Source organism: Mesorhizobium sp. U510 (assembly GCF_059180695.1).
In genome coordinates this window covers 5639481-5751402 of the sequence record NZ_CP180532.1, presented here as the reverse complement: position 1 = coordinate 5751402, position 111922 = coordinate 5639481, and the positions used below count along the sequence as shown (strand labels likewise).

At 64.1% G+C, this 111922-nt stretch carries 109 protein-coding genes and 1 pseudogene (1 of these 110 running past the window's edge); 57 read left to right on the top strand and 53 right to left on the bottom strand.

Annotated features, from left to right (window positions below):
- The 3 genes from ACLGL5_RS29705 to ACLGL5_RS29695 all read left to right on the top strand — a co-directional run.
- A protein-coding gene (locus ACLGL5_RS29705) for a transcriptional regulator (RefSeq protein ID WP_069092661.1) crosses the window boundary here: on the top strand, positions 1-906 show its 3' portion. Its footprint begins 690 nt before the window's first position; the window shows 906 of its 1596 coding nt (coding positions 691-1596); its start codon lies beyond the left edge, outside the window; its stop codon occupies positions 904-906.
- A 90-nt stretch (positions 907-996) separates the two neighbouring features.
- Entirely contained in the window at positions 997-1530 is a 534-nt protein-coding gene (locus tag ACLGL5_RS29700) for an isochorismatase family protein (protein ID WP_240564473.1), read from the top strand.
- Positions 1531-1854: 324 nt separating this feature from the next.
- Positions 1855-3099 (top strand): amidohydrolase family protein, encoded by a 1245-nt coding sequence (locus tag ACLGL5_RS29695; RefSeq protein ID WP_141700959.1) that lies wholly within the window; start codon positions 1855-1857, stop codon positions 3097-3099.
- A gap of 43 nt (positions 3100-3142) precedes the next feature.
- Here the strand turns inward: ACLGL5_RS29695 and ACLGL5_RS29690 are convergent, their stop codons facing one another.
- Together ACLGL5_RS29690 and ACLGL5_RS29685 are read right to left on the bottom strand one after the other, a co-directional pair.
- The gene (locus ACLGL5_RS29690; RefSeq protein WP_069092659.1) at positions 3143-4330 is read right to left on the bottom strand and encodes a hypothetical protein; all 1188 of its coding nucleotides are present in this window, start codon (positions 4328-4330) and stop codon (positions 3143-3145) included.
- Between the two features lie 924 nt (positions 4331-5254).
- The gene (locus ACLGL5_RS29685; protein WP_019859510.1) at positions 5255-5995 is read right to left on the bottom strand and encodes a sulfotransferase family protein; all 741 of its coding nucleotides are present in this window, start codon (positions 5993-5995) and stop codon (positions 5255-5257) included.
- Between the two features lie 243 nt (positions 5996-6238).
- Between ACLGL5_RS29685 and ACLGL5_RS29680 the strand changes: the two genes are divergently transcribed.
- Entirely contained in the window at positions 6239-6454 is a 216-nt protein-coding gene (locus ACLGL5_RS29680; protein WP_317452359.1) for an exopolysaccharide production repressor protein, read from the top strand.
- 701 nt (positions 6455-7155) lie between these two features.
- Positions 7156-7455 (top strand): DUF1236 domain-containing protein, encoded by a 300-nt coding sequence (locus tag ACLGL5_RS29675; protein ID WP_019859507.1) that lies wholly within the window; start codon positions 7156-7158, stop codon positions 7453-7455.
- A gap of 103 nt (positions 7456-7558) precedes the next feature.
- On the opposite strand, the gene yghU is transcribed toward ACLGL5_RS29675, so the two are convergent.
- Entirely contained in the window at positions 7559-8425 is an 867-nt protein-coding gene (gene yghU / locus ACLGL5_RS29670) for a glutathione-dependent disulfide-bond oxidoreductase (protein ID WP_019859506.1), read from the bottom strand.
- A gap of 354 nt (positions 8426-8779) precedes the next feature.
- Here yghU and ACLGL5_RS29665 point away from each other — a divergent pair, with 354 nt between their 5' ends.
- Together ACLGL5_RS29665 and ACLGL5_RS29660 are read left to right on the top strand one after the other, a co-directional pair.
- The gene (locus ACLGL5_RS29665; protein WP_019859505.1) at positions 8780-9685 is read left to right on the top strand and encodes a S1C family serine protease; all 906 of its coding nucleotides are present in this window, start codon (positions 8780-8782) and stop codon (positions 9683-9685) included.
- A 19-nt stretch (positions 9686-9704) separates the two neighbouring features.
- The gene (locus tag ACLGL5_RS29660; protein ID WP_069092657.1) at positions 9705-10694 is read left to right on the top strand and encodes a LysR family transcriptional regulator; all 990 of its coding nucleotides are present in this window, start codon (positions 9705-9707) and stop codon (positions 10692-10694) included.
- Here the strand turns inward: ACLGL5_RS29660 and ACLGL5_RS29655 are convergent.
- On the bottom strand, positions 10691-11419 hold the full coding sequence (locus ACLGL5_RS29655) for an SDR family oxidoreductase (RefSeq protein ID WP_064981988.1): 729 nt from the start codon (positions 11417-11419) through the stop codon (positions 10691-10693). The two genes, ACLGL5_RS29660 and ACLGL5_RS29655, sit on opposite strands and share 4 nt — an antisense overlap.
- 128 nt (positions 11420-11547) lie before the next feature.
- Complete coding sequence (locus tag ACLGL5_RS29650) at positions 11548-12003, bottom strand: MarR family winged helix-turn-helix transcriptional regulator (protein WP_019859502.1); 456 nt, start codon at positions 12001-12003, stop codon at positions 11548-11550.
- A gap of 65 nt (positions 12004-12068) precedes the next feature.
- On the opposite strand from ACLGL5_RS29650, the gene ACLGL5_RS29645 reads away from it, so the two are divergent.
- Entirely contained in the window at positions 12069-12542 is a 474-nt protein-coding gene (locus tag ACLGL5_RS29645) for a cupin domain-containing protein (protein WP_069092656.1), read from the top strand.
- A gap of 27 nt (positions 12543-12569) precedes the next feature.
- On the opposite strand, the gene ACLGL5_RS29640 is transcribed toward ACLGL5_RS29645, so the two are convergent.
- Positions 12570-13181 carry a hypothetical protein gene (locus ACLGL5_RS29640; RefSeq protein WP_069092655.1) on the bottom strand — a complete coding sequence of 204 codons (612 nt, stop codon included), beginning with the start codon at positions 13179-13181 and terminating at the stop codon, positions 12570-12572.
- Positions 13182-13433: 252 nt separating this feature from the next.
- On the opposite strand from ACLGL5_RS29640, the gene ACLGL5_RS29635 reads away from it, so the two are divergent.
- Positions 13434-14033 (top strand): YdeI/OmpD-associated family protein, encoded by a 600-nt coding sequence (locus ACLGL5_RS29635; protein ID WP_019859500.1) that lies wholly within the window; start codon positions 13434-13436, stop codon positions 14031-14033.
- Positions 14034-14036: 3 nt separating this feature from the next.
- Here ACLGL5_RS29635 and ACLGL5_RS29630 read toward each other — a convergent pair whose 3' ends face one another.
- On the bottom strand, positions 14037-14666 hold the full coding sequence (locus ACLGL5_RS29630; RefSeq protein WP_038648173.1) for a glutathione S-transferase family protein: 630 nt from the start codon (positions 14664-14666) through the stop codon (positions 14037-14039).
- Positions 14667-15069: 403 nt separating this feature from the next.
- On the opposite strand from ACLGL5_RS29630, the gene ACLGL5_RS29625 reads away from it, so the two are divergent.
- Together ACLGL5_RS29625 and ACLGL5_RS29620 are read left to right on the top strand one after the other, a co-directional pair.
- Complete coding sequence (locus tag ACLGL5_RS29625) at positions 15070-15768, top strand: SDR family NAD(P)-dependent oxidoreductase (protein WP_069092654.1); 699 nt, start codon at positions 15070-15072, stop codon at positions 15766-15768.
- A 17-nt stretch (positions 15769-15785) separates the two neighbouring features.
- Positions 15786-16415: an NADPH-dependent F420 reductase gene (locus ACLGL5_RS29620; protein WP_069093476.1), complete on the top strand. Its 630-nt coding sequence runs from the start codon at positions 15786-15788 to the stop codon at positions 16413-16415.
- 158 nt (positions 16416-16573) lie between these two features.
- Here the strand turns inward: ACLGL5_RS29620 and ACLGL5_RS29615 are convergent, their stop codons facing one another.
- Together ACLGL5_RS29615 and ACLGL5_RS29610 are read right to left on the bottom strand one after the other, a co-directional pair.
- The gene (locus tag ACLGL5_RS29615) at positions 16574-16933 is read right to left on the bottom strand and encodes a hypothetical protein (RefSeq protein ID WP_069092653.1); all 360 of its coding nucleotides are present in this window, start codon (positions 16931-16933) and stop codon (positions 16574-16576) included.
- A 31-nt stretch (positions 16934-16964) separates the two neighbouring features.
- Positions 16965-17276 carry a hypothetical protein gene (locus ACLGL5_RS29610; protein WP_027047092.1) on the bottom strand — a complete coding sequence of 104 codons (312 nt, stop codon included), beginning with the start codon at positions 17274-17276 and terminating at the stop codon, positions 16965-16967.
- 365 nt (positions 17277-17641) lie between these two features.
- Between ACLGL5_RS29610 and ACLGL5_RS29605 the strand changes: the two genes are divergently transcribed.
- On the top strand, positions 17642-19264 hold the full coding sequence (locus ACLGL5_RS29605) for an ABC-F family ATP-binding cassette domain-containing protein (RefSeq protein WP_019859494.1): 1623 nt from the start codon (positions 17642-17644) through the stop codon (positions 19262-19264).
- Positions 19265-19323: 59 nt separating this feature from the next.
- Here ACLGL5_RS29605 and ACLGL5_RS29600 read toward each other — a convergent pair whose 3' ends face one another.
- Both ACLGL5_RS29600 and ACLGL5_RS29595 read right to left on the bottom strand, forming a co-directional pair.
- A complete protein-coding gene (locus ACLGL5_RS29600; protein ID WP_167626436.1) occupies positions 19324-20763 on the bottom strand; it encodes a winged helix-turn-helix domain-containing tetratricopeptide repeat protein in 1440 nt (479 codons plus the stop codon).
- A 388-nt stretch (positions 20764-21151) separates the two neighbouring features.
- Positions 21152-22285 carry an alpha-hydroxy acid oxidase gene (locus tag ACLGL5_RS29595; protein ID WP_069093475.1) on the bottom strand — a complete coding sequence of 378 codons (1134 nt, stop codon included), beginning with the start codon at positions 22283-22285 and terminating at the stop codon, positions 21152-21154.
- A gap of 137 nt (positions 22286-22422) precedes the next feature.
- Here ACLGL5_RS29595 and ACLGL5_RS29590 point away from each other — a divergent pair, with 137 nt between their 5' ends.
- Positions 22423-23061, top strand: coding sequence for a TetR/AcrR family transcriptional regulator (locus tag ACLGL5_RS29590; RefSeq protein WP_080643780.1), 639 nt, complete (start codon positions 22423-22425; stop codon positions 23059-23061).
- Positions 23062-23103: 42 nt separating this feature from the next.
- Here the strand turns inward: ACLGL5_RS29590 and ACLGL5_RS29585 are convergent, their stop codons facing one another.
- From ACLGL5_RS29585 to ACLGL5_RS29575, 3 genes are all read right to left on the bottom strand, one after another.
- Positions 23104-23931 carry a class II aldolase/adducin family protein gene (locus ACLGL5_RS29585; RefSeq protein ID WP_196774179.1) on the bottom strand — a complete coding sequence of 276 codons (828 nt, stop codon included), beginning with the start codon at positions 23929-23931 and terminating at the stop codon, positions 23104-23106.
- A gap of 251 nt (positions 23932-24182) precedes the next feature.
- A complete protein-coding gene (locus tag ACLGL5_RS29580; protein ID WP_064981945.1) occupies positions 24183-24620 on the bottom strand; it encodes a VOC family protein in 438 nt (145 codons plus the stop codon).
- A gap of 119 nt (positions 24621-24739) precedes the next feature.
- A complete protein-coding gene (locus ACLGL5_RS29575) occupies positions 24740-25180 on the bottom strand; it encodes a lipid-binding SYLF domain-containing protein (protein ID WP_019859488.1) in 441 nt (146 codons plus the stop codon).
- Positions 25181-25431: 251 nt separating this feature from the next.
- Here ACLGL5_RS29575 and ACLGL5_RS29570 point away from each other — a divergent pair, with 251 nt between their 5' ends.
- Together ACLGL5_RS29570 and ACLGL5_RS29565 are read left to right on the top strand one after the other, a co-directional pair.
- Complete coding sequence (locus ACLGL5_RS29570) at positions 25432-25782, top strand: hypothetical protein (RefSeq protein ID WP_027047087.1); 351 nt, start codon at positions 25432-25434, stop codon at positions 25780-25782.
- Positions 25783-25892: 110 nt separating this feature from the next.
- Entirely contained in the window at positions 25893-26063 is a 171-nt protein-coding gene (locus ACLGL5_RS29565; RefSeq protein ID WP_019859486.1) for a hypothetical protein, read from the top strand.
- A 94-nt stretch (positions 26064-26157) separates the two neighbouring features.
- On the opposite strand, the gene ACLGL5_RS29560 is transcribed toward ACLGL5_RS29565, so the two are convergent.
- From ACLGL5_RS29560 to ACLGL5_RS29545, 4 genes and pseudogenes are all read right to left on the bottom strand, one after another.
- Positions 26158-26799 (bottom strand): glutathione S-transferase family protein, encoded by a 642-nt coding sequence (locus tag ACLGL5_RS29560; protein WP_069092652.1) that lies wholly within the window; start codon positions 26797-26799, stop codon positions 26158-26160.
- An 88-nt stretch (positions 26800-26887) separates the two neighbouring features.
- Positions 26888-27598 (bottom strand): hypothetical protein, encoded by a 711-nt coding sequence (locus ACLGL5_RS29555; protein WP_083246817.1) that lies wholly within the window; start codon positions 27596-27598, stop codon positions 26888-26890.
- Between the two features lie 68 nt (positions 27599-27666).
- Positions 27667-27866, bottom strand: a pseudogene (locus ACLGL5_RS29550) (aromatic-ring hydroxylase C-terminal domain-containing protein); the annotation flags it as partial.
- Positions 27862-30465 (bottom strand): bifunctional diguanylate cyclase/phosphodiesterase, encoded by a 2604-nt coding sequence (locus ACLGL5_RS29545; protein ID WP_171903305.1) that lies wholly within the window; start codon positions 30463-30465, stop codon positions 27862-27864. The pseudogene ACLGL5_RS29550 and the gene ACLGL5_RS29545, both read right to left, overlap by 5 nt.
- A 161-nt stretch (positions 30466-30626) precedes the next feature.
- Here ACLGL5_RS29545 and ACLGL5_RS29540 point away from each other — a divergent pair, with 161 nt between their 5' ends.
- Both ACLGL5_RS29540 and plsY read left to right on the top strand, forming a co-directional pair.
- On the top strand, positions 30627-31607 hold the full coding sequence (locus tag ACLGL5_RS29540) for a GlxA family transcriptional regulator (protein WP_069092651.1): 981 nt from the start codon (positions 30627-30629) through the stop codon (positions 31605-31607).
- Positions 31608-31797: 190 nt separating this feature from the next.
- Positions 31798-32469 (top strand): glycerol-3-phosphate 1-O-acyltransferase PlsY, encoded by a 672-nt coding sequence (gene plsY / locus ACLGL5_RS29535; RefSeq protein ID WP_069092650.1) that lies wholly within the window; start codon positions 31798-31800, stop codon positions 32467-32469.
- Here the strand turns inward: plsY and ACLGL5_RS29530 are convergent.
- The 6 genes from ACLGL5_RS29530 to ACLGL5_RS29505 all read right to left on the bottom strand — a co-directional run bounded on the left by ACLGL5_RS29530 (position 32454) and on the right by ACLGL5_RS29505 (position 39783).
- Positions 32454-33632: an ABC transporter ATP-binding protein gene (locus tag ACLGL5_RS29530; protein ID WP_210184887.1), complete on the bottom strand. Its 1179-nt coding sequence runs from the start codon at positions 33630-33632 to the stop codon at positions 32454-32456. The two genes, plsY and ACLGL5_RS29530, sit on opposite strands and share 16 nt — an antisense overlap.
- The gene (locus ACLGL5_RS29525) at positions 33625-34767 is read right to left on the bottom strand and encodes an ABC transporter substrate-binding protein (protein WP_019859479.1); all 1143 of its coding nucleotides are present in this window, start codon (positions 34765-34767) and stop codon (positions 33625-33627) included. Before ACLGL5_RS29525 ends, ACLGL5_RS29530 begins: the two co-directional genes overlap by 8 nt.
- A complete protein-coding gene (locus ACLGL5_RS29520) occupies positions 34764-35603 on the bottom strand; it encodes an ABC transporter permease (RefSeq protein ID WP_064981935.1) in 840 nt (279 codons plus the stop codon). Before ACLGL5_RS29520 ends, ACLGL5_RS29525 begins: the two co-directional genes overlap by 4 nt.
- Complete coding sequence (locus tag ACLGL5_RS29515) at positions 35600-36478, bottom strand: ABC transporter permease (RefSeq protein ID WP_064981933.1); 879 nt, start codon at positions 36476-36478, stop codon at positions 35600-35602. The genes ACLGL5_RS29520 and ACLGL5_RS29515 overlap by 4 nt, the downstream gene beginning before the upstream one ends.
- A 179-nt stretch (positions 36479-36657) precedes the next feature.
- The gene (gene htpG / locus ACLGL5_RS29510) at positions 36658-38544 is read right to left on the bottom strand and encodes a molecular chaperone HtpG (RefSeq protein WP_069092648.1); all 1887 of its coding nucleotides are present in this window, start codon (positions 38542-38544) and stop codon (positions 36658-36660) included.
- 375 nt (positions 38545-38919) lie between these two features.
- Complete coding sequence (locus ACLGL5_RS29505; RefSeq protein WP_245307193.1) at positions 38920-39783, bottom strand: hypothetical protein; 864 nt, start codon at positions 39781-39783, stop codon at positions 38920-38922.
- On the opposite strand from ACLGL5_RS29505, the gene ACLGL5_RS29500 reads away from it, so the two are divergent.
- Both ACLGL5_RS29500 and ACLGL5_RS29495 read left to right on the top strand, forming a co-directional pair.
- The gene (locus ACLGL5_RS29500) at positions 39782-39943 is read left to right on the top strand and encodes a hypothetical protein (protein WP_167470471.1); all 162 of its coding nucleotides are present in this window, start codon (positions 39782-39784) and stop codon (positions 39941-39943) included. The genes ACLGL5_RS29505 and ACLGL5_RS29500 overlap by 2 nt on opposite strands.
- Positions 39944-40129: 186 nt before the next feature.
- Entirely contained in the window at positions 40130-40426 is a 297-nt protein-coding gene (locus tag ACLGL5_RS29495; RefSeq protein WP_069092646.1) for a hypothetical protein, read from the top strand.
- Positions 40427-40467: 41 nt separating this feature from the next.
- On the opposite strand, the gene ACLGL5_RS29490 is transcribed toward ACLGL5_RS29495, so the two are convergent.
- Complete coding sequence (locus tag ACLGL5_RS29490; RefSeq protein WP_069092645.1) at positions 40468-41442, bottom strand: nucleoside hydrolase; 975 nt, start codon at positions 41440-41442, stop codon at positions 40468-40470.
- A 339-nt stretch (positions 41443-41781) separates the two neighbouring features.
- On the opposite strand from ACLGL5_RS29490, the gene ACLGL5_RS29485 reads away from it, so the two are divergent.
- Positions 41782-43011, top strand: coding sequence for a hypothetical protein (locus ACLGL5_RS29485; protein ID WP_141700958.1), 1230 nt, complete (start codon positions 41782-41784; stop codon positions 43009-43011).
- A gap of 40 nt (positions 43012-43051) precedes the next feature.
- Positions 43052-43828 carry a hypothetical protein gene (locus tag ACLGL5_RS29480; protein WP_069093472.1) on the top strand — a complete coding sequence of 259 codons (777 nt, stop codon included), beginning with the start codon at positions 43052-43054 and terminating at the stop codon, positions 43826-43828.
- Positions 43829-43898: 70 nt separating this feature from the next.
- Here the strand turns inward: ACLGL5_RS29480 and ACLGL5_RS29475 are convergent, their stop codons facing one another.
- Entirely contained in the window at positions 43899-45545 is a 1647-nt protein-coding gene (locus tag ACLGL5_RS29475; RefSeq protein ID WP_064981925.1) for an acyl-CoA synthetase, read from the bottom strand.
- Positions 45546-45720: 175 nt separating this feature from the next.
- On the opposite strand from ACLGL5_RS29475, the gene ACLGL5_RS29470 reads away from it, so the two are divergent.
- Positions 45721-47277 carry a serine hydrolase gene (locus ACLGL5_RS29470; RefSeq protein ID WP_064981924.1) on the top strand — a complete coding sequence of 519 codons (1557 nt, stop codon included), beginning with the start codon at positions 45721-45723 and terminating at the stop codon, positions 47275-47277.
- Between the two features lie 60 nt (positions 47278-47337).
- Here the strand turns inward: ACLGL5_RS29470 and ACLGL5_RS29465 are convergent, their stop codons facing one another.
- Positions 47338-47832: a LysR substrate-binding domain-containing protein gene (locus tag ACLGL5_RS29465; protein WP_081295941.1), complete on the bottom strand. Its 495-nt coding sequence runs from the start codon at positions 47830-47832 to the stop codon at positions 47338-47340.
- Positions 47833-48339: 507 nt separating this feature from the next.
- Between ACLGL5_RS29465 and ACLGL5_RS29460 the strand changes: the two genes are divergently transcribed.
- The 3 genes from ACLGL5_RS29460 to ACLGL5_RS29450 all read left to right on the top strand — a co-directional run bounded on the left by ACLGL5_RS29460 (position 48340) and on the right by ACLGL5_RS29450 (position 51487).
- A complete protein-coding gene (locus ACLGL5_RS29460; RefSeq protein WP_038648126.1) occupies positions 48340-49917 on the top strand; it encodes an HD domain-containing phosphohydrolase in 1578 nt (525 codons plus the stop codon).
- 90 nt (positions 49918-50007) lie between these two features.
- Positions 50008-50280 (top strand): hypothetical protein, encoded by a 273-nt coding sequence (locus ACLGL5_RS29455; RefSeq protein ID WP_010910579.1) that lies wholly within the window; start codon positions 50008-50010, stop codon positions 50278-50280.
- A 40-nt stretch (positions 50281-50320) separates the two neighbouring features.
- Entirely contained in the window at positions 50321-51487 is a 1167-nt protein-coding gene (locus ACLGL5_RS29450) for a substrate-binding protein (protein WP_245307189.1), read from the top strand.
- A 104-nt stretch (positions 51488-51591) separates the two neighbouring features.
- Here ACLGL5_RS29450 and ACLGL5_RS29445 read toward each other — a convergent pair whose 3' ends face one another.
- Both ACLGL5_RS29445 and ACLGL5_RS29440 read right to left on the bottom strand, forming a co-directional pair.
- Entirely contained in the window at positions 51592-52527 is a 936-nt protein-coding gene (locus ACLGL5_RS29445; RefSeq protein WP_064981918.1) for a hypothetical protein, read from the bottom strand.
- A 94-nt stretch (positions 52528-52621) separates the two neighbouring features.
- The gene (locus ACLGL5_RS29440; RefSeq protein ID WP_064981916.1) at positions 52622-53515 is read right to left on the bottom strand and encodes a LysR family transcriptional regulator; all 894 of its coding nucleotides are present in this window, start codon (positions 53513-53515) and stop codon (positions 52622-52624) included.
- A 103-nt stretch (positions 53516-53618) separates the two neighbouring features.
- Here ACLGL5_RS29440 and ACLGL5_RS29435 point away from each other — a divergent pair, with 103 nt between their 5' ends.
- Complete coding sequence (locus ACLGL5_RS29435) at positions 53619-54359, top strand: SDR family oxidoreductase (RefSeq protein ID WP_064981915.1); 741 nt, start codon at positions 53619-53621, stop codon at positions 54357-54359.
- Between the two features lie 79 nt (positions 54360-54438).
- Entirely contained in the window at positions 54439-54651 is a 213-nt protein-coding gene (locus tag ACLGL5_RS29430) for a tautomerase family protein (RefSeq protein WP_064981914.1), read from the top strand.
- 197 nt (positions 54652-54848) lie between these two features.
- Here the strand turns inward: ACLGL5_RS29430 and ACLGL5_RS29425 are convergent, their stop codons facing one another.
- Positions 54849-55844, bottom strand: coding sequence for an AraC family transcriptional regulator (locus tag ACLGL5_RS29425; RefSeq protein WP_245307188.1), 996 nt, complete (start codon positions 55842-55844; stop codon positions 54849-54851).
- Between the two features lie 55 nt (positions 55845-55899).
- Between ACLGL5_RS29425 and ACLGL5_RS29420 the strand changes: the two genes are divergently transcribed.
- Positions 55900-56940 (top strand): SDR family oxidoreductase, encoded by a 1041-nt coding sequence (locus ACLGL5_RS29420; protein ID WP_245307186.1) that lies wholly within the window; start codon positions 55900-55902, stop codon positions 56938-56940.
- Positions 56941-56954: 14 nt separating this feature from the next.
- Here ACLGL5_RS29420 and gcvA read toward each other — a convergent pair whose 3' ends face one another.
- Entirely contained in the window at positions 56955-57866 is a 912-nt protein-coding gene (gcvA, locus tag ACLGL5_RS29415; protein ID WP_019859451.1) for a transcriptional regulator GcvA, read from the bottom strand.
- 216 nt (positions 57867-58082) lie between these two features.
- Here gcvA and ACLGL5_RS29410 point away from each other — a divergent pair, with 216 nt between their 5' ends.
- The 3 genes from ACLGL5_RS29410 to ACLGL5_RS29400 all read left to right on the top strand — a co-directional run bounded on the left by ACLGL5_RS29410 (position 58083) and on the right by ACLGL5_RS29400 (position 60416).
- Positions 58083-58265: a YjiS-like domain-containing protein gene (locus tag ACLGL5_RS29410; RefSeq protein ID WP_019859450.1), complete on the top strand. Its 183-nt coding sequence runs from the start codon at positions 58083-58085 to the stop codon at positions 58263-58265.
- Positions 58262-59158, top strand: a complete 897-nt coding sequence (locus ACLGL5_RS29405) for an NmrA family NAD(P)-binding protein (protein WP_069092642.1) — start codon at positions 58262-58264, stop codon at positions 59156-59158. The genes ACLGL5_RS29410 and ACLGL5_RS29405 overlap by 4 nt, the downstream gene beginning before the upstream one ends.
- 163 nt (positions 59159-59321) lie before the next feature.
- The gene (locus ACLGL5_RS29400; protein ID WP_494372817.1) at positions 59322-60416 is read left to right on the top strand and encodes a KamA family radical SAM protein; all 1095 of its coding nucleotides are present in this window, start codon (positions 59322-59324) and stop codon (positions 60414-60416) included.
- A gap of 7 nt (positions 60417-60423) precedes the next feature.
- Here the strand turns inward: ACLGL5_RS29400 and ACLGL5_RS29395 are convergent, their stop codons facing one another.
- The 3 genes from ACLGL5_RS29395 to ACLGL5_RS29385 are packed head-to-tail and all read right to left on the bottom strand — an operon-like array spanning position 60424 to position 65655.
- Entirely contained in the window at positions 60424-61062 is a 639-nt protein-coding gene (locus ACLGL5_RS29395; protein WP_069092640.1) for a 4'-phosphopantetheinyl transferase family protein, read from the bottom strand.
- Between the two features lie 4 nt (positions 61063-61066).
- A complete protein-coding gene (locus ACLGL5_RS29390; protein ID WP_019859446.1) occupies positions 61067-61522 on the bottom strand; it encodes a GNAT family N-acetyltransferase in 456 nt (151 codons plus the stop codon).
- Positions 61519-65655: a Pls/PosA family non-ribosomal peptide synthetase gene (locus ACLGL5_RS29385; RefSeq protein WP_069092639.1), complete on the bottom strand. Its 4137-nt coding sequence runs from the start codon at positions 65653-65655 to the stop codon at positions 61519-61521. Before ACLGL5_RS29385 ends, ACLGL5_RS29390 begins: the two co-directional genes overlap by 4 nt.
- A 423-nt stretch (positions 65656-66078) precedes the next feature.
- Between ACLGL5_RS29385 and ACLGL5_RS29380 the strand changes: the two genes are divergently transcribed.
- From ACLGL5_RS29380 to ACLGL5_RS29345, 8 genes are all read left to right on the top strand, one after another.
- Positions 66079-66309, top strand: a complete 231-nt coding sequence (locus ACLGL5_RS29380; RefSeq protein ID WP_019859444.1) for a DUF680 domain-containing protein — start codon at positions 66079-66081, stop codon at positions 66307-66309.
- A gap of 126 nt (positions 66310-66435) precedes the next feature.
- A complete protein-coding gene (locus ACLGL5_RS29375; protein WP_038648097.1) occupies positions 66436-67407 on the top strand; it encodes an MBL fold metallo-hydrolase in 972 nt (323 codons plus the stop codon).
- A 31-nt stretch (positions 67408-67438) separates the two neighbouring features.
- Entirely contained in the window at positions 67439-67918 is a 480-nt protein-coding gene (locus tag ACLGL5_RS29370; RefSeq protein WP_020628939.1) for a tetratricopeptide repeat protein, read from the top strand.
- A 327-nt stretch (positions 67919-68245) separates the two neighbouring features.
- Complete coding sequence (locus ACLGL5_RS29365) at positions 68246-68767, top strand: DoxX family protein (RefSeq protein ID WP_069092638.1); 522 nt, start codon at positions 68246-68248, stop codon at positions 68765-68767.
- 121 nt (positions 68768-68888) lie between these two features.
- Positions 68889-69503, top strand: coding sequence for a BA14K family protein (locus ACLGL5_RS29360; protein WP_069092637.1), 615 nt, complete (start codon positions 68889-68891; stop codon positions 69501-69503).
- Between the two features lie 349 nt (positions 69504-69852).
- Positions 69853-70092, top strand: coding sequence for a DUF680 domain-containing protein (locus tag ACLGL5_RS29355; RefSeq protein ID WP_069092636.1), 240 nt, complete (start codon positions 69853-69855; stop codon positions 70090-70092).
- A 192-nt stretch (positions 70093-70284) separates the two neighbouring features.
- Positions 70285-70608, top strand: coding sequence for a DUF2934 domain-containing protein (locus ACLGL5_RS29350; RefSeq protein ID WP_069092635.1), 324 nt, complete (start codon positions 70285-70287; stop codon positions 70606-70608).
- A 15-nt stretch (positions 70609-70623) separates the two neighbouring features.
- Positions 70624-70773 (top strand): hypothetical protein, encoded by a 150-nt coding sequence (locus ACLGL5_RS29345; protein WP_141700957.1) that lies wholly within the window; start codon positions 70624-70626, stop codon positions 70771-70773.
- 35 nt (positions 70774-70808) lie between these two features.
- Here the strand turns inward: ACLGL5_RS29345 and ACLGL5_RS29340 are convergent, their stop codons facing one another.
- From ACLGL5_RS29340 to ACLGL5_RS29320, 5 genes are all read right to left on the bottom strand, one after another.
- Positions 70809-71306 (bottom strand): hypothetical protein, encoded by a 498-nt coding sequence (locus ACLGL5_RS29340; RefSeq protein ID WP_019859436.1) that lies wholly within the window; start codon positions 71304-71306, stop codon positions 70809-70811.
- A 615-nt stretch (positions 71307-71921) separates the two neighbouring features.
- A complete protein-coding gene (locus ACLGL5_RS29335) occupies positions 71922-72224 on the bottom strand; it encodes a hypothetical protein (RefSeq protein ID WP_019859434.1) in 303 nt (100 codons plus the stop codon).
- 417 nt (positions 72225-72641) lie between these two features.
- Positions 72642-73121: a hypothetical protein gene (locus ACLGL5_RS29330; RefSeq protein ID WP_019859433.1), complete on the bottom strand. Its 480-nt coding sequence runs from the start codon at positions 73119-73121 to the stop codon at positions 72642-72644.
- A gap of 74 nt (positions 73122-73195) precedes the next feature.
- The gene (locus tag ACLGL5_RS29325; protein WP_069092634.1) at positions 73196-73660 is read right to left on the bottom strand and encodes an Hsp20 family protein; all 465 of its coding nucleotides are present in this window, start codon (positions 73658-73660) and stop codon (positions 73196-73198) included.
- 282 nt (positions 73661-73942) lie between these two features.
- Entirely contained in the window at positions 73943-75661 is a 1719-nt protein-coding gene (locus ACLGL5_RS29320) for a putative bifunctional diguanylate cyclase/phosphodiesterase (RefSeq protein WP_069092633.1), read from the bottom strand.
- 184 nt (positions 75662-75845) lie between these two features.
- On the opposite strand from ACLGL5_RS29320, the gene ACLGL5_RS29315 reads away from it, so the two are divergent.
- The 4 genes from ACLGL5_RS29315 to minE all read left to right on the top strand — a co-directional run bounded on the left by ACLGL5_RS29315 (position 75846) and on the right by minE (position 79032).
- Positions 75846-76697, top strand: coding sequence for an MEDS domain-containing protein (locus tag ACLGL5_RS29315; protein WP_019859430.1), 852 nt, complete (start codon positions 75846-75848; stop codon positions 76695-76697).
- A 340-nt stretch (positions 76698-77037) separates the two neighbouring features.
- Positions 77038-77856, top strand: coding sequence for a septum site-determining protein MinC (minC, locus tag ACLGL5_RS29310; RefSeq protein ID WP_069092632.1), 819 nt, complete (start codon positions 77038-77040; stop codon positions 77854-77856).
- Between the two features lie 88 nt (positions 77857-77944).
- Positions 77945-78760: a septum site-determining protein MinD gene (gene minD / locus ACLGL5_RS29305; protein WP_010910549.1), complete on the top strand. Its 816-nt coding sequence runs from the start codon at positions 77945-77947 to the stop codon at positions 78758-78760.
- Positions 78757-79032, top strand: coding sequence for a cell division topological specificity factor MinE (minE, locus tag ACLGL5_RS29300; protein WP_010910548.1), 276 nt, complete (start codon positions 78757-78759; stop codon positions 79030-79032). The genes minD and minE overlap by 4 nt, the downstream gene beginning before the upstream one ends.
- 486 nt (positions 79033-79518) lie before the next feature.
- On the opposite strand, the gene ACLGL5_RS29295 is transcribed toward minE, so the two are convergent.
- Genes ACLGL5_RS29295 through ACLGL5_RS29280 form a run of 4 tightly spaced genes read right to left on the bottom strand, consistent with a single transcriptional unit; the run spans position 79519 to position 84608 of the window.
- A complete protein-coding gene (locus tag ACLGL5_RS29295; protein WP_032920665.1) occupies positions 79519-81303 on the bottom strand; it encodes an ABC transporter ATP-binding protein in 1785 nt (594 codons plus the stop codon).
- Entirely contained in the window at positions 81303-82328 is a 1026-nt protein-coding gene (locus ACLGL5_RS29290) for a glycosyltransferase family 2 protein (RefSeq protein WP_069092631.1), read from the bottom strand. Before ACLGL5_RS29290 ends, ACLGL5_RS29295 begins: the two co-directional genes overlap by 1 nt.
- 4 nt (positions 82329-82332) lie before the next feature.
- Entirely contained in the window at positions 82333-83439 is a 1107-nt protein-coding gene (locus ACLGL5_RS29285; protein ID WP_019859426.1) for a glycosyltransferase family 2 protein, read from the bottom strand.
- Positions 83436-84608 carry an acyltransferase family protein gene (locus ACLGL5_RS29280; RefSeq protein WP_019859425.1) on the bottom strand — a complete coding sequence of 391 codons (1173 nt, stop codon included), beginning with the start codon at positions 84606-84608 and terminating at the stop codon, positions 83436-83438. The genes ACLGL5_RS29285 and ACLGL5_RS29280 overlap by 4 nt, the downstream gene beginning before the upstream one ends.
- 23 nt (positions 84609-84631) lie before the next feature.
- Here ACLGL5_RS29280 and ACLGL5_RS29275 point away from each other — a divergent pair, with 23 nt between their 5' ends.
- The 3 genes from ACLGL5_RS29275 to ACLGL5_RS29265 all read left to right on the top strand — a co-directional run bounded on the left by ACLGL5_RS29275 (position 84632) and on the right by ACLGL5_RS29265 (position 87100).
- The gene (locus tag ACLGL5_RS29275) at positions 84632-85030 is read left to right on the top strand and encodes a hypothetical protein (RefSeq protein WP_141700956.1); all 399 of its coding nucleotides are present in this window, start codon (positions 84632-84634) and stop codon (positions 85028-85030) included.
- A 364-nt stretch (positions 85031-85394) separates the two neighbouring features.
- Complete coding sequence (locus tag ACLGL5_RS29270; protein WP_069092630.1) at positions 85395-86081, top strand: aspartyl/asparaginyl beta-hydroxylase domain-containing protein; 687 nt, start codon at positions 85395-85397, stop codon at positions 86079-86081.
- Positions 86082-86218: 137 nt separating this feature from the next.
- Positions 86219-87100 carry an EamA family transporter gene (locus ACLGL5_RS29265; protein ID WP_032920664.1) on the top strand — a complete coding sequence of 294 codons (882 nt, stop codon included), beginning with the start codon at positions 86219-86221 and terminating at the stop codon, positions 87098-87100.
- Positions 87101-87161: 61 nt separating this feature from the next.
- Here the strand turns inward: ACLGL5_RS29265 and ACLGL5_RS29260 are convergent, their stop codons facing one another.
- Both ACLGL5_RS29260 and ACLGL5_RS29255 read right to left on the bottom strand, forming a co-directional pair.
- Positions 87162-91124, bottom strand: coding sequence for an autotransporter outer membrane beta-barrel domain-containing protein (locus ACLGL5_RS29260; RefSeq protein ID WP_069092629.1), 3963 nt, complete (start codon positions 91122-91124; stop codon positions 87162-87164).
- Positions 91125-91353: 229 nt separating this feature from the next.
- Positions 91354-92301, bottom strand: coding sequence for an AraC family transcriptional regulator (locus ACLGL5_RS29255; protein ID WP_245307184.1), 948 nt, complete (start codon positions 92299-92301; stop codon positions 91354-91356).
- A 288-nt stretch (positions 92302-92589) separates the two neighbouring features.
- Here ACLGL5_RS29255 and ACLGL5_RS29250 point away from each other — a divergent pair, with 288 nt between their 5' ends.
- The 4 genes from ACLGL5_RS29250 (at position 92590) to ACLGL5_RS29235 (ending at position 97288) form a co-directional block, all read left to right on the top strand.
- The gene (locus ACLGL5_RS29250; RefSeq protein ID WP_069092627.1) at positions 92590-93747 is read left to right on the top strand and encodes a helix-turn-helix transcriptional regulator; all 1158 of its coding nucleotides are present in this window, start codon (positions 92590-92592) and stop codon (positions 93745-93747) included.
- Between the two features lie 120 nt (positions 93748-93867).
- Entirely contained in the window at positions 93868-95307 is a 1440-nt protein-coding gene (locus ACLGL5_RS29245; protein ID WP_069093471.1) for an NfeD family protein, read from the top strand.
- Entirely contained in the window at positions 95304-96068 is a 765-nt protein-coding gene (locus ACLGL5_RS29240; protein ID WP_069092626.1) for a slipin family protein, read from the top strand. Before ACLGL5_RS29245 ends, ACLGL5_RS29240 begins: the two co-directional genes overlap by 4 nt.
- A gap of 98 nt (positions 96069-96166) precedes the next feature.
- The gene (locus ACLGL5_RS29235) at positions 96167-97288 is read left to right on the top strand and encodes a hypothetical protein (protein ID WP_245307182.1); all 1122 of its coding nucleotides are present in this window, start codon (positions 96167-96169) and stop codon (positions 97286-97288) included.
- Positions 97289-97322: 34 nt separating this feature from the next.
- On the opposite strand, the gene ACLGL5_RS29230 is transcribed toward ACLGL5_RS29235, so the two are convergent.
- On the bottom strand, positions 97323-98252 hold the full coding sequence (locus ACLGL5_RS29230; protein ID WP_032931005.1) for a LysR family transcriptional regulator: 930 nt from the start codon (positions 98250-98252) through the stop codon (positions 97323-97325).
- Positions 98253-98348: 96 nt separating this feature from the next.
- Between ACLGL5_RS29230 and ACLGL5_RS29225 the strand changes: the two genes are divergently transcribed.
- Positions 98349-99359 (top strand): zinc-dependent alcohol dehydrogenase family protein, encoded by a 1011-nt coding sequence (locus ACLGL5_RS29225; protein WP_069092624.1) that lies wholly within the window; start codon positions 98349-98351, stop codon positions 99357-99359.
- 58 nt (positions 99360-99417) lie between these two features.
- Here the strand turns inward: ACLGL5_RS29225 and ACLGL5_RS29220 are convergent, their stop codons facing one another.
- The 3 genes from ACLGL5_RS29220 to ACLGL5_RS29210 are packed head-to-tail and all read right to left on the bottom strand — an operon-like array spanning position 99418 to position 103180.
- Positions 99418-101730, bottom strand: coding sequence for a xanthine dehydrogenase family protein molybdopterin-binding subunit (locus ACLGL5_RS29220; RefSeq protein ID WP_069092623.1), 2313 nt, complete (start codon positions 101728-101730; stop codon positions 99418-99420).
- Positions 101727-102710, bottom strand: a complete 984-nt coding sequence (locus ACLGL5_RS29215; RefSeq protein ID WP_069092622.1) for an FAD binding domain-containing protein — start codon at positions 102708-102710, stop codon at positions 101727-101729. Before ACLGL5_RS29215 ends, ACLGL5_RS29220 begins: the two co-directional genes overlap by 4 nt.
- Complete coding sequence (locus ACLGL5_RS29210; protein WP_081295939.1) at positions 102707-103180, bottom strand: (2Fe-2S)-binding protein; 474 nt, start codon at positions 103178-103180, stop codon at positions 102707-102709. Before ACLGL5_RS29210 ends, ACLGL5_RS29215 begins: the two co-directional genes overlap by 4 nt.
- Positions 103181-103456: 276 nt before the next feature.
- On the opposite strand from ACLGL5_RS29210, the gene ACLGL5_RS29205 reads away from it, so the two are divergent.
- The 6 genes from ACLGL5_RS29205 (at position 103457) to ACLGL5_RS29180 (ending at position 109994) form a co-directional block, all read left to right on the top strand.
- Positions 103457-104083, top strand: coding sequence for a TetR/AcrR family transcriptional regulator (locus ACLGL5_RS29205; protein WP_019859416.1), 627 nt, complete (start codon positions 103457-103459; stop codon positions 104081-104083).
- A 149-nt stretch (positions 104084-104232) separates the two neighbouring features.
- Entirely contained in the window at positions 104233-104976 is a 744-nt protein-coding gene (locus ACLGL5_RS29200) for a DeoR/GlpR family DNA-binding transcription regulator (protein WP_038648057.1), read from the top strand.
- A gap of 113 nt (positions 104977-105089) precedes the next feature.
- Positions 105090-106661, top strand: coding sequence for a sugar ABC transporter ATP-binding protein (locus tag ACLGL5_RS29195; RefSeq protein WP_069092621.1), 1572 nt, complete (start codon positions 105090-105092; stop codon positions 106659-106661).
- Positions 106658-107644 (top strand): ABC transporter permease, encoded by a 987-nt coding sequence (locus ACLGL5_RS29190; protein ID WP_069092620.1) that lies wholly within the window; start codon positions 106658-106660, stop codon positions 107642-107644. The genes ACLGL5_RS29195 and ACLGL5_RS29190 overlap by 4 nt, the downstream gene beginning before the upstream one ends.
- Positions 107645-107718: 74 nt before the next feature.
- A complete protein-coding gene (locus ACLGL5_RS29185) occupies positions 107719-108867 on the top strand; it encodes a substrate-binding domain-containing protein (protein WP_069092619.1) in 1149 nt (382 codons plus the stop codon).
- 128 nt (positions 108868-108995) lie between these two features.
- Entirely contained in the window at positions 108996-109994 is a 999-nt protein-coding gene (locus tag ACLGL5_RS29180; RefSeq protein ID WP_069092618.1) for a bestrophin family protein, read from the top strand.
- Between the two features lie 19 nt (positions 109995-110013).
- Here the strand turns inward: ACLGL5_RS29180 and ACLGL5_RS29175 are convergent, their stop codons facing one another.
- The 4 genes from ACLGL5_RS29175 to ACLGL5_RS29160 all read right to left on the bottom strand — a co-directional run bounded on the left by ACLGL5_RS29175 (position 110014) and on the right by ACLGL5_RS29160 (position 111920).
- Entirely contained in the window at positions 110014-110286 is a 273-nt protein-coding gene (locus ACLGL5_RS29175; protein ID WP_069092617.1) for a hypothetical protein, read from the bottom strand.
- 250 nt (positions 110287-110536) lie between these two features.
- Entirely contained in the window at positions 110537-110977 is a 441-nt protein-coding gene (locus ACLGL5_RS29170; protein ID WP_069092616.1) for a VOC family protein, read from the bottom strand.
- A gap of 60 nt (positions 110978-111037) precedes the next feature.
- Positions 111038-111463 (bottom strand): BA14K family protein, encoded by a 426-nt coding sequence (locus ACLGL5_RS29165; RefSeq protein ID WP_064981870.1) that lies wholly within the window; start codon positions 111461-111463, stop codon positions 111038-111040.
- 31 nt (positions 111464-111494) lie between these two features.
- On the bottom strand, positions 111495-111920 hold the full coding sequence (locus ACLGL5_RS29160) for an EF-hand domain-containing protein (RefSeq protein ID WP_069092615.1): 426 nt from the start codon (positions 111918-111920) through the stop codon (positions 111495-111497).
- Positions 111921-111922: the final 2 nt, after the last annotated feature.

Sequence of the window (111922 nt, the reverse complement as noted above, 5' to 3'; positions counted from 1 at the left end):
CAGCCGGACGGCCATCGCGACGCGGTCGTCTGGCTTGCGGTCGCGCCGGACGGCCGATCGATCATGAGCGCCAGCACGGATCGTGTGATCAAGTTGTGGGACATTGGCGGCAAGCAGCTGATCCGCAATCTCGGCGTCCACAAGGACATGGCGCGCACCGCGCTCTATATGCCCGACGGCGTCAGCGCGCTGACGGGCGGCGACGATGGCGAGATCGTGCTGCGCAAACTTGCCGACGGCACTGTGCTGCATGTCTTCCAGGCCGGCCAGAATGGCGGCGTCAACAAGCTGGCGATCAGCCCGGACGGCAAGCGTGCCGTCAGCGGGCATGACACCGGCAATGTCATCGTCTGGGATCTCGTCAACAATTCCGTGCTGCATGTGCTGACCGGACACGACTGGTCGATCAGCGCGGTCGCCGTCTCGCCCGACGGCAAGCAGGCGCTCAGCGGCAGCATCGACGGCACGCTGAAACTCTGGGACATCGAGAGCGGCAAGCAATTGCGCAGCTGGCACGGCCACGAGCAAGGCACCTATGGCGCGGTGTTCACCGCCGACGGGCACCATCTGATCACCGGCAGCGGCGACCTGACGATCAAGGTCTGGGATCTCGACAACGGCCGCGAGGTGAAGCGCTTCGAAGGCCATGAAGGCACGGTCTACACGCTGGCGCTGTCGGCCGACGGCAAGCGCCTGCTGTCGGGCTCGCTCGACGGCACGGCACGGCTGTGGGACATGGAGACCGGCAACCAGATCGCCCTGTTCGACAGCCAGACCGGGCCGATCTACGCCGTGGCCTTCGCCCCCGACGGCACGGTGCTGACCGGCGGCTACGACCGAACCATCAGGGATTGGCCAGCGGCTGGAGGGGATGGTGTGGTGCTGTTTGCCGGCGCCCCGGGTTGAGGGTCTGGTGAGGCTGGTTCTTCTTGTTGGGCAAGTTCTTGATCGCCTTCCCCGCCATGCTATGTAAAAATCATGTCAGCACCCAGCCTCATGGCCAAAGCGCCACTCGTCGTGATCGATCTTCAGACCGGCATGTTCGACGGCCGGCACGAGCCGCCGATACACGACGCACCTGCCATTGCCGAGCGCGCCCGGGCGGTGATCGACTGGGCAAGGCGCGGTGGACGCAAGGTCGCTTTCGTCAGGCATGATGGACCCGAAGGCGATCCGCTGGCGCCGGGCGAACCGGGTTGGCCGGTGTGGCCAGCCCTTGGCCAGGCCGACGATGAGCCGACCTTCGCCAAATCCGTGCGCGATGCTTTCAGCAATCCGGCCTTTGGCGACTGGGTCGCCGGGCAGGGAGACGGGGGCGTCGTGATCCTCGGCGCACAGAGCGATTTTTGCGTCGCGGCAACCGTCAGGGGCGCGATCGCCAGGGGGCTCGGTGTCACCGTGGTTTCCGATGCCCACAGCACGCTGGACAGCGCCAGCGAGAGCGCTGAGCAGATCATCGCCCGGCACAATGACGAATTCGCCGAGGCCGGCGTCAATCTGGTGACGACGAAGGTGCTGGTTGGCGGCTGAAGCGGCAGTCATAACAGGCCGGCCCGCCGGACGGATCACAGTGCCAAGCCATGGCCGACGCGGGCGGGGGGGCGCATTGTTGGGATGGCTGGGCGCCCGCGTCAACCAGGGCGGCTCGTACCGCCGCGATAACACAATGGCACATTGCCGGGCCGCCGAAACTTCCGCGAAAGCGGAATAGGCAAGAGCCGCGGTGCGGATTCGCGCTCTGCCTCGCCGGAACATTCGCCAAGGGCAATTTCGTGAAACAGTTTTTCGCCGCCGCCGCATTGACCCGCGGCGGGCGGGCGGCGAGGACTGGCGCTTTCAGGAGAGATGGCGCCCATGAGCGAGCGGACGATTTTGAGCGAACAGACGATTTTCCGCAACGCGAAGCTGGCCGATGGGTCGCTGGCGGATTTCTTCGTCACCGGCGACCGCTTTAGCGCCATCGCGCCAGCCGGCAAGGCGCCGCCGGCTGATTTCGCCGCCGTTGCCCCCGGCACCGTCGACCCCGCCATCATCGACCTTGATGGCCAGCTTGTCGTGCCGGCCTTCGTCGAGGGCCACATCCATCTCGACACCTCGTTTTATGGCGATGCCTGGCGCCCGCACATTCCCTGCACCAACGGGTTCGACGTGCGCGAGCGTGTCGCCTTCCAGGCGCGAAACCTTGCCGGCGCCGCGCCGATGGCGGAGCGCGCGAAGAACCAGCTCGAGCTCTGCGTCGGCAATGGCAGCCTGGTCATGCGCAGCCATGTCATGGTCGACGCCTCGGTCGGGCTCAGCCATGTCGAAACCATCCTGGCCGTGCGCGAAAAATACCGCGACCTCATCGACATCCAGCTCGTTGCCTTCCCGCAAAGCGGCATCCTGTCCTCGCCCGGCACGGCGGAACTGCTCGACGAGGCGCTGAAGCTCGGCTGCGACCTTGTCGGCGGGCTCGACCCCGCCAGCTTCGACCGCGACGTGAACGGCCATCTCGATGTGGTGTTCACCCTGGCGCAGAAGCATGGCGCCGGCGTCGACATCCACCTGCATGATGGCGGCGCGCTCGGCCTGTTCCAGGTCGAGGAGATCGCCGCGCGGACAAAGGCGCTCGGCATGGCGGGCCATGTCGCCGTCAGCCATGCCTATGGCCTTGGCGACATCCCCGCCGACGCCGTGGCGAAGGCCGGCGCGATGCTGGCGGCCGCCGGCGTGGCGATCATGACCAACGCGCCCGGCAACCATGCCTTCCCGCCGGTGGCGGCCCTGCGGCAGGCTGGCGTCACCGTGTTCAGCGGTTCCGACAACATCCGCGATTCCTGGTGGCCCTACGGCGATGGCGACATGCTGAACCGGGCCAACATGATCGGCTATCGCTCCGGCTTCTACGAGGACCGCGAGCTCGAGGCGGCGTTCGATGTGGTGACCCGTGCCGGCGCCAGCGCGCTGGGGCTGGCGGACTATGGCATCGTTGTCGGCGCCAGCGCCGACTTCGTCGCCATGTCGGCGCAGCACGTGCCCGAGGCGGTGGTCGCGGTGCCAAAGGACCGCACGGTCTATCGCCGGGGCAGGGCGGTAGCGAAGGATGGCAAGATGGGGTGAGGGTGTTGGCCAGCCTCCCCCCGACAAGGGAAACAAGCGTTGATTACGGGGAGCCGCCGCCGACCTTGTTTCTCTTGCCAGAATTTATGTTCCACTTCGAAATCTTTGAGCCGTAGGCGTTCGACTGAATGTTCCATCCGCTTGAGCTTGCACCAAGAGAATTTGCGACCCTTAGATACTGGTAAACGTTTCCAGTTATGTTTCCAAAATTTGCCGCGCTGTCGACAATGACGCCAGAGCCACTGCTTTTACCGAATGGATTGAAGATGTTGTTCTCTGCAATTACGAATTGATCGCCACCTCCATTAATATGGACCCCGCTTCCGGATTTTGGTATCTCAATCGTATTGTGTGTTACATATAGGCCGACAATCGGGGAAAAAGTTGCAATAGTATCGCCCTTAACATCAAATGAACTATCAGAGATGTTGATCTGATCAACCTCCGATTCGGCCGCTGGAACGACTATTCCAGCTTCACCATTGAGGAAATTGCTCTGAGTCACAAAAAGTCCCTGAAACAATGTTCCCAGCGAAATACCATTCGCAGTATTAATGAAATTGCTCTTCGAGACCATCATGTTAAAAGCGTAGCAGTGACTGGTCGCATTGCCCGTAGCAAAAATTCCCTGCATGCTGGAGCCGTTCTCTCCAAAGAAGTCGACGCTATCAACATCAACAAACGATAGATTGTTAAGGGTTAACCCTCGACCCCAGTGATTTCTAAAGGGAAAACTTCCCGTGCCTTCAATCGTCAGATTGCTGAAACGCGACGATTGTTTTGACCCTCCGCAATCAGAGCTGGTGACGGCGATCGCATCATGATCGTTCGCCGTCGCCGATAGAACAGCCATATTGTCCATTTGGATGGCTTCCTCGTTCGACAACGTGAAATTGAATCCTGCCGTCGTTCCAGCGAAGACAATCTTGGTCACGTTGGGGCCAGCGCCATGGACCGCAATGCTCGAACCCACGCCAGGTTTCGCCGTGGCCGGACCGCTGAATCTGTAGGTCCCAAGCCCGAACGATATGCAGATCGGCCGATTGCCAAAATGGCTGATGGCGGAATTCCAAGCCGCAAGATTGTCGGTCGAGCCGTTGCCGTTGCCACCGTATGCCTCAATCGCGACGCAGCCTGATATCACGTCGTCTAGCTTCGGGGGGACGGGCTGTGCAAAAGCCAACGATTGGAGCGACAACCAGGCGACCATCAATGAAAGGCAGCGAAACATGGAAACCTTTCTCCCTATATCGGGACATAGTTCGGTGCTGCCGATGGGCATGCTAATTGTGGCTTGACGGTGGAGGAGTCAGTTACATTTCAGTAAGATTCCCCCTATGAGGCCGTCATTTCGGAGGGCGGCCGCGCGGCATGCAAGCTGGATCAGTTTGCCGCACTGCGATCGGTAGCCTGAAACGATCGGGCGGGTGGGGAAGACAGCACGCGTTGATCCGACGGCTCATCCTTGAGGTAGAGCAAGCCGCCCAGGACGAGGAATACAATTCCCACCGCCACAAGTCCGACCATCAACACGGCGACCGCTGTAGCCGGGCCGTGGCCTGTTCTGGTGATGATGGACCGATGGTGCATCGCTCTTCCTCGAAATTGGATCCGGTCCGCAAACTTGGCGGTTAACGATGGCAAAGGCGGGATGTTCCCGATTACGGGCCGTATCGGTCTTTTGCGTTTCCTTTTGGGGCCAAGGTCTTAGGTGACTGAAGCAAAGGTCCGACGGGTCCTGTTCGGTTCCGGCAATGTCCATTGGATGTTCCGCTGTTTTAGCCAATTCATATATAATGCCTTTACCCTACCGGAGGCAAAAGCGGGCGTCGGACAGGGCAGAATATCGGCCGACCGCCATGTGACGATAGTGTGCTACCTTCCACATCTATCGGACAAAAGGCCTTCCTCCAGGCAGATCAAGTGGAACCTCGTTCAGCCGGGACGGCGAGGCAAACAGGCTCCTGCCGATGTTCAGGAATTCGAACTTGCAGACCTCGCGCCGGCTTTGGGGCGCTGCCATGTCGCGGTTGCGCACCGGCATGGTGAAGCCGAATTCGCCGCCTTGCCGTCCGCCGCGATCGATCCAGTACCGGGGCGGGGTTAGCCCTGAGGATTACGCCGACATTGCGAAGCGTGCGTTGTGTCCCTGAAGCTAGCCCAGCCACCACCACAGCGCCGCAAACACCACCAGCGCGGCCGCTACCGCCAGACCCAGCATGATGTAGGAGCCCTTGATGATGTCGCGGATGATCTTCTTGATTGTCTCGCGGTCGTTGAGGTTGGGGAAAGGCTCGTTGGGCAGCGCAACGCCGAGGAAATCGCAGAGCGGGCCCCAGCCTTCGGTCACTTTGTAGACCAGCAGCCTGTGCGGCGGCACCGCAGCCTTCACCTCGTCGATATAGGTGTTGTAGCGGGCAACCGCCTTGGCGCGGTCGTTCATCACGCCGTCCAGCGTGCGGCCCCATATCAGCTTGCGCGACATGTCGCCGAATTTCCAGCCGAAGGGGGTCAGCCATTCCAGGATCTTGAACTGCCAGACGTTCTCGGTGAAGTAGATTGTGTCGATCGTGCTTTCGTACCACGCCTCGGCGCCGCGCGGATGCAGGGTCAAAAGCACCTTAGCGTCGGGGTAGGCGGCCAGCAATTCTTTCCACACGCAGCAGCCGGGATTGTCGACTGTCGCCGTATAGTTGGCGAAGACGCGGTTCCAGTCGTGCTGGCTGCCGGGTGGGCTGTTGGCCACCTTGCGCCAGAAATCGAGGTGGCCCTTGTTGGCCTTGTTCATGATCACTTCCTGCATGTGATAGCAGGGCAAGCCGAGCCTGTTCAGCGCGGCAAAAGTCGACCACGTGCCGGTGCGGCCGAAACCGGCTCCAATCAGTTCGAGCGTCATTTCCCCATCCCCCGGACTTATTTTCTGCGCTACCCGCAGTCCTTGAGCATCAAATTGCTCCCGACCAGGTCAACGCGCAACAAATTTCGAGGGTAGGCTAAGGTCGGACGATCACATAGTTGCGTAGTTGCTAAAATAATGGAACTTTGTCCGCGGGCATTGGGAATTCGGGCAGGGAGTCGTGTGAAACCGGGTGGTTTCGGCGATGTGGGATCGATGTATTTTGGGCAGTTTCTCGTGGGGATGTCAGCCACGACCATTGTCGTCGCGGGCTGGGCTTACATGGCCACCGGGTCGTTCTGGAAGGCGCTGGGCTGGACGATAGCCGTGTTGGTCCTCCTCCAGGTCGGCTATTTCGTGCTCGTCATGCGGCTGATCTACAGGCGCGCCCGCAAGGCGGCAGATCAGGGCGAGGTCGACGCCGTTCCGCCGCTGCATCGCGACGGTGTCTCGCTGTGAGGCCAGACGCTTGTGAAGCCGGACAGTTGTGAGGCCGGATACTGGGGATAGCAGTGGATGACCCGCTACCAGCCCATCCATTCGCGCGTGCGCCAGGCAAGGCCGACAAAAGGAGCCATCAGCGCTATAACGACAAGCATCAGCGTGAAGGGATGCTTGGTCACGGAGGGACGGGGAGCCATGGCGCGATCATCCTTGCTGGAGATTAATGCGTCGAACAACGTCATGACGGTCACATGGTTGCATCTGAATGGGCCACGTTATCCGCGCTGGAACCGGATGCGGGCGCTGGCGTTTTCCCGATGTGACCGGTGAGGCTGCCACCTCCGCCGGCACGGTTTGAGGCTCGCCTTGCTCCCGGCCGGGCGAGCCTTTTTCATGTCTTCGACAACAGTATCTGGAACGACATCGGGCGCTCTACGTTAGCTGTCGCTAAGGCAATAAGCGGATCGCATTCTTTCGAAAGGGCACCTCGGATGCATCTTCCGAGGAAAGTGTATTTCACGACATATCCCTAAAAAATATAATAATCACGGATTTTTGAAGCCGTGATTATGTGTTTTCGCCTGTTTCCGAAAATAATAAAAATAGGCATTTGTTGGGCGTGCCGCATTTATTCCACAAATTGCGATGGAACCTCGTGGCAGTGGTCGAGTTTTCCTACAGGGCGGGAAGCCCGGGCAATTGATATGGAGGTTGTTATGAAACATTATCTTTCGAGTGTGGCAGCCGCGATCGTCCTCATGGGCGGCATCGGTGCGGCTGTGGCGGACACAATCGTCGTTCAGCCGGAGCAGGAGACGGTGGTTCGCGAATACGTCAAGAAGCAGCCGCTGGCGTCGGTCAATCTGTTGGGCCTCGAGCTCAAGCTCGGCTCGCCGGTGCCTGACAAGGTCGAACTGCGCGAAGTGCCCAATGTCAAGTATCGCGTTGCCGTGATCAACGACCAGACAGTTCTGGTCGACCCCGACACACGTCAGATCGTCGAGGTGCTGCACTGATCCATGGCTCGGCCATGACAGTGGGTGCGACACCAGCATAGCCTTGGGAAAAGCCCGCCACGGTTCGTGGCGGGCTTTCTTGTGAAGTTGGCTTTGCGGCCGCCTATTCGGCGGCCAGCTTGTCCTGCGTGTTGGTGTCGAAATCGCCGGCGTCGTGGCGCTCATGCAGCTGCATAGCCGGTTCGCCGAAGGCGCGGTTGACCATGCGGCCGCGCTTGACAGCCGGGCGAGCGTCGATGGCCTTCGCCCAGCGCTGGACGTGCTTGTATTCCTGCACGGACAGGAACTCGCCGGAATCATTGTACATGCGCCCGAGCGCCAGCCCGCCATACCACGGCCACACCGCCATGTCGGCGATCGTGTAATCCTTGCCGCCGAGATATTCCGTTTCGGCCAGCCGGCGGTCGAGCACATCGAGCTGCCGCTTGGTTTCCATGGCGAAGCGGTCGATGGCGTATTCGAATTTCTGCGGCGCGTAGGCATAGAAATGGCCGAAGCCGCCGCCCAGATACGGCGCCGAACCCATCTGCCAGAACAGCCAGGACAGGACTTCCGCGCGCGCCGGCTGCTCGGTGGGCAGGAATTCGCCGAACTTTTCGGCGAGATAGACCAGGATCGAGCCGGATTCGAAGACGCGCACCGGCGTGGCGCCGCTGCGGTCCATCAGGGCAGGGATCTTGGAGTTGGGGTTGATCTCGACGAAGCCGCTGCCGAACTGGTCCCCATCGTTGATCCTGATGAGCCAGGCGTCGTATTCGGCGCCCTTGTGGCCGCGCGCCAGAAGCTCCTCCAGCATCACGGTGACCTTGACGCCATTCGGCGTCGCCAGTGAATAGAGCTGCAGCGGATGCTTGCCGACGGGCAATTCCTTGTCATGCGTCGGCCCGGCGATCGGCCGGTTGATGCTGGCAAAGGCGCCGCCATTTGCCTTGTTCCAGGTCCATACTTTCGGCGGAGTGTAGTCTGTCATGTCGGGCCTCGTGGGGAAGGGAAGGACGGGAATGGGCGGATCGATCTACAGCTAGGGCTGCGGAGGCGAAAGTTCAACTTGCGTTGAACTATTGTTTATGTGGGAAAAGCGCTTCTTCCTTCTCCCCTTGTGGGAGAAGGTGGCCTCGCGAAGCGAGGTCGGATGACGGGTGTTCCAGGGAATGCCGACGCCTCACTCCGCTGGAACACCCTTCATCCGTCTCGGCGCTACGCGCCGATCCACCTTCTCCCGCAAGGGGAGAAGGGAAGAACTATCGATGCGCACCTTGCACCATCCCCTCCGAGGCATACCTATAAGAGAAGCCGCCAAGCATTTGCATCGCAGGACAAAATCATGGCCATCAATCCCAATCCGCGTTCCGTCGTTGCCGTGCGCGCGACCGTTCCCGAAGATGCCTTCACGGCCGGCGCGCTGGGCACGCTCAGGGAAGGCAGCGGCGTCGTCATCCGCAATGACGGGCTGGTGCTGACCATCGGCTATCTCATCACCGAGGCCGAGGAGGTCTGGCTGACCGCGCATGATGGCCGTGTCATCCCGGCGCATGCGCTGGCCTATGATCAGGAATCCGGCTTCGGCCTGGTCCAGGCACTGGCGCCGACCGGTCTGCCGGCGGTGGCGCTGGGCGATGCCGGCAAGGCCAGGATCGGCGACGCGGTGGTGCTTGCCGATGGCATCGGCCGGGCGGTCGAGGCCAAGATCGTCACCAAGCAGGAATTCGCCGGCTATTGGGAGTATCTGCTCGACGAGGCGATCTTCATCGCGCCGGCGCATCCGTCCTGGGGCGGGGCGCCGCTGTTCGGCGCCGATGGCGCGCTGCTCGGCATCGGTTCGCTGCGCCTGCAGATGAGCCGCGCCGGCGAGGTCGCGGATATCAACATGGTGGTGCCGATCGACCTGTTGCCGCCGATCCTCGATGATCTGCTGACGCGCGGCCAGGTGGCCAAGCCGCCGCGTCCGTGGCTCGGCGCCCTGTCGGCCGAAAGCGACGGCAAGGTGGTGGTGATGAGCGTGACGGAGGGCGGCCCGGCGGCCAAGGCCGGACTGCGCCAGGGCGACGTTATCTCCGAGGTGCGCGACGGCGCGGTCGACGGTCTCGCCGATTTCTATCGCAAGCTGTGGGACAGCGGCTCGGCCGGCGCCGAGATCCCGATGCGCGTGGTGCGCGACGGCCGCGAAACCTGGCTGCGCGTCAAATCCGCCGACCGCGGCAGTTTCTTGAAGAAGCCGCAGCTGCAATAGGCCTGATGTCGGCCGGGCGATGCATCCCAGACTGCTCAAGACCTTTCTCGCTGTGGCGCGTAGCGGCAACATCACGCGCGCCGCCGAGGCGGTTCACCTCGCGCAATCGAGCGTCAGCGACCAGATCCAGTCTCTCGAGGCCGAACTGGGCGCTGCCCTGTTCACACGCTCGAAGTCCGGCTTGGAGCTGACGCCGGCGGGGCTGGCGCTGAAGCCCATCGCCGAAGAGCTGCTGCGGCTCGACGGCGAGGCGCGCGCGGCGGTGCTGGCGGCTGCCGGGCGCACTAGCGGGGCACTGACCATCGGTGCGCTGGAGACGATCGCCTCGGCCCGTCTGGCGCCCTGGCTGCCAGGGTTCCAGGCCGGCCATCCCGATATCACCGTGCGGATGAAGGTGGCCGACAGCGGCACGCTGCGACATTTGCTGGAGGACGGCGACATCGACGTCGCTTTCTGCTTCGAGCGTCAGGACGGTGCGAAGGGCGCGGCCGACGGACGCCTTGCCAGGCGCGCGATAGGGGCCGAACCCCTGGTTCTGGTCGCGGCTCCGGGACAAGGCACCGCGCCGCGCGACCTGGCAGACCTTGCCGCGCTGCGCTTCGTGGCGACGGAGCCCGGATGCGTCTACCGGCATATGTTCGACACCGCCTTTGCCGAGGCGGATATGGCGCCGCCCAAACCAGCGGCCGAAGTCGGCAGCATCGGCGCCATTGCCCGGCTGGTGGCGAGGGGTGCCGGGCTCGGCCTCATTCCCCGTCTCGCCGTCAGCGATGCGCTGGCGCGCGGCGAGCTCAGGGAATTGCCATGGCCCGGCCGAATGCAGGCGGCACCGCTGACGATGATCTGGCGACGCCGGCGCGTCCAGCCGCCGGCGCTCAGGCAATTGCTCGCCGCCGCGCGGGACACGCTGGCGCCGGAACGCCTCGAGACGGGTTCAGAACTTGAATCGGCTGATAGCTCCAAAGCACTGTTTCCAAACAACACCCTGGCGAAGACTGCCGCCAGCTAAACCAGCCGGTGCCCGCCTTCGACATGCAGCGTCGTGCCGGTGGTAAATCCGTTGCCGATGAGGAAGAAAATGGCGTCGGCGATGTCTTCGGGCTGGCCGACCCTGCCGACTGGCAGCCGCTCGGCCATCGCCGCCAGCATCTCGGCCTTGCGGTCGCCGGCGACCTGAGCCCAGATCGTGGTGTCGATCCAGCCGGGCGAAACGGCGTTGACGCGGATCGGCGCGAGTTCGACGGCAAGCGCCCGCACCAGCCCTTCGAGCGCGGCGTTGACGGCGGCGACGACCGAGCCGCGCGCGGCCGGCCGATACGCGGCGATGCCGGAGATGAAGGTCATAGAGCCGTTCGCGGCAAGCCGTGGCGCGCCGTGCTTGGCAAGCAGCAGCGGGCCGAAGAGCTTGCTGTCGACCATGCGTTGCGCCGCCTTCAGGTCAAGCTCCGGCAGCAGCCTGTAGGCGCCCTCGATGTCGGCCGCCGTGCTGACGATGTGGTCGAGCCCACCGATCTCGGCGAACAACGCCGCGACCTGGTCTTCCCGGGCGATGTCGACGACGGCTACCTCCAGGCCGGAGGGATTGCCAAACGCCTCGCGTGCCTGTCGCAGCCTTGCTTCGCTGCGCCCGGCGATGATGACTGTGGCACCAGCCTCGACGCAACGCCTGGCAAGCGCCAGGCCCATGCCGGAGCCGCCGCCGACGATCAGGATTTTCTGGTTTGAAAGGTTCATTTCGCTCTGCCTTTGCTTTGACGGGACAAGGGCAGGGAATTGGCAGGTCGGTGTGCCGAGAAGGAAACGGAAGAAACCGATAGCGCCATCGGAAATGCCGATGATGCCGCACATGAATGCGGTTCCGGTCAGCGCACCAGTGGGCTGTCCCAGACGGCGAACAGCAGCGCTTTGAGCTGGTCGAAGCGCTCCGGCCCAAGCTCGGTGCGCCACTCCTCCTCGATGTCGCGCAATATGTCGACCATCTTCCAGAAGGCGGCGTGGCCGCGTTCGGTGGCGTGAACCACGCGCGCGCTGCCTTCGCCGTCGGAGCGGACAATATAGCCGTAGCCTTCGAGGCTGCTGAGTAGCTGGTTGATCGCCTGTTTGCTCATGCCGGCACGTTCGGCGATGGTGCCGGGGCGCGCGCCGTCCGGGCCGGGAAACTGCAGCACGGCCATGTGCGGCAGACGCAATTCGTCGAAACCGGCAGCGTTGAGCTCCTTGATCAGCCGGCGCTGGATGGCCTGCGCCGGCACGCGCAGCAGGGCGCCGATCAAAAGGTCAGTGGTCTTGGTCTGCAGGACTTCGGCTGAGGTGGCCATTGACGATCCGGTAAATTGAGTTTACAGATAACTAGTAAATGTAATTTACCGGAGGGGTTTGCGCAATGTCAGCCATCGATCTTCAGGTAAACCCAGCCAACGAGACCATCGGCACCAAGGGGTTGTCGGTCCGTTTCCTGGTGTCGGGCGAAAATTCGAACGGCAGCGTCGCCACCTTCGAACTGATGGTGCCGGGCGCGCAGCGCCTGCCCGCGCCGGCGCACAGCCACGATCATTACGAGGAAACGATCTACGGCATTGACGGGGTTTTGACCTGGACCGTGAACGGCAAGCCAATCGAAGTTGGGCCGGGGGAGGCGCTGTGCATCCCACGCGGCGCCGTCCATCGCTTCGACAATAATGGCACAAGGGATGCCAAGGCGCTGTGCGTCATTACGCCGGCGGCAATTGGTCCCGACTATTTCCGCGAGGCATTCGGCTTGCTCAACGCCGCTGCCGGCGGGCCGCCTGACAAGGCTGGGATGATGGAGATCATGCGCCGCCACGGGCTGACACCGGCAATGCCGCCACCGGCCTGAAGCCGGCCGAGGGACAGGGCGCGCCCCTTATTCCTGGCAAGCGGCGAAAGCGTCGCCCGCGTTCCAGTCCCGGAATGCGACGGTCCGGCCTTCAGTCGACACGGTCTCGTGCTTGGTGCTGCCGTCCGGCTGCTGCTTCGAGCTGGTGCCCTTGCCGGTCAGCACATTGTAGTCGCAGGCGCTGGCGGCATTCTCCTGCAGGTAATCATCGGAATCATAGGCGAAGCCGGCAACGATGAAGGCGCCGTCGCGGTAGGCGATGGTCAGCGTCTGGTTGGTGCGCTCGCTGCCGATCTCCGGCGCCGGCAGATAGAATTTGATCGAGCCGTTGGGCAGCATCGTCAGCTCCGGCTCGGTGTCGGAGTTCTCATAGCCCGGCTGGTCGTAACCGTTCCACTCGCCACCGATCTGTTCGCGCACGATTTCGACGGGCTTGAGGTAATTGTGCTCCTTGTCCCCGAGGAAGAAATGGATGTCCATCGGGTCGGTCGGCCCGGTCTCGACCACCATGGCAAGGTCGGGAGCGCCGTCGCCGTTGAAGTCGCCGGTCAGCGCGGTGATGATCTTGCGGGTTTCGACCGGTTCGGCCAGCGCCACGCCCGGCAGCAGCAAGGCAAGGCCGAAGAGCAGAGATTTCATTGTGGCATGTCCCCCAAGCCTGGCATTTGTGGTCCTATAGCACGGTGGCGACGTGTCGCGCTCCTCCATCTGGTCGGTTGCGCTCCAGCCGCAACACGGCGATGTATGGTGCGTTCCCTATTTCGCGGCACCGTGCCTCACTGCTGACGGGAATTGACGGTGGGCGATGCCATGATGCCGGGAATCGCAGGATGACGGAGGCAAGATGACAGGGACGCCAGCGACAATGATTCTGAACCGGCAGGCCCGCTGATGGCGCCGGTCAAGGTCGATCCGGACAAGGTCCGGGAATTCCCCGACGCGGCGAGTTTTTATGCCTGGCTCGGCCAGCACCACGCCACCGAAAGCGAAGTGTGGATCAAGGTGCACAAGGTCGGGTCGGGACTGAAGTCGATCACGCCGAAGGAGGCCATCGACGTCGTGCTGTGCTTCGGCTGGATCGACGCGGTGCGCAAGGGGCTGGACGAGAACAGTTTTCTCCAGCGCTACACGCCGCGCGGCAAGAAGAGCATCTGGAGCAAGATCAACATCGACAATGTCGCGCGGCTGGTCGAGGAGGGCCGCATGACCGGGCATGGGCTGAAACAGGTCGAAGCCGCCAAGGCCGACGGGCGCTGGGCGCGCGCCTATGGCGGGAGCAAGGAGATGAAAATCCCCGACGATTTGCAGGCGGCCATCGATGCCGAACCGGCGGCGAAGGCGATGCTGGAAAAACTCAGCGCGCAGAACCGCTTCTCGCTCGCCTTCCGCACCCACAACATGAAGACCGAGGCCGGCCGCAAGAAGAAGATCGAGACCTTCGTGGCGATGCTGAAGCGTGGCGAGACGATCTATCCGCAGGGCAAAAAGTAGTCCTCAACCGCCCGAATGCGGGTCGATGCTGTAGGGATGGATCGGATAGCCTTGGCCGACGGCGTCGCGCACGCGGCCGGTCCAGGCGAGGAATGCCGGGTAGTCCGCCGGCGAGAAGCCGCAATCGCCGGCACGATGGCTGTAGGCATAGATGGCGATGTCGGCGATGGTGAGGTCGTTTCCGGTGAGGAACGGCGTCTCGCCAAGGCTGCGATCCAGGGCGGCCAGCGTGCGGGCGCCGGCCTCGCGCTTGCCGGTAACCATGGCGTGGTTGCGTTCGAGCCGTCCGGTCAAGGTCCAGAAGCGCAGTGAGCCGATGACGGGCTCGACATTGTACTGTTCGAAGAACAGCCACTGCATCACCTTGGCGCGCCGGAAGCGGTCCGACGGCAGCAGAGGTGTGCCTTCGGCGAGATAGGTGAGGATCGCATTGGACTCGGCGATGGCGCTGCCATTTTCGAGCTGGAGCACAGGAACCGCGCCGGCCGGGTTGAGGGCAAGGAAGGCATCAGTGTGGCTCTCGCCCTCGAAAATCGAGACGAGGCGGGTCTCGCAAGGGATCTTCAGCAGGCCGAGCAGGACCCGGACTTTCCAGCCATTTTGCGATGGCAGATAATCGTGAAGCGTGAGCATGGCCGATCCTCGTGATGGGTGGACGATCGCATGGCGAGACGTCTGGCGACACCCGATTCCCGCTCGGGCATGAGGTTTGGGAAGGGCAAATTGCGGAAACCTCGGCGCTTGAACACCCCCTCTGTCCTGCCGGACATCTCCCCCGCAAGGGGGGAGATCGGCAGCTTCAATCGCGCTGCTCTATCCTGCAACGTCGATGATTGGCGAAGGCGGAGCCAACATCCAATCTCCCCCCTTGCGGGGGAGATGTCCGGCAGGACAGAGGGGGGCGTGACGGAACGCGACGTCGGACAGCTCGATCACTCATGCGCTTGATCGCACAATGACTGCGATCTCCGCTGCCTAACAAACCAATTCGGCCTGTGCCATCTTTCCCCGAGACGACAAACAGAGGCATCCGAGAATGACCACACACCCCAACAAAGTCGCCCTCGTCACCGGCGCCAATCGCGGCATCGGGTTGGAGACCGGCCGCCAGTTGGCGAAACTTGGCTTCACCGTGCTGCTCGGCGTGCGCGATCTGGCCAAGGGCGAGGCCGCGGCGAAAGGGCTCGACGGCCACGTCGAGGCCATCGCGCTCGATGTCGCGGCACCCGACGCGGCTGCAAGGGCAGCCGATGAGGTCGAGCGCCGGTTCGGACGGCTCGATGTGCTGATCAACAATGCCGCCATCCACTACGACACCGGCTCGCGCGCCTTGCGGCCGGACTGGACGGTCATCCGCGAGGCGTTCGAGACCAATGTCTTCGGCGCCTGGCGGGTGGCGGCCGCCTTCGCGCCGCTGCTCAAGGCCGGCGGCCACGGCAGGCTGGTCAATGTGTCGTCCGAAGGCGGTTCGCTGGCCTCGATGGGGGCTGGCGCGCCGGCCTATTCGACATCGAAGGCGACGCTCAATGCGCTGACCCGTGTGCTGGCGGCAGAACTGCGCGGCTCCGGCGTGCTGGTCAATGCCATCTGCCCCGGTTGGGTCGCCACCGACATGGGCGGGCCGGGCGGACGCCCGGTGGCGCAAGGGGCGGCCGGCATCGTCTGGGCCGCGACCTTGCCGGACGACGGCCCGACCGGCGGCTTCTTCCGCGACGGCAAAGGACTGCCGTGGTGAGCGAACAGGAGGCGAAGATGAGAATCGGAGTTCTGGGCGCCGGCATGATCGGCGGCACGGTAGGGCGGCTGTGGGCGCAGGCCGGACATGAGGTGAGCTTTGGCGTGCGGCATCCCGAGCGGCTGCGCTCGATGCTTTCCGGCCTTGGCGGCAAGGCCACGGCCGGCTCGGCGCTCGATGCCGTTGCCGGCGCGGATGTCGTGCTGGCCGCCATCCCGTTTCGGGCCTGGCCCGGTGTCGCGGCCGAAATCGGTGCAGCGCTCGGCGACAAGGTGCTGCTCGACGCCACGGTGCCCGACCCGCCGCGCGACGGCGCTTTCGGCGACGCCGCACTTGCCCGCAAGGACGGCCTGGCTTTCGCCGTCGCGCTGCTGCTGCCGCGCGCGAAGCTGGTTCGCGCCTTCAGCACGGTCATGTGGACAACGCTGCAATCGCAGGCGCACCGCGCCGGCGACAGGCTCGGCATTCCGCTCGCCGGCGATGACGAAGAGGCCGTTGCCCTTGCCGTGCGGCTGGCGAGCGACGCCGGTTTTGACCCGGTCGTGGTCGGACCGCTGTCGCAAGCCCGGCGCTTCGATCCCGGCACGGCCGTCTTCGATAGCGGCATGAGCGGACCGCAGGTTCGGGCCGCACTCGGGGTGGCTTGAGGCGGTTCACGATCTGAATCGTGGAATTGCCGTAAGCGCCTGTTTAGACGCACTTTCAGCGGATCTGACTTGCCTTGTTGCGCACAAGAAAAAGCCGCCCTCGCTTTTCAGCGAATGGCGGCCTTTTCCCGGGAGGAAGTCAGAAAGAAAGCTGGCGATCAAGCCGCCTTGGCGTGGCCGTGCTTCTTGTGGGTACGCTTGTGGGTACGCTTGTGGGTGTGCTTCTTGGCGACGTGCTTGTGGCCGTGCTTCCTCACATGCCGGTGGTGCTTCTTGCCGTGCCTGACATGCTTCTTGAGGTGCTTGTGCGCGGCAGCCTGGGCCGGCTTGGCCGTGGCAGCGGGAGCCGTAGTCGACGCAGCGGCGGCGGGAGCCGTGGTCGACGTGGCGGGAGCCGGAGCCGTGGTCGGCGCAGCGGCGGTGGTGGCGGCCGCGTTGGCCGTGCTGGTGCCGACAACCGGCATGGCCAGGCCGAGCGCGATGGCGAGACCCAGGGCGGAGAGGAGGGGCTTGTTCATGATAGGCTTTCCTTCGGATTGATGGTTGCTGTCACTGGTCGAGGTTGACCGGTGTCACTCCAAGAAGTTTCAGGGCGTTGGCGTAGGTCCGGATGCCTTGCGCCTCCTTACGCTCGGCACAAAACCGGTTGGCCTTGTCCTGGAGTGCCTCTGCCGTGGCGATCTGGCTGGCGCTGGCACCGGGTTCGGCTTTGGTCCGGATGGCTCCGTCGAGTTGAGAACCGAGCCGGCTGCAATATTCGCTCCGGGTAACCGCCGCCTGCGCACCCGATTGCGCGACCGCAAGCATGGCGAGCGAAATGCCTGCGAGGGCACCCATCCATCCGGTCGAACGTCGTTGCATTGTCGGGACCATCCCTTTGCGTTGTGTGGCGACCGCTGTCCGGTTGCTACGAGGGTGGTTATGACAGGTGATGTTTTCCTCAGTTTTTCCCGCATGTTGAATCTTGTTTCTGAAGTGTGTCTGGCTCTCACCCTCCCCCTCGTGGGGAGGGTCGCTCCGCGCAGCGGAGCGGGGTGGGGGTCTTTTTAAGTCGGCGCCGCACCCCCACCCCGTCCCACCGACCTTGCTTCGCAATGCCGGTGTGCCGACCCTCCCCACAAGGGGGAGGGTGAAGCGCTGCGGCGCTTGCGCCTCTTCCTTTGCCGCCGTCCTTCGCGTAAGGCGCCGGGCAAATCCTTTCAGCGCAGGCATAGTCCGGAAACCGCATGATCAGACTTGAAAGCATCAGCAAGCAGAACGGCCGTCAGCTTGTCTTCATAGAGGCGTCGGCTTCCCTGCAGAAGGGCGAGAAAATTGGCCTTGTCGGGCCGAATGGCGCCGGCAAGACGACCCTGTTCCGCATGATCACCGGCCAGGAGCAGCCGGATGAGGGCCAGGTGCAGGTCGATCGCGGCGTCACCATCGGCTATTTCAGCCAGGATGTCGGCGACATGGAAGGCCATAGCGCCGTCGCCGAAGTGATGAATGGCGCCGGGCCGGTGAGCGATGTCGCGGCCGAGATGGCGGAACTGGAAGCGGCGATGGCCGACCCGGACCAGGCCGACCGGATGGACGAGATCATCGAGAAGTATGGCGAGGCGCAGCATCGCTTCGAGGAGCTCGACGGCTATGCGCTGGACGGCCGCGCCCGCGAAGTGCTCGACGGTCTGGGCTTTTCCCAGGAGATGATGGACGGCGATGTCGGCAAGCTGTCGGGCGGCTGGAAGATGCGCGTGGCGCTGGCGCGCATCCTTCTGATGCGGCCCGATGTCATGCTGCTCGACGAACCGTCCAACCATCTGGACCTGGAAAGCCTGATCTGGCTGGAGCAATTCCTGAAGGGCTATGACGGCGCGCTGCTGATGACATCGCACGACCGCGAGTTCATGAACCGCATCGTCAACAAGATCGTCGAGATCGATGCCGGCTCGCTCACCGCCTACTCTGGCAATTACGAATTCTACCAGCAGCAGCGGGCGATCGCCGACAAGCAGCAGCAGGCGCAGTTCGAGCGCCAGCAGGCGATGCTGGCCAAGGAGATCGCCTTCATCGAGCGCTTCAAGGCGCGCGCGTCGCATGCCGCGCAGGTGCAGAGCCGGGTGAAGAAGCTCGACAAGATCGACCGCGTCGAGCCGCCCAAGCGCCGCCAGATCGTCAATTTCGAATTCCAGCCGGCACCGCGCTGCGGCGAGGATGTCGTCACCTTGAAGAACGTCCACAAGGCCTATGGCAGCCGCAGCATCTATGAGGGGCTCGACTTCCAGGTCCGCCGCCGCGAGCGCTGGTGCATCATGGGCGTCAACGGCGCCGGCAAGTCGACGCTGCTCAAGCTGGTGGCAGGCGCTTCCGACCCCGACACCGGCACGGTGGCGCGCGGGCCGAGCGTGAAAATGGGCTATTTCGCCCAGCACGCGATGGAGCTGCTCGAAGGCGAGCGCACCGTGTTCCAGACGCTGGAAGACAATTTCCCGCAGGCCGGCCAGGCGCCGCTTCGCGCGCTCGCCGGCTGCTTCGGCTTTTCCGGCGACGAGATCGAGAAGAAATGCCGCGTGCTGTCAGGCGGCGAGAAGGCGCGGCTGGTGATGGCGCTGATGCTGTTCGACCCGCCCAATCTGCTGGTGCTGGACGAGCCGACCAACCACCTCGACATCGCCACCAAGCAGATGCTGATCGAGGCGCTATCGCAATATGAGGGCACCATGCTGTTTGTCTCGCACGACCGGCATTTTCTTGCCGCACTTTCGAACCGCGTGCTGGAACTGACGCCCGAAGGCGTCCACACCTATGGTGGCGGCTATACCGAATATGTCGAGCGCACGGGGCAGGAAGCGCCAGGATTGAGAAGTTGAGGGCGAGCCCAGATCACTGGGTGCCATGCCGCTTCGATCTGTGTTGATCGCGCAGCCGGTCAGTCTAATCCGGCGATGCGCAGCCCCTCGATATAGCGCGCGCGATCCTTTTCGTGGACGATCGGGTGGTACCTCTCGACCCAGTCCACGGACACGGATGGATGCAGGCGCCGCGTCTGCGCCAGCGCATGGGCGGCGGCGGCGCGATCGCCCGCCATGCCTGCCGAGGCGGCGTATGTGCGCCAGGCCGTTCCAAAATTCTGCCTGAGATCGACCGCACGCCGTTCGAACTCGGCAGCCTCGGCATAACGCCCGGCCATGAAATGACAGAGGCCAATGACGGAAAGGCTGCCCGCCTGCGTGAAGTCGCGCGGGCTCAGCCGGTCGGCCAGCGCGACATGGTGCAGGCCGTCGTCGGGCATGCCCGCATAGGCATAGGTCGACCCAAGGATCATATGCGCATAGGCCAGGCTTGGATTGAGAGTAATCGCCTCGGACAAAGCTCTCACGGCTGGATCGAAACGGCGCGAGGCCATGTGCACGAAGCCCGTTGCGAAGTGCGTCCAGGGGTCCTCCGGGTCGCTGCGGATCGCCCGTTGCGCCATGTCGTGTGCGGTCGGTAAGGCCGCTTCCGCATCGGCCAGTCCAAGCATCGCCTTTGCCGCTAGGCCCCAGGCGATCAGGCAATTGGCGCGCGGATAATCGGGATCGATGTCGATGGCTTTCTTGAGCAGCCGCTCTGCGATCTCGAAATCCGGCAGCGAGGCCCAGGTCCAGACATAGGGCATTGCCTTCATCACGAAGCCCCATGCGTCGAGACTGCCCGGCGACCGGCTCTGGAAACGCTCCTGCTCGGCCACGTAGAGCCTGGGCTCGATGGCGCCGATGACGCTCTCGGCTATCTCGTCCTGAAGCGCGAAGAAATCGGCGATTTGGGCATCATAGCGTTCCGCCCAGATCTGGCGACCGGTGTCGGCGTCGCTGACTCTGGCGTTGATCCGCAAACGCTGTCCGGAGCGGCGCACGCTCCCGTCGAGCACATAGCGCACGCCAAGCTCGCGCCCGATCTGCTTCACGTCGACCGCCTTGCCGCCATAGGTGAAAGACGAGTTGCGGGCCGAGACAAAGAGCCAGCGCAGCCGCGCCAGGCGGGTGATGATGTCTTCCGCGAGGCCATCGCCGAAATATTGCTGCTCGGCGTCGTCGCTGAGGTTGGCAAAGGGCAGCACGGCGATCGAGGGTCCGGCCTCGGCGCTATCGGCAACGGCCGCGGCCGCGTCGAGGCAATCCACCGTACCACCGAAGCGATAGCCGATCCGGGGGATGGTCGCGATCCATTCGGCGTCGTCAGGCCCCGGCCCAAGCAGTTTGCGGAGCAAGGCGATCTGGACGGACAGGTTGCTTTCCTCGACCGCCGCGTGCGGCCATGCCGCGTCCATCAGCGTCGCCTTGGACAGGACTTCGCCCGGCCGTTCCACCAGTGCCGCCAAGAGCAGCACGCCGCGATATCCGACCGGAACGGGAACGCCCTGCCGGAGCAGTGTTCCCGCCTCCGGATTAAGCTCGAACGGACCGAATGCGAACCGTTTCCCCACCATAGCGCAAAAATAGCATCTTTTCGGAGCTTTTCGGAACTATTCGGTCGTGTGACCCGGACGAAATCCGCCCGCAGGGTCATCCTGTCACCATGTTTCGTGACAGGAGAGCCGAAAATGACCGCACTTGTTTTTGACCGTATCGGGTTTGAGACCGAGGCCAGCCAAACGGTTCCGACGAGCAGCAAGTGTCCGCGCGAGGAAGAATTCCGCGCCGCTCTCGACCGCTATATGGCGGACTACATCGCCTGCCAGAAGCGCCGCGAATGCCAAGGCGCCCGGACCGACCTGACTAGTTCAGCACCCGCTCGTCGACTTCGTCGATGCTTGTCGTGCCTGTCAGCGCCATGGTGACGGACAATTCCTTGCGAAGGATGTCGATGGCGGTCGCCACGCCGGCCTCTCCGCCGGCACCGAGGCCGTAAATATAGGCTCGACCGACCAGGCAGCCTCTGGCGCCAAGAGCGAGCGCGCGCATGACATCCTGGCCTGACCGCACGCCGCCATCGAACAGCACCTCGGTTTGTGATCCCACCGCTTCAACAATCTTCGGCAGCCTGGAGATCGTCGATGGCGCGCCATCCAGCTGCCGGCCGCCATGATTGGAAACGACGATGGCGGTTGCACCGGCCTTGCTGGCGATGCGCGCATCCTCCACGTCGAGAATACCCTTGATGATCAGCTTGCCCGGCCAGATGCTCCTGACCCACTCGATGTCATTCCAGTTCAGCGCGGGATCGAACTGATGCGACACCCAGTCCGCGACTTCCCTGACGCCTTGCTGGCCTTTTACATGGCCGGCGAGATTGCCGAACGTCCAGCGTTTGGCAGCCAGCATTCGCCGGGTCCAGCCGGGCTTGGTCGCCATGTCGAGTAGATTTCGCAGTTTCAGCGCCGGCGGAACCGAAAGCCCATTTTTGACGTCGACGTGCCGCTGTCCCAGCACCTGCAGGTCGACGGTGAGCACCAGCGCGCTGCAACGGGCAGCGAGCGCCCGCTCGACGAGCGAGCGCACGAAGCCACGGTCTTTCATCACATAGAGCTGGAACCAGAACGGCTTCTCGACCGCCTCGGCAACGTCCTCGATCGAGCAGATCGCCATCGTTGCCAGCGTATAGGGGACGCCGGCCGCCTGCGCGGCGCGACAGGCATGGATCTCGCCGTTGGCGCATTGCATCCCGCCAAGGCCGATCGGCGCCAGCGCTATTGGCAATGAAACCTTCTCGCCAAGGATCGTTGTTGCGGTATCCCGTTGCGAAACGTCGACCAGCACGCGCTGGCGAAAAGTGAGGCGCTCCAGGTCGGCTCTGTTGGCGCGCAAGGTTTGTTCCGAGTAGGCGCCTGCCTCGACGTAGTCGAAAAAGGCCCGGGGAACGCGGCGGCGGGCAGCCTGCCGCAGATCCTCGATGCAGGTCATGGTCTTCAGCGGCAAGGCGGCCGGTCGCGCCTTGGACCGGTCGCGAAGCGCTGCAGCTTCACTGATTTGTCCAAGATCAGGGACTGCCGTGATCAGCCTGTCCATCGTCGCCTCCCATTGAATATTAGGTATATCTGATGCATTGAATGCCGGGTGCACGCGGATGTAAACTCACTAGCGAGTATACATTCATCGGCTTCAGCCCCGTGCCCAGATCGTCCGACCAAACCCGACCAGACATATTGCAGGCGGCTTACAAGCTCTTTCGCCGCCGGGGATTCTTTCGCGTCGGCATGGACGAGATCGCGCGCACCGCCGGCGTCACCAAGCGCACGCTCTACTATCATTTCGACAGCAAGGACGCGTTGCTGACCGCGGTGCTTGCATCACAGCACGAGCGGGCGTTCGGCGCGTTCCAGACCTATGGCATCGACCTGTCGGGCGGTCCGGAGCAACTGATCGACAAGCTGTTCGGCGGACTGGCGAGGTGGTCGGCCAAACCGCGCTGGGCGGGATCGGGATTTACCCGGCTGGCAATCGAACTTGCCGATCTCTCGGGGCATCCCGCACGCTCGATGGCACACCAGCACAAGGCCTTGATGGAACAGCAACTGGCAACCCTTCTCGCCAAAGCGAACGTGGCAGCGCCGCGCGAGCGGGCGCGTGAGCTGGTCCTGCTGGTAGAGGGTGCGATGGTCATGCTGCTGATCCATGGCGACCGAGACTATTGCACCGCCGCGGTCGAGGCCGCCAAACGGCTGGTCGTGGATAGACCGGCTGTTTGAAGCGGATGTTCGGTCTTCGTCGGCCAAGTGCCGCCCTCTGCTCTAGCCAAGCAGTTCAGGCTGCTGCCTGAGGATGCGGTCGTGCAGCGGTTGGCATTGAAACCAGCCGGCATGGGGCGTGCCGTTCACCGCCCGGGCGGCTTTGGCGTTTTCCGGGTCGACCTGCAGGGGTATCCCCACACTTTCGGCGAGGAATTGTGCCTGGCAACACCGTTCCATCGAGATGAACCACCAGACGGCCTCGTCGACGGTCTGGCCAACCGCCAGCAAGCCATGGTTGCGCAGGATTGCCGCCTTGTGTCCGCCGAGGCACTCGGCAATCCGCGCCGCCTCGCTCGCCTCGGTGACCAGCACCCGCGTGTCGTCGAAGAAGACGTGATCCTCATAGAAGGCACAGGCGTCCTGCGTAATGGGATCGAGCAACCGGCCGACCGCCGACCAGGCCTTGCCATAGATGGAATGGGCGTGCGCTGCCGCCACCACATCCGGCCGTGCCGCGTGGATCTGGTGATGAATGGCGAATGCGGCGACATTGACCGGCATCGTGCCCTCGACCACGGCGCCGGCGCCGTCGACCCGAATAAGATCCGAGACGGTAATGTGCGCAAAATGCATGCCGAACGGATTGACCCAGAATGTATCGGTAAATTCCGGGTCGCGGGCCGTGATATGCCCGGCAACGCCTTCACTGAAGCCCAATGCCGCGAATATACGGAAGCCGGCGGCAAGCCTTTCCTTTCGGTGCTGCCGCTCCTGTTCGAGGTTCTCGAAGCTGGGTGGCCCGCGCAGCTTGAAAAGCGGCCCATAGGCTGCCCGCTTGCTTGCGGCCAGATCGCTTTCGGTGTCTGGAATTGATGTGACGATGTCCATGACGCTCTCCCTGGGGCTGCACCGTCGGCATGACGGCTGGCCTCAGATTGGCGAAGCTGGGGATCGGCGTATCAAGGTCTCCGTAAATTGTTCCGAATTCTTCCGAATAGGCGCAAACTATTCGTTGTCGTGGCAATGATCGGCCCAACCTGTTGGTGCTGGGCGAGCGGACCAACCACTTCGACATCGCCAGGACGTTTTGTGACGCCCGCCGGCATTGGTCGCTCTTGGCCATTGTCGTCTTGGTGCGCTCAGCCGAGTTCCTGGGCGAGGCCGATGAGAAGGTCTCCGGGTCCGCGAATGTAGCAGAGCCGGTACACGTCCTTGTACTGGACGACCTCGCCTGCGAGCCGCGCACCGTGCTTGCGAAGCCTTTCAAGCGTATCGTCGATGTCGTCCACGGTGAACATGACGCGCAGGTAGCCCAGAGCGTTGACCGGGGCGTTGCGGTGATCCGCGACGACGGGCGGCGTGAGGAAACGGGACAGTTCGAGCCGGCTGTGGCCGTCCGGCGTGCGCATCATGGCAATCTCGACGTGCTGATCGCCCAGTCCGGTGACTCGTCCGGCCCATTCGCCTTCGATCGTGGCCCGCCCTTCGAGCTCGAGGCCGAGCTCGCGAAAGAAATCAATCGTCTCTTCGAGGTCATCGACGACGATTCCGACATTGTCCATCCGTTTGAGCGCCATTACGTCCAACCTCGTGTCTGGATCAAAAGCGTGTCCGTCTCAGGGAAAAGGCGGCTGTCGGGCCGACGCCGCCTTCTGGATTTTCCGTCCGACCTCTTAGCGTCGAAGGAATGGGTCCCTTACCTCAACGAGATAGCCAAGCCGCTGAGATCGGCGTTGACCTGCAGCCCGACCTGCTTGCCGGAGAGTTCGAGCTGGGCACCCCTGTCATTGGTCATGACGATCACCTGGGCGCCTTTGCCGAGCGTGCCGCCGCCGCCCGCCGCACCGTAGACCCCCGTCACATCGCGGACGCGCCTGATGTGCCGCACGGTGCCGCGGAAATAGGTCTTTGAAACGCCGAAGGCCAGGCCGCCCGAGACGCCGCCGATCGAGATGGGATAGGTTTTGCCGTGGAAGGTGAACGTGCCTTCGCCGCCGGAGCCGCCGACGAAGAAGGCCGCCTTGTAGACGGCAAAGCGGATCGTGCCGCTATCGGCATGCGCGGAGCTGGCAAAGCCGATGCCCGCGGTGGCGATGGCGGCAACCGCGATTCTACGAAATCCGGACGAAATGTTCATGATGAAAGCTCCTCAAAGTCGCCGCTTGCCCAACCGGCCGGGCGCGCCAGCGCTGTGTTAAAGTTACAACGGAACAGTCTCGCCCGTCATTTGGTTCCAGGCACGCGGCCTGAATCTGGCCGCGGGAAGATCGACATGAAGCGTGGCCTATGGCAAGCGCTGCGGCGAGACATCGCGTACACGTGATTGGCGCGGACGCGACGCCTGCGAGTTCTGCGGAAAGCGAGAAAGGCTTCGGGATGAGAATTGCGATGCGAATTGCAGTGTCCGTCGCACTGGCCGCGACGGTGGCCGGATGTGCGACCTCTCCGGTCGACTATGGCGCGTCGCTTTCGCCGCAGGATCCGAAATGGGCCTCGCCGGATTGCCAGCAGGCGCGGGCGGCGGCTGCGGCCTACGAGGTTCGCGAAAAACAGCACCCGGGCTGGGAATTCGCGGCCCTTGGCCCGTACGGCTTAGGCATCATCGCGGCCACAAAGGAGGCCGAGCAGAAGCAACGGAAGCTTCACGCCCGCGACGTGCACCTGCAATGCTCGAGCCTGCCTTTGCCGAAGGAGTTGCAGGGCGATCTAGGCCCGGGCGCAAAGGCGAAATATCCGTAGCCGTCGTGAGTCCTCGAAGCGCTGGACTCGAGCTTTATGTCACCAGCCTTTGGAACGTAAATTCATTCGCCAAGTTCTTAGCGTCAGGACAAGCGAAGGGACATCGACACATGCTGACCGCCGTTCGAGCCATGATTGGCCAAGCCCGCTTCACCACCGCGAAGAGCGAACCCGAAGCGCAGAGCACCCGGCACACGCCGATCTCGAAGGAACTCGAGACCCTGGCCGCGATCCGCTTGACTGACATGGCCGGCCTGGGAGCCTGGTCTCCGGACCGCTGATTGGTTTCGACACGGGTCGGACCGCATCGCGACGGTTTGCTGTGGTCGAACGCTCGGTGATATTCCGACTTCCATCCTGCTGCCGGCTGAGGCTTTATGATGCGGCGTTGATCGCAAGTTGCGCGGCGAAGGCCCTGGCATAAGCGGGCCGGGCTTCCCCGCGCGCCACATAGGCAGCCAGGTTTTGATATTCGTCCAGAATGCCTGACATGCGTAGCCGAAGCAGCACCGACACCATCAGCAGATCGCCAGCGCTGAACGCACCATCGAGCCACTCGGCGGCGCCCAGATAGACCGAGAGCTGGTCCAGCCGCGCGCGAACACGGTCCTTGACCAGCGGCAGGCGCTCCTCGCTCCAGGACCTGTCGGCTTCGAATATTCTTGCCGTCACCAATTCGAGGATGGGCGGCTCGACGGTGTTGAGGGCGGCAAACATCCAGGTGATCGCACGGGCGCGGGCATCGCGATCCCTGGGCAGCAGGCCCGCATGCCGTTCGGCAAGATGAAAGACGATCGAGCCGGTCTCGAACAGACGCAGAGATCCTTCCTCATAGGTGGGGATCTGGCCGAACGGATGGATGGCCAGATGGCCCGGCGCCTTCATCCCGGCGAAGGAAACGAGACGAACCTCATAGGGCTGCCCCACTTCTTCGAGCGCCCAGCGCACACGCGTATCGCGCGCCAGTCCCTTGCCGCCATCGGGCGATCGTTCAAAGGCGGTGATGGTGGGGATCATGAGAGGCTCCGAAGGGTTGGTGTCCAGGTCTTGCGCTTGCACACAGAGGACGAACGACCGGGGCTGTTCCCGACAAGCTGCCTCGTTTTTAGCGCAGCAGGCCTTCCGCCTCGAATGTGTCCCAGCCCTCGAGCTTTGGCGGTGGAGCGTCGTCCTTTCCCAAACTCCTGGCGCTGCGAGCCTTGGGCTCCCGCTTTCCCGCGCGCGTCAGTGCGGCCTTGCCGGCGCCGCGCCGCCTGTTCTCGGTGACTTCCCGCGCATCTTCCTCCCGCCAGGCGCTCGCCAAGTCGCGATCGAGAATGTCCTCGATGTGGCGTGGGTCGAAGACGTGGAAGGTGACGGCCTTGGACCGCCCGCGCATCTTGACGGTGCGGGTGCCGATGCTCTTCAGGCGGCCGTCCTTCAGCCATTTGTGACGCTCGCGGGCCGAGATGGCGAGAATGTCTTCTGCCTCGCGCGGAAGCACGGGCAGGGCTTCGATCCCCTCCAGTGTCCTGGAGATGGTTGCCGAGGCCGCCTGGAACGCATCCGCGTCGGTTTTCAACATGCGCAAGACGATGCCGCCCGTCTCGGCCTTGGCAAACTTCCTCACCACCCATGGCAGGCGGGCTCGAACTTCACGTTCGATTCCCTTGAGGCGCATGGAGGAGCCAAGCGTTGCCGATGGCGGCAGCGGCCATTCGGCGACCACTGACTCTTTAGGGGTGTCGCGCTCGGATGTGCGATCAGGAGCGGTGGCAATTGCGGCAACGATGCCGCTCACGATCTTTCGCAGGGAACCACGCTTCTTGTCTGTCATGTTTCATGTTCGCTCATCAGCTGCCTTCGTGGAACGGCAGTTCGTACAGCAGACAACCGAAATCAGGCTCAAACAGTTCCTTTAGGATACGCAGCCACCTGTCCGGGTTCGCCGAACCATCGCGACGCGGCCTGAGCGGCGCCCTCCAGATCAGGCTCACCATCAGCGGCCCAGGCGACAAAGCCACCGGGCGCGCGAGCACGGCGCTCAGGCCCAGGCGCTCCGTGGCATCCCCGGCGACATAGGCGATCCGCCTGCTCCATCTAGCCCGCGGCCAGCCATTTGCGCGACTGGGCGAAGGCCTTGAAGGCCTTGGCCTCCATCGGGCGGCCAAAAAGGTAGCCCTGCAGGATGTCGCAGCCTAGTTCCTTGAGGATGCGCGCATGCTCCATCGTCTCGACGCCCTCGGCGACCACTTCGATGCCGAGCGATTTGCCGATCTCTATGATCGACGCCACAAGGTGCCGTTGCGCCACTGAGCCGGTGATGGGTGTGATCAGTTGGCGGTCGATCTTGAGGCGGCGCGGACGCAATTTGAGCAGCGAGACGATCGAGGCGTGGCCGGTGCCGAAATCGTCGATCTCGATGTCTATGCCGAGCTCCTTGATGTGGTCGATATTCCACGTGACCAGGTCGTCGTTTTCATCGAGGAAAATCGACTCCACCAGTTCGAACGACACCGTTCCCGCCTTGATGGCGAGCTTGCGCAGACCTTCGATCAGGTCCCTGTCCTCCAGCCGCCTGGCCGAGACGTTGACCGACACGCGCGGGATGTTGAGATGGCTGCGCGACCAACGCTCGAAATTCTCCAGCGCGTGTTTGAGGACGATGCGGTCGATCAGCGCCACGACATTGAGTTCTTCGGCCACCTTGAGATAGGCGTCGGGGGCCAGGATGCCGCGTCGCGGGTGCTTCCATCGCGACAACGCCTCGACGCCGACGATCTCGAGCGTGCTGGCGTCGAACTGCGGCTGATAGTAGGCGACGAATTCGTTCCGCTCCAACCCGCCCAGGATCTCGTCGGCGATCTGCTTGGTCCGCACGATCTCGCTCTGCAGCTCCTCGTTGAAGAACTCGTAACGGTTGCGGCCACGGCTTTTGGCCCGATAGAGCGCGAGATCGGCGTTGACCAGCAACTGTTTCACGTCGACGCCGTCGTTGGCGGCAATGCCGATGCTGACCCCGAAACGGCACGGATGACCGCGATAATCGACAGGCTGGCGCATCTCCTCGATGATGCGGTGGGCAAGTGCCGACAGTCCGTCATCGTCAAGCCCATGGCTCACCACGACGAACTCGTCGCCGCCGATGCGCGCAACGAAATCGTCACCGCCCGCATTGGCCTGGATGACCTTGGAGGCATGCACCAGCATGGCATCGCCCGCTGCGTGGCCGAGTGTGTCGTTGATCTGCTTGAAGCGGTCGAGGTCGAGATGCAGCAGTGCCGTGCGCCGGTCCGGTTCGCCGATCTCGGCCAGAAGTTCATCGAGATAGCGGCGGTTGGGAAGGCCGGTCAGCGAATCGTGCAGCGCCGCATACTCGATATGTGCCTTGGCGAGATTGAGCTCGGCGTTCTTCGATTCCGTCAACTGGCGTTCGCGAATGAGGTTTTCGTTGAGCAGCACGTCGCTGGTCACGTCCCATTCGGCGCCGATCAGCTTGGGCGTTCCGCCGATGTCCTGGAAGTAGGTCGCGCGCGTGCGCACATGGCGGACGGTGCCGTCGGGGCGCAGCAGCCGGTATTGTGAGGAATAGGGGCCTTGTTTGGCCGCGGCGAGATCGAAGTCCTGTCTCGCCCGCGCGAGATCTTCAGGATGGATCGCCTGCGCCCAGTCATCATAGCCGCGCGGCTTGCCGTCGGCTGACTTGCCGTAGATCTCGTTGACGCGGTCATCCCACACCATTTCGTTGGTGGTGAGATCGTGTTCCCAAACGCCGATACCAGAGGCTTCCAGCGCCAGCTCCAGGCGCCCGGACAGGCGCCTCAACTCGGCGTAGTTTTTCTGCCTTTCGCCGAACAGCCGACCGGCCACCATGATCGGCAGCACCACCAGCGCTCCGGCGAGCAACATGAGCGACCGCAAGGCCCACTCGTTTTTCGGAGCCGCCGGCCAGCCGGCCTTGGGTATGGCGGAAATCTGCCAGGAACCCGACGGCAGCTGCACATCGGCCGATACGGGATTTCCGGCTATGACATTGCCGCCGCCGAAAAAGCGTTCGCCGCCACCGCCCAGCGCATCCTTGCCGGTGAGCGCGACATCGATGTCGAGATCCGGATCGGTCAACCCACTCGCCGCGTAGAGTCGGTCGACATCGACGACCGCCGAGATGATGCCCCAGAAACGGTCGCCGCCGCCCGCCGTCGGCACGAACACCGGAATGCGGCCGATGAAGCCGCGCCCGCCCTGGGCGAGGTCGACCGGACCGGCAAACACCAGGACCCGCTGGTCGCGCGCCCGCAGCGCCGCCATGCGCTGCGCCTCGTTCTTGCGGTAATCGAGCCCGATCGCCTTCTCGTTGCCTTCCATGGGGTACATCAGCGAGATGACCAGGCCGGGCGCGCCGGCAATGTTGCGCAATTGCGATTTCTGCTGGAACAGATTTCCGGCAAGCGAGGCAAATCGCTGCTGGCCCATATAAGGTTCGGTATCGATGGCCGAGACCAATCCCTGAACAAGCTGAAGATTGCCGTTAATGTTGCCTTCGAGCTTGGCGCGGATGATGTTGACCTTGGCCAGCACATCGGCGCGCGCCAGTTGGTCGGAGACCCTCCTGTTCTGCTGGTCGGCAACGATGGAGCAGACCAGAAGGACGACAAAAGCTATCGCCGCCGGCAAGTTGGCGGAAGAAAAAACGGCCCGTCTCACGCGGCCGAGGCTGAATCCAGTGATGGCCAATTCGACCCGGATACCTTTCCTGAACTGTAGCTCATCGAACGACTGTAGTAGAAAACGCTTAAATTTGCCCTTCCAGGCTGGTGGTAAGTTGCGGCATCGGCTAAGGCGGGCGAACGAGTTGCGGAAGTATAATGGCAAGGCGGTTTGCGTTTCTCCTGGTGCGCGACTTCACGCTGTCGCCGCTGTCGCTGTTCATCGACACGCTGCGGCTGGCGGGTGACGAGGGCGACCGCAGCCGCAGGATCGAGTTCGACTGGGAGATCGTCGGCGAACGCGGCCTGCCGATCCGGGCAAGCTGCGGTGTCGAATTGCTGCCGACCAAGGGGATCGGCAATCCTGAGGATTTCGACAATATCGTGGTGGTCGGCGGCCTGCTCGACACCAACCGCACCCTGAGTTCCGACAAGGAGGCCTTCCTGTTGCGCGCCGCCGAAAAGGGGGTGCCGCTGACGGCGCTTTGCACAGGAAGCTTCGTGCTGGCGCGTTACGGCCTGCTCGATGGCTACGCCGCCGCTGTCAGCTGGTTCCACATCAAGGATTTCCGCAACCAGTTCCCTGACGTGAACGCGCATGCCGACAGCCTGTTTTCCGTCGACCGTGGCCGCTCGACTTGCGCCGGCGGCACGGGTGCGGCCGACCTTGCCGGCTATTTCGTGTCCCAGTTCATCGGCCAGAAGGCGGCGGAAAAGGCCGCCAAGATCCTGGTGCTCGACCGCATCAGGAGCAGCCGCGACGTGCAGCCCGTCGGTGACCTGTTTCCGGCAGCGTCGAGCCGCGCTGTCAAGCGCGCTTTGCTGTTGATGGAGAGCAATCTGCAGGAGACGCTGTCGATCGGCGAGATCGCAACCCGCCTGAATTGCTCACGGCGCCAGCTTGAACGACTTTTCGGGACGGAACTGGGCATCGGTCCGATGGCGGCTTATCTGGCACTCAGGGTGCATCATGCGAAGTCGCTGCTGGAAGGCAGCGACCTGCAGATCGGCGACATCGCCTATCGCTGCGGCTTCACCAATGCCGGTCATTTCAGCCGGGTGTTCCGCCAGCAGACAGGCATCACACCGACCCATCTGAGGCATCCCAACCGCATGGCGAGCGTCGCGGCGGGGCAATGAAGCCGGCCGCGTAGCGCCGCTTCGGCGTTGCCTGAACCACTCTCGCTTCCGCGCAAAGGCGAGCGCGGGCGTACCAAGGCAAAGGCCAGGCCGTCGAGACCGAGAGAACTTGGCTTGCCAACCCAAGTCTGCCTTTTATGACGAGGGAATATAAATTTATGAGGATTGCTCCGAAACAGGATGAAATCCAATGGTTTTCTGGACGGCAAGCGTGGCTGGATTGGCGATCGCTTATCTCCTCGGTTCCACGCCTACGGGCTATCTGGTGGGGAAACTGCTCGGGGGCATCGATATCCGGCAGCATGGCTCCCGATCCACGGGCGCGACCAACGTGTTACGTACGCTTGGAAAGTGGCCCGCCTTTGTGGTGCTGCTGATCGATGTGCTGAAAGGCGTGGCGGCAATCGTATTTGCAAAGTGGTTTTACGCCTGGCTTCTTACATCGCTCGCGCCACCGACCGCGCTTGACCCGCAAACCTTTCTGCCCTGGGCCATCTGCCTGGCCGGACTTGCCGTTTTGCTGGGGCATGGCCGTTCGATCTGGTTGAATTTCACCGGCGGCAAATCCGCGGCGACGGGGCTGGGCGTACTGTTGGCGCTTTCCTGGCCGATCGGCTTGGGTGCCGCGGCGACCTTCTGCGTCGTGCTGGCAATTTCCAGAATTGTATCCCTGAGTTCGATGCTGTCCGCGTCAACAGCAATCGCTCTCGTCTGTGCCCTGGAGCAACCATTGCCCTACCGGCTGCTGGTGATTGCCGGCGGCCTCTACGTGGTCGCGCGCCATCACGCCAACATCCAGCGGCTGGTCGCCGGGACGGAGCCGCGCCTAGGGGAAGCTAGCCCGCATCACGATATCCGCTGACCGCCCTCGTCGAGTAGAACGCAGCCTTCGGGATCGAAGCCGAGGTCGATCGCCTCGCCTTCGCGAAGGACGCGGCCGGTGATCGGCGCGTTGGCGCGGATGATCGTCATGCCGCCGATGTCGATCTCGTAGATGGCGCTGCCGCCGAGATACGAGGCCGAGACGACACGGCCGGACAGCCTGTTGGGGCCTGCCGCCGCGCCGACCGATAGTTTCTGCGGCCGCAGCACGACAGTGACCTTGCTGCCCTGTGCAGGCGGCCTTGGACAGGCCACCTCGACCGTCTGGCCGGAGGTAAGCGCCACCGCCATTGCCTGGCCCGACCGGCTCACGGTCCCGGCCAGCATGTTGGCCTTGCCGAGGAAGTCGGCGACGAACGCCGTGGCCGGCGTCTCATAGACCTCCTGCGGGGTTCCGATCTGCTCCACCGCGCCGGCGTTCATCACCACGATGCGATCCGACATGGAGAGCGCTTCCTCCTGGTCATGGGTGACGAAGATGGCGGTGATGCCGGTTTCCTTCTGGATCTTCTTGATCTCGACGCGCATCTCCTCGCGCATGTTGGCGTCCAGCGCCGAGAGCGGCTCGTCGAGCAGCAGCACCTGCGGCTCGAAGACGATGGCGCGGGCGAGCGCGATGCGCTGCTGCTGGCCGCCCGACAGTTGCGACGGCAGCTTCTTCTCGCTGCCCGGCAGCCGCACCATTTCGAGCGCCTGGCCGACTCTGCGGGCGATCTCGGGCTTCGGCACGTTGCGATACTTCAGGCCGAAGGCGACATTGTCGAAGACGTTCTTATGCGGGAACAACGCATAGCTCTGGAAGACCAGGCCGATGTTGCGCTTGTAGATCGGCACATCGTCGACCCGGCGCCCGTCGATCATGATCTGGCCACCCGAAATGTCGACCAGGCCGGCTATGGAGCGCAGGATCGTCGTCTTGCCGCAGCCCGAAGGCCCGAGCAGCGTGACGAAGCTGCCCTTGGCGATCGAGAGCGAGAAATCGCGCACGGCCACGAACTTGCCATAGGCGATGTCGATGTCGCGGAACTCGACCGCCGGCTGGCCGGCCCCGGCGCCGCTCGGAGCGGGTGCGCCCGCGCCGGGCCTTGCCACCCCGGCCGCTTCCGGCCGGGGTCTTTCTGAAAGGTCGTTTCTGTCAGGCACCTTTCGAGATCCTGTTCCACTGCTTGGTCCAGGCGTCCTCGTTGGTCGCCCAGTAGACCGGGTCGGCGAAGGTCAGCGACTTCATCGTGCCGGTCTTGTCGAAGGCCGGCAGCTTCTCGATCTTCTCGGTGAGCTTGACCTTCGTCGGATCGAGCGACGGCGGATAGCTCTGGCCTTCGGCCACCGCGATGGCGGTCGCCGGGTCGAGCATGAAGTTGATCAATTCCTCGCATTCGGCCATTGGCGAGCCTTTCAGGATCAGCATGTCCTCCATCCAGGCATAGGAACCGGCCGGGTCGAGATAGCCGATCGGATGGCCCTGATCCTGGAGCGCGGCGACGCGGCCGGACCAGGCGTCGGTCACCACGATCTCGCCCTTGGAAAGCAGGTCCATCAGCTCCGCGCCGGAACTCCAGAACTTCTTGGCGAGGTCGCGTGTCTCGCGCACCTTGGCCCAGATCGCATCCATGTCCTTGAGGTTGTTGGGATCCTGTCCGGTGGCGAGCGCGGCGTACCAGACGCGCGTGGTCATGTCGGAGTAGCCGCCGACCTTGCCGGCATATTTCTTGTCGAGCAAAAGGGCGGCGCCCTTTTCCTTGGCTTCATCGGGCGAGATCACCTTGGTGTTGTAGGCGATGCCGGTCGTGCCGTAGTCGTAAGGCACGGCCGAGAGTTTCGGCGTCAGCTTGCGGAACGGATCGATCATCGGCTGCAACACATTGGCCATGTTGGGAATGTTGGCCTCGTTGATCTCCGAGGTCAGGCCGCCGTTCACATATTTGATGTAGTAGTTGACGCCGGAGGAATGGATGACCTGGTAGTCTCCGGGCTTGGCGGTCTTGATCTTGGTGATGATCTCGTCCTCGTCGCCGAACGTGCCCTGGACCACCTTGATCTTGGTCTTGGCCGTGTAGGGCTTGAAGGCATATTTGTCGATCGCGTCCTGCACCGTGCCGCCCCAGCCGTCGAAGCGAACCTCCTCGACCGCGGCGAGCGCCTGCCGCATCCAGGGCATGTCGAGACCGACCGCGGCCGCTGCGGCGGCGGTCAGCGTCAGGAAAGTGCGGCGGCTGAGATCGCCGTTTTGATACCTATCGTGCAGCCGTTCAAGCCGCTTGCCGTTGGACAATTTCATCGTGCTTCCTCCTTTGGTTCGTCGCGTCGTTTCAATCTGGTCAGGCTTTGCAGGATCAGGCCGCCGAGCAGCGGGATGCCGACGGTCACCAGGATCATCACGGTGCCGAGCGCATTGATTTCCGGGCTGATCGAGATCTTGAGCATCGACAGGATCTGGGTGGGCATGGTCTCGACGCCCGCCGGCCGCCAGAACAGGCTGGCCGAGGTGTTGTCGAACGAGATGGTGAAGGCGAGCAGCGCGCCGCCGACGACGGCAGGGATAAGCAGCGGCAGCGTGATCTCGCGGAAGGACGAGAAGCGCGAGGCGCCGAGCGAGAGCGCCGCCTCCTCATAGACGCGGCGGATGCCGACCATGCGCGCCTGGGTGATCAGCACCACATAGGGCACGGCGAGCAGGATGTGGCCGAGCACCAGCAGAAGCATGGTCCGCGGCTGGTCGACCGCCTTGATCAGCACTAGGAGGCCGACGCCCAGAATGGTCTCCGGCACCAGCGCCGGCAGGATCACCAGCGTGCTCAGCGCCTGCTTGCCGCGGAATTCGAAGCGCACCAGCGCAAACGACGTGACGACGCCGATGGCCGTGGTGACGGCTGATGTGACCAGCGCGATCCACAGCGAGGTGCGGAAGGCGGCCAGCACCGGCTCGTTGGCCATCAGCTTGCCGTACCATTGCAGGCTGAAGCCGGTCATCGGGAAGCCGCCGAACATCGAGGCGTTGAACGACAGGATCACCGTCGCCACGATCGGCGCGAACATGAAGATGTAGACGCAGACCGTGACGAGGCCGGTCAACCGCCAGGCCCATCTGCCTTCCTCTTTGCGCCGCGCCTTCATCCGCCCAACCCTTTGACGATCTGCGACATGCCCATGAAGCGCGTGTAGATGGCGGCGAAGAAGCCGAGCACGAGGAACAGCACGATCGAAAGCGTGGCGCCCATCGGCCAGTTCAGCTCGCTCATGATGGTGTCGTAGATCAGATTGCCGAACAGTGCGTCGCGGCCGGAGCCGAGCAGCTGTGGCGTGACATAGCTGCCGGCGGCCAGCACGAAGCAGAGCAGCAGGCCTGCCGCGAGGCCCGGCAGCGAAAGCGGCAGCGTGACCTCGCGGAACGCCTGCGCGCTGGTGCAGCCCATCGAGCGGGCCGCCGAAATCAGGGTGCGGTCGATACCCTCGAGGCTGACATAGACGTTGAGGATCATGTAGGGCAGCAGGAAGTGCAGCATGCCGAGGATGACCGCGCCCTCATTGTAGAGCATCGGCAGCGGCTCGCTGATGATGCCCAGCTTCAGCAGCGCGACATTGATGACGCCCTGTTCGCCCAGGATGTTGATCCAGGAAAAGGTGCGGATGGTGAAGCTGATCCAGAACGGCACGATGAGCAAAAGCAGCAACAGCCACTTGTGCTTGAAGGTCGTCGCCCAGATGAAATAGGCCGGGAAATAACCCAGCACCCCGCAGAGCAGCGCCGTGATGGCGCCGACCCGCAGCGTCTTCAAGAGGAAGCCGGCATAATAGCTGTCGGTCAGGAATTCGTGCCAGTTCGCCGTCGTCAGTGCGCTGGTTTCCACGCCGGCGGTGACGAAAGTGAAGAAGGTGTAGGCCGCCATCACGGCGATCGGCAGCACCAGGAAGAAGATCAGCAGCAGCAGCACCGGCGCGACCAGAAGCCATGCCAGCCGTGGATCATACAATGTCCATCGTCGTTTCATGAGCACCCGGTGCGCTTTCTTTGAAGCGCCTGTTTTGTTCCCGGGCCAAGATTGGGTGATTGATGGCCCGATGTCTACACCAGGCGATTGAGCCAGCGGACATCGGGCGCGTCGCCGGCTGCGATCGCCGCCGAAACACTGTCGGCGGACGGCATCGCAGCGGCTTCGGTAGGCGAAGCTCAGCCCTTCGCGATGCCGCGTGCGATCAGCCGTGCCAGGCGCTCGGAGAATGCCCTGGCGTCGGCCGGCTTGTCGCCGTCGAGCACGCGCGCCTCGTCGTAGAGAAGATGGGCCGCGTCGTCCTTGAAGGCCTGGTCCTCGTCGCCGAGGCCGGCCAGCGCCAGCACGCGCTCATGGCGTGGATTGATCTCCAGGATGGGCTTGGCCGCCTTGTCGAGGCGGCCGGCGGCGTTCATCAGCCGCTCGAACTGCCGGTCGGGACCATGCTCCGGAGCGACCAGGCAGACGGCGCTCTCGGTCAGGCGGTCGGAGGCCTTCACATCCGAGACGGCATCGCCAAGCGCCGATTTGACGAAGGCCAGGAAGCCGTCGACCTCGGGCGCTGCCGTCACATCCGGCTTCTTGGCGTCGTCGAGCAGCGGGATGTCGGACAGTTCGGCGACGCCTTGCGTCACCGACTTGAACGGCTTGCCGTCGAAGTCCGGCGCCATCGTCACCCAGAAACTGTCGACGGGGTCGGTCAAGAGCAGCACCTCGATGCCGCGCGCCTTGAACCCTTCGAGCTGCGGCGAGGCTTCGAGCCGGGCGCGGTCGTCGCCGGCCATGAAGAAGATCGCCTTCTGGCCTTCCTTCATCGCCGCGACATAGTCGGCAAGGCCGCGCCAGCCTTCGCCCGAGGCGGTCGAATGGAAGCGGGCGAGCCTCAGCAATTGCTCGCGCCGCTCATAATCCTCGTAGAGCCCTTCCTTCAGGACGACGCCGAAATTCTCCCAAATCTTGGCATAGGCCTCGGCCTCGTTCTCGGCCAGCTTGGCGAGGTCGCCGAGCACGCGGTTGGTCAGGCCCTTGCGGATGGAGGCCAGCAGCGGGCTTTCCTGGATCATCTCGCGCGAGACGTTGAGCGGCAGGTCGGCGGAATCGACCAGCCCACGCACGAAGCGCAGATAGCGCGGCAGAAGGTCGGCATCGTCGGTGATGAAGACGCGGCGCACATAGAGCTTCATGCGGCCCTTGCGGTCCTGGTCGAACAGATCGAACGGCCGCGAGCCCGGCACGAAGGCGAGCACCGAGTATTCCTGCCGGCCCTCGGCGCGGAAATGGATGGTGGCGGCCGGCTCGTCATACTGGCCGGCGACGCTGCGGTAGAAATCGGTGTATTCCTCGGGCTTGATCTCGCTCTTCGGCCGCACCCAGAGTGCCGTGCCGTCGGCGATGTCGCGCGCCTCGGCGCCTGGCTTTTCGACGAGCGTGATCGGCACCGGTACATGGCCCGATTGCGACTTGGCCAGCTGCTCCAGCCGGTAGGAGCCGGTGTAGGATACGGCGTCGTCCATCAGATGCAGCACGACGCGGGTGCCTCGCTTCGGTGCGGCTTCAAGAGGGGCCGGCGCGATCTCATACGAACCCTTGCCGTCGGACGACCAGCGCCAGGCTTCCTCGCTTCCGGCGAGGCGGCTGATGACATCGACGCGGTCGGCCACCATGAAGGCGGAATAGAAGCCGACGCCGAACTGGCCGATGAGTTGCGTGTCCTCCGTGCCTGAGCCGACGCGCTCGATGAAGGCGCGCGTGCCCGAGCGGGCGATCGTGCCCAGCGCCTCGGCCATGTCGTCGCGGCTCATGCCGATGCCATTGTCCTCGACGGTGATCTCTTTGTTGTCCGGATCGGCCGAAATCGAAATGCGCGGCTTGGGATCGTCGCCCAGCAATTCGGGGTGGCTGACGGCTTCGAAACGCAGCTTCTCGCAAGCGTCGGCGGCGTTGGAGATCAGCTCGCGCAGGAACACGTCCTTATCGGAATAGACCGAATGCACCATCATGTGCAGCAGCCGCGAAACATCCGCCTCGAATGCCCTGGTTTCCGTCGCTTTCGTGTCCGTCGTCATCTAGATTTTCCCATGCTGTTCATCCGCACGCCGCGCCGGGCGCGTTCGGGACTTTCCTTTCAACCATTTTTTGCGGTGCTGGCAACTGCGTTCAGTGTGCCAGCGCGCCGACGATATGGTGGTGGGATGCGAAGGCGACAAGAGGGCGCCTGCGGGCGAGACTATCGATCTCCCCCCTCGTGGGGGAGATGGCCGGCAGGCCAGAGGGGGGCGTGAAGGAACTCGGCCTTGCCTATTTGCTGGGCTCAGCGGTGACCGCTTCTTCCAAAGGGTACAGCAATCCAACGCTATGAGACGTCGGCGGGTCAGCGCCCCCCTCTGCCCCGCCGGGCATCTCCCCCACGAGGGGGGAGATCGGCAGCGTCAGCGTTGCGCCTACTTCCCCGCCATGTGATCCGCCAGCGCCTGCGCCTGCGCAAGTAGCGCCGGGTAGGCCGGGGTATCCGGCAGGCTCTTGCCCATGCAGGCGCGGAAGTCGTTGTCGCCTTTCGTCCAGGCGGCGTTGGCGGCGTCGGATGTGTTTTCGTCGCTGTCGTCGGTGGCCTGCTTGGCGAGTTTCTGGGCGGCGGCGTCGGCGGCGGTCCACGCCGCGTCGCAGGCCGCGATCTTGGGGACGGGCGGTGTCGCGGGCGCTTCGGCGATCAGGACGCTGTTGCCCTTGACGACCGTGACGACGACCTCCTGGTCGGAGTTCGGTCCGATATCCTGTGCCCAGCCGCCGAGGCGGGCGATCACCATGTCGGCGCCGTCAGGCTTCTTCAGCGCGAAGTCGAGCGTGCCGGTGAAGGCGGCGTCGCTGCCGATGGCTTGGGTGTAGAAGGCATCGAGCTTCAGCGCCGCGTCGAAGCTGGTGGGCAGTTTGAGATCGGCGTCCGTCTCGGCGGCGCGCGACTTAAGCCAGTGCTCGACCAGCCCGCGCGTCGAGGCTACGATGCTGGGACCATCCTCGGTGCCGTGGCGCAGCCCGTCCAGCATGCCGAAGCCGACATCGGAGGAACTGAGGCTTTCGATGTTGATCTTGCCGGCGGCCGGGAAATCCTTGACCGTGAAAGGCCCGAGCAGGGCGGAAAGCCGCTTTTCGAGATCGGCGCGGGCCTTTTCATTGGCCGCATCGAGCGTCTCCACCGGTGCGTTCGTGCTCTCCATCGCCGCGATGTCGGCAATCGCCTTGTCGCGCGCGGCTATATAATCGTCCTCGGGCGAGGCGGCGAAGGCAGCACTGCTCGCAAGGGCAAACATGACCGTCCAGACCAACCGCATGACAGAACCTTTCTTCGTGGCGGATCAACAGGCCAGGCAGCCATCGGGCAGCTTTGCGGCTATTGCGCGGCAGAAAACGCCGAGGCGAAACATCCTGATCGGGGAGGCATGGCAAGCGCTGCCATTAACCATCGATTAACTATCCGGTCGCCTTTGAATCAAATTTGATGGATACTGTTTTTAGGCCAAACGAGGCTGCTCAAGAGGCCGGGGAAGACAGTAGTTGCAAGCTTGGCGCGCCACTCTCGGTCGTGCGGCAGGCTGAAATCAAAGAAGAAGCGACGGACCACCGTCGCCTTGCGGGGAGGCGTCAGCATCATTCTTGATGAGGATCGCCAGAATCAAGATCGAAGACGCAGTGACCGCTGTAACAGCCGAGGCCAACGCGCTCATGTCCTGCCTCGGCCAGCCCGTGGTCGCCTATCACGTGACGGAAATCATGCGAGAGGCCAATCTGGAACACGCCAGGCGGATGCAACTCGCCCTGATGCAGCGAAGCATCGAGGCGCTGGTCGATGACGGGCTGGAGGATATCGCCGCGGAGCGGTATGTTTCGCAGTTCCACGGTCATCTAGGCTCGACGTGGAGGCTGCTGCACGCTTCGGATGGCGTGGCGCATTGAAGGAATGGCTTACGGACCAGATCGTAGGGATACGGCTTGGCTCACGCCTTCTGCCTGGTCAGCCGCTCCAGCGCATCCACGATCAGGTCGCAAAACTTCGCGTGGTCCAGCTTCATCGCCACGGTGTGGCGGAAGTCGGTCTGCTCGCTCGCCGTGCCGCCGAAATGGCGCATGCCGCCCATTTTCTCGAAATTGCAGACCGTCATGCCCTTGGTCCAGCGGCCGGCGATTTCGACGCGGATGTCGGCCCTCTCGGTGATGAAGATGGTCGGGTCGATCATGGCCGCGACGCAGCAGGCGTCATGGATGGCGGGATACTCGATCTGCAGCAGGCCGCCATGCGTGGTCGCTATGAACGCCCAGATATCGAGGATGAACCTTGCCATCGGGCCGCCTATGGCGCGCACGCGGTCCTGCAGGTCCGGTGTGGCCAGTGCCTGGTGCGTGAGGTCGAGCCCGACCATGGTGACGTCCCAATCGGCGCGGAACACCACGTCGGCGGCCTCCGGGTCGGCATAGACGTTGAACTCCGCCGCGGGCGTGATGTTGCCCCGCGTAAAACTGCCGCCCATCGCGACGACCCGCTTCACCCGTTCGACGATGCGCGGGTCCTTGCGCACGGCGAGCGCGATGTTGGTGTAGGGACCGACCGGCACCAGCGTCACCGTCTTCGGCTCATGCGCCATGACCGTGTCGATGATGAAGTCGACGGCATGCCGCTTGTCGAGCTCGAACGAGGCGGGCGGCAGCACCGGGCCGTCGAGCCCGGTATCTCCGTGGATCTCGACGGCCAGCACCTGATCGATGATGAGCGGGCCGGGAGAGCCCTTCGCCACAGGCACCTTGATGCCATAGGCGGTGCACACGGAAAGCGCGTTACGCGTGGTGTTGTCGACATTGTGGTTGCCCGAAACGGTGGTGATGCCGAGGAGATCGATCTTGGGGTTTCCGGCCGCGAGCAGGATGGCGATCGCGTCATCATGCCCGGGGTCGCAGTCCAGGATGATCTTTTCCATGGTGGGCACCTCCCTTGCCGGCCGAACCTGTGGGCACAAGAGGCTGGCGCGCGCGCGCAGTCAAGGTTTTGCGCTCGACCACTCCAGAGTTCGTTTGCTCCCCGCGCGGGTCCGGACGGCCAAGCCTCTTTTGGACCGCCCGCCGGTGCATCGCCGTTGCTGATTCAGACAGAGCCGTCTTTGCCGCATGGAGCAGGGGAAAGCTTCATTCGTTCGTTCGAATGACAACAAGCAGGGAAATAGGAGGTAGCGTCCAGGTGACGCGGCATCCCAGCGCCGTGGCTCGAACTAAGTGGAGAATACGATCGCGGTGAGGGTCGCGCCAGGTGGAGTCAAGTGATGAATCATTTGCAGGGTACCAGGTCCAAATGTCTGCGCTTTGACTTCACCTTTACCGAACGACCGCCTTCGATTTTGCTTCACGGGATATGTGGCAGCGGGCGTAACGCCGTGCTGCCCCTCGTTTCGTCACTCCTCATTCTGCTGTTTGCGTCTCCGGCAAACAGCCAGCTGGCGCCCGATGCGTCCGCAACTGCCGCGGCCAATGGCCGTTCGCCGGTCGCGGTTTCGAACCGCACCGATATCGCGAAAGACGAGGGTGAGCAGGCCTTGCGCCGCGAACTGGCCGCGGCTCGGGCCGAGTTGGCCAGGCAAGCGCAGGCCCTGAAAGCGCAACAGCAGACGGACGCAGCGCTCACGCTCAATCTGGAGACGGCGCAGCGTGCCATCGAAGATTTCAGGGCGGAAGCCAGCCTCTGGGACAGCAAGAAAGCCTCTATGCCTGAAGCGCCTCCCTCCGGGGATGGCTCCCAGGCTGCCACGAAGCAGGCGCTTGATGAGCAAAGCCATAAGGTCGGGCTGCTGGAACAGGAACTCGCCACGGCTCGTCAGACGATCGATGCTCTCAAGACAGCGGCAAATCTGTCTGTGGCGCAGCAGGCCGAGGCCGTGAAAGACCGGCAACAGGCCGACGCCGCCGCGAAGCAGGCGCTGGATGAGGAGCGCCATAAGGTCGGGCTTATGGAACAGGAACTCGCCACGGCCCGTCAGACGATCGATGCGCTCAAGGCAGGCGCAAATCTGGCCGTTGTGGACCAGGCCAAGGCCGTGAAGGACCGACAACAGGCCGATGCCTCTTCAAACCAGGCTCGCAAAGCGCTCGAACTGGAACGTCAGCGAGCAGATTCAGCCATGCGTGACCTCGACATCGCCCGCAAGGAACGCGACACCCTGAAGCAGAGCTCGATGGATTTGAGCGCGGCGCTCGAACAGGAGCGCGAAAGAGCCAACGGCCTGGCACGCAGTCTCAGCGCCGCGCGCGAGGAAATCGACAGCGCCAAGATCGACAGTATGAAGGAAAAACGTCGGACCGCGGCCGCGGTGCGTGCGCCTAAAGCAGGTGCCTCCAAGACCGCGCTCGCAAGTTCACCGTCGCGCCCGGTTGCAGCCCGTAAGCCGGGCGTGCTGAAAAAACGCAAGGTGAAGGGTCCAAAGCCGCCGCAGCCTGTCATGATGGCAACCTTCGCTCTTCCCCCCGCATTGCTGCCAACCCGACCACTTTCGCAGTGAAAGACAGGTGAGCGAAATGCACGGCGCAGGGAGGATGACATTGAAAAAATACTTCGTGGCCGCGTTGACGATCGGCATCGCGATCGGGCCTGCCTCGGCTCTCGATGCGGGTTTAGGCGGTAAAGTCGGCGGCGTCGGGATAGGCGCCGGAGTGAGCGCCGGTTCGCAAGGCGCATCCGTAGGGGTGGGCGCGAGCGTAGGCGGTGTCGGCGGAGCAAATGTCGGCGCCTCGGTCGGCGCAGGCAACGTAGGCGTCAGTGCCGGCGGTAACATTGGCTCCACAGGCGGAGGCCTTTCGACAGGTGTCGGCCTGGGCACCGATCCATCCGCCGGAAACGGATCGGCGGCCGCTGCCAGCGGTTCGGCCGCCACGGCAGCCAGTGGTTCTGCCGCGACGGGCACGGGTTCTGCCGCGACGGGCACTGGATCTGCCGCGACGGCCACTGCCACGACCGCCACTGCCAGGACCGCCAGGCCATCGATCGCCCTGCCGCCCGTCCTCAGGCCTTCCAGAGCCGGCCAGGGCGACCTCACCAGGGGATATCCCTTTGCACCCCTGGAAGCACTGAAAGCGAAACCCGGCACGCCCGTCGCGGTCGTGCAAGCCTGTCGCGCGGCGATCCTATCCGCCGCCAAGCCGCTTGGCGCCGTCCGTGTCCGCGCGGTCAGCGCAGGTGCCTTGCGTCGACGTGGGGGTGCGCTGACGGCGCCGATCCAAGTGCGAATAGACTATGCGGGACGCGGTGGCATCGAAATCCGGCAAGCGCAAGTCGGCTGTCGCCTCGATGCGGCGGGCAGGGTGATAGCGGTAAAATAGAACCGATCTGCAACAGGGCACGCGGCGCTCCGCCGACGTCGCCCGAGTTGGGCCGGCATATGCGGCCCCGCTACCCCTTCCGCTTCTCCACCTCCGCCTTCCGCAGCAGGAACCGCTGGATCTTGCCGCTCGGCGTCTTCGGCAATTCCGCGACGAAATCGATTTCGCGCGGATAGGCGTGGGCCGAAAGCCGCTTGCGGACGTGTTGCGCCAGTTCCTCGGCCAGTTCCGGGCTACCCTGATAGGCGGGCGCCAGGATGACGAAGGCCTTGACGATCTCGGTGCGCTGCGGGTCGGGCACGCCGACCACCGCCGCCTCGTTGACCGCGGGATGTTCGATGAGCGCGCTTTCGACATCGAAGGGGCCGATGCGGTACCCCGACGAGGTGATGACATCGTCGGCGCGGCCGATGAAGGAGACCGAGCCGTCCGGCTCGTATTCCACCGTGTCGCCGGTGCGGTAATAGCCGCCCGCGATCGCCGGCGTCTCGGCCTGGTGGTAGCCGTCGAACCAGCGCAGCGGCGAGTTGGCGATGTCGACGGCGAGGATGCCGGGCTGGTTGGGGCCGAGCTCGTTGCCTTCGTCGTCCAGCACCACCATGCGATAGCCCGGCATGGCAAAGCCGGCAGAGCCCGCGCGCACGGGATGCGAAAGCCCATGGTGGTTGTTGACCATCATGCCGTTTTCGGTCTGGCCGTAATGGTCGTGGATAGGGGCGGCGAGATGGGCGTCGAACCAGCGGATCACTTCCGGGTTGAGCGGCTCGCCGGCGCTGCTCACCACCCGCAGCCGTCCCTTGATGGGGGCGGCAGCTACAGGCCCTTCGGCGAGCAGCAGGCGGAAGGCGGTGGGCGAGCCGGCAAGGCTGGTGACGCCGAGCCGCTCGATGATTTCATAGGTGCTTCCGGCGGCGAAGGCGCCTTCATTGAAGGTTGTGGCGATGCCGAGCAGCAGCGGGCCTGTGATGGCGTAGTAAAGGCCATAGGCCCAGCCGGGATCGGCGATGTTCCAGAAGACGTCGTCGGGGCGCAGTCCGATCGCATCGCGCATGTAGGCGCCGAAGGCCAGCAGCGCGCTGAGCGGCACCGGCACGCCCTTGGGCAGGCCCGTCGTGCCTGAAGTCGACATCATCATGAACAGGTCGTCGCCCTTGCGCATGACGGGTTCGCAATCGGGGGAGGCAGAGGCAAGCGCGGCGCGGAAGTCGATGTCGCCCTGGGGCAAGGCATCGCCAGCACCAAGAATGGTGGCGATCGGCGGGCAGTTCTCGATCTCGTCGAGCTTGCCGCGATTGGCCGGATTGGTCACCACCAGCTTGGCGCCGCTGTAGCCGAGGCGGTGCTCGATCGCCTTCGGGCCGAAGGCGGTGAACAGCGGCTGGTAGACAGCGCCGATGCGCCAGGTGGCTAGGATGAGCGCGACGAGTTCGGGAATGCGCGGCAGCATGCCGGCGACGACATCGCCGGGACCCACGCCTGCATCCTTGAGCAGGTTGGCGACGCGGCCCGACATATCGGCGAGGTCGTCGAAGCTGAACAGCCGGAGTTCGCCGCCGGCCGAGATCGCGCGCAGCGCCAGCCGGTTCTCACCGGTATGGCGGCCGCAGCATTCGACATAGGCGTTGATGCCAGTCGCCGGGTCGCCGTCAAGCCTGGCGATCTCATCCTCGATGCGAAAGGCCGCGACGGCGTCCTCGTAGCGTGGCAAGCCGGTCATGTCAGTCCTCCCTGGCGGCGCTCCATCTCCCCATGGCGCGCCTTCATCAGTCAGATTGCCTGAAATCGTGGTGATGGTCGATTGCGACGAAGGTGGACCGTGAGGCGGCAGGCATTGGCCTCGGTTGCACCGGCCTGTATCATAGCCAGGTTAATGCAGGAGAGGAGGCTCGGACGTGCGGCTGGAACGGAACCTCTGCCACTGGCGAATCTGGCTCTGCATCGCCGTGCTGGCGCTTTGGCCGCGTGCTGCGTCGGCCGACGCCATTACGCCGGAGCGCATCGCTGTCGCCTTGTCGAAGCTCGAAGCGCTCGCCCAAGGCGCCGTCGCGGGCGGCGGGGTGCCCGGTCTCGCCATCGCGGTGGTGCACGACGATGACGTGATCTTCCTGAAGGGTTTCGGCCATCGCCAGGCCGGCAAGCCGGAGGCGGTCGACGCCGACACGGTGTTCCAGATCGCCTCGCTTTCCAAGCCGGTCTCCGCCACCGTCGTGGCGGCGCTGGTCAGCGACGGGATCGTGTCCTGGGATTCGAAGATCGCCGACCTCGATCCGGCCTTCCGGCTGGCCGATCCCTATCCGACCAGCCAACTCACCGTCCGCGACCTGTTTTCGCACCGCAGTGGACTGCCCGGAACCGCCGGAGACGACCTCGAGGACATAGGCTACGACCGCGCCGAAATCCTGCATCGCCTGCGGTTCGTGCCGCCATCGTCGAGCTTCCGTGCCGGCTACTCCTACAGCAATTTCGGATTGACCGAGGGCGCCGTCGCGGCCGCCATGCCGACAGGCAAGTCCTGGGAGGAGGTCGCCGAGGAGAAGCTCTACCGACCGCTTGGCATGGCCTCGACCAGTTCCCGTCATTCGGACTTCGTCAAGCACGCCGATCGTGCCGCGCTGCACATCAAGGTCGATGGCGCCTGGGCCGCCAAGATAGAGCGCAATCCGGATGCGCAGGCGCCCGCGGGCGGCGTCAGCTCGACCGCGCGCGATCTTTCGCAATGGGTGCGCCTCATCCTCGGCAACGGGGTCTATGCCGGCAAGACGCTGATAGCGGCCGATGCGCTCGATCAGACGCATGTGCCCCTGATGACGCGCGGCAAGAACCCTGTCTCCGGTGGCGCGTCCTTCTACGGCCTCGGCTGGAATGTCGAATTCGGCCGGCATGGCTTGAGCTGGGGCCATGCGGGTGCCTTCAGCGTCGGCGCACGCACGCTGGTGACGATCTTCCCGCAGGAGAAGCTTGGCATCGTCATCGTCGCCAACGCCTTCCCGACAGGCGTGCCGGAAGGGCTGTCCGACAGTTTTGCCGACCTGGTCTTCGAGGGTTCGGTCCAGAAGGACTGGGTCAAGGCATGGGACGATATCTATGCCGGAATGTTCGGCCCGGCGGTCGCGGCGGCCAAGGCCACCTATGCCGCGCCGCCATCTCCGGCAAGGCCAGCCAGGCCGGCAAGTGCCTATGCCGGCCGCTACGCCAACGACTTCTTCGGCAATGCTGTCGTGGCGAGTGCCGGAGACGGCCTTGTGCTCAAGGTCGGCCCGGCCGGCGCCCGGTCCTATTCCCTGGCGCATTACGACGGTGATCTTTTTCTCACCTTCCCCGATGCCGAGACACCGGACAGGCCAACCAGCGTGAGCTTCGTCCTCGGCCCCGACGGCAAGGCGTCGGCCATCACTATAGGCTTCCTCGACGACAATCATCTGGGCACGCTGCGGCGTGTGGGTGACTAGGGGGAACGGGCGGCGTCGACGTTCACGCGGTCGGGCTCATCACCGGAAAGCTGCGTCTTTCTATTCCAGATACGGTGTCAGCACATCTTCGATCCATTTCATGAATGCGCGGACTCGACGCGACAGGTTGCTGCGATGTGCCACGACGAGGGACACGGCGAGCGCTCGGCGACGAAAATCGGGTATGATCTCCACCAGCGCTCCACTCTCCAAGTATTGGCCAACCCCCAAGAGTGGAGCCTGAATCAGGCCAAGGCCGGCGAGGGCGGCGGCTTCGTAGGTCTGAGCGCTGTTGACGTGTAGCGCACCTGGCAACTGAAGCGTCGCGTAGCTGTCGCCGTCCGGATACTCCCATCCATGGGGTCTTGCGCCCAGCATCGTCGAAAAATGAATTGTCCGATGTTCCTGACGCTGGAGATCCTCCAGCGATCGAGGGACGCCATAGCGCGCCAGATAGGCGGGACTGGCAGCGTTGACCATGCGCAACAGGCCCAGCGGGCGGGCAATCAGCGTCTCGTCCCGTATAGGGCCGGAAGCGTTCGAGCAATTCGGCATCCCGAAGGGCCGCTCCGGACCTGCCGAAGAAATGTTTGAGGCCGTGAATGCAGGTTGGATGGACCTCGGCATTGCGGGTACGGAGCACGTAGCGGGGACGACCTCTGCGCGCGATGTATTCGAGGCTGCACGGAACGCCGCGAAGGCGTAAGCCCGGGATGGATCAGGCATGACACGGAGACTTCCCGCGCCTGCGTCGGACGCGTCGCGGGAAGCGCTCAACAGTCAAGCTAGCGCGAGGCGGCTTCCATTCCCGCCTGCCGACCACAATGCGCCGCATTTCGCGGCCCTCAAGAATGCCTAGCGATCGGGGTTTCTCTCGTCCGCTTCGCACAATCGATGTAGTCAGGATGCCTAAACGTCCACTTCTGACTATTCCCAGCGTAAAGCTGCCAGACCGCATCCGGTCCAAACAGAACGCTCTGTTTCTTCTACATCGGGCTTGAGATTTTTCCCCTAGGTATCGACGGCGCACGGGGCTAGCATAGGGATCACTGGGGGTGTGCGATGACAGCTGTCTCGATACGCCGGGCGGACTTCATGATGGTCCTGGCTTATGCCTCGGACCTCGCCACTGGCCATTCTCGCGACTTCGCGCTGAAATCCTGCGTGCTTGCAATGCGGATCGCCGACCTTGCGGGTGTTTCCGATGAGGTTCGGCGCAACGCCTACCATCAGTCGATGCTGCGCTATGTCGGCTGCAATGCCGACACGGACCTTCTGTCGGCCACGTTCGGCGACGAGATCGCCCTGCGCCAGGATCTTGTCGGTCTCGACATGGGCAATCGTGCGGAACTGGGCAGGGTCTTCGTGCAGGCCTTCAAGCGGTTCTACTACGATCTCGAGCCTGACGCGCAGGGCAGGGCGATCGAGGCCGCGATGTCGCAGGCGCTCGCGGTGGCGCGCCCGGTGCTCACCGCGCATTGCGAGGTCGCGCAACGGATCGGCGAGCGGCTCGGCCTGTCCGACGAGATCCGGCGCAATCTCGGGCAGATCTACGAACGCTGGGACGGCAAGGGCCTGCCGCGCGGGCTGAGTGGCGAGGATGTCCTGCCCGCCGTGCGCCTGATCACATTGGCGCAGGATGCGATTGCGCTCAGCGATGCCGTCGGCATCGACGGGATGGCCGAAACCGTCGCCAGCCGCGGCGATGGTCCATACGAAGCGGATCTGGCCCGGCTCGTCTCGGCCAACGCGGCGGTCCTGATGGAGGGCATCGGCGCGACGGTCGACCGCGAAACCATCCTGGCGCTCGAGCCGGATCCGCCGGTGACGCTGGACGAGGGGGCTTGCGATGAGGCGTTCCTGGCCATAGCCGACATGATCGACATGCGCATGCCGTTTACGCAGGGCCATTCGAGGATGGTGTCGGAACTGGCCATGGGTGCGGGCAAACGGATCGGGCTGCCCGACCTTGACGTTCGCGCGCTGCGCTGGTCGGGCTGCATCCACGACATTGGCGAACTGGTGGTGCCGGTGGCGACCTGGATGCGCAACGGTCCGCTGTCGGTGCGCGAACGCGACGCCGCACAACTGCACGCCTATTACGGCGAGCGGGCCCTGGCCTCGTTCGGTCGCGAGGGCGAGGCGATGGCCGCGCTCGTGCTTCGCCATCACGAGCGCCTGGATGGCTCCGGCTATCACCGCAAGGTCGGCGGCTCGGACCTGTCCCCGGCGGCAAGGATCCTGGCCGCTGCCGAAGCCTTCCAGACGTCGCGAGAAGAACGTCCGCACCGCAAGGCGCTGTCCAGCGAGGCGGCCGCGGCGCAGCTGCGCGCCGCCGTGCGTGACGGCTGTATCTGCCCCGACGCCGCCGAGGCCGTATTGTCCTTCGCCGGGCAGCCATCGCGGCGAGCCGTGCCGCAAGCGCTGGCCGGCATGACGCCGCGCGAGATCGAGGTGCTGCGCCTGATCGCCGCCGGGCTCACGGCGAAGGAAGTGGCCAAAAAGTTGGATATCTCGCCCAAGACCGCGGACCACCATATTCAAAGCGTCTATTCCAAGATCGGCGTGACCACCCGTGCCGCGGCCGCGCTCTACGCGGTCGAGCACGGCCTTGTCCGACCAGGCGAAACGCAAGCATAGGGAATCCACCCCATGTGCGCCCGCTCCGGGGCGCGCATCGTAGTCCTGTCGACGGTTCAATGGTGACCGCGACCGACAGGAGGAAATCAGATGCTTCTCGCAACCACCAAAGTGGCTGATATCGACCACTTCATCCGTATCTTTTCGACCAAGGGCGCAGACAAGCGCCGGCTGCACGGCTCGAACGGCGCGACCGTCTTCCGCGACCCCAGCGAGCCCGACCGCGTCTGGGCGATCTTCGACTGGGACGCCGAGGGCTGGAAGAATTTCGTGTCCGATCCGGAGGTGCCAGCGATCCTGCAGGAAGCCGGCCATGTCGGCAAGCCGCAGGCGGCGCTGCTGCTCGGCCACTACGAGGCCTGAAGCCCCGCATTGAGCGCCGCCTGCCGCTCGGCGGCGGCGCGTGCCCGACGAACCCCAGATTTGGAGAAATCAAATGGATCCGAAACCCATCAAGATCGGTCTTATCGCCGAACTCACCGGCCCATTGTCTTTCATGGGCGTTGCAAATGCGAACCTCACCACCATGCTTGTCGACGACATCAACGCCAAAGGCGGCCTCCTCGGCCGGCCAGTGGAACTCGTCATCGAGGATGGCGAGACCACAGACAGCGTTGCCAAGGCAAAGGCCGCGAAACTCGTCGACGTCGACAAGGTCGACGTGGTCGTCGGCGGCATCTACAGTTCGACCCGCCTGGCCATCAAGAGCGAGGCGGTCACCCGGGGCAGGACGCTCTACATCTACACCGAGCAGTATGAGGGACAGGAAAACGATCCCCTGATCTTCTGCACCGGGCCCGTACCCGCCCAGCAGGTCGAGCCGCTGATACCATGGCTCATGAACAGCACCGGCGCGAAACGGTTCTATTTGCCGTCGGCCGATTACATCTGGCCCCATTTGCTGAACAAGGCGGCGAGCCGGGCGGTGCGCGCCAATGGCGGCGAGATCGTCGGCGAGGAGTATTTTCCGCTGGACACCGTCGATTTCCGGCGGACGGTGCAGCAGATCATGGCGAGCGGCACCGACGTGGTCTTCAACACCATCGTCCCGCCGGGCCTGACGCCGTTCCTCGAAGAACTGCACAAGGCCGGTTTCGGCAAACGCGGCGGCAAGATCGTCTGCACCTACTTCGACGAGAACTTCTTCAATCTGGTGCCGTCCGATCAGATCGAAGGCCTCTACAGCTGCCTCGACTACTACCAGGAACTCGACGAACCGTTCGGTCGCGCGCTGTTGCGCCGCTACGGTGAGCGGTACCCTGGTGGGGCTACCCTGACCGCGGGCAGCGGATGCACCGGGCACTACCGGGCGATCAAGATGTGGGAAGCGGCGGTGAAGGAAGCGGGCAGTGCCGAGCGGGACGGGGTCATCCGGGCTCTCGATCACGCCCGCATCAGCCAGGGACCGGGTGGTCCGGCCGAAATGGTCCCCGGCCAGCATCATGTTCGCATGAACATGTACATCGCGCAGGCGCAGGGCGGTCGATTCCGGGTTGTGAAGAATTTGGGTTCGATCGATCCCAACGAGCGCGCGCTTAGCGACGAATTCCAACTTAGCAACGCGGGGTAACCGGCGGCGTCGGAAACGGACAGTCCGCTTCCGGCGCCAACCCAGTCTTTGAAAGTGTTTGGCGCTGTCACCAGAGCAGCGGACCTTGCCCGCTCGTTCACACCTCACGACCCCTGGCCGTAGCGGAGCAGTTTGAAGCAGTCGCCGCTGCCCGACTTCGACTGTGATAGCACCGATCTTGAGCGGTCGAGCCATTCCTGGTGCGACCTGGCATCGGCCTCGATCGCATTGACGGGGGCCGCGCCGACGAAGCCGCGCCCTTGGCTGAACAGCCAGCACGCGCGAGCCAGATGCTGCCTGGAGCGCTGGCGCAGCAGATCGGCATCGTAGAAGATGTCGAGCACCTCCTGCTTGACCCGGCGCTCCTTTTCCGGGTCGGCGACCGCTGCCTCCGCCGGATCGCCGCCGATCGTGTCCCGCAGGTCCTTGTAGTCGAGGGCGAGCTGGGTGGTGGCGTATTTGATCTCGCTCTCGTCGCGCACGATGTCGAACCACAGCCTGGAATCGAGCTCGTTGACGACAAAAGAGGATTCGAAATCGCGCGACAGGTTCAGCACCTCGAAGTCCGCGAGATCGACGTCGCGCTCGACCAGCAGGATCCTGGCCGCCTGTTTGCCGAGCTCTGTCCCGTGAAGACTGACCGCGGTGTTGTTGCCGCCGAGTTGAGGGCTGAGATAAGGCCCGCCTTCATCCAGCAACTCGTCGAATTCCTCCAGCGACTGCATGACCGGCGCGCCGCGGGCAATGCGCGCGGCGAGTTTGGCGAGAACCTGCTGCAGTTCCGTCTCGCGTCGGCGCTGGTCCTGATAGTTCTGCTGGAAGAAGAAGATGAACAGCGACACGCCGATACCGATCAGGATCACGCCCAGCTGTGAAAAGATGTTGCGATAATATTCGAGCAGCTTTTCGCGATGGCGCACGTCGTGGCGCACGCTGTGGGCAACGCGAAGATTGACGATCAGCGACAGGATGAGCAGCCCGGCGCCGACCAGGATAAGGCCGCCGATGAGGAGGTAGCCATGGCCCGTGCTGAAATCCATCCCTTTGCCCCGAGACCCCAGACTGCGCAGAATACTGCCATTTTGCTTCAATACCTACGGTTTCGTCGCGATGGGGTCGATGGCGGCGAGATTCCTACAGGTTCGCCTCGGCGAAGATGCGCGCCGCCCAATCGAGGAAGACGCGCAGGCGCGGCGAGAGCTGGCGGTTCTGCGGGTAGAGCGCCGACAGCGGCGTCGGCGAGGGCGGGTAGTCGGCCAGCACTTCGACCAGCATGCCCTGAGCAAGATCCTTCTCGAAGCGATAGCGCGGCGCCTGGATGAGGCCGAGGCCGAGCCGCGCCAGGTCGGCGGCGGTGTCGGAATTGTTGGCGGCGACGCGGCCCGGCAGCCTGATCTCGTGGGTCTTGCCGTTGACGGTGAATTCGAAGGGCAGCACCTCGCCGGTACGCGACGAGACGAAGCCAATCGCCTGATGGCCGTCGAGCGCCTCGGGGGAGGCGGGTATGCCGTGGCGAGAGAGATAGGCGGGACTGGCGCAGGTCATCTCGCGGATCATCCCCAGTCGCCGCATGATCATGCCGCTGTCGGGCGGCTCGCCCACACGGATGACGCAATCGACGCCTTCGCGCACGAGGTCGACCAGCCGGTCGCTCTGGCCGATCTGCAGGTCGATGCGGGGGTAGCGTGCAAGAAACTCCGGCAGGCGCGGCAACAGGAAGGTGCGGGTGAGCAGCGTGCTGGCGTCGATGCGCAGCAGGCCGAAGGGTTCGGCCTTGCGGAAGGCGGCTTCCGCGTCCTCGATCTCGGCCAGGATCGACAGGCAGCGCCGGTAATAGGCCCCGCCGTCCTGCGTGGCGTTCACCTGCCGCGTCGTCCGCTCCAATAGCCGTGCGCCGAGATGTTCTTCGAGCCGGCGGATCGCTTCCGTCGCGGTTGAGCGCGGCAGGCCGAGATCGGCGGCGGCAGCGGTGAAACTGCGCCGCTCAAGCACGCGAACGAAGAGCCGCATCGTGTCCAGGCGATCCATGCTCTTTGTTCGCAATTTCCGAATAGTGATGTCAAGAGACGGCTGATTATCCGGCAGATGGCTGCGTCTATATCCGTGTCACCAGCAATACGGAGAGACTTCCATGACATCTAATCCAATCAGAACCGCGATCGTGACTGGCGCGTCCAAGGGCATTGGTGCGGCGATCGCGCGGCGGCTTGCCCGCGACGGTTTCGCCGTCGTTGTCAATTATGCACGGGGCCGTGCCGAGGCCGAAGCGGTCGTCGGCACGATCGAAGCCGAAGGCGGCAAGGCGATCGCCGTGCAGGCCGATATCGCCGATCCCACGGGCATCGCCACCCTTTTCGATGCCGGCGAGAGGGTGTTCGGCGGCGTCGATATCCTTGTCAACAATGCCGGCATCATGAAGCTGTCGCCGATCGCGCAGACCGACGATGCGTCCTTCGACGCGCAGATCACGGTCAATCTCGGCGGCGTGTTCCGGGGCATGCGCGAGGGCGCGAAACGCCTTCGCGACGGTGGCCGCATCGTCAATTTCTCCAGCAGCGTCGTCGGCCTCTACCAGCCGGGCTACGGCGTCTATGCCGCCACCAAAGCGGCGGTCGAAGCGATGACGCATATCCTGGCCAAGGAGCTCGGCGCTCGGCGCATCACCGTCAACGCCGTGGCGCCCGGCCCGGTCGAGACCGCGCTGTTCATGGACGGCAAGAGCGCGGCGCAGATCGAGGCCACGGCCAAGATGATCCCGCTCGGCCGGCTCGGCCAGCCCGACGACATTGCCGGCGTCGTGTCGTTCCTGGCCGGGCCGGACAGTGGCTGGGTCAACGGGCAAATCATCCGCGCCAATGGCGGCGTGATCTGAGGGGCAGTCGCCGGTGTCTTCAGCGACCCGCTCCACCCCAAAGCCTGAAACCCAATCCGCACCAGAAAAGGAAACCATCATGCCATTCGCCAACATCAAGATCCCGCAGGCCGCGCTCTCCAGAGCGCAGAAGAAAGACCTCATCCACCGGACCACCGCCATGTTCGTCGACTTTTTCGGCGAAGGCGTGCGGCCCACCACGATGGTGCTGGTCGAGGAGGTCGCCGATGGCGGCTATGGCCGGGCCGACGAGGTGTTCGTCATACCGGAAGCCTATCGCGCCAAGGAGTAGGGGCGGCCCTGGTCGGCAGGCCTCATATGACGACTGGTTGCCGCTGATACCAACGTCCGCTCTGTGCGCGGGGGCCTTCAATGCATGTCGGTTCCCTGAAAATCGATGCACCCCCGTTCGGGCGGCATGCATCAGCCGAGACAGGTGGACAGTCCCGAGCTGTCCACCCGTCTTGGGCCTCCGCCTCTCCTGATTTTTCAAGATACCAGGCTCAGCGACCGCGCTTCGGCGTCACCCGACCGTTCGGCTTTCCCCGCGGTTCGATACCGCTTGGGCGCGGTGCCGGTGGCGCGCTTGAAGGCATTGCTGAAGGCGCTTTCCGAGGTGTAGCCAAGGGAGCGGGCAAGCACCGCCACCGGGGTATCTTCCTCGCGCAAGGCGCGCTCGGCCAAATGCATGCGCCATTGCGTCAGGTAGGTCAGCGGCGCGACGCCGGCGGTATGCCTGAAATGGAAGGCAAAGCTGGTGCGCGACATGGCGGCGGCCCTGGCGAGTTCCTCCAGATGCCAGTCGCGACCGGGGTCGCCATGCATCAGCCGCAGCGCCGGCGCCAGGCGCGGATCGGCGAGTGCGCGCAGCCAGCCGGCGGGCATCAGGCTCGACGTTTGCAGATGCGCCCGCAGCACCTGGATGAACAGAAGTTGCGCCAGCTGCGCCGAGGCAAGGCTGGCGCCCGGCTGGCCATCCGCCTGCTCGCGCACCAGCTGGTCAAGGATCCAGCGCAGGATTGTCGCTTGCGGCGACGAGGCCTGGATGTGGATCCAGGGCGGCAAGACGTCGGCCAGCAGCCGTCCGCTCGCCTGGTCGAGCAGGACATGGCCGCCAATATGCGCGAAATCGCTGCCGTCGCCGAGTTGCGCGATCTTGCAGCCGGAGAACACCGCCATGGCGTCGAGCGGCGGCACGGACAGGTCGCTGGCGAGGATGAAGGAGCGCCGCGATGCCAGAAGCAGCACGTCTCCTGTTTGTGCATGCACCGGCTCGTCCTCGCCCTCGAGGCGGATCCAGCAACTGCCCTTCACCACGGCGAAGAATTTGATTTTTTCGGGCGCCGGAAAGCGCAGCGCCCATGCTCCGCCGGCAGTGAAGCCGCCTGTCACCATGGTTTGCGCGCTGGTGAATTTGAGGATGTCGGAGAAGGGGTCACCGGTCATTTTCGTACTTTCGCGCAATTTATGCGGATTTTCAAGCATTCACAATCCGATCCGGTGCGCCTAGCTGATGGCCAATGAACATCAGGAGACTGACATGAACGACGAACTGGTGCTGGTGACCGGGGGCTCTGGCTTCATTGCATCGCACTGCATGCTGAAGCTGCTCGACGCCGGTTATCGCGTGCGCACGACGGTGCGTTCGCTCGAGCGCGAAGCCGAGGTGCGCGCGATGCTCAGGGAAGGCGGCGCCGAGCCCGGCGATCGGCTGTCCTTCGTCGCCGCCGACCTGACCGGGGACGCTGGCTGGGCGGAGGCCGTCGCCGGCTGCGCCTATGTCATGCATGGCGCATCGCCGACGCCCTCCGGCAGCCAGACGCGCGAGGAGGATTGGGTGAGGCCCGCCGTCGACGGCGTGCTGCGGGTGCTCAAGGCCGCGCGCGATGCCGGCATAAGACGCGTGGTGCTGACCTCGGCCATCGGTGCTGTCGCCATGGGCCATGCGCCGCAGACACGGCCGTTCAACGAGACCGACTGGTCCGACCTCAGCGGCGCCGTCGCGCCCTACCAGAGATCGAAGACGCTGTCGGAGCGCGCCGCCTGGGATTTCATCGCTCGCGAGGGCGGCGGCCTCGAACTCTCCGTCGTCAATCCGGTCGCTGTGCTCGGCCCGGTGCTCGCCGCCGATTTCTCGCATTCGATCGGGCTGATCAAGCGGCTGATGGACGGCATGCCCGGTTGTCCCCGGGTCAACTCAGGCTATGTCGACGTGCGCGACCTGGCCGATCTGCATCTGCTGGCGATGACCAGTCCTGCGGCCAAGGGCGAGCGCTTCATCGGTATTTCGGGCCACAGCCTGTGGATGGCGGATGTTGCGAAAGTGCTGCGGCGCAGGATGGGCGCGGCAGCAGCCAAGGTGCCGACCAGGGAGATTCCCAATTGGATGATCCGCCTGCTGGCGCTGCGTGGCGATCCCACGACGAAGATGCTGGCCAGGCATCTCGGGGTGATGATGGACGCCACCAGCGAAAAGGCGACGCGCCTGCTTGGCTGGACGCCGCGTCCGGCCGAGGAGGCGATCGTCGCCACGGCCGAGAGTTTGTTGCGGCTGGGGTTGGTGGGTGGGTCAAAAGCGTAGGCGGGTCTTTCGCCTCAATCCCTCCGAGACATGCCGACCCAGTCAGCCGCCACCTCGGCAAAAAGCCAGTCGCGGAACGCCTTGATCTTCTTCTGCCGCAGCGCGCCGTCGGGATAGACAAGGTAGTAGCTGGCCGCCGATTTCAGCGCGAGGTCGAAGGGCCGCACCAGCCGCCCTGCCGCGAGGTCGGCCGAGACCAGCGCGCTGCGGCCGAGCAGCACGCCTTCGCCATGCACGGCAGCCTCGACGGCGAAGGTGGCGGAATCGAAGCGCACCCCGCGCTTGGGGTCGATGCCATCGACTCCGGCCTGCTGCAGCCATGTCGCCCAGTCGATGCGAAAGGCGTCATGGATCAATTTGTGGTGCCTGAGGTCCTCGGGCCGGCGCAGCGGATGTTCGCCTTGCAGCAATTCCGGGCTGCAGACCGGGAAGACCTCTTCGTCAGCGAGAAATTCCGCCGTCACGCCGGTGTAGCCGCCCTTGCCGTAGCGGATGGCGACGTCGATGCCGTCGCTGACGAAATCGGCCAGCACGCCCGAGGTCGCCAGCCGCACGTCGATATCGGCATTGGCGCGGTGGAAGCGATGCAGCCTCGGCACCAGCCAGCGGCCGGCGAAGCCGTCCGACGTCGAGACGTTCAGGATGCGCGTCGAGCGGTCGGGCGTGGCGGCGATGGTGGCGGCGGCGATCTGGTCGAGCGCCTTGCCGACCTCGACCGCATAGGCCGCACCGACGGCGGTCAGGCGCACGGATCGCGTTCCCCGATCGAAAAGCTGGATGCCGAGCCTGTCCTCGATGTTGCGGATGGCGCGGCTGACCGCGCCATGGGTGAGGTTGAGCTCTTCCGCTGCCCTGGAGAAGCTCAGATGCCTTGCCGCGGCGTCGAAAGCGGGCAGGGCGGTGAGGGGCGGCAATCTGCGCGGCATGGCCTCGACCTGTGAGTGTTGCTCACAAATCCTGCACAAAGAGTCGTTTGTCGTCCAGCCCGAAAATGCAGAATATCGCTGCGTACCGCGCATCGATATCGACCTCTCCGGTTCTCCGATGCGTTGAAAGACCAACGAAATGTGTGAGCGATCGTCATGCTCGCCCGATGGGCGGCACGAGCACGCTTGCGCCCTGACGAACGTAGGAGACAGACAATGACCTTGACCCTTGGATCCATTGGCGCCGCGATGAGCGGCCTCGCCATGCGCAGCACGGCAGCCTTCGAGCGCCGCCGCGTGCGACGCCGGATTTCCCGGTTTTCCGACCGCCGCTTGCGCGACATTGGCCTGGAGCGCGACTGGGACGGTTCCATCCTGCGCAATGGGAGGGGGATATGACCAGCACCCTGATCATCGGCGCGACGGGGCTCCTGGGCAGCGAAATGGCCAAGGCCAGCGCGCGCAATGGCGACAGCCTGCATGTCCTGGTTCGGCCAGCAACGTCAGCCAATGAAGAGCGGATGCGGCCGCTCAAGGCGTTGGGCGCCACGGTGCATGTCGGCGATCTCGACGATTATGACAGCCTCGTGCGCGCCGTCGGCAAGGTCGACCGCGTCATCAGCTCGGTGCATGTGGGTTCGGCCAGCGAGATGACGCTGGTGCGCGCAGTGAAAGATGTCGGGGTCTCCCGCTTCGTGCCCTCCGCCGGATTCGGCCTCGACTTTGCCGCCGCCGCCCCCGGCACGATCGCACCGCTCGACATCAAGAGGGCCGTGTTCGACGCGGTCAGGGAAGCTGATCTGCCCTATACGATCATCTATACCAACGGCTTCTTCTCGACCTGGGTGGCGACGCTGGGCGATTTGACGCGCTTCGGTTCGGCCGTGCTGCCGCCGGATGAGGTGACGCTCTATGGCGACGGCACCGTTCCGGCGACCTTCGTCAGCGAGAAGGATATCGCCGCCGTCACCATGCGGGCGCTGGAGGATCCCGCCGCAGTCCGCACGGAAATCCGCATCGCGCGGAACAGGATCACGCAGGGCCAGATGATCGACCTCTGGCGCCGCGTCAGCGGCCGCTCGCCGCGCGTCGTGAATATGAGCGCTGAGGAGTTGGAGGCGTTGATCGCCGCTGTGCCCGGCCTTGGTCTGTTGCGGGCGTTCTGGATCCGCGGCGAGACCGCGCTGGAGACGGATACTGTGGAGGCGGGTGTGCTTTATCCGGAGCTGAGCTTTGAGAGCATTGAGAGTGCATTTGCAGCGATGGCCGAGAGGGGTGGAAGGACTGGGTGAAGGGGGCGCTGAGCGGCAAGGGCCGGCGTTCTGTCGCGCCCCCTCTGTCCTGCCGGACAGAGGGGGCGCCGTAGAGTGTGACGGGCATGGTTGGCGTTGCGACAGTGGTTGACCGAACCGTCCATCCGGCCGATAGGTCCGCGCGACCACTCCGAGACCTGCTATGACCGACCTCAAAGATGTAACCCGCCCCCCCGACTGGCAGGACGATGTCCGCCAGGGCGTGCGCCACGTGCGCGACCTTGCCGCCCTGCCGCTGTCGCCGGCCGAGCGCGCCGCCGCGCAGGAGGCCGCCAGCCGCCACAAGGTGCGTGCGCCGAAAGCCTATCTCGACCTGATCGACTGGAACGACCCGGCCGATCCGATCCGCGCGCAAGTCATCCCGTCACTGGGCGAACTGCAGGAGGTGGACGGCGAGCTTGGCGATCCGATCGCCGACCATGAGTTCAGCCCGGTGCCGCGACTGACGCACCGCCATGCCGACCGGGTGCTGCTGTTCCCGACCTATCAATGCGCGGTCTATTGCCGGTTCTGCTTCCGCAAGGAATTGCTGACCTCGATCGGCCGCGGCTATACGCGCGAGGCGCTGGAGCCGGCGCTGGCCTATATCGCGGATCATTCCGAAATCCGCGAAGTGATCCTGACCGGCGGCGATCCGCTGTCGCTGCCCGACAAGGCCCTGGCAGAAATCTTCGCGCGCATCGAGGCGATCCCGCATGTGCGGCTGCTGCGCATCCACACGCGCGTGCCGGTGGCGCTGCCATCGCGCATTACATCAGGGCTGGTCGCTGCGCTGCAGGGCCGGCTGATGATCACCGTCGTCACGCATTTCAACCACGCGCGCGAGATCACGCCCGCGACCGAAATGGCATGCCGCACGATGCGGCAGGCCGGCTTCGTGCTGCTCAACCAGAGCGTTCTTCTCAAAGGCGTCAACGATACGGTCGAGGCGCTGGAGGAGCTCTGCCGCGAACTGATGTACCGGCTGGGGGTAAAACCCTATTACCTGCACCATGGTGACCTGGCGCGCGGCATGGCGCACCGACGCACCACGATCGCGCAGGGCCAGGCGCTGGTGGAAGCGCTGCGGGCGCGCCTGTCGGGCATCTGCAATCCCGTCTATGTGCTGGACCTGCCGGAAGGCGGCGGCAAGGTGCCGCTCGGGCCATGTCCTATCGAGGGCCGCGACGGGGAGAGCTGGCGGATACGCGGCCAGGACGGCGCGATGAGGGATTATCGGGAGATCGTGTGCGAATAGGGCGGCGCTATTCCCCGACAAACGCCAAAACGACCACGCGCGGGACGACGCAGTAGGCGAGGCTGGCCATACGGCCGGTCTTCGTCGTCGCGCGGCCGGCATCGAGGTCCACGGCGATATCCTCGTAGCCCAGCACATCGCGATCGAGCGGAAAGGCCGCCTTGTAGACGGCTTCCTTAGCGCAAAACAGGATGCGGCCGGCAAGGCGCGGGTCCGCCGCGCCTGTGCGATCCGCGCCGGTTGCAACGATCGCGAAAATGTCGTCCGGCAAGGGTTCGGCGGGCTCGACGTCAATGCCGAGCGAGACGATACCGCCGACAGGCGCGACCGCCGCCACGGCCATGTCGTCGTCGTGGGCGAGCGAGCCAATTATTCCGTCCGGCCAGACCGGGGCACCGGATGGCGCGCGCATGATGGCGACATCCGTGATGCCGATATCGGCCAGCAGCCGGTGCGCGATCCAGCGGGCGGCACCGCTGGCGCGCCGCATGGCCGGCTGGCGCGCGGGGATGGAACGCGCTTCCTCGGGCAGCAAGTGGGCCTCATCCGCGTCGCCTATCAGCCGGCATCCGGTCCGGACATTTCGGGGCGCGATTGCCGCCATCGCCTCGGCCAACGCGGCTTCAGGGGAGGGTGGCCGCGTCAAAGGGTCATCCCCTCGGCAGGACGAGATCGGCGATCATTTCTCCATCCTCGTCGAGCCCTTCTTCCACGAAACCGGCGGTGCGATAGAGCTGGCGCGCCGCTTCATTCTCGGGTTCGTAACAGATCGAGACGTGCCTGACGTGACCGAGCCCGCCGATCTCGTGCAGCACCGCGCGCAACGCGGCCTTGCCGTAGCCTCTGCCCTGGCTGGCGCGGTCGATCATGAAGCGGTAGATGCGCGCCTCGTCGTCATCTTCCGGCGCGTCGTACATCAGGAAACCGACGATGCGATCCCCGGCCATGATTGCGCGGGGTCGCGCGTCCTCGTCGGTTTCGGCCTCTTCCAGCGACGCCGCGTTGCCAGCGACAAGATCCATCTGCTCCGGCGCCAGTTCCAGCGACGCGACCAAGGCCCGATTGGCCTTGGTCACCGGAGCGAGGCGGATGTCTCCGGCCTTCAAGCCGACGCCTTGGCGCCGTCGTTCGTGACCGGGATCACGAAGCGATGCAGCTTGGCCGGGTTGCCGCGCCAGATCGAGTAGGGCTCAAGCTCCTCGCCCTTCATCACGAAGGAATCGGTGTCGGCCACCGATCCTTCGCCCATCACGACGCCGTAATGGACAAAGGCGGACGGTCCGAGCGTGCAGCCCTTGCCGATGCGGATGTAGTCGGACTTGAACGCGCCTTCCTCCAGCGAGTGAGCCTGGATGACGCAGCCTTCGTTGAGTGTGGCGTCATCGCCGATCTCGACCAGGGAACGTTCGGTGAGGTTGGCTCCGCCATCATAGACGCGGCTGCCGACCTTGACGCCCAGCATGCGCAGGATCACCGGCCGGAAGGGCGTGCCGGCGAACAGGCGCACGATCGGAGAATCGGCAAGCTTCCAGTGGCGTTCGTGGCGCCAGAAGGCGACGTCGTAGATCGTCGTCATCTGCGGCTTCAACCGGCCGAAGCCAAGGCTTGCCCGCTCGACAAAGATGTAGAACGGAATGGTGATCGCCGAGGTCAGGAGAACGGCGACGAAGAGAGCGACCTCCGCCCATTCCGTGTAGTAGTTCAGCGCCCGGTCCCAGATCGCCAGCGTGGCGAACAGCATGACCCATTGCGTGGCCATGAACAGGAGGATCGTCACCGCATTGTGCAGGTTCTTGTGCGGAATACGCTGGCGTCGGTCCGCCTCGTCGACGCCGGCGATGAGTTCCTTGTCGCGATTGACCATGCGCGGGATTTCAAAGGCAGGCGAGCCCAGGAGCCCGACATTCTCGCGCACCGGCCCATCGATGGGGATCATCACCTTGGTGCCGAGCAGGACGTTGTCGCCCGTGCGTCCATCCGGCGGGTAATAGATGTTGTTGCCCAGATAGTTGCGTTCGCCGATGCGCGTCCGCTCGAGCCGGAACGCCGAGGCGGATTTGTGCATGTTGATCATGAACAGGCCGTCCGACACCATGGTCTCGGTGCCGATCTCGCACAGAAGCGGGTTTTCGTGCTGCTGGTTGGAGCCGAAATTGGAGCCGGTCTGCACCACCTTGTTGAGGTTCCAGCCGATGGCGCGCATGTAATAGACGATCGCCGAACTGTCGCCGAACAGCAGCCCCAGCACGCGGGAATTGCTGGTGAACTCGGTGGCGGTCTGCAGCCAGTAGCGGAAGCCGTAAAGCGTGTAGGTGCGGCCGGGTTTCAGGATCACGCTGAGCAGGCGCGGCAGCACCGTCGCGGCGAGAAAAGCCGCGGCGATATAGCCGAAAAGCGTGACCGTGGTGCCGACGGCGACCACGCCGATCGTCTCCTGATAGTCGTCGCCGACATTTTCCCAATAGCTGTGGAACAGCAGCGGCAGTGGGATGACAATGGCAAACAGCCCGATCAACTGGACCGCTTCGAAGAGGAAGCGCCGGATGTCGGAAGGGTTCTCGTTGCGCACCTTGCAATAGTCCGCCGTGGTCGGCACGGCCGGCGAGCCATGCCAGTGTTCGCCATCCGGGATGCTTTGCCCGCGCTGCAGCGAGGACGAATGGCCGAGCTGGGCGCCGTCGCCGATCGAGGTGTCGATGTCGAGCGTCGAACCCACGCCGACGAAGGCATCGCGGCCGATGGTCAGCGGTCCCATGTGGATGTAGCCGGACTGCGCCCGAAAGCCGAGGATCAGCGATTCCTTGCGCAGGATGGTGTTGGCGCCGATCGAAATCAGGTCCGTACAGACCGGCACGGATTTGGATTCGATGACCGCGTTCTTGCCGATCCTGGTTCCCAGCATCTGCAGATAGAAGCTGTAGAGCGGGCTGCCGCGGAACAGCACGACTGGGGCGGTGCGGATCAAGGTCTTGACCACCCAGAAGCGGTAGTAGCGCAGGCCCCAGATTGGGAAGGCTTCCGCCTTCCAGCGGCCGACGAGTACCCATTTCGCCAGGACGGCAAAGCCCGTCATGCCGAAGAACACGCCGGCCGAGAGCGCGACGCACCTGATATAGAGCTGCAGCGGATCGTCGAGCGTGTCATACATCCAGTTGAGGCCGATGTTGAGCGCCCACAGGCCCGCATAGCTGTAGACCCCGTAAAACAGCAACTGCGCCATTCCGCAGGTCCAGTAGGCAAAATTCGATGCCTGGCGGGTGAGAACAGGCTCGGTGGTGGCGGTCGTCACCTCTTCCGAGACGCTCAGGTGCTTGGCCAGGCGCGCCACCGTCGGATGGAGATAAATGTCGCGCATGGACGTCGTCGCCCATTCCTTGCGGGTGCGCACACGGGCGCAGAAATGCGCCATCAGCAGCGAGTTGGCGCCGAGATCGTCGAAGAAATTGTCCTCGACCGAGACCTCGTCGAATTTCAGCACCGCGGCCAGCGCCTCGGCCAGGAAGCGTTCGTCGTCATTGCCGGGCGCAACCATCTCGCGGTCGGCGGAAAGCCGCACGCTGGTCGGCTTCGGCAGCTGGCGAAGGTCCACTTTGTTGGAGACCGTCATCGGGATCGCCGGCAGCTCCTCGAGATAGGAAGGCACCATGTAGTCCGGCAGGCGCCGCTTCATCGTCTGGGCGAGATCGGCGCGCGAGAGCGCCGGCTGGCCGGCCTTGGGCGCGTAATAGGCGACGAGTTCGACGCGGCCGGGCTCGATCTCCCAGGTGGTGACGGCAGCCTGCGCGATCTCGGGCTGGTCCAGCAGCACCGCCTCGATCTCGCCGAGCTCGATGCGATAGCCGCGGATCTTCACCTGGGTGTCGATGCGCCCGGCATATTCGATCTCGCCGTCGCCGTTGATCCGGCCAAGGTCGCCCGTGCGGTAGATGCGCCGCGAGGGGTTGTTCGGCAGGCCGATGAAATCGGCGATGAACTTCTGTTCCGTCAGGTCTTGCCTGTTGAGGTAGCCGACCGCGAGCCCGATGCCGGCAATGCCGATCTCGCCCAGTTCGCTGGGCTCGGCCAGTTCCGGCAGCGACGGGTCGAGGATGACGATGGAATAGGTGGGCAGCGGCGCGCCGATGGTGACGGGCTTGTCCGGCGTCAGCGCACCCATCGTTGCGGTGACGGTCGCTTCCGTCGGGCCATAGGTGTTGAGGATCTGCCGCGCCGGCTTCGACCAGCGCACAACCAGATTGTGCGGGCAGGCCTCGCCGCCGACCAGGAGCGTGCGCAGGCTGGGCACATCCGATGTCATCGACGACAGCAGTGTCGGGCTGCAGGCCATGCAGGTGATTTCATGATGGCGCAGGAAATCCGCCAGTTCCTCGCCGACGAGCGGCATCTGGCCGGGCGCTGGTACCACGGTCGCGCCGGCGACGAACGGCACCCAGATCTCCTCGGAGGAAAAGTCGAAGGCAATCGTCATGCCCTGGTAGACGCGATCGCCCGGCCTGTAGCCGTAGGATGCGGCGGCGACGCGGATGAAGTTGACGAAGCTCTGGTGCCGGATGGCCACGCCCTTCGGCCTGCCGGTCGTGCCCGACGTGTAGAGGATGTAGCAGATGTCTTCCGCCGGCGCCTCTTGCGGCTTCAGCGGCGCGCTGGACTGTTTGGCGATCTCGGCGGCGGCGCCGTCGATCAGCACGTGGGGAACCGGCAGTTGGTCGGCCCGCGACGCATAGGTGGCGATGGTGACGATCAGGCTGACGCTGGCGTCTTCGATGATGAGCGCCATGCGCTCCTGTGGAAAGGCGGTGGCCAGCGGCACGAAGGCAGCGCCTGCCTTCACCACGGCGAGCAAGGCGACATAGGTCTCCGCCGAGCGGTCGAGAATGAGCCCGACCCGGTGGCCCGGCCGCACGCCGCGCTTGATCAGCACACGGGCGAACTGGTTGGCGCGGCTGTCCAACTCCTGATAGGTCCAGGCACGTCCGTCGGAGATCACTGCCGGCAAGGTGGCGAACGTTGCGGCGAGCTCTTCGAAGACCGTGTCGAGCCGCTCGCCGGGTTGGCCTGCCCGCGCGAAATCGGCGCCGGTCAGAATCTGGCCATGCGCGGCCAGGGTCCGCTGAGCGCCCCTTACAAGGGTATCGACGCCTGCCAGCCCATTCTGGGCCAGCCCAGTTTCGGGCTGCGCGCCTGGTCTTGCCGTGTCCCTGTCCAGGGCAGCAATGTCGATACCGTAATCCATTTCCATACTTTCTCGTCCTGGCCGCGTATCGCCCGGCTGTTCATGCCGCTGTTCGAGCAGGCATTTTCGGCTGTGCCGCTGCTGCAATTTGACCCTTGTCGATGGCGGACCGAAGCTTCCGAAAAGGAAATCCGCGCAGTCCCCCGCGGGATGGTTATGCCATGCGATCTTTTCGCCAGTTTTTCCGAATTGTTGAAACTTGTTTCTGAATTGTGTCTGGGCGCTCCTCCTGCCTTGCCCCTGATGGTCTTTTCCGGAGGTGATGCCGCCGCCTTTCACCCAGGCTCTGCCAGGCCGCGATCCCTCAAATCCGCCCCTTCCAAAAAATCTCACTGCCCTCGGGAATAAAGCACCGCCTTGCCGGGTCTTCCCTTCAGCGGGGCCAATCCGGCCCGCGACGCGAAGAAACGAAACAAGGATTTACCTGAAATGACCAAGCTCGCTCTCAGCGTGGCTGCGATGTTGCTTGCCTCGAGTGCTGCCTTTGCCGGCAGCGACCATGGTGCCAACAACTCCAACCAGCCTGTCGCTTCCGTCGACACCAATGCCACCGCCTCGATCCCTTACACGGCCTATGTCGATGCCAAGACGACCGGACCGAGCCGGCCGGCGACCAAAACTGATGCGGACGAACCCGGCCAGGGCATCTGGGGCCGCTGAGTTCAGGGGCGGGACAGCCTCGAGGTCCCGACCCGATCCGCGATCAGGACGGGGGGCCATGTGGCGTGGCCCTCCGTCGCTCCTACCGCGATCTTTTGCCGCCACCGCAACCCACAGGAGACCACAATGTTCAGCATGACACGCCGCACAGTGCTTCAATCCGCCGCCGCCGCTGCCGCTTTCGGCCTTGCCGGCAAGCTTGAATTCACCCGCCCCGCTTTCGCCGAGACGCCCGTGGAGCCGACCGTCGGCTTCTACAAATACACGGTCGGCGACATCGAGGTCACCGCCATCTATGACGGCATCTGGAAGAAGCCGCATGACCCTGCCTTTATCAAGAATGTTTCCGTCGACGACACCAAGGCGGCGCTTGCCAAGGCAGGGCTGACCACCGACTTCATGCCCATCCCGCTCACCGTCGTCGTGCTCAAGATGGGCGGCAAGCTGATCATGATGGATGCGGGCTCCGGCGTCGGCCAGTGGCAGGCCAACGCCACGCATCTGCCGGCCAACATGGCCGCCGCCGGCATCGACTACAAGGCGATCGACACCATCATGATCTCGCATTTCCACCCCGACCATGTCTGGGGCTTGATGGAGAAGGGCACCAACACGCCGGTGTTCCCCAATTCCGAGCTGATCGTCAACGCCACGGAATACAATTGGTGGACCGATCCGAGCCGGCTGGCCAAGCTGCCCGAAGGCCGCAAGCCGGCGGGCAAGCGCATCGCCGAGAACTTCCCGAAATGGAAGAACTGGAAGCTGGTCGAGGACGGCGCGGAAGTGGCGCCCGGCATCCAGATCATCGCCGCCCCCGGCCACACGCCGGGACATTCGGTGTACCTCGCCAATTCCGGCAAGGAGCAGCTGATGATCTCGGCCGACACCATGTATGTGCCGGCCCTGCTGGCGCCGCATCCGGAATGGCAGGGCAGCTACGACCAGGATGGGCCGACCGCGATCACCACGCGCCACAAGATCATCGACCGGGTGATCGCGGACAATATCCGCATTTCCGGTTCGCACTTCCCGTTCCCCGGCACCGGCGTCTTCGTCAAGGACGGCAGTGCCTATGGCTTCACGCCCGTTCAGATTTGAACGGGTAACCCAGACCAAAGCGAGAAAGACAATGAAACAGCTTCTTTTGGGCAGAAACGCCCTGTTCGGTCTGCTCGGCGCCATCGCCGTGCTGACCGTCGTTCCCGTCGCAACGATCATGCCCGCCTATGCGGTGGATGATATCGAGGGCGCCGACGCACCCGATCTCACCGCCGTCCAGGCCAAGATCGCCGCCAAGGATTACAAGGGCGCACTGGCCGATCTGCGCGACCTCGCGCAGGACAACCAGCAGGCCGACGTCTACAATCTGCTCGGCTTCACGCTGCGCAAGACCGGCGACGTCACCACCGCGCTGACCTATTACAACAAGGCGCTGGAGCTGAAGCCCGACCACAAGGCCGCCCGCGAATATCTGGGCGAGCTCTATGTCGAGACCGGCGACATGAACAAGGCCAAGGAGCAGCTGGCCTCGCTGCAGAAACTCTGCCCCGCCGGCTGCGAGGAGCTTTCCGACCTGCAAAAGGCCATCGACACCAAGGTGACGCAGTAAGCGGTGACCCGTTCCAACTCCCCCACGGACGTGGCTACGGCATGAGCTTGGCCACGCATTGGGGGAACCACGTGGCAATCAAGCCTCGAGCTGATCAGTCGCGGACTGGGGGAGAGGTGGCCGCCAAGCGGCCCGAGTTGGGGACTGGCACCGACCGATCCGGCCCCCACCACAGTTTGGGCGCTCGTGGCTGGCGCCCATTGCCGGAGCCGGCGCCTCTCCCTCGAGCCGGCTCCGGCCTTTTCGAACATCACATCCGGCAGGCGCCGTTTTCGCGCGTCGCACGGCGCGCGGCGCTTGCCTGTGCTCAAAGATTGGAGGCTGACCATGACACCGAACGAAATCGCCGCGAAGCTCACCGGCCTCGCCACGAAATACCACATCAGGGACGTGACCCTGCTTGCCGGCCGCCTGCTCATGTCCTTCATCTTCCTGCATGAGGGCGTGACGCTGGCCACCCATTTCGACGGCGCCGCCAAGGCGATGGCCGCGCAAGGCGTCGGGCTGCCGTTGTTCGTCGCCACCATCGCGCTGCAACTGGGGGCAGGGCTATCGGTGGCTTCAGGGCTGCTGACGCGGCTGGGCGGCATCGGGCTCGGCCTGTTCTGCCTGTCCACGGCCTTGCTGTTCCACGTCAACTTCGCCAGCCAGAACGAACTGCTGCATTTCGAAAAGGACCTGGCCATATCAGGCGGCATGTTCGTGCTGGCCGCCGTCGGCGCCGGCCGGATCTCGCTGGACTGGCTGCTGGCCCGCCACCTGCAAAAGCGCCAGCGCGACAGGGAAATGGTCAAGGCATTGCTGGCCGTGGAGAGCGAGTTCTCCATGGACGTGCGGCTGCCGGTTTGAGGCAGCAAGGGCTGCCGCCTTGCGCCTCGCCAGCCGCTCCAGTGCCGACCCCTGCAACACGCTCGCCCGCTGGAACCAGTCCCGGTGCTCCGCATTCTATTAGCGGGGACGCAAGGAGTGTGTGATGAAAGCGGTTTTGGCACTGGTCGCAGGCTTCGTCCTCACCCTTGCGGTCTTCGCCAGCGGGCTGGCTTTCGCCGCCTGGCTGATTCTGGCCAAGCCCGTGCATCAGGCCAGGCCCACCGACAGTGTCTCGCAACTGTGGACCAAGGACGCACAGCCCGTGGACAAGGCCGCGCCGGGCCTGGAGCGCGTGGCCGCCGCGCAGCCTCCCGCACCCGACGCCGCCGCCAGGGTGCAGTCGGTCGACCCGACCAAGACAGCCGCGGTGGCGCCCGGGGCAGACGAGCAGCAGGCCAGGCTGCCGGCTGCCCATGTCAGCTGGTGCGCGGACCGCTACCGCTCCTACAACCCCGACGACAACAGCTACATGTCCTACAGCGGACAGCAGCGCCCCTGCGTCTCGCCCTATCTCGACAACAGTGCCGACGCCGGCCAGGCCGCGCAGCAGCCCGACGAAGTCAGCTATGACGAGGGCGGCGCGGCGCCGCTGGTCGCGACAGCGGACCTTTCGGACGACCACGTCCAATCCTGCTTCAGCCGCTACCGCTCGTATCGTCCCGAGGACAACAGCTACCAGCCCTATTCCGGTGGTCCGAGGCGCCAGTGCGAATAGGCGACGCGCGCCGCTTGCCATGGAAGGTGCGGGCAGAACTTCGCTTCACGGTTTAGGCGGAGGCTCCCGATTTAGGGCGCGCAGCGCTTTGCGGCCGCATTCCACGCAAAATTCCACTCTTTGAGCGGTTCTTACCACGCCCTTTCCCACGCCCGCACAAACACCACACCCCTACAAGACGCCCCAACAGCGCAACAATGAACCGAGTGCGCTGAAACCTGCAGCCGCAGGGATCCTGTGGGGGTCGCGGTTGGCCGGTTTCGCCCGAGACCATGAACACACAGCCTCACGAACGCGATGCGGGCGGCGCGTCGAGGCCGATGTCAACTTGTAGAGATGGAGACTTGAAATGAAGAAGATCATTCTGACTGCTGCTGCGTTCCTGTTCGCCTCCGGCATGGCTTTCGCCGGCTCCGACCATTTCGGCTCGGACTTCGTCTCGGCCGCCGGCAGCTACCCGACCACCCATTCGATGATGTCCTCCAAGGCGGTCGACCCGAGCGTCACCAAGAGCATCACCGGCAGCGCGGCGGGACAGTCGATTCTCGACATGCCGGCCGAATACGGCCAGGGCATCTGGGGCCACTGATATCAAGGCTGCCCAGTACGGCCTGTATCCAGGTGGCCGGCTTGCCCCGCCGCCTGGATCATTTTGCGTCCTGCCCGGCGCCTCGCGCCCTCCCACCGATCCGGCAGTTCCACCCGGACCAGCGATCACGCAGATTTTTTGGATCAATCCCATCACCGCGGCGTTCATCCCTGACACGAAGGAGGAACGACAATGGGCGACGAAAGGCACGAGAAGATCCAGAAGCGCGCATACCAGATCTGGGAGCGTGAAGGCGGCGGCGATCCCGAGCATCATTGGCACCGGGCCGAGGCCGAGATCGACAGGGAAGCGGCTCTGCCGCTGACGGCCGACGACGCCTTGCCGCAGACCCGTGAGATACCCAGCACCGACGTTCTGGAGGTCGAGGAACTGGCCATGCGCACCGGCATATCCGGCGACGAGGCGCAGGCGCTGCTCGACCGCCTCGGCACCGACCGCGCCGCAATCGAGCAGGCGGCGCGCGGGCTGAAGGCCAGGAAGGGCGCCAAATCCTGATCGGGGAGAGCGAAGATGATCCGCAAACTCAAGGATGGCAAATATCGGCTCTATTCACGCAAGAAGGATGAGAAGACCGGCAAGCGGCGGAACCTGGGGACATTCGAGACGCGCGAGGCGGCGCAGAAGCATGAGCGCGAGGTGCAGTATTTCAAGCGGCATTGAGGGGGCGCTGGCCTCTGCAGCGCCGGGTGTCCACCTCATCCCTTGGCCGGCTCTTCGTAGATGCCAATGATGAGGAGCCATGCGCCTGAAATCAGGAAGGCGAACAGGACGATGGTTCCAAGGGCCGCGATGTAAAGGCCCACGCCGCGCCCGAGAATGAGGAAAATCGCGCCTGCAACCTCGGCCAGGTAACACATCGTGCCGCCCGCCAACCGCGGCCCGGTCAACCCGATGGTGCTCATCCCCGCCTTGATGGCCACGACATATCCCCTGACGAAGATGAATGTCGCTATGCCCCAGAGCAAAAGCCATTCGAGGCCGAGTGCCGGAAGATATTGACCACCCAGAAGCGCAAGGCTGCATGCCATGAAAATCGCGCTGAAGCCCGACAGCATGTTGATTGCCCGGTTCTTGTGCGTCGTGTTGCGGACAATGCGTTCGGGATTGATCGAGATCGCAACGAAGATCAACCCGGCAAGCCCCGCCGCGCCGCCGCCCACCATGACGAAGAAATCAGTCCATTGATCCAACATGACTTGCCCCCGAGCTTCAGCCGGCTCGATGGAGGCTAGCATGGCTGCGTTCCCGAACTCCACGGGGCGGGATAACTGATCGCGGGGTTTGTCGTTCCCACGTTCGGACCGGCGCGGCGTTCACCCCGACGGAGCAGGCAGCGCTCGGGCTGAAGGCCAGGACGGGCGCCAAATCCTGATCAGGGAGATCGAGATGATCCGCCAACTCAAGGACGGCAAATGCCGGCTTTGTTCACGCAAGACGGATGAGAAGACCGGCAAGCGGCGGAACCTGGGGGCGTTTGAGACGTGTGAGGCGGCGGAGAAGCATGAGCGGGAGGTGCAGTATTCAAGCGGCATTGAGGGAGGGCTGTTCGGTGCGTACCTCTGGCGACCGCGATGGCGACACGTTGCAAGCTTGCGTGACCGATTTACTCTTAATTCCGCTAAGCACACGGCAGCTTTGCGCCTCATGTCGTCATTCGGGCCGACTTGGCGCTTGTCTGGACATAGGGATCGATGTGAAAGCGAGATGGGCGCATGCATGTATCGCGTCGAGCGCTGCCATCGGATTGGGCATGCCAATCATTGAACTGGCCGCGGACGAAGCGGAATCGCTCCGCCCGTCACGCCAGATTACGTCAGCTCATAGTAGAAATCACAAATCAGGTCCGCGACCTTGACGGCCTCGAAATCCGTCATGTGTGCGGCGGTCTCAACAGCGACCGTTTCCATATCGTCTTGATCGATAGCAAGCAGATCCAGTATTTTCGCAAACTTGAACTTGAGTTCCGGGTCACCATCGAACTCATCGATCGTAACGTCCAGAATGTTCGTATTTGCGTCGATCAGGCGCGTTTGAACACTGTCGGAAGAGGCTGCTAGCGTCCTGATCGCCGCAAAAAAGTGCTCGCGCGCGTTGGCATATTTGTCGTCCATTTTTGATACCTTTATGGGTGAAGCGCTGCGCCTTGGACGTGAGACGCGCACCGCGACTTACGCTTTTGGCATGGCCTGAGTCAACGACACAGACGCGGCCCGTCGCGCGCCGATATCCGTGAGCGGCCGGACTGCAGGCGACCATTCAGACAACGCTTCACCGCATGTTCGAGCTTCAAAGGACGGCAAGCGCCTCGACCAAAACTGGATTGCAAAGACTGGGGACAGTGCTGATGGAGATGCCGGACGATGATGAAGACACACGGCCGTGCATTGCAGCCGGAACGCTGGGCACTTCAGGAAATAGGCGGCGTTTGCAGGGCCATCTTCAAAAGCAGGGCGGAAGGCCTGCGTTTGCGAACCCGCTGCGAACCGCGCAGCGGGTTGCTATGTGCCTTTTCGCTAACGAGCGCTCAGTCAGGCATAGGCCGGCTCGCGATTGGCCATCACATACGCGCCACTTTGCCCGCCACCTGGCACGCGCGGCGCGACGGCGGCGGGGCAAGGCGGCGGATCATCATCATCGTCCCTGCCGGTAAAGCGCCGTCTGCGCGGCGATCCATTGATGCGCCGGTCATGGCGATCGAACGCCACGGTCCACGGCATTGCCCGACGCGAAAGAACCTTGCCGGCGGGGCCGACTTGATTCAGCGCCTTCAGGCATCGCAAGATATCGTCGACGGGGACGATCTTGCCATTGTCCAGTTTGCGTAGGGTGGGGCGATTTTCGACGGCATGCGCATCCGATGCCCATGATGCGAGCAAGGCGCGCTTTTCGTCCAAGGTCATGCGTGGATGCTTGAGCACATCGCCCGGGCTGTCGAGAAGGCAAAAAAGACCCTCGAAACGCCCGGTGCGCCGGGTTGGGGCGCGGAATGTTTCAGTCTGCTGATTCATCTCCAATCTCCGCAATCGAGGCCTCCCGACCGAAGCTGGGAGGCGACCGCAGTGTTCGTGTTGAAATATCGGCGTCAGGCAACCTTACGCGGTTTCTCGACGTCCTGGCTGATCTGCTTGTTGACCGCCATAGCGTCGCCAGAGCCGATGTTGATGCGGCGAGGTTTCAGTTCCTCGGGGATTTCCCGCACGATCTCGACGCTGAGCAGGCCATTCTCCAGGGTCGCAGCGACGACCTTCATGTGGTCGGCCAGCTTGAACACGTGTCTGAAGTTGCGCAAGGCAAGGCCCTGGTGCAGCACCTGACGCCCCTCCGTGTCGGTGGATTTCTGGCCGACAACCACAAGTTCCGGGCCATTCTGCGTCAACTCCACCTCTTCGGAACTGAAGCCGGCAATAGCCATGGCGATACGGTAGTCGTTTTCACCGGTCTTCTCGATATTGTAAGGCGGCCAGTCGGTCCTGGCGTTGTTTTCGAGCATGTCGAAAAGACGATCGAATCCGACGGTGGTTCGATAAAGCGAGTCAAAGGTTCTCATAGCCACATTCTCCTTGAAGCAACATGGGTACAAGGTGCGCCGCCCAACGGCGCCGCCCGTCGTCGAGCCATACAGCCTCGACGGCGAACGATTTGGGAAGCGCCGAAAAACGCTTCAAGGCCCCTGCGCAAAAAAATTTGAGCCTCTAGATGGTACGAAAAACCGCTGCCGGGAGGAGAGCGGCGAGACGACCTCGCCAGCTTGACCATATGCCTTCTTCAGCAGCATCGCACGACCTCACATCCACGCGAGGGTACTGCCTCATGTGGTGCGGAGAATCGCTCAAACCAGCGATTCAAATCTTGCAGCGTCGACCGGTCGACCGAACAGAAATCCCTGCCCGAAATCACAGTCCATGTCGCGCAACAGCGTGCGTTCCACCTCTGTCTCTATTCCCTCGGCGACGACATGAAAGCCGAGTTCCCTGGAAATCCTGATGATGGACTCGATGATGACCCGCTTGGAACGGCTTTGCGCTAGTCCTTTGACAAAACCGCGATCGATCTTGATCTCCGTAAGGGGGAAATCTTCGAGGTAGCGCAGATTGGCGTAGCCGGTTCCGAAGTCGTCGATGGACAGGCCGACGCCCAGTTCGCGCAGATGTCTCATGATCAACAGCATTTCCGCGGAACTTTCGACCATCAAGCTCTCGGTGAGCTCTAGCTTGATCCATGCAGCATCGGCGCCGCTGGCGGTGAGCACATCGGAGACAAATTTCGGCATGTCGCGAAGCTTGAACTCGAGCGGCGAGACATTGAACGAGAAGACTATCGGCACTTGTCGGCCCCGGTTCACGCGCGCGGCAAAGTCCGCGACGGTGCGAAGTCCTCGGGCGCCGATATCGAGTATAAGACCCGTATCTTCGGCATGGCCGATGAACTTGTCCGGCGACTGCATCCCAAACAGCCCATGGTGCCATCGCAACAGGGCTTCAGCACCGACAACCGTTCCCGTGGCGAGGTCGACCTGCGGCTGGTAGTGAAAATCGAACTCGTCATGTTCCAAGGCCTGCTGCATTTCGCTGGTCATGCGCAGTCGGTTTCGCGCACGCTTATCGTCCTCGGAACTGAATGCGCAGATATCGAGGAACGCCGACGACTTCGACCGATGCAAAGCGGCACCGGCACGACGAACCAGCGTTATGGCGTCCGTCGTCTGGTTGCCAACGACATAGCCCATCGCGAAACGGATCCTTATCGTTGCGCCCGCAACGAGATAGCGCGGCGCCAGGGACTGCCGGATCATTTCGATTGCCGCTTGGGCCTCGTCGGCATGGCCAAGCGGCTGAGCGAGCGCAAACTCATTGGATCCCGTGCGGCAGATCAGTGCAGCGCCTGTGTTGGTCAGGCGTCGCGCAATCTGCATCAGCACCTGGTCGCCAACGTCATATCCGTACCCTTCGTTGATGTCATGGAAACGAGCCATGTCGATCTTGACAAGCAAGATCCGCCGTTCCCCTTGACGCAGCAGGATGTCGACGTCCTCGACGAAGGCGTATCTGTTGAGAACACCGGTGAGCATGTCGGCGCGGGTGCTCTGGGCAATTTGCGCGGCGGCGACCCTGCTCGCCGTCACGTCCCGCATCAGTCCGATATAGTGCGTCGGCTCGCCACCAGCGATGCTCATAGGTGCGAGGCGGAGTTCGTTCCAGAACCAGCTACCGTCCTTGCGGTAGTTCTTCAGCGTGACGGCAACATCCTCACGCCGGGCGATGGCTTCACGAATGGACTGGATTTCGGGTTGAAGGCGATCACTGCCTTGCAGGAAGCGGCAGTTTCTCCCGATCAGTTCGTCGCTGGAATAGCCGGTGATGTCCTGGAACGCGCGGTTCACGTAGACCAGCGCCATACCCTTTTCACGCAGATCGCTGATGGCCAAACCATCCCTCGATAGATCGGGCAGCCGGGCCGCGATCTCTTGCGGCACGCCATAGCGGCGCGGGTTCGCGACCGCAGTACTGCGGATCAGATTGCCGAACCCGGCCTTGAAAATCTCTGTCATGTTGGGGCGACGGCTGATAGTGTCCGGAGATGCATGCCCCCATAGATGGCCAGCTATCGCGCGTATTCTACTGGCACGATCAACAGGTTCCGTAGCGGAATGGCCGACGTGGCGTGGGCCGCCGTCGGCTGCGACTGATTTAGCGGCTCAGTGACGTACTCGTGCACCGGAAAGCGGCATCGACATGAACGATGAGCCTGCCCACGCGCTCCGCAAGTCCGGCATCCGCGTCATGGGCGAGATGTGCTGGGGCACACACATCTGCGTCTTCTACGAAGCGGAACAGGACCTGCTTGCTACAAACGCTTCCTATTTCGCGGCCGGGCTGGAGAACAACGAGTTCTGCATCTGGGCGGTCTCCGATCCGATCGACGCAGAGACGGCGAAGGATGCGCTACGGCAATCCATCCCCGACATCGATGCGCGCCTGATGGCCGGCCAGATGGAAATCATTGCTGCTACGGACTGGTACCTACCTGGCGGCGAGTTCGACATACAGCGCATCACCGGCGGCTGGAACGAGAAGCTGCGCGCAGCGTTGGAACGGGGGTATGCCGGGATCAGAATCAGCGGCAACGCATTCTGGATCGGGACCAGCCACTGGCAGGAGTTTTGCCAATACGAGCATGAACTCGACCACTCGCTGGCGGGTCAGAAGATGCTCGTTTTGTGCACTTATTCCCTGTCGGAAAGCAGGGCCGTGGACCTGCTCGATGTCGCACGAGCACATCAATTCACCATCACCCGGCGAAACGGAGAATGGGAATTTCTCGAGACGCCGGAGCTCCAGGCTGCCAAGCAGGAAATCAGGAAGCTGAATGGCGCATTGAATATCCTGGCGGACACCAGCCGCGCCACTTTCACGGCTCGCGAGCGTATCGTGCTCGCCCAAATCGTCAGGGGCTATTCGAGCAAGGAGATTGCTCGCACCTTGAAAATTGCCCCACGAACGGTCGAGTTCCATAGAGCCAACCTTCTCAAGAAGACCAACGCGCGGAGCACGGTCCAGCTCTTGCACATGGTTCTTGGCGAGTAGCACAAGTCCGGGGTTGCTTCTGCGATGGAAGCTGGACCGGAGCCTGCGCTCCAACGCGGCCTGCGAGTGCTGTTTTGCCCGGTGATGAAAACTGCGATATGCGATGCGTTTCCGGGCAGGCTCTGCGGGTCTAACGTCCGCTGTCACTTCTCGGCAGCCACAAGTCGCCAGTCCGCTTCCGGCCCCTATCAAGACATTCAGGGTGTTGGGGGTAGCGGCCGCAACTGGCGTTTGGCCCGGCCTTCCAATTTCTCGAAGACTGCCAAGTCGCACCCCCTCGTTAACCATTCGTTAACCATTCCCTCGCTAGCGTTTACCTCTCAGTAAGGATTCGCCAGCCGTGACCTTTGCCGCTCCCCTCGAGGCCAAATCCATTCGCTTTCGTGCCCGTTCTTTCGTCGCTTTCACATTGACCCCGGAAGCGCCCATGGTGGAGTGGCTGCAGGGGCTGGATCATTGGATCGGCAACTCGCCGGGCTATTTTGCCGGGCGGCCGGTGCTGCTCGATCTGAACAGTTTGAAGCCCGCGCCGAGCGAGATCGCGGCACTTGTGGCGGAGCTGGGGACGCGCGGCATCCGCATCTATGCCATCGAATTGGAAGGGGCCGCGCTCGGGCCCGACCTGCCGCCTCTGCTGGTCGGCGCCAAGGAGGCGACGACGGAGGGGCTGCTGCCTGGCCGCAAGGGCGGGCAAGAGGCTTCCGGTAGGGAAGGCAAGGCCGCCGAGGGCAGGGCGCCGGACCACGGCGCCGATGCTGGCGGCGTTGCCAAGGGAAAGGCTGGCGCAAGCAAGACTGAGGAAAGCGTGCCGCAGGTTTCGCATTACGATTCGGGCACGCTGATGATCAAGACGCCGATCCGTTCCGGCCAGGCGATCATGCATGCGCATGGCGATGTCATCGTGCTGGGCTCGGTCGCGTCCGGTTCGGAGATCGTCGCCGCCGGCTCGATCCATGTCTACGGCACGCTGCGCGGGCGCGCTTCGGCGGGCTCGTTGGGCAACACCGCCGCGCGCATCTTCTGCCGCCGCAACGAGGCCGAGCTTCTGTCGGTCGACGGCTGGTACATCACCGCCGAGGAGATGGAAGGCGTGTCGCGCGGCAAGCCGGTGCAGGCCTTCCTCGACGGCGACGGCCTGCGCGTCGAGACTTTGAGTTGAAGCGGCTTGGGAGCTGACGACCGCTGACTGAATAAAGGCCGGCGAGCCGGCCCGAGACAACAAACTGATAACAACGGAGGCTTTTTTCATGGGCAAGGTAGTGGTGGTCACATCGGGCAAGGGGGGCGTCGGCAAGACCACCTCGACGGCGGCGCTCGGTGCCGCCGTGGCCAAGACCGGCAAGAAGGTGGCGCTCGTCGATTTCGACGTCGGCCTGCGCAACCTCGACCTGATCATGGGCGCCGAACGCCGCGTGGTGTTCGACCTCGTCAACGTCATCCAGGGCACGGCAAAGCTGTCGCAGGCGCTGATCCGCGACAAGCGGGTCGACACGCTGTTCCTGCTGCCGGCTTCGCAGACGCGCGACAAGGACGCGCTGACGGAAGAGGGCGTCGGCGAGGTCATCGACAAGCTGCGCTCGGTGTTCGACTATGTCTTCTGCGACAGCCCGGCCGGCATCGAGCGCGGCGCGCAGCTCGCCATGCGCTTTGCCGACGAGGCGGTCATCGTCACCAATCCGGAAGTGTCGTCGGTGCGCGATTCCGACCGCATCATCGGCCTGCTCGACGCCCGCACCATGCGCGCCGAACAGGGCGAGCAGATCGCCAAGCACGTGCTGGTCACCCGCTATGACGCGGGGCGGGCCGCACGGGGTGAAATGCTCAGCATAGACGATGTGCTGGAAATCCTGTCCGTGCCGCTGCTCGGCATCATTCCTGAAAGCCAGGATGTGCTGCGCGCCTCCAATCTCGGTGCGCCGGTGACGCTGTCGGAGCCGCTCAACACCGCGGCCAAGGCCTATATCGACGCCGCAAGGCGGCTGGAAGGCGAGGATCTGCCGGTCGTCGTCCCCTTCGAGCGCAAAGGTTTCCTCGACCGTCTGTTGGGAAGGAGGGCGGCATGATGAACGTGTTCGACCTTTTCAAGCGGCGCTCCAGCGCGCCGGTGGCGCGCGAGCGGCTGCAAGTGCTGCTCGCCTATGAGCGCCGCAACCGCAGCCAACCCGACCTGGTCTCCATCCTGCGCGAGGAGATCATGGCGGTGATCGCCAAGCACGTGCAGATCGACCAGGACTACCTGCAGGTCTCGATGGACCGCGGCGAGACCATGTCGACGCTGGAGATCGATATCCAGATCCCCAACAAGAGCGCCGTGCCGATGGCGATCGCGGGCTAGCGCCGACGCTATTTCCTCGCCCCGCAAAGCGGGGGGTCCGAAGGACGGGCGAGACCCGTGGCTCGCCCCGGCAAGGTGGCCGCGAAGCGGTCGGAGAGGGGGCAGCGCGGCGCTCGCCGGTGCCCCCTGAATTCATTGAGGCCGAGCCATTCCCCCGCTCCGTCTCGGGCTTCGCCCGAGCCACCTCGCCCCCACTCCGTGGGGCGAGGAACCCAAGTTCTGCGAGGGCGGCCCCCTCACGCCGCCGCGAACGCCGCCGTCTGCGCGAGGCGGCGGATGACCAGAGCGAGGGGAGGCCGGCGCCGCATCTGGAGAGTAAGCGATGGGCACCGGCCCGGGCGGATCGACAGGTCCGCCGCGAAGGAACGGTAGCGAGTCCGGGCACCGCATGGCATTGGTGCGATCGCGCAGGGTGCCAGCGGCACGTGATGAGCCGTTGATTCGGACGGCCGAGGGCCGCGCCGGGAAGCGCGGCCCCGGCCCTTGTCAGTCCTGCGTTTCATGCTGGTAGAGCTCGTCCATCGAGAGTGATGCCAGGGCGCCGAAAGGGGCCTGCTTCTTCACCCGGCCGCCGCTCAGGATCACCACGTCGTCGCAGAACGAGATGGTGCTGTAATGGTGGCTGATGACGATGGTCGTGCGCCGTCCCGCTCTCGACTTCAGCGTCTCGACGATGGCCGCCTCCGACAACCCGTCGACGGCATTGGTGGCTTCGTCGAGGATGAGCAGATCGGGGTCGCGCACCAGCGCCCTGGCCAGTGCGATCCGCTGCCTCTGTCCCGCCGACAGGTTGACGCCCCTGTAGCCGACCAGCGTCTCGTAGCCCTGGGGCAGCCGCTCGATGAATTCATGCGCCTCGGCCAGCTTCGCGGCGCGCTCGGCGTCGCCGATCGTCGCCGCGTTCTGCCCGTAGCTTATGTTCTCGAAAATGGTGCCGTCGACCAGCTCCAGCTCCTGGCTGGCCAGCGCGATGTGGCGCCGCCACTGGTTGGCGTCGATGCGGTCCAGTGGCGATCCATCGACGAGGATCCTGCCCGTGTCCGGTTCCACGAAGCGGCACAGGAGATTGACGATCGTCGTCTTGCCGGCGCCGGAGCGGCCGATCAGCGCCGTCGAGCGGCCGCTGTTGATTTCGAACGTCGCCGCATGCAGCACCACTTCACGCTGGTCCGTGCCGGAATAGGTGAACGTCACGTCATCGAACTTGATGCCCCTGCGCAAACCGTGGAACGGCCCATCGCCTTGCGGCGGCTTGGGCTTGCCCGTGGGATCCAGCATCCATGTCACCTCTTCCAGCGATCCGCTCAGGCCCTGCAGCTGGCTCCACGATCCCTGCAGGGCCCGCATATGCGGCTGCAGCCTGTAGAGCAGGATGACGAAGGCGATGATCAGCGGGAAACTCACCTGCGCCAGCCAGGCGCCGATCACCACCGCCAGGAACAGGATGGCGTGGAGAACCTCCGTCAGCGGCGGCAATGCGCCCTGGCGGACCTGCAGGACGAAGGAGGCGCGGCGAACCGCATCGGACGCGGTGTCGAAGATCGCCTTCTCCCGGCCCTCCTGGCCGAAGATGCGGATCAGCCGCCCGGCATGCACCAGATGCAGCATCTGCGAGGCGAGGTGGCTGTTGCGCGAAGCGACGCTGCGGCTGGGCTCCTTCAGATTGGCCGAGAGGATGGCGTGCGCGATCTGGACGAGCGCCAGTCCGAACGTGACCAGCAGCGTCATGCGCCAGGACAACAGCAGCAGGAAGGCCAGGAGGATGATGGCGGCCGATGCGCTGACGATCGACGACAGCATGATCTGGATGGCATCGGACGCCCGCCAGGATTCGTTGGAGATGATGTTGAGCAGCCGTCCCGGGCTCTGCCGCAGGAAGAAGGGATAGCCGACCCGCAGCAGCTGCTCCGACAGTGCGCTGCGGATCGAATGGCTGGCCTTGCCGGAGATGAAGGTCGTCAGCAGCGTGTTGGCGAAGCCGAAGATGTTCTTCAGGACGATCGAGCCGAGGATGGCGGCCGAAATGATGACGAGCCGGTCGCGATCGCTGAAGCCCGATCCGACTTGCTGGAGAACAGCGGAGAAGCCCGCCATTCCCGTCGCATCGCCATGTCCCATGATGATGCCCAGCAGGGGGATGATCAGGCCGATGCCGAACCCTTCGAGGGCAGCGCCGACCAGGCCGAGGACGACCACGGCCGGAACCAGGCGCAGTTGCCGCGTCCCGAAGGCGCGGAACAGCATCGGCAGGCTAGGCGGGAGCAATGGCATCAGGCCTCGGCATTGGCTTGTTGGTCCTGCCGCACCGGCTCGGCCTGCGGTCGTCTCGCCAGCAGTGCGTATCTGGCCGCGCCGAGCACATTCATGCCGACGATCGGCCAATGCGACAGATCGAGTTCGCGATCGAAGGCGGGCCCGCCCCCCAATTCCCGCAAGGCGCCTCTTGCGGCCCAGTAGAAATGGCGAAGCAGCCAGGGCGCATGGCGGGCATGTTTCAGGCAGAGCCCGCCATTGCCCAGGCTGTAGTCGCGGTGGAGCTTTTCGATGGCTTTGCGATCGCGCCGGCCATGGTGGTGGAATATCGTCATGTCAGGCACATACTCGACCGGGATGCCGAGCAGCACCGCCCGCACGAGGTAGTCGGTATCCTCCGCCGACCGCAACGGCCCGCCCGCGCCGAAGCGCTCGTCGAAATAGCCGATGCGGGCCGCGACGTCGCGGTGCATGGTCATGTTGCAGCCCAACACGAAGCCGCCGGGATGAATATCGGGCGTCAGCCGCTCGCGCACCCGCGATCGCTTGATCGTGAAAGGCAGGTCCCTGGGATCGCCAAGCTCGACACGGCCTCCCCGGATGAGCCCCTGTTCCCCGGAAGAATAATGTCGCTCCAGATCGCGCAGATAGTCGCAATGCACGGCGCAATCATCATCGACGAAGACCAGCACGCGCCCCCTGGCGCGCCTCAACCCGGCGTTACGGGCCGCCGCCAGCCCGGGGCGTGGCTCGTTAACGGGAGTGAATGGAATGTCCGACTTGGCGGCGATGCTGGCCAGCCGTTCCGCCGTGCGGTCGCTCGAGCCATTGTCGACGACCACGAGCTCGGCCGCGAAGCCGGCATGCGCACGGCACGCGGCCTGCACCGACTTGATGCAAGCCTCGAGCACCGCGACGCGGTTGCGCGTACAGATGATGAAGCTGACTTCCGGCGCCGATCGGTCCGGGCGCGGGCCGGCCGGGGCGCCGCCAAGCGCGGTCGATCGCTCGCGCCGCAGAGGCTGGTGGGCTTTGATCGTCATTCCTCTAGCCCACCTGATGAGATGCCAGAACCGCCGCGGCGGGCGCGGATTTGAAGAAATATTCCACGGCGTCCGCTTGCTTGCCGGCCGACAGCGAGGCGAGGCTCAGCCAGGGTGCCAAGGCGCCCGGCCGCAGCGCATATTTCTCGCGCCGCCGGATGGCGTTCCACTTCGCGGTCCGCGTCAGCAATTCATGCGTCAGGGGCGGCTGCCTTTCGTCGGTCACGAGCTGGTAGAGGAAATAGAACAGGTTGAGAGCGCCGGCCTCGAAGCTCGGCCGCGTCTCGGCCGGCAGGGAGCGGATCTGCTGCTCCAGCGCGACGATGAAGTCGGCCGCGCGGGTGACCGTGTCGAAGCTGACCGCTTCGCCGATGTCGCGCAGGTCCCACGTGGCTTCCGCGAGGCCCTCACGCTCGAGGTTCTCGGCCACGATGCGCAAATGCGTCCTGCGCATCTCTTTGCTGTGCCGGCTGGTCACGCTTGCCTGATGGACGCGGTAGACGAGCAGGTTCTCGGGCATCATGGCCGCCGGGTAGCGAGCGGCCAGCCGCCTGAAGAGATCGAAATCCTCGGCGTGCCTGTAGGTCGGGTCGTAGTGGAGAGCGGCGTTTTCGATGACCTTCCTGTTGTAGACAACCGTCGGGTGCATGAAGATGGTGAAGAACATCGCCAATATAGGCATGCGGCCGAACCGGAACACCGGATCGGGCTTGCCCCTGGCGATGCGGCCGCGGATCAACATGTCGACGCCGGCGCCGCAAAAGCCGAGCTCGGGCCGCTGCTCGAACAGCGCCACCTGGCGCGACAGGCGCCAGGGATAGGCGACGTCGTCGGCGTCCATCCGCGCGACCAGCTCGCCGCTCGCGACCGCCAGCCCTTCGTTGAGCGTCGCGACGAGGCCGCGGTTTTCGCGCGAGATGATCGAGACGCGGCTGTCGGCCTGCCGGTATCGCTCGAGGATCTCGAGCGAATTGTCGCTCGAGCCGTCGTCGATCGCGACGACCTCCAGGCGGCGGTAGTCCTGCCGCAGGATGCTTCCAAGTGCTGCGGCAAGGTAGGGGCCGGCATTGTAGACCGGCAGCAGGACGGAAACGAGCGGCGCGGCGGTCATGGTCTTGCATCCGTCCGCGGGAGGTCGAGAGATGGCGCGCGGCCGTCGGGCGATCCGCCGGGATAGGCCTCCACCGGCCTCGCAAACCAGCCGGCACGGCCTGCCTGGGCTCGCCGGACATAGGGGAAGTGGCGCTTGAGGCTGTTGAGCGGCCTTTCGAAAACCAGCCAGGAAATCGCGGCCACGACAATCGTGGCAATGCTTGCAACCAGGAACCGTCCTGACCCTTGCTCCGAGACATTAAGTGGAATCCAGGGCTGCGACTTGACGGCGAGCGACAGCAATATCGGATGATAGAGATAGACGCCGTAGCTGATACGGCCGAGGGCGAGCAGCGGCGGCAGCTCCGCAAACCTGCCGAGGATGCCGCCAAGGCCGCGCGAACAGGCGGCGACGATGGCCATCAGCGGCACCAGGGGCAGGACTTGCAGCAGCAGCCAGCGGGCCCACTCCAGCGTCGGATCGGGAGGTGCCGGGACAAACCACTCGATCATCAGGAACGCGGCCGCGAAGGCAGGCCAGCCCAGCCGCATCCATTGCGGCAAGCCGGCGCCCCTCGACCGCCAGCAGGCAAGCAGCGCGCCCGACGCCAGCGCGTCCATGGATGCCGGCGGCAGCAGGTCGCGCGCCAGCGCCGGAGTGGCGGTGACCGGCCAGTAGAAGCGATAGGCCAAGGACAGCGCGATGACGCCGATGCAGATCTGTTCGAAGCGCCGGTATGGGGCCAGCAGGACCACAAGCGGCCAGGCAATATAGAACTGCTCCTCGATGCTCAGGCTCCAGAAATGGCAGAGAACCCAGGGGTTCCAGTCATTGCGCAGCGCATACCAGAAATTCGACAGGTAAAGCGCATGCCAGACCAGCGATCCCCTGGACTGCTCCAGATCGAACAGCCAGACGAAACCCAGCACGGCAAAATAGGGAGGGAATATCCGCAGCGCCCGCCTGATGTAGAAGGACCGCAGCGCGGGGCCGGCTTCAAACGCGGCGGCCGAACGCGCTTCCAAGAGCAGGCGGGTGATCAGGAAGCCGCTCAGAACGAAGAACAGCCGCACGCCGATATGGCCCCAGAACGAAGATCCTCCCGCCGCGTAGAAATGGGAATACATCACCATCGTCACGGCGATGGCCCTGAGCGCGTCCAGCTGGATGTCGCGGGCGTTTGCCATCAGCGGCTTCCACGGGGGGCCTGATGTCCGCGATGAGGGCGGCAGAGTGCCGTTTCGAGCGGCAGACCAATGCACGCGAAATTCGCCGGGGCGCCATCAAACCCGCGCTGTGCGAGCCTGCCTGGGTCGATCTCGCAATCGACGGACGGACGGCTCAAGTCGGTCAACCCGGCGGAATCCTTCACGGCGTATGTCCAGTCGCAAAACGAGTCCCCCGGCGGATGGTTCGGTCACCGCATTGTGCAGCGCAACACAAAAAATTTAGCGACCTGAAATACTTATGTGAGCAGGGCCAAAAATTGGCAAAAATCCGCAATTTTTTCGGATTCTGGAAATTCCCCATAGCTTTTCAACTTTTTGGTTGGAGTTGTATCGGCTTGCTCGCCTTAGTTGATCAGAAACATTTCTGCTCGAGCAGATAGGAAGCATCGGAATTTTCGTTAAAAAAACCTCGAGATTTAAGAATCTACATTTTACCTATTTTGGTTCATTCGGAATCATCCGGCGAATGAACTGGAATCGTTAGCTTTTTGCGATGCAGCATAGTAGCCTTCTTTCGTTGGCTTACCACGCGGCTTGCTTCCCTCAAAAGCAGGCATCCGGCCAAGCTGCAGGTTGCTGGAAAGGCCTTTCATACGGCAAAACCATGGCTCGCCAGCGCCTCACAGCGCCGCGAGGTGACCTCCAACTTGCGATATATGTTTTTGATACGGCGCACGGCGTCGTGAACAAAATGTGTAACCAAAATCGGGGGCCGTCCGTTTATGATGCGACGGAGGCCATGCGATGTCGCGCACCTACGATCTTGCATCCGATGTTATCCGGCGTGTCTATGAAAGGCGCATAGACGCGCCGGCGATCCTCGATACCGCCAGCGAATTTCCCAACGCGGCGAAGTTCACCGGCGCCTGGCGCGATATCCGCGACGAAGCGCTTGGCGTGCGTCTGGGCAAGGTCCCGCGCTTCCACGACATCATGCCGGAGCAGGCCGATATCTCGGCCAATGACGGTCTCGACTGGCGCATGTTCGTGCTCAAGGCCTATGACATGGGGGTGCCGGCGAATCTGGCGCGGATGCCGGTTCTCAGCCGCTTGCTTGCCGAATGCCCGGAAGTCAAATCGGCGGCTATCTCGTTCCTGGCGCCGCGCAAGCACATACCCAGCCATCGCGGGCCGTTCCGCGGCATCATGCGGTTTCACCTAGGCCTGGTCATCCCGCGCCAGGCCGATGGCCGCCCGGCAACCATCATGATGATCGACCATCAGGAAAAACGGATCACCGACGGCGAAGGCATGCTGTGGGACGACACCTATCCGCACGAGGTGATCAACAACGCCGATGAAGCGCGCATCGCCCTGCTGCTGGATGTCTGGCGCCCGGGCATGCCCTGGGACATGGAAATACTGTCCCGGATGATCGTGCGCGGCGTGCAGGCGGGCATGCGCCGCCGGGGCGTGTCGTTCAGCGGCTGAATCGGCGAGGGCGCCAGCGCGCCCGCACTGTCTTGACCCTATCAAGCCGCCTTCACTGCCTCAGGACAGGCAAGCCGGTTCGGCCTATCCCGATACTGCCGCGTCTGCATATCGCGGCAGGGAAGGACAAAACCAAAGTGACATCGATGCCGGTTGCCAGTCGCGAAGCGGCGCCCTTGCCCGTCGCGGCGCTGATGGGGGCCATGGTGTCGATCCAGATCGGCGCCACCTTCGCCAAAACCCTGTTCCCGCAGATCGGCGCGCAAGGCACGACGACGCTGCGGCTGGTCATCGGCGCGCTGATGCTGATCGCGGTGCTGCGGCCCTGGCAGATGCGGCCGACGCGCGCCACCTTGCCGTGGCTGGTCGCCTATGGCGTGACGCTCTGCGCGCTCAACCTGCTGTTCTATGCAGCCCTTGCCAGGATCCCGCTCGGCGTCGCCGTGGCGCTGGAATTTTCCGGGCCGCTGCTGGTGGCGACGCTGACCTCGCGGCGCGCCAGCGACTTCGCCTGGATCGCGCTTGCGCTGGCCGGCATCATCCTGTTGTCGCCGTTCATCCACTCCTTGCAGCCGCTCGATCCGACCGGGGTGATGCTGGCGCTGGCGGCCAGCGGCTTCTGGGCGCTCTATATCGTGCTGGCGCAGAAGGCGGGTGCGGAGCTTGGCACCCGCACCACCGCCTATGGGATGGCGATCGCCGCCGTGCTGGTGCTGCCCTTCGGCGTGGCGCAGGCGGGAATGGGGCTGCTGGCGCCGTCGATCCTGGTCAGCGCGCTGCTCGTCGGCCTGTTTTCCAGCGCGCTGCCATTCTTCCTGGAGATGGTGGCGCTGACCCGCATGCCGGCCCGCATCTACGGCACGCTGACGTGCCTGGAGCCGGGACTCGGCGCGCTGGCCGGCTTCCTGTTCCTGCATGAAAGCCTGACCCCGCCGCAACTGGCCGGCATCGCCGCCGTCATTGTCGCTGCCGCCGGGACGGCGCTGACCTCGAAGCCGCCGGTGCCGTCGCCGGAATAAAGGTGGACGCCAGGACCGCCCGGCGACGTCAATTTTGGCGCGAGCCGGCGCCCTGTTGTCGTCAGAACTTGACGCTGAGGCTTGCCTTGGCGCCGTTGTCGACGGCGCCCCCGCCGAACTGCCCGGAATAGGACAGGCCGAGCGTCGCATTGGGCGACATTTTCATGTCGAAACCGGCTTCGACGACGGCCGCATCCCGGGCGATCGGCACGCCGGCGATGGTGAAGGCGTCGCCGCCGGCGAAGGCGAAGCTGGAGGTCGGCGTGACGTCACCAAAAGCGTGGCGCCAGCCGAGCATGCCGCGCGCGGTGGCATTGACGCCGCCAAGCACAAAATCGGTCGAGCCGCGCAGGCCGAGCGTGGTGAAGGTGGCGTTGGTGCTCGTGCCGGCGCTGGTCAAGGCGGCCGCACCGCCGGTTTCGCTGAATTTGTCAGTGTGCAGGCTGACATAGGCGAGGTTGGCGAAGGGTTCGAACTTGAAGCTGCCGCTGGTCTCTGCCTTGTAGGCAAGTTCGCCGAACATCTGCGCGGTGCCCGCATCGTAGTCTGCCGAGAGCTGATCGGCAAAACCGTTGAAGGCGACGGAGCGCTTGGTCGAGAGGCTGCTCCAGTTGTAGGCGGCACCGGTGCGGAAGGCGATGGCGCCCCAATTGGTGCCGCCATAGAGGCCGAGATGGTAGCTGTCGCTTTTGCCGGAGGAATTGCGATCATCGGCGTCGAAGCTCGAATGGCTGTAGCCGCCGAGAACACCGACGCGCCAGCCGCCGAGCAGCGTGTCGGCGCCGGCCAGCAGGCCGCCGGTCGAGCGATCGAAGGCGGCGGCATTGCCGTCGCTATCCGCATTCCCCCAGGAACCAAAGGCCTGGCCCCAGACGGCAAAACGATCTGCGTCTGCGGCGACCATTTCGGGGCCGCCCTCGCCATAGGCCATCACCGGGAGCGCTGCCGTGCTGCCATCGCCGAAGGCTGAAGCGATGCGATTGCTGGCGGTGTCGCGGATGAAGCTGGAGTCCTCGAGCAGCATCCCCTTGGCCGAGGCATGGATTTCTCCGGAAAGCTGGTCGAAGGCGGCTTGCGCAACGGCTTCAGTCGGCAGGTTCATGATGGTATCAAAGAGCGGATTGCCGGCCCCCAGGCTTTCGGCGCCGCCGCCGGTGGCGATCTGGTTGGGTGTCAGGCCGACCTCGGCGAAGGACTTTGCCTCGACGACATCGACATAGACATGCGTCGCGTCGTAATTGGCGAGAAGGCCGGTGAATGGGCTGGCACCGCTGATCGAATAGGTGCCGATGACGCCTGCATCGGCTTGCAGCACCGTGTAATGCGTGCCCGGCACATAGGGTGCCGCATCCGTCTTGACCACGTCGAGGACCGCACCGGCGGCAATCGTCGCCGTGCCCGTCGCATGGAGGAGATCGGACTGGCCGGTCGTGGCAAGTTCGACCCTGTAGATCGAGCCCGCTGCCTGGTCGATGTCTCCCGTAACTTTGAGGGTGCCGATCGAATTGCCCGGCGCGATGATGCCGCCCGACTGTGCGACGATGCCGCCCACCGTGCCGTTGCCGCCCAGCGTGCCGCCCGAGATCGTCACCAGCGAGCCGGCCAGCGAGCCGTTCACCGCCAGGCGTCCGCCGCTCACATTGGTGGCGCCGGTGAAGCCGCTCGAATTGGCGGTCAGGCTGGTGTTGCCGGCGATCTGGTTGATCTTGCCCGCGCCGCTCATCGCCGAAGCGAAGGTGTAGTTGGTGCCGGTGTGGTTGAAGTTGATCGTACCCGCGCCCTGGCCAAACTGAATGCTCGCCGCATTGAGCGCGCCGGCGGCCATCGCCGGCGATCCGCTCGCCGCACCGATGTTCAGCGTGCCGACGGAGCCTGCCAGGACCGCGATGTTGACCACGCCCCCGGCCGATACCGCGCCGCCATTCGCAATCGTCAGCGTGGCTGGGCCGCTAAGGCCGATATCGAGATCTCCGCTATTGTCCCATGTCGAGCCGGGGCCGCTGACGTCAGCCTTGCCGGTGGACCCGGCATAAAAGCCTAGATTGCCAGTGGCGCTGGAGACCTTGCCGCCGTTCGAGACGGTCAATGAGCCCGTACCACCCTGACCGACAAGAAGGAGGCCGGTGGTCCAGCTTGAGCCCGCGCCGCTGACCGTTGCCGCACCTATGGCTCCGGGATCAAAAGCCAGATAGCCGGCGGAACTGGTGACCGTACCGCCATTGGAGATCGCGACCGTGCCAGTGCCGTCTTCGCCGATATAGAGGGCGGCATCGTTGGTCCAAACCGAGCCGATACCATCGACTGTGACCGATCCGACCGCGCCTGCGGCGGAGCCTACAGCGCTCACCAGGTTGACGACGCTGCCGCCGTTCGAGATCGTCAACTTGCCCGTGCCGGAATTGCCGACGCGCAGGTCCGAGAAATTGGTCCAGGTCGAGCCTGGTCCATCGACGGTTGCGGTGCCCATGGAGCCCGCGGCATCGCCCAGGTAGCCGGTCTGGTTGCTGACGCTGCCGCCGTTGCTGATTGCCAGCGTGCCCGCGCCAAGATTGCCGGCGGTGAGGTTACCACTGCTGGTCCAGGTCGAGCCGGCGCCGTCGACGAACACCGCGCCGGTCGAGCCCGCCGATTTGCCGACATAGGCCGTGTCGTTGCTGACCGCGCCGCCATGGATGATCGCCAGGGTGCCGGCACCGAAATCGCCAACGGCCAGGTTGGAACTGTTGGTCCAGGTCGAGCCGGCGCCGTCGACGAGCACCATGCCGGTCGACCCGGCCTCCGCACCGACAAGTCCCGCGTCATTGCTGACCGCACCGCCATGGGTGATAGCCAGATTGCCCGTGCCGAAATTGCCGACATAGAGATTGGAAGTGTTGCTCCAGGTCGAGCCCGCACCATCGACGAATACCATGCCGGTCGAGCCCGCGAAGTCGCCAACATAGCCTATGGCGTTGCTGGCCGCGCCGCCGCCCGAGACCGTCAGCGCGCCCGTGCCCTGATCGCCAATGAACAGGTTGGAAGAGTTTTTCCAGGCCGAGCCCGGACCGTCGACCATTACCGCGCCCGTGGAACCTGCGGCATAGGCTGCGTAGCCCACTGAGCTGGTGACCACGCCGCCATTCGAGATCGTCAAGACACCGAGGCCGGCGTTGCCGACAGCGAGGGCCGCGTTGTGCCAGGTCGAGCCAGCACCGTCTACGGTTGCCGTGCCAGTGGATCCCGCCAGATTGCCCAGAATACCACTCAGATTGCTGGCCGCGCCGCCGCCGGAGACCGTCAGCGCACCCGTGCCCTGATCGCCAATGAACAGGTTGGAGGAGTTTTTCCAGGTCGAGCCCGAACCGTCGACCGTCACCGCGCCGTTGGAGCCCGCATGCCAGCCGATGGTGCCTACGGCATTGCTGACCGCGCCGCCCTTGGTGATGTTCAGCGTGCCCGTGCCATGTTCGGCGATGTACAGGTCGCCGCTATTGGTCCAGGTCGAGCCGATCCCGTCGACAGTCGCGGTGCCGGTGCCACCGGAGCCGACATGGCCCACCGTGTCGCTGACCGCGCCGCCGTTCGAGATCGTCAAGGTGCCGGTGCTGTTCGGACCGGCAGCAAGGAAAAGGTCCAAACTGTTGTTCCAGGCCGAGCCTGCTCCCGTAACGGTCACGACCCCGTTCGCGTCCGCAAGGTAGCCTACAAAGCCGGCAGTGCTGGCGAGCGTGCCGCCGCTTTTGATCGTCAGCGAGCCTGTGTAGCTCGAAATGGTGCCAAGAAACAGAAAATGCGCGGCCGCATTTGCCCCGCTTATCACGGTCGGATTAGGAAACTTCGGATTGAGCACGACGTCGTCACCCGACGCGGGAACAGCGCTGTTTTTCCAGTTTCCGGCGGTGAACCAGTCCGTGGAGGCGGCGCCGGTCCATATCGCGTCAGCCGAGGCAGGAATTGGCTGGCCAAGACAGACCAGCGCGGTCGACGTCAGCGCTAGATACTTCAACGCCTGCGCCTTGCGGCTTGCAAATTCGTGCTGTGGCATTCAATCCCCTGATATGGCAGTCGTTTCGGCCTGGCGCTGACATGTCATCGGCGGCAGGCTGTTGTCTTGGGCAGGGCCGCACTGGAATTGGACTGGAGCGAGGTGCGGTGGCTTTTCCCTGCACTGTGATGGTTTGGCACCATCGGTCGCTTCCGGCGGCTGAAGGACCGACCTCCGCCTCGGAAGGGAGGGGAATCGGGTCGCCCGTCCGCAGCGGAACCATCCGAATCTATCGCACGCTCGTTGGCGTGTAGCCGAAGCGACGGCGGAAACAGCGGTTGAAGTAGGACACATCGCTGAAGCCGTTTATCAGCGCAATCTCGCTGACGCGCATGGCGTCATTGTGCCTTTGCGAGAGCATCTTGCGCGCTCCCTGCAAGCGCTGTTCGAGGACACGTTCGGAAAAGCTGATGCCTGTCTCCTGAAGCAGGTCCTGGACATAGCGCGCCGAGAGCCCGAGGTCTTTCGCGACGCCTTGCGCGGAGATGCCGGGGTTGGCGAAATTGTCGGTGATCTTGGCCAGGATTGCCTGCAGTCTCGCCGCCCGCAGGCCGCGCAGGCCGGCCAGTTCGGCAGCCTCGCCTTTCGCGCCTGTCACCAGCCCGATCAGGTCGACGATCGTCTCCGTGGCGTGCGTTATGAGATCGGGCGAGGCGAGAGGGGGGCCGGTCTCGAGCAATTGGCAATAGCGTTTGAGGAAATCGAGAGCCTCGTTTTCGGCACCGATCTTCAACGCCAGCCTGTCATCGATCTGCGGGAAGGCTTGGGTGAGGACAGCGCGTGGCACGACCACGTTCGTCCACACATTCCAGTCGGCGCCGGTCATTTTCAGCGCTTCGGCCGCGGTGACCAGGACGGCTTCCCCCTGACCGACGCCGTATTCACGGCCGGCCTGTGCCCCGCTCAACACGGTGTCGGCCTTGTTGATCAGCAGCAGATAGCCGTCATTGCCGTCATCGGCGATGTTGCTCGCCTTCCGTGTCGCCTGCCGGATCGTTCCGGCCATCTGGCCAAGCACCAGCGATCCGACGGCCGTGGCTTCGATCGCGGCCTCGAAAGGCAGTTTTTCCGATATGCCGTATTCCACCGACCAGATCTCGGCGACATGGATGTCCTGCCAGAGGGAAAAGCGATCCTGTTCGCCAAGATGCGGCGGCAAATCGGTCGATGAAAACACTGTCTTTCGTAACAAGGAAGCGCCCCCGCTAAACCCGCAGTCTCAAAAAAATCGAACGCGGCGCTTTCCATTCCAGGAATAACCAGCGACATAGGTCGCCAAGCGTTCAACGGATCGAATTGGACCCTTAGTCGAGCTCAATCACGCTTGGCGTCACCCGAAAGTATGACGCCCGCAAAATCGCCCAGGCAGGTTCGGCGTCCTTGCACCGACCCCGCCGCTCAAAATTGCTGGTCTCATCTTTTGCCCGCTATCCATCATGGGGCATGCCGGGGTGTAGGAGAAACGGTGGAAAGGCTGAGCAGCGAAGTCCTTTTTTCGATTGTCGGCGATATCTACGATTGCGTGCTGAACCCCGACGGGTGGACCGGGGTGATGATGCGCATCACCGAGGCCATGGATGCGGCCTATACCACCATCGCGCTTGCCAGCACCGCCGGCAATCATGGCCGCTTCGCGGCCCAATCGCCGTGGGATCCAGAGCGGATGCGCGTGCTCCAGGAGGATTATGACTTTGATGCGATTCCCGGGCTGAAGGCCGCGGTCGTCGGCGATATCGACACGCCGGTCGCGACACTGTCGCATATGAGCGAAGCCGACCTCCAGCGGACGCCCTTTTTTCAGAATTGGGCCGAACCGCAGGGATTGCGCGAAGGCTGCATCACAAAATTCGTTCATACGCCGGACCGGATCGGGCTCATGGGTTGCACCACGCGGGCAAGCAGGGGGGTGATTTCGGCCGAGGAGCAGCGTTTCCTGGCCGTGCTGTCGCCGCATCTGCGCCGTGCGTCGCTGATCGGCGATCTGCTCGATCAGGCCCGCGTGGCCGCCAATCTTTATCGCGCCGCGCTCGACCATCTCGCCGTGCCGGTCGTGCTGACCGGCGTCAACGGCACGATCCTCCATGCCAATGGAGCCGCCGAACTGATGCTCTCGGGGCATGGTCCCATTCTTTCCAGGAACGGCGTGCTGCAGACGGAGAATCCGGCGGTTGCCCGCGCCCTGCTGGAAGCGATCGCCGGCGCCGCGGACGCGGATGGCTCGCTTGGGTCGCGCGGCATCGGCCTGCCCATTTCGGCCCCGGGTCAGCCGCCCGCCGTCGCCTATGTGCTGCCGTTGAGCGAAGGCACCGCGCGCGCGGCTTTCCGGCCCGCCTGTGCCGCTGTCTTCGTCTCGACCACGACGTCCTCTTCGCCACTGCCGGAGGCCGTTCTGACCACGCTGTTCGATCTCACGCCGGCGGAGGCGCGGGTTCTGCTGCGCATCGGCAGCGGGTTGTCCGCGTCCAGGAGCGCGTTGTCACTCGGCATCGGCGAGAACACGCTGAAGACGCACCTCAACCGTATCTTCGCCAAGACCGGCACGCGCCGCCAGGCCGATCTTGTCAAGCTCATTGCGGATATCGGCACGCCCGTCGCGGCTCCGGATCATAGTGCGGCCGGCTGAGCGCCAATCTCCGCCTTGAGAGGAAGATTGCGTGCTTGGCGACCTCCGCCAATCACTGACGTCAGCTCCCATTGGACTTCGCTGGGACACCACCCATATTGAGACCATGGAGCTTTGAGCGTGTCCTTCGCGCGGGTGGCCCTTCTTGCCGTGGCTTTTGTCGCCGTGGCTGCATTTTGTCCCTTCGCCTCGGCTGGGAGCGAGAAGGTTGCGCTGAGCGTCGCCATTGACGGGGCCATTGGGCCAGCGAGCACCAGGCAACTCGAGGAAGCGCTCGATGTCGCCGCCAAGCGGGACGTCGAAGTCCTCATCCTGCAACTTGATACGCCCGGCGGGCTGGTCACCTCGATGCGCGAGATGATCGCCGGCATCCTGGCTTCGCCGGTGCCCGTCATCGGCTATGTCGCGCCGGCCGGCGGCCATGCGGCGAGTGCCGGCACCTATATCCTCTACGCCACCCATGTCGCGGCGATGGCTCCCGGCACCAATCTGGGCGCCGCGACACCGGTCGAGATCGGCGGGCTGCCGTCGCTCCCGGGCGGCGACAAGGGCGATCAGAAGACTCAGGGCGATCAGAAGACTCAGGGCGATCAGAAGAACCAGGGCGACCAGAAAGGCCAAGGCGACCAGAAGGGTGAGGACGGTCGGCCGGCGGGCGACGCGATGATGGCCAAGGTGACCAATGACGCGGTGGCCCTGATCCGCTCGCTCGCCGAACTGCGCGGGCGCAATGGCGACTGGGGCGAGAAGGCGGTGCGCGAGGCGGCAAGCCTGTCGGCCAATGCGGCGCTGCAGGAGCATGTCATCGACTTCGTCGCCCACGACACCACCGAGCTGTTGCAACTGGCCGATGGGCACACCGTCGATGTGGCCGGCAAAAAAGTGGTGCTGGCGACCAAGGGGCTGCCGGTCGAGGCGCTGGAGCCCGGCTGGTTCATCCGGCTGCTTGCCGTCATCACCGACCCGAACATCGCGGTCATCATGATGCTGGTCGGCGTCTATGGCATCGTCTTCGAGTTCACCAGTCCCGGCGCTGTCGCGCCCGGCGTCATCGGCACCATCTGCCTGGTGCTCGGCCTCTATGCGCTCAACCTCCTGCCGATCAACTATACCGGCCTTGCGCTGATGCTGCTCGGCATCGCCTTCCTCGTCATCGAGGCCATCAATCCCACCGTCGTGCTTGGCGTGAGCGGCGTGGCTGCCTTTCTGTTCGGCGCCGCCATGCTGCTGAGGGTGGAGGGGCCGGGCTTTGCCATGTCATGGGCCGTCATCGGTCCCGCCGCCGCGCTGACGCTTGGGCTGGCGCTGCTGACCGGCACCTATGTCTGGGCGGCACGCAAGAACCCACCGCGCGTCGGCGGCGAGGCGATGCGCGGCCTGCCGGTCGAGATCCTCGACTGGCAGGGCGACGAGGGTCATGTGCTGGCTCTGGGCGAGCGCTGGCGGGCAAAGGCCGCCGAACCGATCGCGGCCGGCGACAGCGTCGAGGTCACCGACGTCAGCGACCTCGTGCTGACCGTGCGGCGGCGCGATGCGGGAAGGAATGGAGCAAGACAATGATGGTTGGTTATGTGGCCTATCTGGTCGTTGCGCTGGTCGTGATCATGTTCTTGTCGGCGGCCGTCCGTATCCTCCGGGAATATCAGCGCGGCGTGGTCTTCACGCTCGGCCGCTTCACCGGGGTGAAAGGGCCAGGCCTCATCATCCTCGTCCCCTTCGTGCAGCAGATGGTGAAGGTCGACCTGCGGGTGGTGGTGCAGGATGTGCCGCCGCAGGACGTGATTTCGCGCGACAACGTCTCGGTGAAGGTGAACGCGGTGCTCTATTTCCGCATCGTCGACGCCGAGCGTGCGATCATCCAGGTCGAGGACTACATGGCCGCCACCAACCAGCTGGCGCAGACCACGCTGCGCTCGGTGCTCGGCAAGCACGAGCTCGACGAGATGCTGGCCGAGCGCGACAAGCTCAACAGCGACATCCAGGAGATCCTCGACCAGCGCACCGACGCCTGGGGCATCAAGGTGTCCAATGTCGAGATCAAGCATGTCGACCTGAACGAGAGCATGATCCGCGCCATCGCCAAGCAGGCCGAGGCCGAGCGGCTGCGGCGCGCCAAGGTGATCAACGCCGATGGCGAGCAGCAGGCGGCGGCGAAACTGGTCGAGGCGGGCCGGATGCTGGCGGCCGAACCGCAGGCGATGCAACTGCGCTATTTCGAGGCCCTGCACGACATTGCCGGCGAGCGCTCGTCCACGGTGGTGTTCCCGCTGCCGGTGGATCTGCTCAGCCAGTTCATGAAGGGGGTGGGTGAGGCGAAGTAAAAATCAGCGGAGCCCGGTCGCACAGTCGTCGCAAAATCGCCGCTCTTGCCGGGAATCGTACGGCTGGCAGCTGCGTGGCACGCGGGGGAGAAGCCATGATGAGACTACCGATCATGGCGGGCCTCGTTCTGGCAGGTTCTCCGGCGTGGGCAGGCGACATACCCTATGCGCCCTCGGCCAATGTCCCCGACTATGTCGCGACGATGACGGTGCAACCATCGGGAAATTCGGCCGGATCCCATACGAGGATCGTCACACATCATGACGGCTGGGTCCGTGTGGACGAACTGGGGGCGGTCATCTACGGAAATCCGGCAAAGCAAATAACGGTCTCATTCCTTCGGGATCCAAACTATTCCTCTGTTTCGGTAAACCGTGAGACGTCGACATCCTACGAACGAATTCGCGCAGTAACGGAAACCGGCCAGACCGAGACGCATGCCGGCGAGCGATGCGACGTACGGGACGTTGTGCGGCGCGATCCAGACAAGCCGGCCCCTGGACTTCAATGGCTGAGTTGCCTGACGGCTGATGGTATCCAGATCGCCACGAGGGTGTTTGTGAACGGCTCGCTGTTTCAATCGACGGCGATTGTCAGACTCGAACGGCGCCCGGTGTCCGCCGAGGAAGTCGAGCTGCCTGCCAATTTGCTGGACGTTGCCCAATGGCTGCACTTCGACCATCCGCCACCCCAAGCTGCAACCGCTGTCAAGCGCCCACCGGATTTTGCCATGCACATGCAATGGCAAGGTGCGGTCAGGGCATTGCGGCGGCACGATCCGTGGACCTACGATGAAATATCGTATCCCGATGGACGGCGAACCCTAGATATCCGCAACGACCAAACGGGGCAGGCACTATCCTTCAGGGCCGCCAAGGGCGGTGCGTTTGAGCGGCTCTCCATATGCGAGAAATGTCAGTCGGCAGATTCGCCGGCTATTCACCTCGGCCGCAATGTCATCCCGGAGAGCATGGGCCGCACGGACAGTGTTCTCGGCGAGGCGTGCGACTGGTTCGACATGGCTCCGGGTACGTTTGACATAAACCTTTCGCAATGTCTGACGCCGGATAAAATCCCGCTAAGAATCGGCAGTGGTGGAGCGTGGGGACCCCGTGAGGAATTTGTCGCCGATGAGGTTCAGCGCCGAGAGCTCAAGCCCGAAGAGATTCTTCCACCCAGCGATGTCCTGAACCGGTCGAACTGGGATTTTCCAGGATAGGTGGGGAGTTTGGCGAAAACCGGATGACGGCACTTCATTGCCGCCAGGGCGGCTCCGGCGCGAAGCGCTTGCTGATCCAGTCGGCGAAGGCGCGGGTCTTGGCGGCTTGTCCCTTGGCCGAGGGCAAGACGACATAGACGGCGCCTTCGTCGGCCAGCGTCCATTCCTCCAGGACAGGCACTAGCCGCCCGTCGGCGAGTTCGCGGCCGATCAGCCAGTCGGTGCTCATCATCAGGCCGAGGCCCTGCACGGCGGCCTCGACCAGCACCTCGGCATCGTCGCTGACCAACGGCCCGGAAACCTCGACGCGCGCCCGCCGGCCCTCGCGGTCGGTCATCTCCCAGGCCGGAAAGGTCTGGAAGCCACTGAAGCCCAGGCAGGAATGTTCGAGCAGCGCCTGCGGCGTATCCGGCCTGCCTCTTCGGGCGAGATAGGCGGGGGCGGCGCAAAGCAGCCGGCGCCGCGTCGCCACCTTGCGCGCCACAAGGCGCGAATCCTCAAGCGCGCCGAGCCGCACGGCAACGTCGAAATTCTCGGCGACCAGATCGGCGAAACGGTTGGAGAATTCGGCCTCGATGCGGATATCGGGAAATTCGGCAAGGAATTGCGGCAGCAGCGGTCCGATCCACATGCGCCCGAACGTGCCGGGCAGCGCCAGCCTGAGCAGGCCGCGCGGGCTGCCGTCGGCATGCGCCGACGCGGCGGCCTCGGCTTCGTCGACGGAGGCGAGGATGGCGCGCACGCGTACCAGGAATTCGGCACCCGCTTCGGTCAGCGACACGCTGCGTGTCGTGCGGTGCAGCAGCCTGACCCCCAGCCGCTCCTCCAGCGATTGCAGGCGCCGCGACAGGATGGTCGCGTCGCGCCCGACACGCACTGCTGCCCTGGTGAAGGAGCGCGCCTCGGCGATGGCCGCGAAGGCCGCCATTTCGGCAAGGGCCGCCGGTTCGTGAGATTGCTGCATATCTAGCATTACTCAAATGCAAAATGGAATGATTATCCAGAAATAGCGCAGCAGATAGGTTCACTCAACCATCAATCGTCCCACCGGAGTGAAATCATGAAAGCCATCGAACTGAGCCAACCCAGGCTCGACGCCTTCCGCGCCGCCACCGTCGCCACCCCCGAACCGCAGCGCGGCGAGGTGCTGATCCGCCAGCGTGCGGCCAGCCTCAATTTCGTCGATGTCGCGGTGGCGAGCGGCAATTATCCCGGGCCGAGCTTTCCACTCATCCCGGTCGCCGACGGCGCCGGTGAGATCGTGGCGCTGGGCGAGGGCGTTACGAGTTTCAGCACGGGCGATCGCGTCGTCGCCCATGCCAAGCCGCGCTGGATCGGCGGAAGGCCGCGGCCCTACGAAATGACGCAGATGCGCGGCATCTCGTTGCCGGGGTCGCTGGCCGAATATGTCGCGCTGCCGGCCAATTCGCTTGTGCCGGTCCCGGCGCATCTCTCCTTCGAGGCGGCGTCGACGTTGCCGATCGCCGGCACCACGGCATGGAACGCGCTGCGCACCGCCAATGTCGGGCCGGGTTCGGTCGTCGTGCTGCTCGGCACCGGCGGCGTCTCGATCTTCACCCTGCAGCTTGCCAAGGCGGCCGGCGCCACCGTCATCATCACCTCGTCGTCGGACGAGAAGCTGGAGCGGGCGAAGGCGCTGGGCGCCGATCACCTCATCAACTACCGTGCGACGCCGGACTGGGACGGCAAGGTGCTGGAACTGACCGGCGGCCTTGGCGCCGACCTCGTCGTCGAGACCGGCGGCACCGCCACCTTCGCCCGCGCCATCAACGCCACGGCGCCCGGCGGCACGCTGTTCACCATCGGTTTCGTCACCGGAGCCGAGGCCACGATCAACCTGCTGCCGGTCATCATCAAGGCCTTGAAAGTGATCGGCAACAACACCGGGTCGGTGTCCGACCTTCGCGACGCCGCCCGCGCCATCGGCGCCGCCGGGATCAAGCCGGTCGTCGACAAGGTGTTTTCACCTGGTGACGCGGCCGAAGCCTACGCCCACATGGCTGCCGGCGGCCTGCATTTCGGCAAGCTGGCGTTCGGGTTGGAGTGGTAGGGGCGAAAGCGGACGGGCGCGTAATCTCCAGCGCAAAGGGAGATTACGCGCTCCACCCTCAGATCAGCTTCTCCAGCGTGATCGGCAAATCCCGCACCCTCTTTCCCGTCGCGTGGAACACTGCATTGGCGATCGCGGGCGCGACACCGACGATGCCAAGTTCTCCGACGCCCTTGCCGCCGAGCGCCGAGGAGTGCGGGTCGGGTATGCCGACCGAGATCACCTCGATATCCGGGATGTCGGCATTGGTCGGCACCAGGTAGTCGGCGAGGTTGTTGTTGACGATGCGGCCATGGCGACGATCCATGATGCCTTCTTCCAGCAGCGCCTGGCCGATGCCCATGATGATGCCGCCCTTCCATTGGCTTTCGGCGAGCTTGGGGTTGTAGAGCCGGCCGGAATCCAGCGCGGACACCACGCGCGAGACGCGCACCGTACCGAAATCCTCGTCGACGCGCACCTCGATGAAATGCGCGCACCAGGAATAGCGCGAATAGTCGCCCTCGGTGTGTGGCAGCGCCATGGCGATGGTGGTGTAGTTCTTGTAGCGGTCCTCGGCGGTCGAGTTGGCCGGCATGGTGTCGCCGGTCGCCTCGATGCGGTCGCGGCCGACGCTTTTGAGCAGTTCGGTGATCGAGACATCCGGGCCGTCGCCGCGCGGCGAAGCGATGCGGCCCTTTGCGACTACCAAAGTGTTGGCCTGCAGCGCGTGGAAGGGCGAGCGCGGATCGCTGATGGCAAGCCCGACCAGCTGGTCGAGCGCCGAGGTCGCCGCCTTATGAACCGCACCCGTCATCACGCCGGCCAGCCGCGAGCCGCCGCTGACGCCGGCTCGGGCAAAGCGGGAATCGCCGAGTTTCACCACCACATCGTCGGCCGGCACGCCGACCGTCTCGGCGGCGGTCTGCGCAAGGATGGTGTAGGTGCCCTGGCCCATGTCGATCGAGGAGCTTTCGACCTCGACCGAGCCGTCGGCCAGGATGCGCACGACAGCCTCGCCATAGGCGCGCCGCACCGGATAGGTGCCGGCGGCCACGCCCCAGCCGATCAGCTGGTTGCCGTCCCGCATCGAACGCGGTTTTGGCGAGCGCCTGGACCAGCCGAAGCGTTCGGCGCCCGCGGCAAAAGCCTCGCGCAACTGCCTGGTCGACCAGGCTTTTCTGGTGTGCGGGTCCTGTTCGGCATAGTTGCGCAGGCGGATTTCCAGCGGATCGATGCCGACCTCATAGGCAAGCTCGTCGATGGCGCTTTCGATGCCGAAGGCCGAGGGGTTTTCGCCCGGCGCGCGCATGGCGCCCGGCACCACGGAATTGACCCGCACGACATTCTGCTTCGAGGAGAAATTCGGCGTCGCATACATGATCGAGGTGACCGAGCCCAGCGGCTCGACCCACATGCCGTCGATGGATGTTTCATTGACGCCGCGATGCACGATCGACTGGATCATGCCGTCGCGGTCGGCGCCGATCGTCACCGTCTGGCGCGTCGCGGCGCGGCCGCCATAGCCGGTAAAGGTCTGCTGCCGCGTCATCACCAGCTTCACCGGCCGTCCCAGCATCTTGGCGGCACTTGCCGCTACCGCGCTATGGCTGAGCGCCAGCGCCTTGGAGCCGAAGCCGCCGCCAATATAGGGCGAGACCAGCCGCACATTCTCGAACGGCACTTCGAACCATTCGGCATAGGTGCGGGCCATGCCGTCCAGCCACTGGCTCGGCTCCCACACGGTGAGATGATCGCCTTGCCAGTGCGCGATCAGCCCATGCGGCTCCATCGGCGCCTGATATTCGCGCGGCGTGTTGTAGGCGGCGCAGATGCGCACCGGCGCGGCGGCGAAGGCGGCAGGCGCGTCGCCCCATTCCTTGGTCATGGCATCGATCGGAATGCCGTCGCCGGCCTTGCCGTCGCTGAGGTCGACGATGGCGGGCGTCTCGTCATAGCTGACCTTGACCAGGGCCGCCGCGGCGACCGCCTGCTCGAAGGTATCGGCGACGACCGCCGCGACGTGCTGGCCCGAGAAGGTGATGTCGCGCGCCAGCGGGCAGTAGGGCTTGTCCGGCGGCGGCGTGCCGAACCAGTCCGACGCGGTCCTGAGGCTGATGATGGTGTCAGGGGTCAGCACTTGCAGGACGCCCGGCGAGGCTTCAGCGATTGCCGTGTCGATCGCGCGCACCTTGCCCGAGGCGATCGTGCTTTCGACCAGCACGGCGTAGGCCAGTCCTTCGAGCTGCTGTTCGACCGCGTATTTCGCGGCACCGGTGATCTTGGCCGGGCCGTCGACGCGCGACAGCCTGCCGCCGACGGCTTCCGTCAATGCGCCGTCGGAGGCGTCGCCCCGTTTCGATTCACCAACTCTGATGTTGTGAACGGTCATGCCGTCTCTCCCAATTTGAGGATGGCGCGCGCGACAACGCGCGGCGCGAGTTCGATCTTGTAGTGGTTGGCGCCATGGTCGACGGCGCCTTCGACGGCGAGCAGGCTGGCGGCGCGGACGGTTTCCGGCTCCAGTGCCTTGCCCTTCAAGGCGTCTTCCACGGCACGGACACGCCAGGGCTTGGTCGCGACGCCGCCAAGCGTTATGCGAAGATCCCGAATGGTGCGGCCATCGGCTTCGAATTCGATACCGACCGCCGCACTTGCCGCCGCGAATTCATAGGACTGCCGGTCGCGGATTTTCAGATAGGTCGAGCGGCGGGCGGCGACGGAGCCGGGGATTGCGATGGCGGTGATCATCTCGCCCGGCTCGATCGCGTGTTCCCTGTCGGGCGTGGCGCCGGGCAGCAGGAAAAAGTCGTCGACCAGAAGCTTGCGCTCGCCGAGATGAACGACAGCGTCGAAGGCCACCAGAGCGGTGGCGAGGTCGCCGGGATACATGGCGATACAGGCCTCGCTGGTGCCGAGCACGGCGTGTCCGCGGGTGACGCCGCCGATGGCCGAACAGCCGCTGCCGGGATCCCGCTTGTTGCAGGCGGAGAAGTTGGAGGGATCGCGGAAATAGGGGCAGCGCGTGCGCTGCATAAGATTGCCGCCGATGGTCGCCATGTTGCGGATCTGCGCCGACGCCGCCTGCCATAGCGCTTCGGAGATGGCGGGGAAGCGGCTCTTGATATCGGCGTGGTCGGCGACACGGCCCATTTTGGCGAGCGCGCCGATGGTGGCGCCGCGTTCGTTCACGTCGATCCGGTCGAGCCCCTTGAGATGGGTGATGTCGACCAGCGTGTCGGGCTCGGCGACGCCGCATTTGGCGAGGTCGATCAGCGTGGTGCCGCCGGCCAGCAGCATGGGGCCGGGCAGGGCGGCCGCCTGGCGTGCGGCATCGGCAGACGTGGCGCGAAGATAGGAAAAATCCCTCATGATGCGAACTCCTGAGCTGCCTGGCGCACGGCGGCGACGATGTGCGGATAGGCGCCGCAGCGGCAGAGATTACCGGCCATGTATTCGCGGATTTCCTCATCCGAGCCGGCATGGCCCTCGCGGATGCAGGCCACCGCCGACATGATCTGGCCCGGCGTGCAATAACCGCACTGGAAGGCGTCCTGCTCGAGGAAGGCAGCCTGCACGGGATGCAGTTCGCCCGCCCGTGCAAGCCCCTCAATGGTGGTGATGGCGCGGCCTTCGGCTTGCGCGGCCAGCGTCAGGCACGCCAGCACGCGCTCGCCGTCTATGTGCACGGTGCAGGCGCCGCACTGGCCATGGTCGCAGCCTTTCTTGGTGCCGGTCAGGCCGAGCCGCTCGCGCAAGGCATCGAGCAGCGTCACGCGCGGCTCGAGCTGCAATTCGTGATGCTGGCCGTTGATGTCGAGGTGGACGGGGATTTTTGTCATGGGCGTCTGGCTCCAGTTGCTTGACGCTGAGGGGAATGAATTGGTGTCGGGGCGGAGGAGGGCAAGGGGCGCGGAGGAGGGCAAGGGGCGCGGAGGGCTAGATGTTGGCGGCCTTCGCCAGTCTCCAGTGGGTAACCGCTTTGTCTTGCGGGTTCGAAAGAGGTGACATACGGGGTTCCCTGCCTATATGATGAAAGCACTCCACTTAAAGCGGAGGTGCCTCCGTTTCTTACGTGGGGGCTGGCCTGGCCGGGTTCAAGTCCCCATATTTTGTCCGTGGAGAAAAAATTGGCCGAAGCCGTCATCGCTGAAGACGCCGCCGCGGAAACCAAACCGCTGCGCGCGGATGCCCAGCGCAACCGCGACCGGCTGGTCGAGGTGGCGGCCTCGGTGTTTGCCGAGCGCGGCATCGATGCCTCGCTGGAGGAGATCGCGCGCCGGGCCGGCGTCGGCATCGGCACGCTCTACCGGCATTTCCCGACGCGCGAGCATCTGGTCGAGGTGGTCTACCGCCGCGAGGTGGAGGCGCTTTGCGCCGCCGCCGGCGAGCTTGCGGCAAGGCATCCGTCCGATGTCGCCCTGGAGGAGTGGATGCGGCGCTTCGTCGACTACATCGCCACCAAGCGCGGCCTGGCGACCAGCCTGCGCATCCTGCTCACAACCAATTCGACGCTGTTTTCCGACACGTCGGGGCGGGTCTCGCAGGCCTTGCGGCAACTGGTCGAGGCGGCGGTGGCCGACGGCACCATCCGCGGCGATGTCGATGCCTCCGATGTGCTGCACGCCCTGTCGGGCATCTATTCCGCGCCCGATACGCCGGAGTGGCGTGACCGTTCGCGGCGGCTGGTCAAGCTGTTGATGGATGGGTTGCGGTTCGGGGCGGGGAACCCCGCCAAGGCCTGACGGTCTCCAAGACCGGTCTCAGCGAACCAAGAAACCTCGTAGACAGACGTCTCCGTTAGCCATGGCAGGCCGAGCCCGCGCGCCGCACTTGCATCTGCATGCGAACGGTTGTTAAAATCCTCACATTTCAGGATGCACAGGCCCAACGCATGACTGCTCGCAAAGCGCAAAGGACAGCCCGGTTGATCGATCTGCTGTCGCAGCGGCGGGTCATCCATCTCAGCGAAGCGGCGGCGCTGCTCGGCGTCTCCGAGATGACGGTGCGGCGCGACATCGCCACCAACCAGGGGCAGATCGCCTATCTCGGAGGGCACATATTGGCGGCGGCCGAGATCGAGGCCGATATTCCCTACGAATTGGCGACCGCGGCCGACAGCCATGCGGCGGCCAAGCGCGAAGCCTGCGCGCATGCTGTGCGCAAGATACGGCCCGACGAGACGATCTTCATCGACTGCGGCACGACGCTGATCCATCTGATCGATCTCATTCCCGAAAATTATCAAATAACGGCAATATGTTACGCCATGAATGTCGCGGAGCGGCTGAGCCGCAGGCCCAATGTCACCATCATCATGCTGGGCGGCGTCTATCATCCAGCGTCGGCGTCATTCTCGGGCACGCATGATTTCGACATTTTGAACAGCGTCGGCATCAACGCGGCCTTCCTGTCGGCCGCCGGCGTCGATGCCAAGCGCGGTGCCACCTGCGAGCATTTCCACGAGGCGGTGGTGAAGCAAAAGGTGATGAGCCTGGCGCGCGAAAATTACCTGGTCATCGACTCGAGCAAGATCGGCAAGCTCAAGCGCGCCTTCTTCTCAGCCATGGACGGCTTCGACGCCATCATTACCGAGCACGGCGAGGTCGGGCCGGATTCATTCCTGCCGCAGGCCTGACTCCGTTTGACATTTCACTGGTCTGATGGAAAAGTCACAAAAAAAGTAAGAGAAGTCCCAAAAGGGGCTCGACAAGGGTAGGGGACGCGTCAACGGGAGGAAGTGCGGGCGTCATGATCGAACAGGGTTCGATTGCGCCATTTTCCGGGACGCCCTTGCTGCGCGTCGAGGGCGTCAGGAAGCGGTTCGGCGGCGTCAATGCGCTGCGCGGCGTCAGTCTCGAAATCCGCGCCGGTGAAGTGCACGCACTGCTCGGTGAAAACGGCGCCGGCAAGTCGACGCTGATCAAGATCCTGAGCGGCGTGCATGTGCATGATGGCGGCTCGATCGAAATCGACGGCAAGCCTGTCTCGTTTTCTTCGCCGGCCCAGTCGCGCGATGCCGGCGTGGCCGTCGTCTATCAGGATCTGAGCCTGGTCGAGTCGCTGTCGGTGGCCGACAATCTGCTTCTGGGGCGAGAGCCGAAGACGCGGCTAGGCTTCCTGAAAAAACGCCGGCTGGTGGCGCAGGCCGAGGCTTTCCTCAAATCGCAGAACATCCCGCTCGATGCCCGTGCCATGGTCGGCTCGCTGCCCTTCGCCTATCGCCAGATGACCGAGATCGCCAAGGCGCTGATGGGCGATGTCCGCCTGCTCATCTTGGACGAGCCGACCTCGGCGCTGACCGATGATGAGGAGAAGATCCTGTTCGAGGCGATCCGGGCGGTCGCGGCGCGGGGCGTCGGGGTGATCTATGTCACGCATCGCCTCAACGAAGTGTTCCGCATTTCCAACCGGGTGACCGTCTTCCGCGACGGGCAGAACGCCGGCACCTTCGTCACGGCGCAAACCAATATGCGGCAATTGGTCGGCGCGATCGTCGGGCCGGATCACGCTGTGCTGAAAGCAGATGGCGATGCACCTGGACAAGGCACGGCGTCATCGGCCGGTTCATCTGAAAGGCCCGTGCTCGAATTGAAAGGTGTCAGCAATGACCGGCTCGACGGGGCCAGTCTCGAATTGCGCGCCGGCGAAATCCATGGCCTTGCCGGGCTGATCGGCAGCGGACGCACCGAAATCCTGCAGACCATCTTCGGCCTGCGATCCGTTCAATCGGGCGAGGCCAGCCTGGACGGTGTCTCGCTGAAGGGCACAGACCCGGCAGCGGCGATCGGGCTGGGCATCGCGCTTGTGCCGGAGGACCGGCACGTCCAGGGCCTGGTCCTCGAACATTCGATCGAGCGCAATCTGACCTTGCCCCGCCTGCCTTATTTCTCGCGCCTTGGCTGGCTGCAGCGGCGGCCGGCGAGCGAACATGCCAATGCGGCGATGCGCCGGCTGGCCGTGAAGGCGCCGAGCGCGTCGACCATGGTGAAGAACCTGTCGGGCGGCAACCAGCAGAAAGTGGTGTTCGGCAAATGGAACGAACCACGGCCGCGCGTGCTGCTGCTCGACGAGCCGACGGTCGGGGTCGATGTCGGCGCGCGCGAGGAGATTTACGGCGTCATTCGCGCCGCGGCAGCGGCCGGCAGCGGCGTGCTGCTGGTGTCTTCGGACCTCTCCGAACTGCTGCAGCTTTGCGACCGCATCTCCATCGTCGTCGATGGCCGGATCACCAGGACGATCGCGCGGCCGGACATCGGCAGCGCCGAGGATCTTCATCACCTCATTCAACTTTCGCAGCCATCGGAAGAGCACGCGGCATGACCGACACACAAAGGCCGGCGAAAGCTGCCGCCAACCAACCGAACGGGCGCTCGACGCTGCAGCATCTGCTGCAGGGCGAGCGGCCCTACATGCTCTATGTCGCCTTCGCCATCATGCTGATCGTCTTCAGCCTGGCGTCGCCCTGGTTCCTGTCGATCGACAATTTTCTCAACATCGGTCGCCAGACGACGCTGGTCTCGATCATCGCGGTGGGCATGACATTCGTCATCATCTCCAGGCAGATCGACCTGTCCGTCGCCTCGACGCTGGCGCTTTCGGGCATGAGCGCATCGCTGGCCATGGCCTTTGTCGCCAACAACTGGGTCGTCGGCGCCGTGGCGGGGCTGGGCACCGGGGCGCTGATCGGCCTGCTCAACGGTGTCTTGACCACGCGCCTGGAGATCCCGTCCTTCCTGGTGACGCTCGGCACGCTGAGCGGCGCGCGCGGCCTGGCGCTGATGGTCACCAACACCAAGCCGGTCATCATCACCAACGAGTATTATTTCGCGATCTTCGGCGAAGGCTCGGTGCTCGGCATACCGGCGCCGATCCTGTGGACGCTCGGCGTCACCATCGCCGGCATCTTGCTGCTGCACTACAGCGTCTATGGGCGGCGGGTTTACGCAGCGGGCGGCAACCCGACGGCCGCGCTCTATTCCGGCGTCCATATCAAGCAGGTCACGACGCTCGCCTTCGTGCTGACCGGCACGCTCGCCGGGCTGGCGTCGCTCATCCTGTCGGCGCGCTCGCACGCGGCGCGGCCCGATGTGGTGCAAGGCATGGAGCTCGACGTCATCGCCTCGGTCATCCTTGGCGGCTGCAGCCTGTTCGGCGGCCGCGGCTTCGTGCTCGGCACGCTGCTCGGCAGCCTGATCATCGGCACGCTCAACAACGGACTGGTGCTGCTCGGCGTCAGCTCGTCACTGCAACTTGTCATCAAGGGAGCAATCATCGTCGCCGCGGTCGCGTTCACGAGGAGGTAAGGCGCACGCGGAAATCAGCAGAAGCCGCCGACTCCAAACGGCAAAACAAATATCAACAATCAACGGAGGAAGTCATGAAATCGGTTCACTCGCTTTTCTGCACATTGAGCCTCGCCGCCAGCGCCTTCGCGCTGTCGACGTCCCTGAGCGTGGCGCAGACGCCGGACACTTGCGTTACCGGCGTCGACATGGCGACACTCGGTCCCAAGGGCATTGTCGGCCAAGGCCCGCATGGCGAGAAGGCAGCCTCGCCCGACGAGCTGAAATTGACCGACGAAGAGGCCGGCAAGGTCAAGGCCGGCAAGTTCAAAGTCGGCATTTCCATGCAGACGGTGAACCTCGACTGGTCGCAATTGCAGGTGCAAGGCATCAGCGAAACGCTGGCAAAATATGGCGTCACCGTCACCGGCGTGGCGTCGGCCGAGTATCAGGTCGACAAGCAGATCGCCGATATCGAGAACACCATCCAGCAGCATCCGGACGGCATCATCTCCATTCCCGTCGATTTCACGGCGACGGCGCCGACCTACAAGAAGGTGGGCGAGGCCGGCATCAAGCTGGTGTTCATGGACAGCATCCCGGTTGGCCTCTCATCTCCCAAGGATTTTGCCTCGATGATCTCGGCCGACAGCCAGGGCAACGGCCAGATCGCGGCGCAGATCCTGGCGTCCTGCATGCCCAAGGGCGGCACGATCGGCCTGGTCAATTTCGGCGTCGACTATTTCAGCACCAATGAGCGCACCAAGGGCGTCGGTGAGTGGATGAAAAAGAACCGTCCCGACATCGTCATGAAGCAGGTCGACTTCACCGATCCCTCCAAGGTCTCGCAGATCTCCGGCGATTTCCTCACCGGCAATCCCGATGTGAAGGGGCTGTTCGCGGTATGGGACCAGCCGGCGCTGGACACGCTGTCCTCGATGCGCGCGCAAGGCATCGACATACCGATCACCACCGTCGATCTCGGTCTGCAGTCGGCGATCGAGATCGCCAAGGGCGGACCGCTCAAGGCAACCGGCTCGCAGCGCCCCTATGACCAGGGCGTCGCCGAGGCGCTGGCTATGATGAAGGCGCTGATCGGGCAACCCACGCCCGCTTGGGTCGGCGTGCAGTCGCTGCCGGTGGTGCAGTCCAACGTGCTGGAATCCTTCAAGACTGTCTTCCACAAGGATCCGCCGGCCGAACTCGTCGACGCCTGCAACAGCGCCAAGCCGAAGTGCAATTGAAATAGCGGCATGGGCGCGGGAGAGATCCCGCGCCCACAATAGCCGGAACGGCCATTCATCCCGGGCGTGGGGCATGCTAGGCGTCAATAGCTTGATTTGCCTGTTATCCACGTTTTCGAGGGCATGCGATGTATGTAGGCCGTTCCTACAAACTGATCGATTTCGCGCTGTGGTCGCGGCGCAGCGTCATCTACATGGTGGTGGTGAGCGGACTGGCCGTCGCGGCCTACCGTCTTCCGGGCATTGCCGGGTTCTCGGTGCCATGGTCTGTCGTGCTCGTGCTCGGCACCACCGTGTCTCTCGTCGCCGGCTTCAAGAATTCGCAGGTGCTGACCCGCAGCGGCGAGGCGCTGCAGGCCTTCACGCAAATCATCGCCAGCAGCCGGATGTGGTCCAATTTCTGCCGCGACTTCCTAGACGCGCCGACGGCGAGGCAGCTCATCTACCGTCATATCGCCTGGATGACGGCACTGCGCTTTTCGCTGCGGCGGCCGATGCCCTGGGAATCGATGGGGAAGGCGGCCAATATCGAGTATATGCGGCGCTACCGCATCAGCGAGGACAAGGGCTCGCTCGCCGAGGAATTGCCGCCGCTGCTGGCCGAACAGGCCGACAAGGTGCTGAAATCGCCGCAGCCGGCGCTGGCCCTGCTCGAAATGCAATCGGTCCAGGTCAACGCGCTGTTCAAGGACGCCAAGCTCCCCCCGCAGATATACGTCGAACTGACGAAGCTGATCCGCGACTTCCACGATCAGCAGGCGCGCTGCGACCGCATCAAGAACAATCCCTATCCGCGCCAATACGCCATCGTCAGTTCCATGTTCGTGATGATCTTCTGCACGCTGCTGCCGTTCGGCGTCGTTCCGGTCTTCGCGGAGATGGGCAAGCTGGGCGGTGCGCTCGGCACATTCGGCATCTGGCTGACGATCCCGTTCAGCACGCTGCTGGGCTGGGCCTACATGTCTCTCGACCAGGTCGGCGAAAGCAGTGCCAACCCGTTCGAGGGCAATGCCAACGACGTTCCGATCTCGCAGATCTGCCGCGACATCGAGATCGAGCTGCGCGCGGGCCTTGGCGAGGCTGACCTGCCGAAGCCCTTGCTGCCCATCAACGATATCGCGACCTGAAGTGCCTGATCCGGCGCGGCTACGCTTTCGCTTCGACGAGGATCACCAGCGATTCCGGCACCACGCCATCATGCGCCATGGCGTCGGCGGCCGACTTGCTCTGCATCAGCGCGGCCATCTTATCCATATCCGGCACGTCCATCATCACGGCCACCCGTTTCGGGTTCTGCGGATCGACGAAGGTGCGGATGTTGGTGATCCCCAGCGAGCCGAAAAGCTCCTTGCGCTTGGGTGAACTGAGCCAGTGCTTGCTGTCTTTCGAGATGTTGTGATGGCCGATTACGGTTGGCATGGCATCCTCCCCAGGGTGACGCCGGCGGTCGATATCGCCCGCCTGATGCTGCGATCCACCTGTACGAGCCAGTGAGCGCCGTTTCCCGTAGACTGTCAATTAGCTGTTGCTGATGGAGCTGTCGCGACGTGGAGTCACCGACAGATCAGGGCTGCGAACGATGTGGCGTGCGTTCCACCCGTGCCTGGAGTTATGAATTGTAAGCCATTGCTGCCGGTTGAGGATATCGAAACCTAGGCGGGACTGACGCCTATTCCGAGATTGCTCGATTGCCGATCGCGACGCGACCCCAGTCCTCAGGCGCGACGTCGGCGATCGACTGAGAGAACGTCCAGTGGTGGCCGGCGAAGTCGCGACAGGAATATTGCCGCTCGCCATAGGGGAAGCTGACCGGCGGGCTCAGGATCACGGCACCGTGGCGCACAGCTCGCTTGTGATGGGCATCGACATCCATGACACGCACCATCACCGCTAACGGCGCGCCGGCCTGCTCCGGTATCGGTTCGCCCTTCTTCGATCCGGCGACAATCAACGCTCCCTCACCGAAGTCGAGTTGGTGGCGGTGGTTGCCGATGATTAGCCTCTGTTCGAACCCGAAGACGTGGCAGAGCCAGCGGCTGGCCGTCTCGACATCGGGATAGGCGAGCACTGGTATAATCGTGCTCGCGGGCATCGACCGATTGGTGATCATGTCATCTCCCGTCGCGTTTGGTGCAAGGGCATGAAGGCTGTGCGCGAAGCGCCCAGCGCCTCAACTATAGGGCGACCAGCACTGCTGGCGGGGTCCGCTATAAGGCTGATAGCTGTTGTCCCAGGCGCGGTAGGAAACGTAGCGCTCATGGCACCAGCGTACGTGCGCCGCTTCCAGACGCACCGCGGGACGCGGCAATGGCGCGACAGTCGCCGCCGCGACACCGGCGGCAAAGGCGGCGGCGGGGAACCAGTAGCCGTTGTAGTAGCGGTAGCCCGGCCGCACGCGGACATAGCCGCGATAGCCGTTATAGTAGTAGCCGCCGCCGACGACGTAGAAGCCGCGCCGGAACCACACCGGCGTCGGCGCTGTGGTGGCCGATGCCGGGGCAGAGGCCGGCACGACCGGCAGGGCCTGAGCCGGCGAGGCCAGCACCGAGGCGCCAATCATCAAACCGCAAAATGCCGCAAGCGTCCGTTTCATCATGTCTCTCCTGTGGGATGGGTTGTCTAGGGGATCACTGGCGCCGGAGCGCCCGCAGTTCGGAGATGGAAAGCGCACCGTCGCCATTCGTGTCCGCCCGCAGCAACCGGTCGGGAATGAAGGCGGCAAACTCGTCGCGCGAAATCTTGCCATCGCCATTGCGGCCGATGCGGCTGGCCTGTGCTCGGAAGTCGGCGAATTGCGCGGCCTGGAAGTCTCGCTTCGACTTCACCTGCTCGACGGCAGTGCGCACTTCGCCCGCGTCGAGCAGACCATTGTGGTTGGCATCCATCCGGTCGAACATCCGCGCCCGCGCGGCCTGGATCTCGCTGAACTCCAGCTTTCGGTCGCCGTTGGTGTCGATACGCCGGAAGAGTTCCCTGGCGCCGCTGCCGTCCGCCGCACAGGCGCTGCCAGCGCCAAGCAGCAGGCCGGCAAGGGCTATGACGATCTTGTTCATGC

Bases quoted from the DNA above. Each gene is read 5' to 3' on its own strand.
- ACLGL5_RS29220 (WP_069092623.1), bottom strand. From the start codon at position 101,730: ATGACCGTTCACAACATCAGAGTTGGTGAATCGAAACGGGGCGACGCC.
- ACLGL5_RS29180 (WP_069092618.1), top strand. From the start codon at position 108,996: ATGTATGTAGGCCGTTCCTACAAACTGATCGATTTCGCGCTGTGGTCG.
- minE (WP_010910548.1), top strand. From the start codon at position 78,757: ATGATGAACGTGTTCGACCTTTTCAAGCGGCGCTCCAGCGCGCCGGTG.
- ACLGL5_RS29175 (WP_069092617.1), bottom strand. From the start codon at position 110,286: ATGCCAACCGTAATCGGCCATCACAACATCTCGAAAGACAGCAAGCAC.
- ACLGL5_RS29165 (WP_064981870.1), bottom strand. From the start codon at position 111,463: ATGATGAAACGGACGCTTGCGGCATTTTGCGGTTTGATGATTGGCGCC.
- ACLGL5_RS29340 (WP_019859436.1), bottom strand. From the start codon at position 71,306: ATGTTGGATCAATGGACTGATTTCTTCGTCATGGTGGGCGGCGGCGCG.
- ACLGL5_RS29700 (WP_240564473.1), top strand. From the start codon at position 997: ATGGCCAAAGCGCCACTCGTCGTGATCGATCTTCAGACCGGCATGTTC.
- ACLGL5_RS29365 (WP_069092638.1), top strand. From the start codon at position 68,246: ATGACACCGAACGAAATCGCCGCGAAGCTCACCGGCCTCGCCACGAAA.
- ACLGL5_RS29315 (WP_019859430.1), top strand. From the start codon at position 75,846: ATGAACGATGAGCCTGCCCACGCGCTCCGCAAGTCCGGCATCCGCGTC.
- ACLGL5_RS29425 (WP_245307188.1), bottom strand. From the start codon at position 55,844: ATGCTTGAAAATCCGCATAAATTGCGCGAAAGTACGAAAATGACCGGT.
- ACLGL5_RS29655 (WP_064981988.1), bottom strand. From the start codon at position 11,419: ATGAACCTTTCAAACCAGAAAATCCTGATCGTCGGCGGCGGCTCCGGC.
- ACLGL5_RS29380 (WP_019859444.1), top strand. From the start codon at position 66,079: ATGACCAAGCTCGCTCTCAGCGTGGCTGCGATGTTGCTTGCCTCGAGT.
- gcvA (WP_019859451.1), bottom strand. From the start codon at position 57,866: ATGCCGCGCAGATTGCCGCCCCTCACCGCCCTGCCCGCTTTCGACGCC.
- ACLGL5_RS29230 (WP_032931005.1), bottom strand. From the start codon at position 98,252: ATGCAGCAATCTCACGAACCGGCGGCCCTTGCCGAAATGGCGGCCTTC.
- yghU (WP_019859506.1), bottom strand. From the start codon at position 8,425: ATGACAGACTACACTCCGCCGAAAGTATGGACCTGGAACAAGGCAAAT.
- ACLGL5_RS29370 (WP_020628939.1), top strand. From the start codon at position 67,439: ATGAAACAGCTTCTTTTGGGCAGAAACGCCCTGTTCGGTCTGCTCGGC.
- ACLGL5_RS29630 (WP_038648173.1), bottom strand. From the start codon at position 14,666: ATGCTCACGCTTCACGATTATCTGCCATCGCAAAATGGCTGGAAAGTC.
- ACLGL5_RS29490 (WP_069092645.1), bottom strand. From the start codon at position 41,442: ATGGAAAAGATCATCCTGGACTGCGACCCCGGGCATGATGACGCGATC.
- ACLGL5_RS29495 (WP_069092646.1), top strand. From the start codon at position 40,130: ATGAGGATCGCCAGAATCAAGATCGAAGACGCAGTGACCGCTGTAACA.
- ACLGL5_RS29235 (WP_245307182.1), top strand. From the start codon at position 96,167: ATGAGACTACCGATCATGGCGGGCCTCGTTCTGGCAGGTTCTCCGGCG.
- ACLGL5_RS29455 (WP_010910579.1), top strand. From the start codon at position 50,008: ATGCTTCTCGCAACCACCAAAGTGGCTGATATCGACCACTTCATCCGT.
- ACLGL5_RS29515 (WP_064981933.1), bottom strand. From the start codon at position 36,478: ATGAAACGACGATGGACATTGTATGATCCACGGCTGGCATGGCTTCTG.
- ACLGL5_RS29580 (WP_064981945.1), bottom strand. From the start codon at position 24,620: ATGGCGCTCAAACGGATGGACAATGTCGGAATCGTCGTCGATGACCTC.
- ACLGL5_RS29685 (WP_019859510.1), bottom strand. From the start codon at position 5,995: ATGACGCTCGAACTGATTGGAGCCGGTTTCGGCCGCACCGGCACGTGG.
- ACLGL5_RS29215 (WP_069092622.1), bottom strand. From the start codon at position 102,710: ATGAGGGATTTTTCCTATCTTCGCGCCACGTCTGCCGATGCCGCACGC.
- ACLGL5_RS29460 (WP_038648126.1), top strand. From the start codon at position 48,340: ATGACAGCTGTCTCGATACGCCGGGCGGACTTCATGATGGTCCTGGCT.
- ACLGL5_RS29565 (WP_019859486.1), top strand. From the start codon at position 25,893: ATGCTGACCGCCGTTCGAGCCATGATTGGCCAAGCCCGCTTCACCACC.
- ACLGL5_RS29385 (WP_069092639.1), bottom strand. From the start codon at position 65,655: ATGGAAATGGATTACGGTATCGACATTGCTGCCCTGGACAGGGACACG.
- ACLGL5_RS29505 (WP_245307193.1), bottom strand. From the start codon at position 39,783: ATGTTTGCCCTTGCGAGCAGTGCTGCCTTCGCCGCCTCGCCCGAGGAC.
- ACLGL5_RS29635 (WP_019859500.1), top strand. From the start codon at position 13,434: ATGGCGCCGGTCAAGGTCGATCCGGACAAGGTCCGGGAATTCCCCGAC.
- ACLGL5_RS29675 (WP_019859507.1), top strand. From the start codon at position 7,156: ATGAAACATTATCTTTCGAGTGTGGCAGCCGCGATCGTCCTCATGGGC.
- ACLGL5_RS29270 (WP_069092630.1), top strand. From the start codon at position 85,395: ATGTCGCGCACCTACGATCTTGCATCCGATGTTATCCGGCGTGTCTAT.
- ACLGL5_RS29520 (WP_064981935.1), bottom strand. From the start codon at position 35,603: ATGAAGGCGCGGCGCAAAGAGGAAGGCAGATGGGCCTGGCGGTTGACC.
- ACLGL5_RS29440 (WP_064981916.1), bottom strand. From the start codon at position 53,515: ATGGATCGCCTGGACACGATGCGGCTCTTCGTTCGCGTGCTTGAGCGG.
- ACLGL5_RS29620 (WP_069093476.1), top strand. From the start codon at position 15,786: ATGAGAATCGGAGTTCTGGGCGCCGGCATGATCGGCGGCACGGTAGGG.
- ACLGL5_RS29555 (WP_083246817.1), bottom strand. From the start codon at position 27,598: ATGACAGACAAGAAGCGTGGTTCCCTGCGAAAGATCGTGAGCGGCATC.
- ACLGL5_RS29210 (WP_081295939.1), bottom strand. From the start codon at position 103,180: ATGACAAAAATCCCCGTCCACCTCGACATCAACGGCCAGCATCACGAA.
- ACLGL5_RS29465 (WP_081295941.1), bottom strand. From the start codon at position 47,832: ATGCCGAATTGCTCGAACGCTTCCGGCCCTATACGGGACGAGACGCTG.
- ACLGL5_RS29335 (WP_019859434.1), bottom strand. From the start codon at position 72,224: ATGGACGACAAATATGCCAACGCGCGCGAGCACTTTTTTGCGGCGATC.
- ACLGL5_RS29285 (WP_019859426.1), bottom strand. From the start codon at position 83,439: ATGACCGCCGCGCCGCTCGTTTCCGTCCTGCTGCCGGTCTACAATGCC.
- ACLGL5_RS29625 (WP_069092654.1), top strand. From the start codon at position 15,070: ATGACCACACACCCCAACAAAGTCGCCCTCGTCACCGGCGCCAATCGC.
- ACLGL5_RS29225 (WP_069092624.1), top strand. From the start codon at position 98,349: ATGAAAGCCATCGAACTGAGCCAACCCAGGCTCGACGCCTTCCGCGCC.
- ACLGL5_RS29430 (WP_064981914.1), top strand. From the start codon at position 54,439: ATGCCATTCGCCAACATCAAGATCCCGCAGGCCGCGCTCTCCAGAGCG.
- ACLGL5_RS29350 (WP_069092635.1), top strand. From the start codon at position 70,285: ATGGGCGACGAAAGGCACGAGAAGATCCAGAAGCGCGCATACCAGATC.
- ACLGL5_RS29275 (WP_141700956.1), top strand. From the start codon at position 84,632: ATGTCCGCGATGAGGGCGGCAGAGTGCCGTTTCGAGCGGCAGACCAAT.
- ACLGL5_RS29485 (WP_141700958.1), top strand. From the start codon at position 41,782: ATGAATCATTTGCAGGGTACCAGGTCCAAATGTCTGCGCTTTGACTTC.
- ACLGL5_RS29345 (WP_141700957.1), top strand. From the start codon at position 70,624: ATGATCCGCAAACTCAAGGATGGCAAATATCGGCTCTATTCACGCAAG.
- ACLGL5_RS29660 (WP_069092657.1), top strand. From the start codon at position 9,705: ATGCATCCCAGACTGCTCAAGACCTTTCTCGCTGTGGCGCGTAGCGGC.
- ACLGL5_RS29375 (WP_038648097.1), top strand. From the start codon at position 66,436: ATGTTCAGCATGACACGCCGCACAGTGCTTCAATCCGCCGCCGCCGCT.
- ACLGL5_RS29475 (WP_064981925.1), bottom strand. From the start codon at position 45,545: ATGACCGGCTTGCCACGCTACGAGGACGCCGTCGCGGCCTTTCGCATC.
- ACLGL5_RS29400 (WP_494372817.1), top strand. From the start codon at position 59,322: ATGACCGACCTCAAAGATGTAACCCGCCCCCCCGACTGGCAGGACGAT.
- ACLGL5_RS29640 (WP_069092655.1), bottom strand. From the start codon at position 13,181: ATGAAATCTCTGCTCTTCGGCCTTGCCTTGCTGCTGCCGGGCGTGGCG.
- ACLGL5_RS29280 (WP_019859425.1), bottom strand. From the start codon at position 84,608: ATGGCAAACGCCCGCGACATCCAGCTGGACGCGCTCAGGGCCATCGCC.
- ACLGL5_RS29160 (WP_069092615.1), bottom strand. From the start codon at position 111,920: ATGAACAAGATCGTCATAGCCCTTGCCGGCCTGCTGCTTGGCGCTGGC.
- ACLGL5_RS29690 (WP_069092659.1), bottom strand. From the start codon at position 4,330: ATGTTTCGCTGCCTTTCATTGATGGTCGCCTGGTTGTCGCTCCAATCG.
- ACLGL5_RS29260 (WP_069092629.1), bottom strand. From the start codon at position 91,124: ATGCCACAGCACGAATTTGCAAGCCGCAAGGCGCAGGCGTTGAAGTAT.
- ACLGL5_RS29420 (WP_245307186.1), top strand. From the start codon at position 55,900: ATGAACGACGAACTGGTGCTGGTGACCGGGGGCTCTGGCTTCATTGCA.
- ACLGL5_RS29290 (WP_069092631.1), bottom strand. From the start codon at position 82,328: ATGACGATCAAAGCCCACCAGCCTCTGCGGCGCGAGCGATCGACCGCG.
- ACLGL5_RS29560 (WP_069092652.1), bottom strand. From the start codon at position 26,799: ATGATCCCCACCATCACCGCCTTTGAACGATCGCCCGATGGCGGCAAG.
- ACLGL5_RS29665 (WP_019859505.1), top strand. From the start codon at position 8,780: ATGGCCATCAATCCCAATCCGCGTTCCGTCGTTGCCGTGCGCGCGACC.
- ACLGL5_RS29240 (WP_069092626.1), top strand. From the start codon at position 95,304: ATGATGGTTGGTTATGTGGCCTATCTGGTCGTTGCGCTGGTCGTGATC.
- ACLGL5_RS29410 (WP_019859450.1), top strand. From the start codon at position 58,083: ATGACCTTGACCCTTGGATCCATTGGCGCCGCGATGAGCGGCCTCGCC.
- ACLGL5_RS29190 (WP_069092620.1), top strand. From the start codon at position 106,658: ATGACCGACACACAAAGGCCGGCGAAAGCTGCCGCCAACCAACCGAAC.
- ACLGL5_RS29540 (WP_069092651.1), top strand. From the start codon at position 30,627: ATGGCAAGGCGGTTTGCGTTTCTCCTGGTGCGCGACTTCACGCTGTCG.
- ACLGL5_RS29195 (WP_069092621.1), top strand. From the start codon at position 105,090: ATGATCGAACAGGGTTCGATTGCGCCATTTTCCGGGACGCCCTTGCTG.
- ACLGL5_RS29615 (WP_069092653.1), bottom strand. From the start codon at position 16,933: ATGAACAAGCCCCTCCTCTCCGCCCTGGGTCTCGCCATCGCGCTCGGC.
- ACLGL5_RS29355 (WP_069092636.1), top strand. From the start codon at position 69,853: ATGAAGAAGATCATTCTGACTGCTGCTGCGTTCCTGTTCGCCTCCGGC.
- ACLGL5_RS29525 (WP_019859479.1), bottom strand. From the start codon at position 34,767: ATGAAATTGTCCAACGGCAAGCGGCTTGAACGGCTGCACGATAGGTAT.
- ACLGL5_RS29695 (WP_141700959.1), top strand. From the start codon at position 1,855: ATGAGCGAGCGGACGATTTTGAGCGAACAGACGATTTTCCGCAACGCG.
- ACLGL5_RS29605 (WP_019859494.1), top strand. From the start codon at position 17,642: ATGATCAGACTTGAAAGCATCAGCAAGCAGAACGGCCGTCAGCTTGTC.
- minD (WP_010910549.1), top strand. From the start codon at position 77,945: ATGGGCAAGGTAGTGGTGGTCACATCGGGCAAGGGGGGCGTCGGCAAG.
- ACLGL5_RS29610 (WP_027047092.1), bottom strand. From the start codon at position 17,276: ATGCAACGACGTTCGACCGGATGGATGGGTGCCCTCGCAGGCATTTCG.
- ACLGL5_RS29330 (WP_019859433.1), bottom strand. From the start codon at position 73,121: ATGAATCAGCAGACTGAAACATTCCGCGCCCCAACCCGGCGCACCGGG.
- ACLGL5_RS29295 (WP_032920665.1), bottom strand. From the start codon at position 81,303: ATGCCATTGCTCCCGCCTAGCCTGCCGATGCTGTTCCGCGCCTTCGGG.
- ACLGL5_RS29200 (WP_038648057.1), top strand. From the start codon at position 104,233: ATGACTGCTCGCAAAGCGCAAAGGACAGCCCGGTTGATCGATCTGCTG.
- ACLGL5_RS29575 (WP_019859488.1), bottom strand. From the start codon at position 25,180: ATGAACATTTCGTCCGGATTTCGTAGAATCGCGGTTGCCGCCATCGCC.
- ACLGL5_RS29170 (WP_069092616.1), bottom strand. From the start codon at position 110,977: ATGATCACCAATCGGTCGATGCCCGCGAGCACGATTATACCAGTGCTC.
- htpG (WP_069092648.1), bottom strand. From the start codon at position 38,544: ATGACGACGGACACGAAAGCGACGGAAACCAGGGCATTCGAGGCGGAT.
- ACLGL5_RS29500 (WP_167470471.1), top strand. From the start codon at position 39,782: ATGACCGTCCAGACCAACCGCATGACAGAACCTTTCTTCGTGGCGGAT.
- ACLGL5_RS29590 (WP_080643780.1), top strand. From the start codon at position 22,423: ATGCCGGGTGCACGCGGATGTAAACTCACTAGCGAGTATACATTCATC.
- ACLGL5_RS29645 (WP_069092656.1), top strand. From the start codon at position 12,069: ATGTCAGCCATCGATCTTCAGGTAAACCCAGCCAACGAGACCATCGGC.
- plsY (WP_069092650.1), top strand. From the start codon at position 31,798: ATGGTTTTCTGGACGGCAAGCGTGGCTGGATTGGCGATCGCTTATCTC.
- ACLGL5_RS29435 (WP_064981915.1), top strand. From the start codon at position 53,619: ATGACATCTAATCCAATCAGAACCGCGATCGTGACTGGCGCGTCCAAG.
- ACLGL5_RS29320 (WP_069092633.1), bottom strand. From the start codon at position 75,661: ATGACAGAGATTTTCAAGGCCGGGTTCGGCAATCTGATCCGCAGTACT.
- ACLGL5_RS29650 (WP_019859502.1), bottom strand. From the start codon at position 12,003: ATGGCCACCTCAGCCGAAGTCCTGCAGACCAAGACCACTGACCTTTTG.
- ACLGL5_RS29445 (WP_064981918.1), bottom strand. From the start codon at position 52,527: ATGGATTTCAGCACGGGCCATGGCTACCTCCTCATCGGCGGCCTTATC.
- ACLGL5_RS29325 (WP_069092634.1), bottom strand. From the start codon at position 73,660: ATGAGAACCTTTGACTCGCTTTATCGAACCACCGTCGGATTCGATCGT.
- ACLGL5_RS29585 (WP_196774179.1), bottom strand. From the start codon at position 23,931: ATGGACATCGTCACATCAATTCCAGACACCGAAAGCGATCTGGCCGCA.
- ACLGL5_RS29680 (WP_317452359.1), top strand. From the start codon at position 6,239: ATGTCAGCCACGACCATTGTCGTCGCGGGCTGGGCTTACATGGCCACC.
- ACLGL5_RS29185 (WP_069092619.1), top strand. From the start codon at position 107,719: ATGAAATCGGTTCACTCGCTTTTCTGCACATTGAGCCTCGCCGCCAGC.
- ACLGL5_RS29405 (WP_069092642.1), top strand. From the start codon at position 58,262: ATGACCAGCACCCTGATCATCGGCGCGACGGGGCTCCTGGGCAGCGAA.
- ACLGL5_RS29570 (WP_027047087.1), top strand. From the start codon at position 25,432: ATGCGAATTGCAGTGTCCGTCGCACTGGCCGCGACGGTGGCCGGATGT.